The following is an 85,369-nucleotide window of genomic DNA, read 5'->3' on the forward strand; positions in this document are numbered from 1 at the left end:
ACTCTCCCACTGAATTTGCAGTGAAACTGGAGAGAAACGAAGTAAACGCGTTTAGAATCGCCGTATAGTTGAGCCGAACTAAGGTTTGATCCTAAAGTGTCCAATATTCGGGGGCCTGGCCGATTTCTTGGTGTTGTCGCCACTCTGAGCATAAATGTTGCTAAAAGCACAGCATTCTAGCCCGTTATCTCCAGCAACTCGATTTCGTCTCCACTTGCCCGCCCCCACAACCAGCTTGGTAGCCTCTATTCCCCCTCCCACCAAAACCACGAGTTAGTCAGAAATACGCTCCCCCTATCCTCTCCTAGCACTTTACGCACTTACGCATCTTCTCCGCCCATTCGCTCTCTCTAACACCAGCTCACTTCCTCACGATCCACGCACGTATACTTTCTCTACTTCTACCTCAAACACTTAACCAGCTTCTACTCCACATCCATTCCATCAAACGCCCTACGCACCTCTCCACCTCTCCCTCCGGACCCCTTTGGATGCCCCTCCAACTTGTCAAGTAACTTTGACTTCATTCACCTATTTACAATATATTGCAAAAGTGATATCATAACAGTATCAATTCAATATGCAGCTGAAGGAGTGTCATTCATGATGAAAGAAAAAGAGATTTCGTACCTGAACGGTTTTGTCGCCCTGCTGTTCATTTTGGGATTTGCCGCGTTGGGGACTTACCTTATTACGCTGAACGAGGTTTTACCGATTGCGGGCGGAGTGCTCTCCTGCGTTATCGCTCTCGTGCTTTTGACCGGTCTGACGACCGTGCAACCGAATCAATCGGCAGTGGTCACCTTCTTCGGCCGTTATCTTGGCGTCATCCGGAAGAACGGTTTCTATCTGGCGATTCCATTTTCGACCCGCAAGAAAGTGTCGCTGCGCGTTCGCAACTTCAACAGCGCCAAGCTGAAAGTCAACGATGTCAACGGGAACCCGATTGAAATCGCTACTGTCGTTGTGTTCTCGGTCGTCGACTCCGCCAAAGCGCTGTTTGAAGTGGACGAATACGAAACCTTCGTCGAAATCCAAAGTGAAGCCGCGCTGCGACATGTTGCCAGCAAATATCCGTACGACCAGTTGGATGACGTCGGATTCTCCCTCCGTGCCAATACGGAAGAGATTGCACTGGAGCTGACCGGCGAATTGCAAAACCGTCTGGCCATCGCCGGGGTTAAAATCATCGAGTCGCGTCTGACGCACCTGGCCTATTCGACCGAGATCGCCAGTGCAATGCTGCAGCGTCAGCAAGCCGAAGCGATCATCGCAGCCCGCGAGAAAATCGTCGACGGTGCCGTCACCATGGTGCAAATGGCCATCGAACGGCTGCAAGCCGGCCAGGTTGTCGAGCTGGACGACGAACGCAAAGCCGCGATGATCAACAACCTGCTCGTCGCCGTCGTATCCGACCGTTCCGCCCAGCCGGTCATCAACGCCAGCACGTTGTACTGATTAGGGGCATCCATTCACGATGGCCAGCAAAAAGAGCTTCCCACTTCGCCTTGACCCGACTCTCTATCAGGCTTTGGAACGCTGGGCAGCGGACGAATTCCGAAGCGTGAATGGTCATATCGAATACCTGCTGCGAGAAGCTTTGCGCCGCGAGGGAAGACTGCCTTCCACCCGGGCGCCGGGCAAGGAGGAGGAGAAGCATGACACAGACGAAAGAAATCCGTAAGCCGTGGTGGGAATCCAAGTCGACAGCCCTGCTGAAGGAGTATGCCAAAACCTCCGGGAGTGCTTACACCGCTGGGAAGTTCAGTGGCTGGAGATACAAGAGCCAGCATGTGCGCGTGCCACTCCCCCGCAGCTTCGGCAGCTGCGAGGTGGCGATCACCGATCCGAGTAACGACTCATCCGGTAATGAGTACGTTATCTCCGTGAAATACATTTACCGGCCGCGCCGCAAGCTGGAGTTTGTTTTATTTTCAGCCAAACGTCATCTCTTAGCTTGGTTAACCGGAGGACTCCGGGAAACGCCGCTCCCGAACTCCGCCATGAACAAGCGGTTTCAGGCCAAGGCTTCCCATCCCAGTCTGCTCCGGTCGGCATTGAAGCATGAGGGGCTTGAGGAGCTCCTAGACATTCATCCCAACGTGCATTTTCGATTACGGATCAAGAGCGGACGCGCCACGTTAACCTGCACGGAGAAGTTCAAAAAGCCCGACGTGCCTGCCATCGCGGCTTCCGTCGAGCTGATGAAGAAAATGATCTTCGCCTTGGAGGAACAAGGAATCGTCGGCGATTCGCAACCCCACTCTCGCAAATAAGACAAAAAAACAAGCCTTCACGGCGCAAGGCCGGGATCAACCCGGAAACCTGCTCCTGAAGGCTTGTTTTGTTCTGTTACAGCTTCACCCGCTGCAAGCGGAGCGCGTTCAGCACCACCGAGACCGAGCTGAGCGCCATCGCCGCACCGGCCAGCCACGGAGCTAGGAAACCGGCTGCCGCCACCGGGATGCCGATCGTGTTGTACGCGAGCGCCCAGAACAGGTTCTGCTTGATGTTACCCATCGTGCGCTTGCTCATCGCGATTGCGTCCGGTACGCCTTCCAGGTCGCCGCGCATCAGCGTCACGTCGGCAGCCTCCATGGCCACGTCGGTGCCCGTGCCGATAGCGATGCCTACGTCGGCTACGGCCAGCGCCGGGGCGTCATTGATGCCGTCGCCAACCATCGCCGTCTTCAGGCCGCGGGCCTGCAGCTTTTTCACTTCGTCGGCTTTGCCTTCCGGCAGCACCTCGGCCAGCACCTCGTCGATCCCGACCTCGGCGGCGATCGCCTTAGCGGTGCGCTCGTTGTCGCCGGTGATCATGACCACGTGAAGTCCCATCTCCTTCAGCCGCGCCACCGCGGCTTTGGACGTCTCCTTCACCGTGTCGCTCACGGCGACCATGCCGGCGTAGACGCCGTCCACCGCCACGAGCAGCACGGTCTGGCCGGCCGCTTCCAGCGCGGCCATGCCGGTCTCCGCGGCGGCGACGTCGACGCCTTCACGCGCCATCAGGCGGCGCGTGCCGGCGAGCACCCGGCGGTCTTCCACGACCGCCGCAATCCCGTGCCCGGGCACCGCTTCAAAAGCGGTTGCCTCGGGCAGCTCCAGGGCGCGCGCCCGCGCCCCGGCCACCAGAGCATCCGCCAGCGGATGCTCGGAGCCGCGCTCGGCGGCGCCGACGAGCCGGAGCAATGCCGCGTCGTCCCAGCCCCCGGCCGGGACGACTTCCCGCAGCTCCGGCTGCCCTCGCGTGATCGTGCCGGTCTTATCCAGCACGATCGCCTGCAGCCCCTGGGCGGCCTCGAGATGCTCGCCGCCCTTAAACAAGATGCCGTACTCCGCGGCCCGTCCGGACCCGGCCATAATCGACGTTGGCGTCGCCAGCCCCAGCGCGCAAGGGCACGCGATGACCAGCACAGCGATCGCCTTTTCCAGCGCCTCGGCAAAGCTGCCCGGCGCCACGAAGAAGAACCACACCAAAAACGTGACCACAGCAATCCCAACCACAATCGGAACGAAGATCCCGGAGATGACGTCGGCCACCCGCTGGATCGGCGCCTTTGAGCCTTGCGCCTCTTCAACGACGCGGATGATTTGCGCCAGCGCAGTTTCACTGCCAACCTTGGCAGCCTGAACGCGCAGCATGCCATGTTTGTTGACGGTCGCGCCAATGACCGCGTCGCCTTCCTTCTTCTCTACCGGGATGCTCTCCCCGGTCAGCATCGATTCATCCACCGACGAAGCGCCGCCGACCACCAAACCGTCGACCGGGATCTTCTCGCCCGGCTTCACAATCAGTACGTCACCCGGTACAACCGCTTCGATTAGCACCTCGGTTTCGACGCCATCCTTAAGGACGAGCGCTGTTTTCGCCTGAAGCCCCATCAGCGTTTTGATCGCCTGGGAGGAGCGGCCTTTGGCCAACGCCTCAAACCACTTGCCAAGCAGGATCAGCGTAATCAGGATCGAACTCGTTTCATAATACAGCTGGGGGGTATGCCCGTGCGGCATCGATAACGAATCCAAGCTCAAATACAAACTATAGAAATACGCCGCCGACGTTCCCAGCGCGACCAGAACGTCCATGTTCGCACTTCGGTTGCGCAGCGCCTTGTAAGCTCCGACGTAGAATCCGCGCCCGATGACGAACTGCACCGGCGTCGCCAGTACGAGTTGGAACCATGGGTTCATGAACAGCTCCGGCGTCCAGATCCACGAGGTGAAGGAGAAATGCCCGGCCATCGCCCACAGCAGCGGAAAGGCAAGTACCGCCGAGACGATCAGCTTATTTCGCTGTTTGCGGACTTCCCGCGTGCGGATATCCTCGGACTCCTGTTCGGACGGCTTCAATACCGCACCGTAGCCTAACTGGCTCACTTTCTCAATGATCTGATCCAGCGAGACTTGAGTCGGCTCAAACCGCACCTGCGCAGTTTCCAGAGCCAGATTGACGTTAGCCTGCTCTACTCCAGGTAATCGGTTTAGTCCTTTCTCGATCCGGGCGGCGCAAGCCGCGCAGGTCATTCCGGTAATTTGCAGCGTCGTTTGATTCGGATCCCCGCTGCCGATGGGCAATGCATTTTCCATGACCATTCCTCCATATCAATACCGATAATAGGTACCCCTAGGGGGTATATAAGAGGCGAACGAAATTTTCGCCTTCCGGAACCGCCGCATCCCGGGCCTGAGGCGCAAGGGGAATGCCGCACCCCAGTCCCACGATCCGCCGCAGCGGATTAAACGACGTCGTAACCTTGATCCTCAATTGCTTCTTTAATTTGCTCTACCGTCACTTTCGTTTCATCGAAAGTCACATCTACTTTCTTAGAGGCTAGATCGACTTTCCCTGTAGCACCAAGCCCGGCTACCGCCCCTTCTACCGACTTCACGCAATGATTGCAGGACATGCCTTCCACGTTTAACGTAATATTTTGCATCGCAAATTCCTCCTAGAGTAAAAATAATGGCTTAACCTTGCAGCGTACCCCTCTGGGGTTCCGCTGTTATTTCATGAGCTTGTTGACCGTGACCAGCAGTTCGTCGAGCACTTCAGTCTCGCCGGCTTGAATCCGCTCGATCACGCAGCTCTTCATGTGTCCCTCCAGCAGCAGCCGACCCACGCTGTTTAGCGCGGACTGCACGGCGGCGATCTGGTTCAGCACATCGTCACAGTAAGTATCTCTCTCGATCAGCCCTTTGATACCGCGGATTTGCCCTTCAATCCGGTTCAAGCGACTGGTCAGGTTGCTCTTCATCGCTTCGGAATGGTGGCTGTGTCGTACCAGCTTGCCATTCTCCATTACGTGTTGTCCCTCGCAATGCTCCTCACAGGACGCGGACGACGGATGTTCATGCCCCTCAATCTTCGCCATACGTCTCTCCTTTCCAAACCAGCGTGGTTTGCTGTGGTAAGCTCATTATAATATACCCCCATGGGGTATGTAAAGAGGTGATTTTTATTTTTCGCAATACGAATTGCACAGTGCTCTATCCTACGAATAGATTCTCATTTACACTAGATGTTGGGTTTACTTATCCCAGGTAAGCTGCAACTCCCAAGAAAGCTGGTGCCTACCTAAATATGAACCGTCTGTTAAAACCATTGCCGCTTCTACTGATGATGTCCCTGCTCTGTGTTCTTGGAGCCTTCTTGGCTCCGGTAACCGAGAAATTGTTCTCCCTTCTGCTTGATATCCTTCTGGCTTTCTTATTCGCCATCTTCGTTCACGAGTCTGGACACCTGCTCGTTGGACTCTCCTTTGGGCTAAAGCCGGAAGAGATGATCGTTGGTCCTTTTCGGCTCCTCTTTACCGGACGTACCCTCTCTTTCCAACCCAACAAGAACTGGCAGCGCTTTGGCGGGACGATGCGCTTCTCGCCTTGCTCTACAAAGCTGACAGAGATCGCCCGCAAGTGGTCCTGGATGGCCTTGGGAGGTCCTGCATTCAGTTTACTTACCGCTCTGCTTATTCTGGTCATCCACCGCTCATCACATCCATTAACAGAGCTGTTCATATGGTTCAGCTTTGCGCTTGGTGCGGCTACGCTCGTCCCTCTAACCAATGGGGTTAACCCTTCTGACGGCAAGCTCTTTATGCTCCTGCGCCAGCGATCGGCAAGGGCCGAACGATTGATGGCCGGGGTGATTTTGCAAAAAAGCTACTTATCCGAAAAGCGACCATGCGAATGGAATTCCGAAGTCATCGCCTCGGCAGCCCGGCTGCTAAATGATTTATCGGAACGTTCACCCGAGCAACTAGCCGAGGAAGCTGAGCTCCGAATGTATTTGTACCTCCACTTTGCCGACACGGGACAACCGGAGGACGCACTAACCTATATTCGGCCGATTAGTCAGTCAAATCATCCCATTGCGTCCATCCCGGTTACCCGCCTCATGATCGACAGCCTATATGCCTGCCACCTACTATTGAACCCTTCTGGCTTTCATATCCAGGGGAATGCCCAAGCGATAGTTGAAGCGATGCCAGACAAGGAGCCCTACAGCTACCACAAAGCATGGGCGGCGCTGATGTCCGTACAAGGGGAAAACGAAAAGGCGGCGAAGCATTTATCCCAAGCTCGAAGCCTGTTGGAGCGATGGTTCAAACCCTTTGGCACCTATCATTTTGAACAAGCGATCCTATCTCGTATCGAAAGACTGTCTTATCCACCACCTAGCGACCAAACCAACGTCAAAAAACCCGCTGCCACGAATACGTGACAACGGGTTTCTTTTCAGATCACCGACTATGCTCTTACTGATAACCCCAAATCATCGTCAACAAGGTCCCGAATACGGTAACCAGTCCGACGAACAAGGCGTACACAAGGTTGGCATACAATGCGCCTTTGCTGCGGTTCTCACCGATGTGCATGAACAGGAACAGCTGAACCGACATCTGGATGGCCGCGCAGACCAGCAGGATCGACATGCCGACGCCAAACGACATATCCCAGAAAACCACCGACAGCGCTACGGCAGAAAGGATCAGTGAGAACACATATCCCATGACGTGCTGAATCGGGAACAGTTTTTTCATGTCACATCAGTCCTTTCAAGTATACGAAGCTGAAGATGAAGATCCAGACGACGTCCAAGAAGTGCCAGTACAGCGAGAAAATAAACGATTTGTTCGCCGTATCATGGGTAAATCCTTCACGTTTCACCTGAAGCATGAGCCCGCTGCCCCACAGCAGACCCATCGTCACGTGGGCACCGTGGGTACCTAGCAGGACGAACAAGCTCGATAGAAATGCGCTGGTTTGGATCGTTGCACCTTCATGAACATAGGTGACGAACTCGGTAATCTCGATGCCAAGGAACCCAAGGCCAAGCAGCAGCGTGATGGCGAAGAAAGCCATAAACGGTTTTCTTAGCCCCAAGCGCATGCTGTGCACCGCCAACCCGCAGGTGAAGCTGCTCGTCAACAATAGGAACGTTTCGCCCAGAACCGGTCCAATTTCGAATATCTCCGCGCCGCTCGGTCCGTTACCGGTCCGATTCCACAGCGTCAGATAGACCGAGAACAGTGTGGCAAAGAGCACGATTTCCGCACCAAGGAACAGCCAGAACCCGAGTACCCGGTTACTGTTCTCTTCCGTTTGATATTCCAAAGGCAAAGTATGATCTACTTTCATGCGTGTTCACCCCGCAATCCTGCATCCGTATCCATCCGATCGGCTAAAGCCCGCTCGGTTTTGATGATTTCACTGACCGGAATGTGACGCCCATGGTCGCGTTCGAAAGAACGTACCGCCAGCATGACGACAATTCCCAAGCCGGCGATAATCGCCGGTACCCACCAGCTAAAGACCATAAAGAATCCGAAGAACATGAAAATCATGCCGAGGATAAACGGTTGACCACTGTTGTTTGGCATATGAATCTCTTCGATTTTATCCGTGAACAGCGGTTTTCCGCTTTTCTTCGATTCCCAGAACGCATCCAGCGAATCCACTTTCGGTACGATCGCGAAGTTGTATTCCGGAACCGGAGAATGCGTGCTCCATTCCAGCGTACGAGCGTTCCAAGGATCTCCGGTAGTATCCCGTTCCGCATAGCGGAAGCTCCAGTAGATGTTGTAAACCAGAACGATAAACCCGATGGCGAGCCCTACGGCCCCGATCGAAGCGATCAAGTTCAGCGGACCAAAGCCCGTACTTTCCGAATAGGTGTACATCCGCCGAGTCATCCCCTTCAAGCCGAGGAAGAACAACGGTAAGAACGTAACGTTAAAGCTAATGGCGATAATCCAGAAGGCCAGTTTGCCCTGGCGGTCGTTCAGTCGGAAGCCGAACAGTTTCGGGAACCAGTAATAGAATCCGGCGATGACCGCGAATACCGTCCCCGGAATGAGCACATAGTGGAAATGCGCGACCAGGAACATCGTATTATGATATTGATAGTCGGCGCTCGCCATCGCCAGCATGACCCCCGTCACCCCGCCGATCGTAAAGATCGGAATAAAGGCGAGGGAATACAGCATCGGCGTCGTAAACTCGATGCGCCCCTTTTGCAGCGTAAATAGCCAGTTGAAGATCTTGACCCCGGTTGGAACGGCAATCGCCATCGTCGTGATCGAGAAGATCCCGTTGACCATTACGCCGTGTCCCATCGTATAGAAGTGGTGCGCCCATACGACAAACGACAGCAGGGAAATGACGACCATGCTCCATACCATGGATTTATAACCATACAGATTTTTGCGTGAGAAGGTCGAAATGACTTCACTGTAAATCCCGAAGGCCGGCAAAATGACGATATAAACCTCCGGATGGCCCCATACCCAGAACAGGTTGGCCCAGAGCATATCCATCCCGCCGTTGGCCATCGTAAAGAACTGCGTGCCGAACAGCCGGTCGAACATCATCAGCGCCAATGCTACAGTCAGTACCGGGAATGCGAACAAGATGATGACGTTAGTGATTAGCACCGACCAGGTAAACATCGGCATTTTCATCAGCTTCATCCCTGGCGCACGCATCTTCAGAATCGTCACCAGGAAGTTCACTGCGGTCATCAGTGTCCCGATCCCCGCAATCTGGATGGCGATCGAGTAATAGTTGTTACCCACCGTCGGGCTGAACTCGATGCTAGCCAGCGGGAAGTATGCCGTCCATCCGGCATCTGGGGAGCCCCCGATGACGAAGGAGATGTTAAACAACATCGCTCCGGCAAAGAACAACCAGAAGCTGACGGCGTTCAATCGTGGAAACGCAACGTCGCGCGCACCGATTTGCAGCGGAATGACTACGTTCATCAAACCGACAACAAACGGCATCGCCATAAACAGGATCATAATGACCCCGTGTGTCGTAAAAATTTCGTTATAGTGCTGCGCGTCCAGCAATCCGTTCTCCGGAATCGCCAGCTGAGCCCGCATGAGCAGTGCATCCACGCCGCCCCGGAATAACATGATCAAAGCCGCAATAATATACATGATGCCGATCCGCTTGTGGTCGACGGTCGTTAACCATTCACGCCACAGCCAGCCCCATTTTTTAAAATAGGTTAGTCCGATGAGAATCGCCAGCGACACGACCACGATGCTAACCATCGCGCCGTAAATCATCGGCTCACCCGTGACGAAAAATTCGTCCCATTTCATGTTAAGCTTCTCCCTTCTCGTTGACTAGTTATGAGCTCCGTGTTCGCTAGATTCCGTCATGTCCATTTCGGAATGGTCCATCGTTGAATGATCCATTTCGGTCTGTCCGGACTCTTCAACAGCGCCATTCTCGCCACCATGATGATGGCCGGCATTCTCCCCTTCCGGTGCAGGCCGGAAAGCCAAATGGGTGGAGGTATAAGTTTGGCGGCCGACATGTGCGGTCTCCAGCAATTTGTCAAACTGCGGTTCGGTCAGTTCAGAAGCCGTGTCCTTCACTTCTTTGACCCATTCGTCATATTTAGATGGCGTCATGGCCAACGCTTCGAATTCCATATGCGCGAAGCCCTCACCCGAGAAGTTGGAGTTCTTGCCCATGTACGAGCCTTCATGCTCGGCAACGACGTTCAGCGTGTTGACCATGTCGCTCATCGCGTACTTTTGGCCAGCCAGTTGCGGAATCCAGAAGCTCGTAATCGGCCCGAACGAATACAGCCGGAACTCAATCGGACGGTTCGTCGGGAAGTTAACGTAGTTAACCGTTTCGATGCCTTCCTCCGGATAGCTGAAATGCCATTTCCAGTTGGACGAGGCCGCATAAATCACAAGCGGTTTTTGATCCTCATAACCTTCAGGCACCTTTTCCACCGCAGAGGTACTGCGCACGGTCACGACCGAAAGAACGGCCACGATAATGATTGGAATCGTAATCCAAGTGATTTCCAGCCATTTGCTGCCTTCGACATGCGGCGGTTCGTAATCCGGAGCCGCTTTAGAGGCGCGATATTTCGTTAGCATGTAAATGTACAGCGTGTAAACGACCAGCAAAATAAACGCCATCGTTAAAATAGAAAAAATGATGACTTGCGATTGGGTCTTGGCCACCGGACCTTTCGGATTCAATACCGCCAGTTGGTTGCAACCGGTCAGGAGGACAAGAAGGGCCGAGAATAAAGCGAGCAGCAACCCTTTCCTTTTCATAGGATACCGATACCCCTTTCTTCATTATGAACGCCATCCCCTAGCTTAGAGGATCGCTTCGTTCGATCAGTTACTTTCATGTTAGGAAAGGGGCGGTTGAATAACAATTCATAGAGATTGTTATATCTGTAAATTTATTACAGTATAAAGTGTGATTTTTGTCCTATACATCGCAGTGAAAGTTGATTGACGGCGATTTTCGGCCATTATCCGTCAAATTTGCCGATTTTGATAATTGTTCACAATGCGCCCCTCCCTCGTCAGAGTTCGCAGAATTGTCATATAAAATCCGTTATTTGTGATCTTGTTCACAAAATAAACTCTGGAGACTTGCTTCGCGTTGCACACTCTTCCCTCTTACGTTAAGGGAATTTACGACATTTTCGTGACATTTTCCGTTTGTAATAATAGAAAAGAGGCTGTCCCAAGCAGCAAACTCACCTGCCCTCGGGACAACCTCTTAACTCATGCTTCAATTCTCTCTCAAGCGGACGGAACAAGAACCGCCCAGCATAAGGCTGAATATTCGACTACAGCAGCTCTTTGCGAAGCTGTTCCGGCGATTTCGGCGACAGCAAGCCAAACGGAATATCGAAGACGGTCTTTGCTCCCGACTGGCCAGCTTGCGACAGCTTGTACGCCGCACGAGCGTAAGCGACCAATACGCTAGCCGTAAATTCCGGATTGCTATCCAACTTCAGGCTAAACTCAATCAGCTGTGTGCTGTCCTCGCCAGTCCGACCGCTGCGCAGCACCATGCCGCCGTGCGGCATCGCGGAGTGGTTCGCCTTAAGTTCTGCATCACTAATAAAATGTACGGTCGTGTCGTAATCCGAGAAGTAGTTCGGCATCGACTTGATCTCTTGCTCAATCTTCGCCAGATCGGCTCCTTCCTCCGCAACCACGAAGCATTCACGCAGATGCTTCTCGCGCGTGGACAGCTCCGGATTTTCACCTTGGCGCACGCGCTCAACTGCCGCTTCCACCGGAATTGTATACTGAACGCCGTTCTTCACGCCCGCCACGCGGCGAATCGCATCGGAATGCCCTTGGCTGACACCTTTGCCCCAGAACGTATAGTCGTTCCCTTCCGGCAGCACGGACTCGGCCAGCAGCCGGTTCAGAGAGAACAAACCCGGATCCCAACCGGTCGAGATGACGCTAACCGTTCCCGCTTTCTCGGCAACCTCGTTCACCTTCGCGAAGTACTCCGGAATTTTCGCATGCGTATCAAAACTATCGACGGTATTGAACATGGCCGCCAATTGCGGCCCTTGCTCTGGCAAGTCCGTAGCCGACCCGCCGCACAAAATCAACACGTCGATGTCGCCCTTATATTTTTCGATCTCGGAGATGTGAACCACGCCGCTCGCCGACGCCACCGCGTCCGGTTGTCTGCGTGAGAAAATCGCTTTCAGCTGGAAATCCGGATTTTGCTTCAACGCCAGCTCCACGCCCCGTCCCAAATTTCCGTAACCTACGATACCTACCCGAATTGTTGCCACTGTATATCCTCCTTCATTATAGTCAATCTCGTCTTATGCTATGGACTAACCCCCATTGTAATTTACCCTTATCACTTTTTAAATAGTTAACATGCAAAGTTAGTCTTTTTGTTTAAAAAATATGTGCTTTTGTGCAAATGACACTGTATTTTTATGCAAATCTTAATTTCGACACTTCACAAATCAGTCACAATTGAGGTGCGATTTCTTTACGATATAGCCCATTCTAGTCATACCCACCCCTTATTAATCATTGTAAAATGTTAATCGCTGTGATGAAATTCATAGACTATTCCGAATAGGAGCTAGATTCGTTTGAAAATTCGGCTGTACAAATGGAGTTTCATGGCGGCGGTAGCTTGCGCTGTCCTCTTTGTTCTGGCTCCGGTTTCCGCTTTTGCCCATGCCTACGTCGTCTCTTCGGACCCGGCGGCCAATGTGATACTGGACACTTCGCCCGCTGAGTTTATGATCGATTTTAACGAACCTCTCGAGGAAGGGTTTCACGAAATCGCCATCATAGGCCCAAACGGGGATAACGTAGCCGACGGGAAAGCCGAGATCGACCCCAACAAGCCTTCCCGACTGAGCGTCGCTATGCTGCCGGACTTACCAGAGGGATTGTATACGGCCAAATGGAACGTCGTTTCCGGCGACGGCCATGCCATCTCTGGAACGATTCCGTTCCAAATCGGGAAGGAGGCTTCAAACAGCAACCTTCCGATTCACCCCTCTACTGATGGTGGCAACTCCTTCCCGGACTGGAGTCTCGTACTAGTCCGCTGGCTGTTCTATGGAGGTACAGCGGGGTATCTTGGGGCTGTCGTATTTCATGCCTGGCTTCTCCCTCGCCGGAACAACACCTGGTCCGAACGTTTGAGAAGACGTAGCCGAACCGTATGGCTAACTGGCTTTATCGCTTCCACCACCAGTGTCCTGCTTAGTTTGCCACAGCAAACGGCTAGCGATGCCGGGGGAGGATGGCGGGAAGCGTTCAACCCCGTTCTTTGGCGTCAAACACTGGCGTATACGACCTTCGGGGAGATCTGGAAAATTCAGCTTCTGCTGCTTGGAGGATGGCTCTTGTGGACTTTGTTCCTTCTCCGTGCCAGCCGAATGACCCGGCCACGTCTATTTCCGCTGGGCGGTGCGATGGTATTGAGTTTGGGCCTGCTCCTCACCAAGGCCTTCATCGGACATGCCGCCACCGCCGAGGCGCAGGGGATCGCCGTTACGGCGGACTTCCTGCATTTGGCCTCGGCGCTGATCTGGCTGGGCGGCGTTGGCGCCTTAGCGTACTTGCTTCCGGTGACAACTCAACACGCCGCTGCAAGCCGTGATCACCCGTCCGTATCGCCTGAGAATCATTTGTATTGGCGTGCGATCCGGCGCTTCTCGATCCTTGCCTTCTTCATGGTCGCCATCCTGTTGGGGACCGGCGTTTATAGCAGTCTGTTGCATGTGCCGACCTTATACTCGCTTACGCATACGGCGTATGGCCGCATCCTGTTGGGGAAGATTGCTCTGACACTAATCTGCCTGCTGCTTGGAGGTTTATCCTTCCTGCGTGGACGACGGGCAGAAAAGTCGCTAAACGCCGGCGTATGGTACGAATTCGGAACAGGTTTAGTGGTGCTCATTTTGGCCGCTGTCCTGGCAAATTTACCGACGGCCGCAACAACCCCAGGTCCTGCCAAGCTAACGGAGCGGTTGGATGACGGGACAAAGGTGACGATATACGTTACTCCAAATGTCGTAGGAACCAACCTTTTTCAAGTATACGTTCACGGGCCAGACGGAAACCTACGCAACGACGTAGAGCAAGTGACGCTTGAGTTGACTTCAAAAGAAATGGATATGGGCAAAACGGAAATCATTTTCCCCGGCGATTCGCCGCCGGAAGCCCGTGAGCTCATGACAATGGGCGGCCGTTGGAACGTTCATGTCCATATTCTGAAGAAATCGCTGGATCGCTACGATTACGATACGGAGCTGACGGTAGGAAATCCATAGGAATCACCGATTACCGAACTATCCATTTTTCAATAAAAAGGAGATTTAGCCATGTTCAATCCCACTCGTTCTTCCGGTAAGCGTGTTTGGCATTATGCCGCCGCCCCCGCTATCGCTTGGATTCTGATATTCACCATCTTCACCGGGACAGCCAGCGCACACGTTACCGTTAAACCAAGCCAGTCCACCCCAGGCGCCTGGGAAACTTACAGCCTCAAGGTACCTGTTGAGAAAGACATCCCCACCGTCAAAGTGGCGCTCAAAATCCCAGAAGGCGTTGCCTTTAAACAATACCGCCCGGTACCGGAGTGGTCCGTGGATCTAACGAAGGCGGAAGATGGAACGGTCACTGCCGTCACCTGGACGGCCGAAGGCAACGGGATCAGCGCCGGGGAGTTCCAGCAGTTTGAGTTCGTCGCACAGAACCCCAGCGAGAACGCGGAACTAGCCTGGGACGCCTTCCAGTATTACAGCGACGGCAGCGTGGTGGAATGGACTGGGGCAGAGGGTGACGATCGGCCGCATTCGCTGACGGTCGTAAGCGCCGCGGAGAGCAGCGAACAGGGCGAACATTCTGCCGCCGGGCATGATCACGGCAGCACCAAGGAGGATGCCACGACCAGCAACGTGGAGGCAAGCCCCGCTACCGTCGAAGCTCCCGGTGCCGCCTCCTCAAGCGGCAGCAGCTCTTCTGCCGGGACCGTGGCCCTCGTGCTCTCGGCATGCGCTCTGCTTGTTGCACTCGCAGCCTTGTGGGCTGCACTGCGCGCCGGACGCAAACGCAAGACAACCTAGTCATTCAAAAAAGCAGCGGTTCTCTCGGATACATCGTCGCATCAGAAAGTCCGCTGCTTTTTTTATGGCAATATATCGATTTATCTCATGCCGACTGGGGGTTGATCGTAGGGTTCCCTGCCTATCTTCTGCCGTTCCCGGGGAACAACAAGCAGGCAGCACAGTGCCAGCAGCATCCCGGCCGATGCGCTGATGAACAACGCCGGGTAGCCGAAAACGTCAATCAGCCAGCCAAGCAGCGGCGGCGACGTAATCGCAGCCAAGGAGGACACGAAGTAATAGATCCCTGTGCGCGTCCCGATGCTCTCCTCCCGCCCGGTGGCAACAACCCAAGGGTAAGAGTTAATGTTGATGCAAGCCCAGAAGATTCCTCCGACAATGAGCAGTACCCGCAGCCATAGGACAGAATCAACGAAGATCATCGCACCGAAAATGACGAACAATCCGGCAACCCCGATCGAGATGATCATCTTCTTCCCGAAGCGCGCTCCCAGCCAGCCGCTCGGCAGGGCAAACAGCAGGAAGGCTAACGAGAAGAACGTCAACGAAAACGAGGCCTCCGCATCGCTCATGCCGACCTGTTTCGTGCCGTACAACGTGAATAAAGCCTCAACTCCCTGATAAGCCACAAACCAGAAAAAAATTGCCGCCAAAATCAACACGGTCGTCTTGTCCAGCTGGTCCTTAATTCGAATTTGCGGCTTCGGTTCCTGGGCCGCCGCGGCGTGCCCTGCTGACCCCAACCCCAACGCGGCCGGTTCGCGAATGACCGCCTTTAACACAAACAAGCAAATGACCATCACGACCCCAGCAAATAGAAACGGTACATAGGAGCCGATGCCATAGAGCTGGGAGCCGATCCCGAAGGCTAGCACCGAGCCGATGCCGCCCATAAAATTGATCACGCCGTTGGCTTGGGTCCGCTGCGGTTCCGGCGTAATGTCCGGCATCAACGCGACCGTCGGCGCCCGGAACAAGCTCATCGACAAATTCATTAATACCATAAACAATACCAGAGTCACGAATCCGGTATGCCACGGAATCAGCGTGGCAAACACGGCGCCCAGTGGCATGCCGATCAACAAATAAGGCATCCGCCGTCCGTACCGGGTATTTGTCTTATCGCTGCGGTGTCCGATCCATGGCTGCAATACAATGGCGAAGTAATTATCGATCGTCATCATGAACCCGATCATGGCGGCGCTCTTCAAATAGTCGTCCAAAAAAAGCGGAACGAACGCATTGTACAACGCCCAGGTCAAGCTAATGCTAAAAAAACCAAGTCCCAGCAGCCATGTTTTTTTCATCCGCTACACCCCTTGTTTCGCCAGCAGCTCCGCCAGGCGGTCCGGGAAATCGGTGATGATGCCGGCTACGCCAGCGTTAATCAACGCCAACATCACCTTCGGATCGTTTACGGTAAACGGGTGATACACAACCTCGTTGGCTTTAGCCAGGGTCACGAGCTCCGGTGTCAACGCGTACTGGTAAGCATGGAGCGCTTCCGCGCCGATCCGTTTCGCATAATCCCAAGGCTCGTACAAGCCTTCCATGTACAGAATGCCAGTACGAATGTCCGGAGCCAGTCTTTTGCATTCAACCAGGGAGTAATGATTAAAACTTGAAATGATGACCCGTTCGCTCAAACCATAATGCCGTACCGCATCCACCACTTTCTGCTCAATGCCGGGATAGAGCACGACGCCGGTTTTCAGCTCGATGTTCACGATCGTGTCCGTGCCGCGCACGAGGTCCAGCAGCTCCTCCAGCGCCGGGATACGTTCACCCGCGAAGTCTTCATGAAACCAGGAGCCTACCTCCCGTTGCTTGATTTCGGCCAACGTCAAATCTTTGACCCACTCCGACGTTCCTGCCGTCCGTTGCAGCGTTTCGTCATGAATCAGAACCAGCTGTCCGTCGCGAGTCATCTGCACGTCTGTCTCGATGCCGGTTGCCCCCATCTCCAGGGCTTTGGCAAATGCCAGCATCGTGTTCTCCGGGTAATGCCCCGCCGCCCCGCGATGCGCGAAATTGATGATATCGGTCAAAAGGATCATCCTCCTAGGGATTTTATTTAAAATTAATATTATCCATCCCTATAGTATAATCCTGCATTGTTAGGCCCATATAAAAAAAGCTACGCGATTTCCGGCCTTCTCCCAACGAGATTTGACCCTTTGCGCCTCTTTGCACGATTATCCCTTTCATTCAGGAATAGGGGATCGAGACCACAACCTGATTCAACGGGATAATCGTCAAGAGAGACCCCCTAGCCTGTTTGGCCTAACGAAAACGAACTTTTTCTCTACTTCGAAAAAAAACGTGCGACTGCCAATGCAGCCGCACGTCCCGTTCTCGGACAGCCCACTCGTCCAATCACCTGCTTTCGTCCCGTCAGGAACGATTTACCGTCACCGGCTCAGCCTTCCGCAGCTCGGCGTTTAACGCCTCGGCGTCGCGAACCGCGCGGATATCCTTCAGCACCTCACCCGGCTTGCTACCTTTTCCAATCACGTAACCGGCAAAGGTTAAGCCGACGAAATCAAATGTATACTGCATCTGCTGAATGAGCGGCAGCGCTTTGATTCGCGGATTGTCGCCGCCAACCACGATGGCATATGCCGTTTTGGCCTCCATCCGCTCTTTGAAGTTGAAGCGAACGTCACGAAGGCTTTGTGACCAGCGATCGATGAAGTTTTTCATTAGACCCGATGCTCCGTACCAATATACTGGTGTGGCGAAGACCAGAATATCATGCTCCAGCACCTGCAAGATGAGATCGTCGTAATCATCATCCACCGGATCAAACCCGCCTTCTTCGTGACGTTGGTCGTGAATCGGCTTGATTTCTTTCTCCCGCAACACGATATTCGTAAAGGGGATCCCCTCTAATGCCAGTCGCGTCAACTCCTCCGTATTCCCTCCGGTCCTTGCACTTCCTTGAATGACTGCAATGCGCATTCCCCTGCACTCCCCTTCTTCATTCTCAAGCGAAAACTTCCCGAATTACGCCTACTTATGTTATACGATGGGCGGACTCATTTATGCCAATCTAAAAAAGTTTATGGCGGTTTTTCGCGAAACGTGCAGGGGGTTGTCTAGTAATGGGCGGGCATTATGACGCCGGGACCGGATACGGAGTCGTTCCGCTCCATTGACCATACCTCATTTCCGCCGAGACTTACCGGATAAGCTCGGCCGCCGAACTCCAGCAGGCCGTCTACCGTTCGAACGCTCAGGCCAACCAATGACTTGGGCTCGCCGCTGCGGTCCGTGACGAGCCGAGTTCCGTACGGAAAGCGGCAGTAGAGCTCCCCATTCCGGTAAACGGTGCTGCCTTCACGCGTATTAACTAGCTCGAACACTGTTCCGTCCACCGTCCGGGCATAAGCGGTTTCCTCCGCCGGCACTTCGCCGTGATCCATCGGATAAGGCAGCAGTCCGGTGAACCACAGCTCCTCCTCCGGCGTTGGCAAGATGCCGCACAGTCTCTCCACGTAGTCGAGCAGACACAGAATCGCAGGGGAGTAGGTCTCCGTGTATCCTTCTTCTCCCGTCCACGGGCTAAGACATTGCGAGAACCGCTGCATGCGGACCATCGCCGAGAGAATCGGCTGCAGCACCCAGGTCAGCTCCACATACCTTCCGTGGTGCTCAAACGCGTGCGGAGCACGGATCAGGCTAAGGAAGTTCGTCGTTCCCGCCCAAGTGTTATAAGCCGACGACGGATCGAACCGCGGGTCGTCCAACGCGATCGAAGTAAACGGATATTTGGCGAAGAACTTCCGTGAGTTCAATAAATAGCGGCGCAACGACGAAGCAAAAAACTCCCCGTCTCCTACCTCGCAGGCCAATACGCGCAGCAGCACATCGGACTGGATACGAACAAACTGTCCGCTCGCATCCACGTCGTAGAAGAATCCGTCCTCCGCATCGAAGCAAAACTTCATCAGGCTGGACAAGCTCTCCTCCGCTTTCGTCGCCCAATCCATGCCAGAGGCCATCCCGAGCTCTGCGGCGATGTCCGCCAAATAAGTTCGCTGGCAATATACATTGGCCGTCAGGTCCGGCGCCAAGAGCGGCAGCACCGGCGAATCCGGATCGTACCGACGCGGGTCGCCCAAATGCGGCGTATCCGGTACATGCCAGAAGCGCGGGGATAAATCATGACCCGTATCGAACGTGCAAAACGCCTCGACGCATCCCGTCCCCCGCGTATCGCGGAACGCGGCCAACCAGGCGTCATGCCGTTCCATGGCGCGGTACATCTTATCCAGGAATGCCCGGTCCGACCGCCCATTCAGCCGGTAATGGTTCCATACGGAACGGGCCAGCGGCGTGACCATTTGAATTTGCCGATACGCCGGCCCGGCTCCGGTCACTTTGTACGGCATCAGGCCATCGGACCTTTGGTAGTCGGCGAACAAAGCAAAGCTCGCTTGCGCCACCGACGGCACGAAGCGGCTGAGCAGCTCGGCATTGATCGTCCCGGTACTTTCCAGCCAGGTACCGAGATATACGCCGCCTTCATGCAGCACCGGCACGCCGCTCACCGACGGCACGATGCAGTCGAGCAGTTTTCGCACGCCGGCATAATAGACGATCTCCAGCGGACTCCCTTCGTTAGCTGCAAATTTGACGCCCGAGGCGGCAAACTCTTCCAGGATGGCGCGATCCGCGTTTTTGCGCAGCCCTTCTTCGCTTACAGTCGACAGTACATCCAGCTTGCGAAGCCGCTCTAGTACACCCGTCTCGCCCACCTCACATCCCCCCTTCTTTCGGGAACGCGCTCAATCGTCCGCCCCGCTCCTCCACCGGAATGAAGATCGGACGCTCATTCGGGCTATCGTTCGGCGTATGGATGGCCAGGCGCAGCTCCCCTGCGAATGTCCGGAATACCATGCCGTGTCCGCCGTCTCGCTTGTACAGCGGTTCAGCGTCCTGCACCCAAGATCCATCGATATCGTCTTCAGCCTGCCGGGCGCAGCCGATCGTATAGCCGCCGTCGCTGAAGCTGGACCAGAGCAGCAACAGCTCGCCGGTTCCGGCACGGTAAAGGAACGGACCATCCGTGACATAATTGGCCCCGCCGCGAATCCCCTCGGCCCATGGCGCCTCGGAGGCCCGGAACAGCAGCACAGGCTCGGACACTGCCCGATCTAGCTCACGGCTCAAGCGGACGGCGCAAATCTCCCCGTCCTGCACTTGAACCCATTCATGGGAGAACACCATCCAGGGCTCTCCATGCCGATCGACATAAAACGTTCCGTCCAGGCATTCCCAATCGCGCGGCGTTAACGGCCCATCACCGAGCGGCCGAAACGGGCCAAGCGGGCCTTCCGCCACCAGCGTTTGCGTGCCCCGGCATCGCCCGTCCGCCTTGAAGGTGGCGAACATGTAGTACCGGCCTTGCCACTCGTGCACCTCCGGTGCCCAGTAGTTGAAGTCCGACCAGAAGTCCGGGGCCGGCCGGAACGCCGGGTACGGGCCTTCCCAGACCACCAGGTCCGTGCTCATGTAAACGTCGAACCCGCGCGGCTTTCCTTTCCAGCATGTCTCACCAATCGTGCCGTACATATAATATTTGCCTTCCGCTGGCTCCGGCAGAACAAACGGATCCCGGATATGGATGTCCGATAACATTAAGTTCACAACAGTTCCCTCCTATCCTTACTTCAGCCCCGTCGTGGAGATCCCCTCGACGATATAACGTTGGAAGATCAGGAAAATCACGATCACCGGTGCGACCGCCACGGTCGACATCGCCATCAGCGAACCCCAGTTCGAGGTGCTGGTGGAGTCGATTAACGAGCGCAATCCGATCATAACCGTAAAGAGCTTCGGACTGTTCAGGTAAATCATTTGCCCGAAGAAGTCGTCCCATGTCCAATAGAACGTGAAGATCGACGTCGTTATGACCGCCGGTACGCAAAGCGGCATGATGATTCGTAGATAAATTTGCAAAGGTCCGCAGCCATCGATCCGGGCGCTTTCGTCCAGCTCCAACGGTAAACCGCGAATAAACTGCACCATCAGCAGCACGAAGAACGCATCCAGCGCAAAAAACTTCGGCACGACCAGCGGCAGGAACGTATTCACCCATCCGAACGTATGGAACAGAATATATTGCGGAATGAGCGTGACCTGAAACGGCAGCATCAACGTCATCAACATCATGCTGAACCAGAATTTCTGACCGACAAAATTCAAGCGCGCGAAGGCAAAGGCCGCGAGCGAGCAGGAAATGACATTGCCGATCACCGCAAGTGCCGCGATGATAAATGAGTTCATTAGGAAATGCCCGAACGAATACCCTTGAATCCCCCGCCATCCGTTCACGTAATTGGACAACGTGAAGGAGTCCGGCCACAGGCCGAGGTCCGAGAAGATTTCCGCGTTTGGCTTGAACGAGCTGCTTATCATCCAAAGCACCGGGTAAATCATGATCATGCCGATCACGATCACCACCACATGTCTCCACAATTTGCTTAAGCTTAGCCTCAACACCATCTCTCTCTCAGCCCCTTTCGTCCTTGCCGTCACCGTAATAAACCCAATACTTGGAGGAGGCGAATACGACCGCCGTAAAGATGCCGATAATGACCAGCATCACCCAGGCCATAGCCGAAGCGTAACCCATGTTAAAGTACGAGAATCCCTTCAAGTACAAGTACAACGAGTAAAACATTGTCGAATCAATCGGCCCACCGTGCCCATCCCCGATAATGTACCCGGAGGTAAACACCTGGAACGAGCCGATCATGTTCATGACCAGGTTAAATAGGATGACCGGGGACAACAACGGCAGCGTGATCCGCATAAACTGACGTGTCCGGCTGACCCCGTCGACCGCTGCGGCCTCATAGATTTCGCCCGGGATTTGCTTGAGGCCGGCCAGGAAGATAACCATGGACGAGCCGAATTGCCAAACCGACAGCGCGACGATGGAGTAGATAATGTAGCCCGGATTCGCCACCCAATCGGGGGCATGAATATGAAAAATTTCGAGGAACCGGTTGAACAACCCGTCACCCGAGAAGATTTTTTTCCATACGACGGCAATCGCCACGCTCCCCCCGAGCAAGGAAGGGATGTAATAGACGGTTCGGTACAACCCAAGCAGCCGCAACCCTTTATTCAAGATAATCGCGACCGCCAATGCAAACACCAGCCGCAAAGGGACCGAGAGGAACACATACTGGAACGTCAATTTCAACGAATGCGTAAACGTGGCATCGCCGGTAAACATCTCCGTAAAGTTATGAAGCCCGATCCAATCGGGGGATTTCAACATGTTATAGTTCGTAAAGGACAAATACAGCGAAGCCAGAATCGGCCCGATCGCCATGCAAAAAAATCCGATCAACCAAGGGAGCAAAAACAAATATCCCGTCATGTTCCGTTTCAAGGATCGACGTTGCTTCCGTTTCACGCTTGCTTGGGTCGCCACGCCTGTCACTGAATTCATAAGTAGGCACCTCCGAATCAATCTATCCTCAGGTTCAGAAAAAGGGGAACCAAACGGATCCCCCTCTCCTTGTGACAGACCTGTTATTTTGTCGTTGAGCTCAAGTTCAACTGCAAGATCTTAAGCCCCTGCGCGTAAAACTCTTCTGCGGCCTTCGCAATATCCATTCGTCCGAAGGCGACGTTTTGGCTGGCTTTCAGCAACTCCTGCTTGAATTCGTTTGATCCCGGAACGTTGTACAACAAATCCACGTCATCAACGGCTACGATATCCAGGTAATCATAAACGACTTTATCCGTTTCGGAGGCTTCCGCCTTCAGGACCGCCCGCATTTCCGAGGAGACGGGCACGCCGCGGTTGTTACCGAGGATTTTAGCGGCATCCGGATCGTTAACCCAGAAGTCCATCAGCATCGCCACTTCCTTCGGATGCTTGGTATTCGCATAACCGACGATGTTCTGGCTCGATTGAACGGAGATCATGCTTCCGTTAGGCCCCATCGGAACCGGAATCAGGGTCAGCTTATCCTGGGACATTTTCTGGAAATCGGCAAACTGGTTGGTCGGAATAAACTGCATCGCTACTTGGCCTTTCGTGACCAGGGACATACTCGTGTCGTCCGGATCAGCCGAAATCTGCAGCTCCGGCGTTACGATGCTGCCCGCCTTGCGCATGCCTTCCCAGAGGGTAAACCACTCGGCTACGTCCGCGGCCTCGAAGCCCAGTTTCTGTTCGGGCTCATTGTAGATCATCTTGTCGCGTTGAGTCAGGTAGACGCCAAACTGGTCCATCTCGCCGGAATAATCGTATGACCCGTAGATCCCTTTGCCTGTCGCGGCGATTTGTTCATTGATCTTGATAAAATCATCCCAGGTCCAATCCTTCGTCGGCATGGTTAATCCGGCTTTCTCGAATAGTGCCGTGTTGGCCAGGATGGCCGTGGAGTTTGCTCCAATCGAGATCCCTTGCAGCTTGCCGTCAAAGGTATTCATGTTGATAAGCTGCGGTGAAATCTTGCTGGTATCGACCTCATTGCCGACGTACGAATTGATGTCCAATAGCACATTTCGTGTTGCATATTCCAAGATGTTGCTCCCTAACGTAAACAGGTCTGGCGCTGTTCCCGAAGCGAGCTGCGTATTCAGCTTGTCGAAATATCCGTCAAAAGGAGAAAACTCGGGAACCACTTTGATGTTCGGGTGCTTCTCTTCGAATTTCTTCAGCATGGCCGTCGTGATGTCAGCTCGGGTTTGGTCCCCCCACCACATGACGCGAAGCTCAACTTGTTCCTCGCTGGAGGCGTTACCCGCCGCCTCCGACGGCTGGTTTGAATTCCCGGCCCCGGTCGTTGCGCTGCCCGCATTGTTGTTACCGGACCCGCATGCCGAAACCAAGATGGCGGTTACGAGAAGCAAACTAGCCAACAACATCGCCTTGGTCTTCTTCATCTATACCTTCCCCCTTATGCTTAATGGTCTTGCTGGTTAAATGGTAGCGCATACAAAAGAGGAGAAGAATCCAATTTCTTTGGACATTGCACTTATACTTTTTTTAGCTTTTGTCTGATTGCCGGTGCTCCGAGGGACTGATTCCAAACACCTTCTTGAACTTCGTGCTGAAATAACTGGCATTGGAGAAGCCCGTCAGTTCCGCGATATCGCTTAAGGCGAGCGGCGTCTCATCGAGCAGCTGCACCGCTTTGTTCATGCGAACATCCGTCAGATATTGGAGAAAGGATTTCCCGGTTTTCGTTTTAAAGAGATCGGACAAGTAAGAAAGGTTATAGTGATATTGCTCCGCGATTTGCGACAAATTGAGATCATTCATGAAGTTCAGCTCGATCATTTCCTTCATCGCTTCCACGATGGAAGGTTCTTCTCGGGTGCCGCAGCCCTTCTTCAAAGCAAATAGTGGATCGGCCAGGCCGTAAAGAAAACGGCAGGCTTTAGGTACGGTTCCGAGCCCCCATACCCACTCCGGATCGATCCAAATCTCATCCTTGTCACGCAATGCGAACCCCAGGGTATCCGCAGCCAATTCAATCGACAAGCAGCATTGAAAAATCAGCTTCACGAACTGCGGATGCGAGAGGGCGAGGGCTTTGGCGAGTTCTTCTTCAACCAGCTTCTCGAACGCTTCTTTACGGCCGTCGGCCAAATGACGTTGCAGCAGCTTCAGCTTATCCTGCATCGCCAGCTGGGCCGGATCCGCCGGGCCACGCATGGACTCGCCCTCGGCTTGCTGCGCATGCTGCCCCATATACCAGGCCAGCACAGAGGAGAGGTAACCTTCACGCCAGGCCTCAAGACCCTGCGTGGGTTCGCCCGCGGTAACAAGAGCCTCCCGTTTTAAGTAGCGGCGGACGATGTCGGTCACCTGAATCGAGAAGCGCTGCACGACCTCCAGATCGCCCGGCACGATGGCAAACAGCATATCGGGATGCTTCGCTTCCCGAAATACCGGAATTCCGGGCCCGGTGTCGGACGTACCGGCGAGTTCTCGGCATAGCAGTTCAAACGGAAGACGAAGACCGGATTCATCCGGGGTCTCTAGCGGCGACAAACCGATCGCCACAAAACGCACCGGTTGCACGGCGAACTCGCTCAAGCCGAACAACCGAATCCGCTCCTGCCATAAATGACTGCCGCCCGGGTAAGCTTTGATCACGCTGTTGACAAACTGCTCTTTCATTTCCTCCAGGTAACGGGACAGCTTCCACTCGGCCAGCTTGCGTTCCTCTTGTGCCGAACGTTCTTGGTCCAGTTCGGAGGCGACCCGGTTCAACGTTTCAGCCAGCTCGCTTCGCGTCACCGGCTTTAGCAGCAAATCACTGGCCCGATTTTTGATTGCTGCATGCGCGTACTGAAAATCGTCGTATCCCGTCAGCACGATAAGACGAATGGAGGGATATTTCCGGGAGCAGCTTTCGAGCAACTCCACCCCGTCCATAATCGGCATCCGCATATCGGTAATAATGATGTCGCATGGCTGGGTTTGGAGCCACGCCAGCGCCTCCTGGCCATTCCCTGCCTCCCCGGCAATCTGCAAGCCAAGCTGCTGCCAATCGATCTTCAGCCTTAAGCCTTGGCGGATTTCCCGTTCATCATCAACCAATAACACGTTATACATCGGCATTCCCCTCCCCAATCGGCAAACTCAGCGTAATGGTGGTCCCTGCTCCCGGCGCAGATTGGATCGAAAACGCAAAGCCGGCCCCGTAATAAAGTGCGCAGCGTGCCAAAATGTTCCGGAGACCGATCTGTCTTCCCCCGGTGCTTAATACCTGCTCCAACTGCGAATGCTGGTACTCCGCGTTTAACTGCCGTACCAGTTCCGGCTCCATCCCCACCCCATTGTCGGTCACCTGCAAGAGCAAGCGTTGTTCCTCTTCCCAGATCCGGATGCGTACCACGGCGACGTCGCTTTTGACTTGGCTGTATTTGACCGCATTTTCAACGAGCGGTTGCAAAATAAACTTCACGATATAAACCGGACGATCGGGTACGGCGTTCTCCATCGACAAATCCAACTGCTCGGCAAACCGGTGGTTCAGAATAGCCGCGAAAGATTCAGTATACGTCACCTCGTCGCGCAGCGGGATCAAATCGCTCTTGGCATTCAGCGAGAAACGCAGCATTTTGCCCAGCGACTCGATAACGTCGACGGCATCATCCGTTCGCCTCTGGATGACCAGACTGCTAAGCAGCTCCAACGTGTTGAACAGAAAATGCGGGTTGATCTGCATCAGCAACGCCCGATATTCCGCCTGTTGCCGTCGCAGCTTCAATTCGAACTCGCTCTTCAAATGGGCCCGCAGCCTAACGATCATATTGCGGAACGTGGCTGTAACGAACCCGACCTCATGGTTCACCTGCTGACGCTCGGGGATGCGCTGCTCGGCTTGGGCGAATTCCCCGCGTTGGACGAGCCGCATTGCCGCTACCAAGCCGCCCAACGGTTTCGTGATGCTATAGGAAATCCAGACAGCCGCAAGGACGGCGAACACCAGCAACGTCCCAGTCGCGACCAGAATCCCTGATTTCAGATTGATCAGGTTGGCCAACAGTTCCTTTTCCGAGACGGCGCCAACCAGCATCCAATCGTTGAATTGCAGTTTTTTGTACACATAAATCATGTCTTCGCCTTGAGGTCTGGCGTAGAAAACGCCCTCCCGGGGGCCATGCCCTCGAATGTCCATCAGCTTGTTTAAGACCGGCTCGTCGAAATCCGACAACGGCTGACCTAACAACGGTTCGCCTTCGCCGCTGAGCAAGAAGATCGTGCCATGCGTCCCGAGATGGACCTGACTGAGCGGATCCTTGAAGTATTCCGCGCGAACGTTCACCTTCATGACGGCAGTAGCTTGCGAAATGCTAAACGTCCCGATGGGGATCAAGAAGCTAATCACCTCATGCTGCTTCAAGCGAACCGGTTCATAAGGATCCACGCTCGCTGGAGCCCAGTGCTGTTCAGACTTATAAAAATCGGTATACCAGTCCGCCTCCAAAAACGAAGGATCCTGCAGGATTCGATTGTCTAAACCGACGTAAAGCCCGTCCTTGCGATAAATCGAGGCGGTGGCGATGATGGAATAGTTATTCACCGTACGCGTCAGAAACTTGCTAAGTTGAATGTTCTTCAACATTTTCTGCCCGTCGGACAGCTTCGGATCGGAGACGTATTCGCTCCACTCGTTCGTGATTTCGCTGTTATAGATAATCGAGGAAAAATCGTAGATTTGGCCGATGGTGGAGTTGATAAGCGCGGTGTAGGCCGTCATTTTTTCCAGTGCCGCCGTTTCACTGTCGGAACGCAGGATGGCGCTGGATTTGTTATAGCTGATCAGGAACATGACGCAAAAGGATATGACCAATAAGACGACAAATACGGCAATCAGCCGATTGCGCAACGAAAAAAACATCGGCGCCCCTCCCTTATGCACAACACTATAACCAAATCGGACAATTCTCGCAATAAGCGCTTACATAGGCGTTACGTCAAGCTTTTTTTCATCGTACCTGCCAAGAGTTCCTCGGTGTTGAAGCTCCTGCCCCGACTTCCAGACGAGGAGCCAACCCGACCAAGGTCCAGTTCACAAACCGTCCCCAGCCCGTTATGCCTTGCCGTCATTCCCGGTAGAATGAAGACATGAACAACGGATAGGAATTCGTTAGATCGAAACCTTGACCCCAATGATCCTGTGACATGTAAAAATAAATGAAAGCGAGTGGTTGATCATGAGAAAACTGTATCGTTCGGCAACGGATAAGCAAGTAAGCGGCCTGTGCGGCGGCTTGGCCCAGTGGCTGGGGGTTGACTCCACAGTCGTGCGGCTGGTGGCCGTCATTGCGGTATTCTTCAGCGTCGGCTCGGTCGTCGCCTTGTACCTGATCGCCAGCCTGGTCGTTCCGAAGGAACCGATCGGCAGCTACAGCTACGATGATCCGTTTTCCCCGTTTTGATCTGTAACGTATCGCAAACATTATTGAACTTAAAGGAGAGATTCGAATGAGTAGCGTATTTGATCGCATTGCCAATCTGGCGAAAGCTTCGATCCACGAAGTATTAAACAAACTGGAGGACCCGGTTCTGATGACCGGCCAATACTTACGCAACCTGGAGGACGACATTGCCGCCGCCGAGAAAATGATCAAGGAGCAGCAAATGACGGCTACCGTCCAGGACCGGAAAAGCACGGACATCGCGCATCTCGCCAAACAAAGCGAAATCCGCGCATTGACAGCCCTGGAGCAAGGCGATGAAGTTACGGCACGCCACGCTGCCGCGGAGAAAATCCGTTACGAGGAACAAGCGCAGCAGTACGCCAAGGAAGCTCAGGAAGCCCGCGATCGCGTAGCCGAGCTGGAGATTCGTCTTGCAGAAGGCAAAGCGGAATTCGCCCGCTTGAAGGAAAAACGGAACGAGTTAGCCGCCCGGGCCCGCAAAGCCCAAGTCAAAGCCGAAGCAGAACGGCCGAACTTCAGCCGCGGTATCGAAAGCGGCGCAGCGGCTCGAGGTTTCGAGCGGATGGAAGAGAAAATCCTGAACTGGGAAGCCCAGCAGGAAGTCTCGGCTAGCTATGGGAACGCGTCCGGCGTCGCGGATGCGGGCGGAACGCAATCCTCCGCCGTTAACGAAGAACTTGAACGCCTGAAGGAGCAATTGTCGAACCGGCATAACTGAGCCGTTGATATATAGAGAACCGCCCGATCGCATCTCATCGGGCGGTTCTTTAGGTTAAGCCAGCACAGAGCCCAGCTTTTTCACTTTCTCCAGCCATTTGAGGCGTGTGGATTCCTGAGAGAATGAGACCCTGTTGAACTCCGTAATGCGCACCGTCTTGATCCCGCAATAACCCAAAATATTGTTTCTCATCACTCGGTGCCCTGCTCGTTTATAGAACCAGCGATTGTACCAGGAAGGAGTGTCCATCGTCACGATCAAATGCGCGGTTTTCCCCTTGAGGAGTTTGTCCCAGAGCAAAGAGTTCGGTTGGTGCTTGTAGGCGAACCCGGGCAAGAAGACGCGGTCGAAGAACCCCTTCAATACAGCCGGCATCGTCCCCCACCACGTCGGATAAACAAAAACCAGATGATCGGCCCAGCGAATCAACTCCTGCGCCTCCCTCAATTCATCCTCGAGCTCGGTTCTTTGACGATAGCCGTATTTTAAATTCAAATCAAAGGCACTCCCGCTTAGATCGATTTCTCGGACCTTTGCGCTGGCTTGAGATGCGGCGGCGTCCCGATAAGCACCTGCCAGTGCGGTGCAATAACCCTCGGGATTGGGGTGCCCATTAATGACCAAGACATTCATTTGGTTGTCCTCCTTCGATTTGGAACTTTCGGTGTCATCGGCTTGTGAAGAATGGTATCTTTAGCATAAGGCGAACATCCGAGCGGCGAAATGATCGATCGCGTAAAAAAATTGCGGATTCGCGCAAAGGAGGGAAACGATTCATGGATCCCCTTGGTTTTGCGGTATCGATGGTATACCCACTTCGCAAAGCTATCGCCAGAAAGGGACTCAGTTTCGAATATCTCTGCCAACTGGCGGAATTTGATATTCATTTGCTCAGCGATGTGGAAGCGCGGATCCGTGAATCCGAGCTGGAGCGGTTAAACCTTGCGGCGGCCAAGTATGCGGAGGATGAGAACTTCGGCTTACATCAGGGGCAACTTACGGACCTCGCGGATCTAGGCATTCTTGGTTATGTCATGATGCATTCGGAACGTATCCTGGATGCCCTCCAGGCTTATCAAAGGTACCATGTCATTTTGTGCAGCGGTTACAATCTCGAATGGGAGGAACAAGGGAACGACTTGGTTCTTCGGATTTGTAGACCGCATTCGCTTCCGATATCCCGCTATTGCTTGGACGATATGGTGAGCTCGGTTTACCATCTGCTACTCCGGATGAGCCAGCGTCCTGTTCCGCTTCGCGAACTGCAGCTCACTTATTCCGCTCCGGAGGATCTCAGTGCGTATATTTCGTTGTTTGGGATTGAACCCAAGTTTGGCGGTAAAGAGGCCTACTTCCGGATGGATCGGGAAGTGCTGCAATTCCCGATGATGTATTCGGATCCGAGGCTGCTGAAATCCTTTGAAGCGATCGCGGAGGAAATCAAGACCAAGCTGGTGCGCGGAAAGTCGTGGTCCGATCAACTTCGCGAGTGGATGTTGACCTGCTTGCCCGGCTATTTTCCCACCCTGCAACAATCGGCAGAGGCGTTTGCGATGAGTCCAAGATCGCTGCAACTGAAGCTGAGTGAGGAGGGAACCACCTACCAGCAATTATCGGCGAGCATACGCATGGAGATGGCTAAAGCCTATTTGAAGCACCATGAATATTCCTCCAGCGATATCGCCTATTTACTGCATTTTTCCGAGCCCAGCGCCTTCCACAATGCCTTTAAGAAATGGACCGGGTTTACTCCGGGACAGTACCGGGCGAAGGAACTTAGAACCGTTTAGACGTGAAAAAGAGCCCGGCAAGAACAAACTCTTGCCAGGCTCTTTAGGTTACATGCACTTATTTGCCGTCTTTGCCGGCCTTGAAGACTTCGCTGATGGCGCCGAGGCTTCCCAGCGTTTCGATCGCATTCGATGGGATGAACACCTTGTTCGCCGGTCCCTTGGCCACTTCCTTCAACGCCTCGAAGGATTGGTACGCCAAGACCGCTTCGTTCAGGGCAGCATCGCGCAGCATTTCGATCCGCGCTTTTTCGGCAGCGGCAACCGACTCAATCGCTTTCGCCTGACCAAGCGCTTCGAGCTCTTGGGCTTGGCGGAAGCCTTCGGCTTCGCGAATCCGCGCTTCCTTGTCGCCCTCGGCTTTCAGGATTTTACTTTGCTTGTCACCTTCCGCACGCAGGATCATATCCTGCTTCGCAGCTTCCGCTTCCAGCACGATGGCCCGTTTGTTCCGTTCGGCCTTCATTTGTTTGTCCATCGCTTCTTGGATATCTACCGGCGGTCGGATATCGAGAACTTCCACCCGCTCGATCCGTACGCCCCATTTCTCCGTCGCTTCGTCCAAGGCGATCCGGATATCGGTCGAAATCTTCTCCCGACCGGACAACGTTTCGTCCAGCTCCATCTTACCGATGATTTGACGCAGCGTTGCCGTCGTAATGTTCCGCACCCCGTAGACAAAATCGGAGATGCCGTACGTCGCTTGCTCCGGATTCACCACTTGATAGAAGATGATCGTGTCGATCTGAACCTGAACGTTATCCTTGGTGATTACGGTTTGCGGAGGCACATTGGTTTGTTGAATCCGCAAATCATGATACGTCCGTACCTGGTCGATGACCGGGATCAGTACGTTAAGCCCCGGCGTCAGCAAGCGGTTGAATTTACCGAGCCGTTCGACGACTCCCACCCGTTGTTGCGGTACGATTTTGACCGTCAATGAGATAAATACGACGACAACAACGACAATGATCGCAATAATTGCCCATTGCATTAAGAAATTTCCTCCCATCGTTCTACTTCGATAATTGTACTGCCTCGCTCCAGCACCCGGACCTTCTCGTCCCGGCCGATCGGGACAGTCGCCGTAGCGCTCCAAGAATCTCCCCCGACCTTCACGATGCCGTATTGCCCGGGTTCGATCGGTTCCACCACAATGCCTTGCTTCCCTACCAGTTCGGTACCGATATCCTTAAACCCTTTTGCTGCGCGAAATTTTCTGGAGAGCGGTTTCGTAAATACCGTCAGGACCAAAGCGACCAGACAGCCCGCAACAACCTGCCAGAAATAAGCTTCGGGGGCCACCAAAGCCACGGCTGTCGCAACCAGCGAACCGATGCAGAGCCATAGCAGGTAAAAAGTCATCGTCATCATCTCAAGTACCAATAAGATTCCGGCGACGATGAGCCAAATTGCCCACATTTCCATCCCCCTGTTGCACCACCTTTCAGCATTATAATTATGTATACGGTGAACATAGCAGAAAGTATCAGGGAATGATAGGGATTTGCAAAAAAAAGCACCCCAGCGCCACGGCTGGAATGCTTCTTTGAGCTCAAAGGGTTTATGGCATTGCCTAATTAACGATATAAAGCCAATATCTGGAGGACGGCCGCTTTCGTGCCTGTTGCTTCTTCGTCCCCATAGTCGAAGGATTGGACGACGTAAAGCCGTTCAGCATCTTGCAGAGCTGCGGCGAAGCTTTTGACCTCGGCCAGCGTCCCCTTCAAGTTAAGCCGAAATGACATTACAGTGAACCCCGCCGAGTTGATGTCGGCTTCATTCAGCGGTCCGGGAGCGTCCATCGGCGTAGTCTCAGCCGAGGCAGCGGACGATTCGCCGATCCCGGACTCTTCGAAGACGACCTCCCTGATCTGCACACCGGAAGACTTGGCTGCCTGTTCTAGGTCAAGCAAAGTCCCTTCCCGATCGGGTTCATCAGGTACGGCCGCCTCTTGCTTGGCCGTGTCGGCAGAAGCGTTCTCCGCCGCCAAATCCGCTCGTTTGGCATCCGTGATCGCCTGGGTCTTTTGTAGAAAGAGTTGCTTCTCTTCGTGGTCGGACTCCAAGTTCACCGACTTCGCCACCTCCGGTCGGTAACCGAAGAAATAAAACGATCCTGCCGCCAGCATCACGAGGGCAGCAATCAGCATCCAGCGGGCTCCGGCAGATCCAGACTGATGTTCCGTCTTCATTCTCCGTCACCTGCCTGTTCCGTCGTTCCCGTCCCCGACCTCAGTTCAAACGTACCGATATATCCGCGTCCCGGCAACTCCTTCACCGATTGAATCAGCTCCCCGCTTAATTCCGGCTGTTCACGGAGCGAAGATGAATAAGTGCTGGCTTGGCCCAAGCTGGTGAACAGGCAGGTCCAGGCCAGACCGGCATCGCCAAAGCGAACCGTCTCCAGCGTGCTGCCGGTGGGCAACGGAGCTTCCAGTCTGCCGACCAACGTCTTCACATCGGGCCGCTGTTGTCGCAGCTTCTCGATCAACTCGACACCCGCGGCTCCGATTCCTGAAGCCCCCATGCTTTGCAGCTCGTTTTGCAGCTCTGCTTGCTGCTGCTCCGTTTCAGCGATCGAGGTTCGCAAAGCTGCCGTATCTTCCTGCACCCCCCAATACTCGTAACCGAGGTAGGCGCTGATAGCAAGCCCTGCGAGCAGCAACAAAACGGGCAGAACGAGTCCGGTTGATGCCGCACGGGGTTTGGGAGGGAGCAAATTGATGTCGATCATCGGCGTTCCGCTCCCTTCATCGCCAGGCCGAGGGCTATCGCATAACTGCCTTGGTCGGCCATGTCTTGCCCGACAAAATAAGGCGATACATCCACTTCGGACACGCTCACCTGATCAAAGGCCGCCGACAGCTGCCGGGCGATCTCCGGCTTGTCCGGCGCCGCGCCCGCGATCACGATACTTTGTACCCGTTCATGTCCTTCGTGCAGCGTATATTCGTAGAAGTTCATGATTCGGGTTACCGAGGAGACGATTTCTCCGTACCGCCACGTATTCAGCTTGTCCCCGGACATCGGCTCCAGCGGAAACGTGCGTACGAAATCGGGCAGACCGTGGTGGTACGTGTAAATCTCAGCTTCCTTGGCCTTAAAATTAATAGCCATCACATTGCTGGTCTCCCCGAGCAAGCGCTGCTGCCGGAGGATTCGCGATAGCGCGATTGCGGCCAAATCGACCGCTTCCATACGTAATCCGGCGGTTTCCAAAGACGAAACCAGCCCTTGTACGACCGGACGGGGGACGGCCGCAACGAAGGTGAGCAGAGTCTCCTCCTGTACGCGATCCTCCATCCAATGGTAATCGATCACCGGATCCTCAAAAGGCAGGCGAATGCTACCTTCGATCTCCAGCTCGGTTACGCGGCGCTGCTGTCTTTTGCTTACCTTGGGGACGTGGAGCAAACGAATAAACGACTGGGAGGTGGGGGCCGCCAAGCGAACCTTTTTCCCGGTGAGTCCCCGGCGGTTCACCCAGCGCTTCACCATATCAGTTACCCCGGTCACATCGGGAACTCCGTCCTCGTTCAGTTCGGCATCTACCGGCAGTAAGCCGGCCCGTTCCACGGTACCCCGTTTGGGGTTGTATTTGACGTAACGGATGCCATCCTCATCGATGGTAATTCCGATATGGGCCGGCCGTCGGCTCAGTAAAGAGGGATGACGTTTTGCAGATACCAATGGATGATCTCCTTTCCATACATGTAAACCACCAGGGTGCCGATCGCCAAAAAGGGACCAAACGCCAGCGTCTGGCCGCGGTTCCTGCGGCCTCGCGCCAGTTGCAGCAATCCGGCGGCCGCGCCGGCCGCGCTGGCCAGAAATAAGGCAAGGAGCACGCCGGGAAAGCCGATGACCCAGCCGAAGACGGTCAGCAGCTTCACGTCGCCCATCCCCATCCCCTTCCCGGAGGTGAGGAGGGCGATCAGCAGCAGCAGACCGCCGCCGCCAAGCGCGCCCAGCGCTTGGCTCCACAGCGGGACGCCGCCCGCCAGCGGGGCGGCGACGAGCAGCACGGCGCCAAAGCCCATGACGGCGCCGTTGGGGATGATGTGCGCGGTCAGGTCCGTGACCGCGCACATCACGGCCAGGGCGGTCAGCAGCAGGCCGACCGCCCATGCGCCCGATGCACCGAACTGCAGGTGCATCAGCGCGAACAGCGCCGCCGTCGCGAGGGCGGCGGCGAGGTCTCCGGCCCGGCGCAGCCGGCCGGAGGCGGGGGCGGCGGCGCTGGCGTCAGCCGCGCCGCGTGCGGGCTCGCCCGTGGCGGCTGCTTCGCGCGCCGCCGGGCCTGCGGCTTCGCCGCCGACGGCGCGGAGCAGCCCGCGCCGAGCGACCAGCCGGCGCCCGTATCGCGCCAGGGCCGGCCCCAAGGCCAGCCCAGCGGCCAAATTCAGCGCCGTCAGGAGCAGATTAGCGTCCATTATGGCGCCTTCGCTGTACCCGGTTTACCGTTCTTCAAATCTGATGCATTAAAGTTAATGGTATCGCCACCTGTAACGACGATCGTTACAACCGTTGCAGTACCTGTCGCTCCCAAGTTAACCGTTGTCGTATCAGCTAATGGGCTACCCGATTTCGGATCCGTAAGCCCGCTTTGGATGTACTTGTCTGTAACCAACTGCGCCAGCGTATGCGTTCCTGAGATCTCCCCATTATTCTTTGAAATCGATCTCAATCTCGCCGCCTCATACAGCTGATTCGCCGTCGCCGATCTGGCGTTTGCTTTCGTATCGTCCAGCAACCCCGTAATCAACGGCACCGCGATGGCGGCGATGACGCCGATGATCACGATCACGGCTAGCAATTCGACGAGCGTAATCCCCTTCTCTTCCTTGCGTAAACGTTGCAAACGTTGGATAAGTGCTGTCATGATTGATTAACCCCCTTAAATAATTCGTATCCTTTGAACCAAGATTAACTAATATTCCGATATAAGCTAAGCATCGGGATCATCACCGAGGCGATAATAAACCCAACTACACCGGCGAGCAAAAGGATCATCACCGGCTCGATCAACTGCTTCAGCTTGTCCACGGTATTCTCTACGTCGCGTTCGTAGAAATCCGCTACCTTGCCCAGCATCGTATCGATCGAGCCTGTCTCTTCGCCAACCCGGATCATCTGAGTCACCAGCGGCGGAAATACCCACGACTGGCGCAGCGGCTCAGACAGGGGCCGGCCTTGGCGCAGCGAGGTCTGGCATTCCCGGAGCGTAGCTCCGATCACCCGGTTGCCGACCGCCTTCTCCACGATGGCCAGGGCCTGCAGCACCGGCACCGCACTGGCGAACAAGGAGGACAACGTCCGTGTCAGCTGGGCGATCGCGCTTTTTCGGTTGAGCATCCCGAATACGGGGGCTTTGAGCTTGAGGTAATCCCAAGCATAGGCACCTCGCTCCCACCGCAGGAGCAGATAGACGGCGGCGACCGCCGCCAAAGCGGTCAACAGCCATAGGATCCAATGCTGCTCCAGGCTGCGGCTAAGGGAAAGCGTAAACTTCGTGATCGCCGGCAGATCCCCACCCAGTTGGGCGAACATCGCCTGAAACCGCGGAATCATAAATTTCAGCAAAAAGATAATGACAAACACGGCCATCACGCTGACGATCAGCGGATAAGTCATCGCCGACTTCACCTTTTCCCGCGTAATATGCGCCTTTTCAAAATACACGGCCAACCGCTCCAGCGTCTCCTCCATGCTGCCCGCCTCTTCACCCGCACGGATCATGTGCACGAAGATCGTCGGAAAGATCCGCGGGTACGCCGAGATCGCCCCGGAGAATGTATTGCCTTTGCGAAGCTCGGCCGTCACTTCGGCCAGCGTCTTCTTCAGCGGTTTGCTTTCAGATTGCTCCGCCAGGATCGCGGTCGCCTCAACGATGGAAATACCCGCCTTGATCATCGTGGCGAATTGCCGGCAAAACACGACGAATTGCTCGTTTTTGACCGGACTCCCTAGGTAAAACTCCTTATTCCAAACGGTCTCCCGCTTTTCGCGCAGACCGGTTACAACGATTTGCTGCCTCTTGAGCTCGGCAAGCGCGGCGGGTCGATCCGGAGCTTGCAAAGCCCCTTTGCGTTGTTTCCCCACCCCATCCTTGCCTTGATATACGTACTGGGGCATCTGGCATCTGTCCTTCCGCTTCTCACATCTGTCTTTGCGCCACTCATGAATTAGAGCGTGCTTTCCGTCAAGTACGGTCGGGCTGAGGCTTCATCCACCGCGCCGAGCCGCAACAGCTCACGCAGGCTCATCTCCAGCGTGTGCATCCCAAGCTGGAAGTTCGTTTGCATCACGCTTTTGATCTGGTGCACCTTCTCCGAACGGATCAGGTTGCCGACCGCCGGCGGATTGAGCAGCAATTCCGTCGTGCAAATGCGCCCCTTCCCGCTGCGGGATGGCAGCAGCCGCTGAGACAGGATCGCCAGCAGCACCGAAGCGAGTTGAATCCGAATTTGCCCCTGTTGAGCCGGCGGAAAAGCATCGATGATCCGATCGATCGTTTGTGGCGCATCGGCGGTATGTAAGGTGGCAAAAACGAGGTGCCCGGTTTCGGCCGCCGTGATCGCCGTCCGGATCGTTTCCGGATCGCGCATCTCCCCGACCAGAATAATATCCGGGTCCTGGCGAAGCGCTGCCCGGAGGCCGCTGTCAAACGATACCGTATCCAATCCCACCTCACGCTGATTGATGATCGACTTATCATGGCGATGCAGATATTCGATCGGGTCCTCCAACGTCACGATATGCTTGCGCTGCGTATGGTTGATATGGTCTATCAACGAGGCCAGAGTCGTCGATTTCCCGCTTCCGGTTGGGCCGGTAACGAGAAACAAGCCTTGCGGCTTCTGGGCCAGCTTCAGCAACACGGGCGGGAGATGTAAGGTTTCGAAGGCCGGGATGGATGGCGAAATGACCCTTGCCGCGATACTGATCGAGCCCCGTTGCCGGAATACATTGATCCGGAACCGGGAGATCCCAGGCACGCCGTAAGAAAAATCCAACTCCCCTTGCTCCGTGAATTTCTTGTACTGCGCTGGGCTCATCAACTCCTGCACGATCTGCTCCAGCGTGGACGGCGACAGCAGCTCCTCGCCCAGCGCTTGAAGCACCCCGTCGATCCGCAGTACCGGCGGCGAATTCACCGTCACATGCAAATCGGATGCACCGGCATCAAAAGCGTGTTTCAACAGTCCGTTAAACGTATCGTCCGTTACGATAGGTTCCTGGTTCATCGTTCTTCCTCATCTACTTCGCGGATGATTTCCTGCAGGGTGGTTCGTCCCTCCAGCGCTTTCTGAATCCCGTCGGCAAACAGTGTCGTCATTCCTTGCTCCTTCGCCATCTGGCGTAGTTCAGGGATTGAACAGCCGTCCACGATAGCCGAACGAAGATCATCGCTAATGAGCAGGGCTTCATGCACCGCCATCCGGCCGCGGTAGCCGGTTTTGCCGCAAGTGCCGCAGCCGGCGCCGCGGTACAGCTTGTCCGTGCGTATGCCAAGCCGCTCCAGGTAAATCATTTCCTGCTTATCTGGCGTATAGGCGGCTTTGCAATCCGGGCAAATGCAGCGCACCAGCCGCTGAGCTACGATCCCGATTAGCGAGGACGCGATCAGGTACGGTTCGATGCCCATGTCGCGCAACCGGACGACCGTACTCACCGCATCATTCGTATGTAAGGTCGAGAATACAAGATGGCCCGTTAACGAAGCTCGAATTGCAATTTCCGCCGTTTCCAGGTCACGTATTTCTCCCACCATGATAATATTAGGGTCCTGCCGCAGGATCGAACGCAGCCCCCTGGCGAACGTCAGTCCGGCCGCAGGATGAACCTGCATTTGGTTCACGCCGTCCAGCATGTATTCCACTGGATCTTCGACCGTTATAATGTTCGTTTCCTCTCGGTTCAGGTGCTGTAATGCCGAGTACAGGGTCGTCGTTTTCCCACTTCCCGTTGGTCCTGTCAGCAGGACCATACCGTGCTGCTTTTCGATCATTCGCCGGAACAAGCTTAACGAATGCTCCGTCATGCCCAGCTTGTCCAATCCCTTGACGCCGTCGGCGAGATCGAGCAGCCGCATGACGATTTTTTCCCCATGAACGGTAGGCAGCGAAGACAATCGAATATCAATGGGTTTACCGTCCACCAGCATCTTGATCCGGCCGTCCTGGGGCAGCCGCCGTTCGGCTATGTTCAAGTTGCCCAATATCTTCAGTCTGGCGATGATCACGCCTTGCATCGACTTCGGAACGGTCCGCTCGTTGCGAAGCTGTCCGTCGATCCGGTAGCGGATCGCAAGCTGCGTATCCATCGGGTCAACATGGATATCGCTGGCCCCGAGGCGTACCGCCTGCTCAATCATTTGTTGCACCAGCCGGACGACGGGCGAATCCTCGCCCAAAATCACCGAATCTAGGGCATCGATTTGAGCGACGCCAGCTCCGAGATCCTTAATCATTTCGTTCATGGAGTCCTGCAGGCCATAGAGCCGGGCAATTCCTCGCTGCAGCTCTCCCCGTGAAATAATCGCCGGTTCGATCATAAAGCCGGTGCTCATACGAAGGTCGTCGATGACAAACAAATCCAAAGGGTCCGCCATCGCGACCATCAGCTTACGTCCGTCCACGCGGATCGGGAGCACTTGATAACGTCTGGCCATCTGCTCCGGAATGACCTGGCTCAATTTGGCATCGATTTGAAACCTTGACAACGTGACATGCGGGATACCAAGTTGAAACTCCAACACCTCGATGAGCTGGTGTTCCGTCAGGACGCCTTGCGCCAGCAACACGTCGCCGAGTTTTTTCTTTGTACGCTGCTGTTCCTCCAAAGCGGTTTGCAGCTGCGGTTCCGTGATGATTCCGGATTCCAGTAGAAGTTCACCCAACCTTTTTTTGATCGTGTACATGGTTCACCTCATCACTGTTGGAATTTTTAAGAGAATCTGAGAGTGCATGTGCTGAAAAAAGCTGTTACGAGGTTAGTTCCAAAGGCCTAATCCAGTACGTTCAGGTCATTTGATAGATTACACGAGGGAAATTTATGCAACCTTAATTTCATAACGATTATATACCTTTCGCAAAAACGATGCTATCATTTTTATAGTAAAATATACCTAGAATACATAGCTCGACAGGACTCTCCATCGACTAACAAGACTCAACATTTTTTTATACCGTTTGAAAGCGAGTGGATCGTCATGAAATCCGCCTTAAACCCCAAAAAATCTTCCCTTCGGCATACGATTGCTCGGGAAGACGGTCTGACGCTACTCGAAGTGGCCCTTGCGCTAGTTATTCTCTCGATCGTCAGCTTATATTTTCTATCCTATTTCACGAACAGCGCCACGCAGAGCAAGCTTACGAACCAACGCCTGTCTGCGACCCATTTGGCCAACGCCCATCTGCACGAGATTCAGGCCATGGAGTTCTCAGTGCTGCAAACCTGGGCCAACCGCCCCCCGGGTACGCTGCCTAATGCGACGAAGGACATCTACCTCCTGACGACAGAGATCAGTGACCGCAATTCAAAATACGCTTCCAATCCCGACATTCTGTACATCACCGTAACCGCCTATTGGCAGCCCGATCCGTCCCAAGGAGCCGGCAAATATAGGCATAACGTCTCGATTACTGGCGCCGTCAAGAAGAACTATGCGACTGCTGCGGGAGGGAGTTTACCATGAAGCTTCGGATGGAGCTGATTCGCCGTGAAGACGGCATCACACTCGTGGAGCTGCTGGCCGCTTTGGCTTTGTCCGGTCTCCTGGTCATTTTGGTGTCCACCGTATTGACCACCTCGCTGTTCGCTTTTGGACGAGTCAACCATGAAACCGAGCTGCGAAATGAAGCGATTACGCTGAGTTCCGCGCTCCAGGCCAAACTGAGAAACGCCGCGGCGATCTCAAGTTCTGGAAGCAGCTTTACCCAATTTCAGGCTGAGGTGGTCACCGACGCGCTTTCGGAGGCAACCCAGACGATCCGCTTCCAACTGAACGGTGGACAGCTTCTCCTTGACGGTGTCCGGTTCAGCGACGAAACGCTGGATTTAACCGGCACCACGTTCACCAAGGGACCCAACGATTTACTTCTGAACCTGAAAGTTGCGCTCAAGAATGAGCCCAAGGTGGAACCCATCTATTTATTCGTTTCGATAAAACTTATATCGTGAGGTGCGTAGGGATGAAAGGACGAGGACAAGCCGCTTTTCGCCAAGAGCAAGGTTATGCCTTGATCTCCGTATTGCTTCTGGTTGCCCTCCTTCTCGTGGTGGGCACTTTGGTCATGCAGTCGGTGACAAACTCCCAAGGCATGGTGAACGTCTCTGAAGATATCGTCTCCGCTCAAGCCGACGGCGAAACGAAGCTGTTGATCAAGCTTTCCGAACTCAGGGCTGCCGTGATGGCGCTGATGAAGAAGGACAAGGTCACGCTGGAGGATGTCAAAGCTGCCGCCGCTCCTTATGTAGAGTCAGATACGGTAACTTTGGACAAGGAAAACCAGCGATATGTCGCCATTGTCAAAGCCGACGGGGTGTCCGACAAAATTACGCAAACCTTTCGGCGGAAGGTGGCAATTACGCTATCCTTCACCCCGGGCGATCCTTCCCCGGGATCCGGAACGGGCGGGTATGCCGTTGTTAGCTTTGGAGCCCTGGCGTTGAACGGAACGACGATCAATGGCAACGTCTATTCAGCAGGTGCCGTCGCCAACAATCAGTCCAAAATCAACGGAGTGCTTGTATCCCCTACCATTCCGGGCGGATCTGGTTTAACTCCACCGGATAAGCTGGATATTTCCTCCATTGTCCATCAGGTTGATAAGGAAATGAAGACGACGAAATCCGCCCTCTTTTCCACTCCGGCCACACCCCTGGATTTCGAGGTCAAAGCCAACGCCAAGTACACAAAATCAACCGTATTGAATTCGATCAAATTGATGCCCAATGTCACTTTAAAGGTGGATGGCGATCTTTGGGTGAACGGCGGGGTAACGATGGAGGCTAATTCCTCGATTGTTGCCAGCGGGATCATCTACATTAGCGGGGACTTGCTCATGAACAGCGGGAACAACATGAAATTACAAGGCAGCCGGATAAAAGTAAACGGCACAACCAATTTTAACAGCGATCCTACGGTGAACATAACTGGGGATTTCTACGGAAGCACGTTAAACACGAGCGGTACGTTACTGGCGAAAAACATCTATTTAACGGGAACCTCAAACGGCAACCTCAATGGCAGCAATCAATTCGCCTTGTTCGCTGCGGGTTCGGTCAACCTGAATAACGGGAACTCCCCTTCGACCCTAGCGGGCAGCGTCTATACGAACGGAGCGTTAAATATCAACGGTAACGACAAAGTCATCATCAACGGCTCCACCGCTCCCCCTACGCCCCCCGACAAACCGTCGGAGATCAAGTTTGAAGAGAAGAACGTTGTGATCAACTGAATGGCCTCAGCGCGGAAACACTTTATGCCGTGAAATAGCGCACGGGAGCGCTCGAGCTATTCTAACGGACTCCAACGCCGTTATTTCGGGATAACAGCCAGCTATAAAAATGTAACGGACCCCAAAGACCTTATTTGGCGTTTTTGAGCTACATGCACGGGATTTTCGGTCAAATAATGGCTCTACGGTCCGTTAGAATTTGGAAAGGCCCAATTTGGGGCAAATAAGGTCTCTCAGGTCCGTTAGAGTGACCACTAGTGACCAATAGCATGCGATGAGCCGATGAGCCTAACGCAGCGCACAAACAAACCGGCCGCCATCGCGAGCCGGTTTGTTCTTTGCAATTTACTTCAAAGACTCCGCGATCCGGATCAATTCGCTTTCGTCTAACCCTTTGGCGATCAGATCAAACATCACGCCATCCGCCTCCCAAGCAATCGAATTCCCATTCACGATGATAGCATCCGCACCACCGATCTTGGTCTTCTTTACCGCTCCCTCCGTAGAGCTGGCATAAGCGGTTTCTTCCTCGGCTAGCCGCTGCTGAATGTAAATTTCATTTCCGTTACTCGCTTCGGCAAAATACAAACTGATGTATTTCGGGCTCGCTGTCCCCTGTTCGTCGAGATATTGTTCGGCCCGTTTAAAGGCGTAACCTTCTGGCAAGAACGCTGGCATTTTGACCTGGAATGCGGTGTGTTGACTCAAGGCTTCCGGGTCGGACAACGTAAGAATCCCTTCCTTCACCTCAGCTTCCGCTTGGGCCTTGGTCACGATTTCCTCGTTGTCAAATCCGGCGATTTCCTCGCCATCCGCGGTATACAACGTCCCTGTATGCGAGTTCATCTCGTAGACGGGTTTACCGTCCTTCGTGAACACTTTGCCCTGCAATGCTTCCGGCAACGGGATTAACGCTTCCTCCGAAGGAGATTCGACCTGATAGACGGTGATATGTCCTAACGTAACCGTGGAAATAATCCGATCGAGCAAGCCGCTGGCAAACGACGAAGGCGTAAATCCGATCCCGATGACCAGAATCAGCGCCGCGGCAACAGCCACCGCTCCGGCAAGCTTGCGACCCGTAAAACCTCGGACGGCGCCGCGAGCAGAAGTAGGGTTCGTGATCCGCTTTTTTACCGCCTCTTTATGAATTCCCGCACCCAGTTCGGCAGCGGCAAGCGCTCCTCCGAAAGCTACCAACTCGGCGTACTCTCCGGTCTGACTCACGGGATCCTCGCGTCCTTCCAGCAGTGCGTCCACTTCAGCTTCAAAACGGCGGTATTGTTCTTGGTTGTCCATCCTTATCCTCCCTTTCAAGTTCCAACTTTAACTTCTTCGTAGCGCGAAACAGCATCACACCGATATGGCTTTCGCTTAAGCCTATAAATTCGGCAATTTGAACATTCTTCAGACCAGCACCGAATTTGAGGGCTATCAAATGTCGTTCCTGGGGCTTTAACGTCTGCAAAGCTCGACTCATTTCCGTCTCCGCTTCTCGGACGAGGGTCCGGTCCTCCGGCCCTTGCTCTCGAGATGGAGACTCTTTAAACAGATCCAGGGAAAACCACTTCCGTCTCTGCTGCTTACGGTAATAATCGTTTACCGTATTGCGGGCTATGGCGATCAGCCATGCCTCAAACGGGGAGCGATCTGCCCGAAAGGTACCATAGCGGGTCAATACCTTCTCGAAGACCTGGCTGGTTAAATCCTCTGCCGTATAATCGCAGTCCACCCGGAAGCGAATATATTTAAAGATTCGGGTATAGTAGGTTTCAAAAATCACTTCAAACTCCGTATCGGCCGATACGGCTGTCCGCTCTTCTTGGTCTCGCTTGTCCTGCTCCTTCACGGATGGAAACAGCGCGCGCTGCTGCAGCATGTTCCTTTCCCTCCTTTCTTCAAGGGACGGATTTCTTGGGGCCACTTCCTCCGCGCGGCAGGATGCCGCCTCCAAGCCATCCGCATGTTAATACGTTTAAAACCCGGTAATCATTACACTTGCCTACAAAAAAACCGCCGGGCTTACGCCCAGCGGTTCGAATTCGGATTTATTCTCATTGCTTTAGATTACGCAGTCACGACGTCCAGATCCACGTCGCGTTTGAATGCCTCGGTGTCGTTCTCGCCGAGGATCTTGCCGGTGATCACACCCGCGGTGATCGAGTCATTGACGTTCAAGGCAGTCCGGCCCATATCGATCAACGGCTCAACGGAGATCAAGAGGCCTGCCAAAGCGACCGGTAAGTTCATCGTCGACAGCACGATCAGCGAAGCAAACGTCGCTCCGCCGCCGACGCCGGCGACTCCAAACGAACTTATGACAACAACCAGGATCAACGTCAGAATGAAGTCCCAGCTCATTGGATTAATTCCTACGGTTGGGGCAATCATGACGGCCAGCATTGCGGGATATATCCCGGCGCAGCCGTTTTGCCCGATCGTTGCGCCAAATGAAGCCGACAAGTTGGCGATCCCTTCCGGTACGCCCAGACGTTTAGTCTGTGTTTCCACATTCAGCGGAATCGTTGCGGCACTCGAACGCGAGGTGAACGCAAACACCAGCGTCGGGAGCACTTTACGTACATATTGGATCGGATTGTAACCAAATACGGCCAACAGGATCAGGTGAATAATAAACATCACGATCAATGCCACGTAGGAAGCACCGACGAACTTGATCAGCTTCAAAATCTCTTCCGCATTGGTTGTGGCCGCGACGTTCGTAATCAATGCCAAGATGCCGTAAGGCGTTAAACGCAGCACCAGCGTAACGATCCGCATCACGACGGCATAAACCGCTTCAACCACTTTGCGGAACGTATCTGCCTGCTCCGGCTTCTTCTTATCCAACCCAAGCACCGCTACCCCGATAAATGCTGAGAAAATCACGACCGCCAAGGTCGAGGTGCTCCGCGCGCCCGTCATATCCGCAAACGGATTGGTCGGAATGAAATCCAGCACTTGCTGCGGAATCGTCTTGTCTTCCACCGTACCGAGCCGTTCCTCAAGCGCCGTCCCGCGCGCCTGCTCCCGTTCGCCCGCCTGGATTTCGATCGCCTTGAGATCGAAGCTCAAGCTGGTCACGATACTGACGCTCGCCGCGATCGCCGTCGTAATCAACAGCACCGCGATAATTAGTCCGCTCATTTTGCCCAAATTCTGCTTGCCTTTCAGGTTCATGATCGCTGAGATGATCGATACCATGATCAGCGGAATCACGACCATCTGCAGCAGCCCTACGTAACCTCGGCCAGCCAAGTTAAACCAGTCGGTTGACTTCGCAATAACCTCCGAGCCAGCCCCATAGGACAACTGCAAGATAATGCCGAACACCAGCCCAAGGCCCAGCCCGGTAAATACCCGTTTTGTAAAAGAAACGTGCTTCTTCTGCATCCAAATCAGAACGCCGATCAGCACCAGCATGACAGCTACATTAATGATGATACGCAAGGTATCCATAATCAGATCTCCCCCTGAAAAAATAATACATAAATTCGTCTTCGCACCCGCTGGGCAAACGCCCAGATGCGAATTACAAATCGTATGATATCACATATACGAGTATTTTGATAGGATTAATTTTTACAGAGCTTGTCATGGAATTGAAGACGTTCCATCCTCTCGTATAAGACCGTAAACCAGCGGCCATACCATACAGTGAATCCGTTCATCATAGTCGAGTTCCAACGTTTGCGCATTATTATTAGGTGATGATTTAACGATTATGGCTTATTTTAAGGTAAATGAATAGGATTGTTCTATATTCTATCCCTTAAATCAGCACTATTTGAATGAAGTAGGGAGTATTACTGAGAAATTAGAAGGTAATGATGAGTATTATTAAAAAAACACCGAATTTTCATCGATTTCATTTGTGCAAACGTTTTAATAATGTCATGAAGTCAGGTATGATGGTGAAATAAAGGGACTATTCGGAAAGGAAGATGATCCATGCAAACCACAGGCCTTCTCCGACGTACGAAGTTACGGCGGATTGGAAGCGCTGTCCTCATCCTGCTGCTGCTGGCGGGTTGCACCGGAACGCCGGACGGCAACGCCTCAACCCCGAAACCAAAGGACAACAACACGGGAACAACGGCAGATTCAAGCCATAACTCGGACGGGGGTGCGAAAGCTGTTACAGCCGATGCCGTAGATCCCCAACCGTCTACGGTATTCTATGAAGTCTTCGTCCGTTCCTTCGCCGATTCGAACGGCGACGGCATCGGAGATTTCAAAGGCTTGACCCGCAAGCTCGACTACTTGAACGACGGAAACCCAGATACCAACTCCGATCTGGGTATCGGCGGGATTTGGCTGATGCCGATTAACCCTTCGCCAAGTTACCACGGCTATGATGTGACCGACTATCAGCAGATTAACCCGGACTATGGTACATTGGACGATTTCCGTGAGTTTCTGAACGAGGCGCATAAACGCGGGATCAAGGTCATCATGGATTTGGTCGTCAACCATACCAGTAAGGAGCACCCTTGGTTCAAGGAGGCGGCTGCCGATAAATCCAGTAGTTATCGGGATTGGTACGTATGGGCCGAGGATAGCGGAACGGCCACGTCCGGCTCCAGCGCCGCTGGAAGCGGTAACCCTTGGCATAGTGTGCGAGGCGACCACTATTTAGGTATATTCTGGGAAGGGATGCCCGATCTCAATTTTGATAACCCGAAAGTACGGAAAGAAATCACCGCGACAGGTCAGTTTTGGCTGAAGCAGGGTGTGGATGGGTTCCGACTAGACGCCGCAAAGCATATCTATGAAGATCTGCAGACCGATAAGAGCCAAGCGACCACGGACAAGAACGTTGCCTGGTGGCAGGAGTTCCGTAGCGGGTTAAAGGAAGTTAAGCCTGACGCCTATCTCGTGGGGGAGGTATGGGATCCTTCGGCGGCGCTAATCGCTTCCTATTTGGATCAGGCGCTGGATTCCGGGTTCAACTTTAGCTTAGCCGAAACCATTCTCAGCAGCGTCAAGACGGAAAAAGATGCGAATATCCCCTTCACTCTGGAGCGTTCGTATAAGCTGTATGGCGAGAAATCCGGCGGCCAATTCGTCGACGCCACGTTCCTGACCAACCATGACCAGAACCGGGTCATGACCCAGCTGGAGGGGGATTTACCGCATGCGAAGATGGCGGCAAGCTTGCTGCTGACACTTCCCGGCAACCCGTTTATTTATTATGGCGAGGAAATCGGCATGTATGGCGCAAAGCCTGATGAGCTGATCCGCGAGCCGATGCGCTGGACGCAGGACGACAGCGAAGGGCAAACGACCTGGGAGACCGCGGAGTACAATGCCGGCAAGAAAGGCCTTAGCATAAGCGAACAAGCCGGTGACCCGGCTTCGTTGCTGTCGCATTACCGCAAGATGATTCAGATCCGGAACGAGTTTCCCGCGCTCAAAGACGGTGCCATTCAGGAATATGAAACGGACCAGCCGGGAATAACGGCCTTTGTGCGCATCACGGAGGACCAGGCCGTACTGGTTGTTCACAATCTGACCGGTGACAAACTTACGTTCACATTGGACCCGAATCAAGCGGACGGTAAGAGCTTCGCCAAGCTGCTGGCTGAAACGAGCATTGGGGCGGAGCTGAGCGGGAACACGCTAGGAATACCGGCATATTCGACGGCCATTTTGGAATAAAGCTCGCTGCTTTATCGCAACCGAGTTGCCGCTGCCCCAACTTGGTGTCGCTCCGTTCCGACTTCACATACCGCAGTTACATGGGCCTCGTAACGGCCCGTAACGGACTGTAATGACGTTATTCTATCCTATAATGCGAAATTCTTGACGTAACGGACTCCAGTGACGTTATTCGGGCCAAATCGAGCATTCAAAGCGAATCGAAACCCAAATAACGTCTCCTGAGTCCGTTAGCTGCCTGCCAAAAATATAAACGCTCCGGCGGAAGGAAGCCTAGCTTTCCTTCAACGCCGGAGCGTTTTTAATTATGCAAACTAGTTAGTGGCTCCCCGCTCGTTCTCCCTGAAACGCGCTAAGCGAACGTTGCAATTGAGCTGCCAGCTCTTCCAGCCGAGCTGACAGATCGACCAGTTCGGCGCTAACCCGATGCTGCTCCTGAGACATCGAGGCAACCTCCTCAGTGGAGGCGTTGGTTTGCTCCACAACGGAACTGACCGTATCGACGAAATCATGCAGGATCGATTGCGAATGCAGCAGCTCCTGAACGGAGGTGGATGAACTCCGGATCTCCGTCACAAATTGCTCCATCTCCCTTTTGACGTTCTGGAAGATGCCGGCCGCCTCTTTCACGGCTTCCGTTTGCGCGGCAAACAACGGGGAAATGCCTGTCAGCACCTCAACGGTTTGTCCGATCGCCTCTTGGATCTCCTCGGTGATCGCCGACACCGTCTGGATCGATTCGCCCGAAGCTGCAGCCAGCTCGCGAATTTCTCCGGCGATGACCATGAATCCTCTGCCGGCCGCCCCGGCTCGGGACGCTTCGATCGAAGCGTTGAGGGACAATATATTCGTCTGCTTCGTCATTTCAACCATCGGGGCGAGGATCGATCGAATCGAGCGGGTGCTGCGGCTCAGCTTGTCCGAATTCTCCTCCAGCAAGGCCGTCATACGCGCTACCGATTCGGTCTTCTCCACCAGCTGTTCCATATACGATTCCCCTCGTTGGCTCACGTCGATGACCCGGCCAGCCGATTCGTCCATCGCCGCGTTGACCTGAGCCACCCGGCCCATCTGGTTGCCGATTCTCTCCGCCGTCTCGGTTCCTTTCTCCGCTTCCACGGCCAGGCTTTCCGCCCCGGCTGCAATTTCCCCGGTTGCTTGCGCAATTTCAGCAGCGGTTTGCGACGTGTCGCGCGAGGCTCTCGTCAGATTCTCTGCCGTAGTCAACAATTCTGCCGCAGACACGTTCGTTTGTTCCACCAGCCGAGATATTTGCTCTAACATCCGGTTAAAGCTGTGGCCCAAACGTCCGATTTCGTCTCGTCCCTTGAAATGAGTGCGAACCTGCAAATTCCCGCTTTCGCCTTCCTCCATCAAACGGCAGAGCTTCTCCAAAGGCCGGCCGACCATGCGCACCAGTAAATAGCCGATCAGCACGGCAACCACTACGGCACCCAATAGCACAAATAACATCACGACCAGCAGCCGGTCCGCCGCACTCAGAAAATCACTCTCCGGGGCATACCCCACAATTCTCCAGTCGACCGTCTTTAGTTGTCTATAGACGACCAGTTGCTGTACCCCTTGCTCATCCGCGGCTTGGAATGAGCTCTCTCCCGATTGTGCATGCTTCGCGTCAATCTGGATCACAGAATCCGTTTCCAAGAGGGTCTTATCCGCCGCATGGACAATACGGTTATCTGCGGTAAGCACCCGAACCTGACCGCTCTTTCCAATTTGCAGGTTACCCAAAATGTCGCCCACTGCCTGCGCTTTGATCTCAAACAGCAGGATGTACTCCGCCTCCGGGTGATTCATGTTCCTCAGCAACCTGGCCATCGTAATCGTCGGCTCGGTGTAGGCGCCAAAAAAGCCCTTCTGCAACGCCGGAAACCATACGGGTTCTCCTTCGGCCTCCAGCACCGATTTCACCCGCGCTTCCACCGCCTCGTCCGTACGCACCGAGCTGACCCCCGAGGACTTATACGATTTCACATCCTCCAGACCTTTGGTGACCAGACGCACCCCTTGAAGTCGATCGTCAGCCCCTTTCAACGTATCGAGTTTCTTACGAATTCGATCTTCGGCTTTCGTTCTGGCGACGGTTCCGATCCCCGGTTGGTTAACCGTTTCCAAATCGCTCCGCAACGTTTGATCGACGGCTAACTGCCGCGAGGACGCCTCATATTGGTCAAACAGAAAGTCCAGCTTGTCCGCGGCCTGCTCCACCGCCTGAGTGGATGCCGATGCCACCTGCTCACGGATAATTTCCCGCGACGCCCGGTAAGAACTGAATCCTAGTACTGCCGACAACAATACAACTGCAGCAAATACAATCACAAACATCTTCAAACCCACGGAATTCCAATGCCACTGACCGCGAAGCTTCTTCATACCCCGCATCCCCTTTTACAATATATGTATACAAAAAAAGGGTATAGCCCAGCTCGACTGAGGCTATACCCGGGTGTCTATTCTCTCTTGCTGCGTTATCCTTTGCTAGCGCCTGATGTTAAGCCGTCAACAAGCAACCGCTGCAGGAACATGAACAGGATGGTAATCGGCAGTGCGATCAGAACCGCCCCTGCGGCAAACAAGGTAAAGTTACTGTTTTGGTTACTGCTGACCATATCCCACATGCCAACCGCCAGCGTCCAGTTTTCCTTCGTCCGCAGCACGAGCCGAGCAAAGATAAAGTCAACCCATGGACCGACAAACTGGGTTAACGCCATATAAGTCAGCATCGGCTTGGACAGCGGGAGGATGATGCGCCGGAAGATCAGGAAGTTGCTGGCGCCGTCAATCCGCGCTGCTTCATCAAGCGATCGCGGAATCGTATCGAGAAAGCCCTTCGCGATAAACGTACCACCGAGCGGGGCCCCTGCCGCATACACGATAATCAGCGCTATATGCGTATCGAGAAGCTGCAGCTCCCTGAGCAGCAAGTAAATGGCGATCATGCTCATGAAGCCCGGGAACATCCCCAGAACAAGCATCCCGGATAGCGCCGTTTTGCGTCCACGGAACCGAAACCGGGATAACGCATAGCTGGTGAGCAGTGTCAGCAGCACGCCCAGGAGCATGGAGAAAACAGCGATTTTCAGCGTATTTAAGTACCAGGTGCCAAACAAATACGTTTTCGATGTAAATAGTTCGGTATAGTGATCAAACGTAAACTTCTCCGGAATCAGCGTTTTGCTATATAGCGATTTACCTGGCCGCAAAGAACCGAAGACGACCCATAGCACCGGGTAAACGGCGGCAATGCACAGTATAACCAGCATCACGTAACTGGCACCCAGCCGAATCGCGTTTCGTATTTTCCGTCCGCTCATTGGATCATATCCTCCTCTTTAAACGACTTGGTTCTGCGGTAGTTGTAAATCGAGAACGAAGCGATAATGATGAAAATAATGATCCCGATAGCAGAGGCCATGTTGTATTTGTTTTGGTTCAAGGTCAGTTTGTAGAGCCACGTAACCAGGAGGTCGGTAGCCCCGGCGTATTGATAATCGCCTTTGACCGGATCACCGCCCGTTAGCAGGAAGATGGCGTTAAAGTTGTTGATATTACCGGCAAATTGAGTAATGAGCGTCGGTGCGGTCGTGAACAGGATCATCGGAAGCGTAACGATTCTGAACTTCTGATATCCGGTAGCTCCGTCCACTTCGGCCGCTTCGTACAGATCCTTCGGAATCGTGGTCAACACGCCCAGGATCAGCAGCATGGAAACCGGAATCCCGACCCACATATTGACGACGATGACCGTAACCTTCGCCCAGAACGGGTCAGTCAACCACGGTAATCCGCCTAGCCCGAAATATCCGAGGTATTGGTTAATCGGACCAAACTGGCCATTAAACATATTTCTCATGACAAGCAGCGAAATCAGCTGCGGAATGGCGTAAGGAAGAATTAAAATCGTTCTCCATAGCCCCTTAAAGCGAATGCCCTTCTGATTGATAAGCAAGGCCACAAGCAACCCGCCGAAATAAGTCGTTACCGTCGACAAAATCGCCCAGATAATCGTCCAGGTTAAGACGCCGTAAAAGGTATGGCTCCAGGTTTTTAGCGCCACCAGATTCTTAAACGTTCCGAATCCGACCCAATCAACCAGCATGGCTGGCGGAATGTGCTTCGGCGCCGAGTAGTTGGTAAACGCGAGCAAGATCATAAAGATGATCGGCATCACGGTAAAAAATAAAATCCCGACAGCGGGGATACTCAAAAAAGCAACAGCGAATTTATAATCTAGCACATAGCGAACCGATTGCTTAAAGTTATTTGACTTCTTGCCTTTATCTCTCTCTTCCCCGATTTTGCGGGCGTCTCTGACGTTCATGACGTATACAAGAATGAACACCGCCAAGAACAGTAAGGTAATCAGGCTCTGAATCATGATGAAAATAGAGTGATCTCCATCCACCCATTTTCCTTTGACAAGCATTCTAGGCACTTCGCCAAGCGTAATCATACCCCAAACCGCATTGCCCAAATTACGAATAAAATAAGTGATCCCGAACGCTTCAATCAGCATCATCAACAAACCTTTGATGATCTGCCGATTATACAGCTGACCGAGCCCCATGCACAGTATCGACAGGATCGTCGCGTTTCTCTTGTGTCGGTCCATTTCCCTTCCTTCTCCTCTCCTACGGGAAATTAAGGAATGACCCGCCGCTAACAGCGGCGGGCAGATCGCTTCCCTCGTACGTCGTTTACTTATTCAGCCGCTCCGTTATTCAAATCCTTAATTTGCGTTGCGGCCTTTTCCATAGCTTCTTTCGGATCGGCATTATTATTCCAAATCTCCGGCAGTGCCGCATTTACAGGAGCCCATACGTTAGCCATTTCCGGAATAGAAGGCATTGGCTGCGAGTTCTTCGCTTGCTCAGCAAACGCCGATACGTAAGGATTGTTTTTGATTTGATCAGTTTCCAGCGCTTCAAGGTTCGTAGGTACTGCGCCAACTTTTTCGTTCAGCAACAATTGAGCGTCTTTCGTGGAAGCAAAGTTCGCGAACAATTTCGCTGCGTTCGGGTATTTCGTAAAGGAGTTCACGACCCAAATTTTAATCCCGGAGAAAGTGATCGCCGTTTTGCCGTTAATGGACGGATAAGGAGCCAGACCCAGGTTGTCGCCGAGAGCTGCCTTGTAGCCGGCCAATTCCCAAGGACCGTTGATGTCCATTGCTACGTCGCCTTCGTTAAACAAGCTGCGTTTAATGTCCGGGTTGATGTCGCCGCTATTGATCGGGAGAATTTCTTTCAAGCTTTGGAACACTTTCATACTTTCGATGGCTCCATCGGTGGTTAAGCCGATATCGTCAGGGTTTGTGCCATTATCGCCGAACAGGTAGCCTCCCGTGCTGGCAATAAACGGATAGTTAAAGTACATGTTCCCAACTTCCCACATGATGCCGTATTTATTCTTCGACTTGTCGGTGAACGTTTTGCTAAACTCGATAACGTCACTGAAGTCTTTTGGCGCTTCGGGAAGGATCGATTTATTGTAATACAGAGCCATCGTTTCGGCTGCCCGCGGATAACCATAGAGCGTACCGTCGAAAGTTGCGCCTTGGATCGAAGCTTCTGTATTGTTCTTCGTCGTTTCTTCGGCAAACACGTCGTTCGCCAAAATCAGACCGGAGGTTGCTGCGTTGCCCAAGTGATCGTGAGGAACGATCAGAACGTCGGCAGCGAGACCGGATGGTCCGTCTTGCGTCAATTTACCGATTTGATCGGTTGGAGCTACTTCTTCGATTTTTACGTTTACGCCGTATTTCTCCGTAAATTGTTTGGCGATTTCTTCTGTAAATACTTTCTCCTCTTTACTTTCCCAAACGACCAGTTCCGCGCCGTCTTCCGGAACGATCGACTCTGCGGAAGCATTGTCAGTTCCCGCATTTCCAGTGTTTTCGGTTTGGTTCGCCGGAGCATTCGCACTTCCGTTGTTGCCACCGTTATTATTCGATCCGCAAGCTGTGATGGAAATAACCAAGGACAGCGCCGCAACCAAGGTCAATGCTTTTTTGAACTTCATTACAATAACCCCTCCTAAATGTTTATATAGACGTTTTTCAAGAATTTTGCGCAAACGTTTTCAGAAAGTGCTTGAAACTATTTCGCCGTTGCGACTTCTATCTCCAATAGTTTAGCATTTCCCGCCCGAAAGCGCTTTATCCACGTAACACATCATACATCATGGCATGCTACTTGTAAAAACGTTTGCACAGTCCTAAACTGGGGGTAAATCATTTCTTTTCTCCTTCTCTCTTTTATTTTCTCCGATATTCGCATTTTTTATGTATTCACGACTTTGCCATACGCTAGCATTCGAGGCATGTTTTCGCGTTTTCCCCCTATGTATCAAGCGGTATTTGTCCTTTTTGTCTACGATTACTTCCATACTTTCATTCAATACCACTCTCTTTGTGCCTCTGTCTTGTGCAATGGTTTGAACAGTGTTATAATCCGGATCAATGAGAGCAATACTAGCTTTGCCGCTCGGTTCAATAAGTTGAAGGCGCTGTTATCGAAAGGTACATCCTCGGCCCGTTACTTGGCTTGGATGTGCTTTTTTTGCTTATGCACAAAACAGCCGGGGACGGAGCCTGGCGGACGAAGCGATCTAAAAACCGATTTAGGAGGAATTTATTATGTTACTCGAGGCCGTATATCATCGTCCCAAACTCAATTGGACTTATGCTTACGACAACAGAACACTCCATTTGCGCCTGCGAGCCAAGAAGAACGATCTCACCGAGGTTTATGCTTTTGTTGGAGACAAATACATGTGGGATCAAAGCAAAGAGCTGATTCCGATGACCCTCATGATCAGCGACGAGATGTTCGACTACTGGGAATGCGCTTATCAACCGCCGCTGCGCCGGACGAGATACGGCTTCCTGCTGAAATCCGGCGAAGAGCAAATCTGGATGACGGAAAGCGAATTTACGAAGGAACGTCCGGCCGGTCCTGAACGGCTGTTCGAGTTCCCGTTCATTAATCCGATCGACGTGTTCACGCCGCCTGCATGGGTGAAGGATGCCATCTTCTATCAGATCTTCCCGGAACGCTTTGCAAACGGCGACCCGAGCAACGATCCGAAAGGGGCATTGCCTTGGGGCGGCAAGCCGGAACGGGATAACTTCTTTGGCGGAGATCTGCAAGGCGTCATCGATCACCTTGATCACTTAAGTGAACTGGGCATTACAGGAATCTATTTCACCCCGGTCTTTGAAGCGACAACCAACCACAAGTACGACACAGCCGATTATATGAAGATCGATCCGCATTTCGGGGACATTTCCACGATCAAGAAGCTGGTGCAGGCTTGTCATGAACGCGGCATCAAGGTGTTGTTCGACGCGGTGTTCAACCACTCCGGTAAGACGTTTGCTCCCTTCGTGGACGTGATGGAAAAGGGCGAAAAATCCCGCTACAAAGACTGGTTTTACGTGCGCGAATACCCTCTGCAAGTGAAGGACGGCGTACCAACCTATGATACGTTTGCGTTCGAACCGCTGATGCCAAAATTGAATACCGAAAACCCGGAAGTCAAAGAATACTTGTTGAAAGTCGCCGAGTTTTGGATTAAGGAAGTCGGAATCGACGGCTGGCGGCTGGACGTAGCTAACGAAGTGGATCATGCTTTCTGGCGCGATTTCCGCAAAACGGTAAAAGCTGCTAACCCAGACGCCTACATCTTGGGCGAAATTTGGCACGAATCCTCCGGCTGGCTGCAAGGGGACCAATTCGACGCCGTGATGAACTATCCGTTCACCGAAGCCGTGCTTGATTTCGTCGTGCGCGGCACGCTCGATGCGGAAGGTTTCGCCAATGCGATCGGCAAGCAGTTGTCCCGATACCCTCTTCAGGCAAGTGAAGTGGCATTTAATCTGCTTGATAGCCACGATACCCCTCGCCTGTTGACGTTATGCAAAGACAACAAAGCCCAAATGAAGCTGGCGGCCCTGTTCCAGTTTACTTACAGCGGAACGCCTTGCATTTATTACGGGGACGAAGTTGGCCTTGACGGCGGGCAGGATCCGGATTGCCGCAAGTGCATGGAGTGGGATCCGAAACGTCAGGATCGCGACTTGTTCGCGTTCTACCAGAAGCTGATCGCCGTTCGCAAGCAGCTCGCTCCGCTACGCACCGGCAGCCTGAAATTCCTGCTCGCAGAGAAGGAAGGCTCGAAGCTCGCTTATGAACGCGTATTGAACGGAGAGAAAGTGCTTGTCCTGCTGAACAACTACGATGCCGGACAGATCCTCGAGGTTCCTGCGGCCGGGCAAGCTTGGCGCGACGCCTTCAGCGGTCAAACCTACGGCACGAACGACGGCAAGCTCGCCGTTAAGCTTCCGGCTTACGGTTATGCCGTGTTGACTCTGGCGTAAACGATCCTTCCTACGCTAAATCAAGCTTCACCTTTTTTGTGACCGGCCTAATTCCTTCTGGAAATGGCCGGTCATTTTTTTGGGTAAATCGTTTGCGCAATTCGAACAGTTATTTACTCCCAATGATGTTTAATTTCGATGAAAAAACCCTGATCACAAGGCGGATGTATGCGATTTATCCCCAGATTCTCTATTTACTTTCCGTTTTCTTTAGATTAAGATTACAGTGTAAAGCAAACGGTTCCACAGAGGAGGTTTTTTATGGCTGTCACCATTAAGGATGTTGCCAAAAAGGCCGGAGTATCGCCCTCTACCGTGTCCCGGGTGCTGTCCAATCACCCCAGAATCAGCGCGGAAACCTCGCGCAAAGTGAAGCTCATTATGGACCAGCTTGGCTACCATCCAAACATCATGGCCAAGAGTTTGGTCTCCAAAACGACAAACAGTATTTGCATCATGCTGCCAAAGTCCGCAGAGGAATTGTTCTCGAACTTCTTCTTCATGGAACTGATCCGCGGCATCGTAACCCAGGCCAGCCGCCTAGGCTATGATGTACTCATCAGCTCCGGAGCCAATGAGAAGGAAGAACTCGAAAGCGTCTCCAGACTTTTGAACGGACGCCGGGTGGACGGGGTCATTTTGCTGTATTCACGGCAGAACGATCCGGTGATCGATTTCCTCCATGAGGGGGGTCACCCGTTCGTGTTGATCGGACGCAGCGAGGAATATCCTGATATTTTAACGGTGGATAATGATAATATCCAGGCGTCATACGACGCCACAAAACATTTGATCGCCTTGGGACATGAACGGATCGGGTTCGTCAGCGGACCGCCGGAGCTCGTCGTCTCCAAAGACCGGTTGAAGGGCTATCAGGATGCGCTCAAAGATTCAGGCTTGGAGTGCCGGCCCGAATGGATTGTCGAAGGTGAGTTTTTACAGGACAGCGGCTATCGGGCCATGTCGTTCTTCATGAATCTTCCAGACCGTCCGACGGCTCTGGTCATGATTGACGATGTTGTAGCCTTTGGCGTGCTTCGCGGCTTGCATGAACTGAAATTCAAAGTGCCTGAAGATTTGTGCCTGGTCAGCTTCAACAATATCCCGCTGTCGGAGCTTTCTACGCCACCGCTCAGCAGCATGGATATCGGCATTTACAACTTAGGTTACACCGCTTCTCAGGTATTGATTCAATCGATTCAAAACAACAGCGACAAGGTGTATCCGAAGCGGCAGATCATTCCGCACCGCCTGATCGTCCGCGATTCGTCCATGTATTCGGTCCCCAAGAAATCCTAAGGGACGCATGGACCTGTTGGTGAAAATAAACGGGAGCTGAAGCTTCCTTTATTTTTCACCTTTTGTTCAAACGTTTGCGCTAATCGATGACCTTACAGGAGGTTGGTTATGAATCCCATTCAAGCTTGTTTGTTTGACCTCGACGGCGTGCTCGTCGATACCGCGAAGTATCATTTTCTGGCCTGGAAACGGCTAGCTGCGGAACTAGGCTTTGAATTCACAGAACAGGATAATGAGAAGCTCAAGGGCGTAAGCCGCATGGCTTCGTTGGACATTTTGCTTGGTGTTGGCGGCCTTCAGCTGGAAGACAACGTGAAGCAGGAGCTGGCCGAACGCAAAAACAACTGGTACGTCGAATACATTTCCCGGATGGATGCGTCGGAAATTTTGCCGGGGGCGCTCGAGTTCCTGCAGCAATGCCGTGAAAACGGGCTGAAGACCGCACTGGGGTCGGCCAGCAAGAACGCGCCGATCATTTTGCAAAACACCGGGCTGACGCCGTACTTCGATGCGATTATCGACGGTACTCGCACTTCCAGCGCCAAACCCGACCCTGAGGTATTCCTGCTCGGCGCCTCGGAACTTGGCGTTCCCCCGGAAGCTTGCGTCGTATTTGAAGATGCGGAAGCCGGAATCGAAGCTGCTCGTCGTGCCGGCATGCGCTGCATCGGCATCGGATCGCCGGCAACGCTTGGCGACGCCAACCGGGTAGTCTCTTCGCTAGGTGACGTTTCGGTTGCCCTGCTTCAGCAGCTGGCTGCCGAATAAGCATAAGAGGCCCATAGTACAGCTTCGAGCAACGTGACTCGCCATTCGCCAATAAAAAGCGAGTCTCTTACGGCGAATAGCTCTCGTTCTTTTTTTGCATAAATAATCTATTAGAAAGACTAAAGGAGCGGTTAGAGTGAAACAGTATTTAAAAGTGGATCCTTGGTCCATCCTGGAGGAATCCTTTGATCCGGCGAATCATGAAATTTCTGAAAGCATTTTCAGCATTGGCAACGGATATATGGGCCAGCGTGCAAACTTCGAGGAGCAATACAGCGGTCCTTCCCTGCAAGGCAGCTATATGGCCGGCGTGTATTATCCGGACAAAACGCGAGTGGGCTGGTGGAAAAATGGCTATCCCGAATACTTCGCCAAAGTGCTCAACAGCACCAACTGGATCGGCATCGGCGTGTTCGTGGACGGCGTGGCGCTGGATTTGGCCGAGTGTCAGGTCAAGGATTTCGTCCGCGCGCTCAACATGAAGGAAGGTACTCTCTCCCGCCGTTTTACCGCCGTCATGAAGGACGGCAAAGAACTGGCAGTGGAATCCGTGCGTTTCGTCAGCATCGTACGCCATGAAATCGGGGCGATCCGTTATGCCGTGACGCCGTTGAATTTCAGTGGTGAGCTTCGTTTTGCGCCTTATCTCGATGGGGATGTGAAGAATAAGGACTCCAACTATGAGGAGAAATTCTGGCTGGAGGTGGAGAAATCCGCCGGTGCCGACCTCTCCTACTTGACCGTGAAGACGAAAAAACTCGACTTCCACGTGACATCGATCATGGCGTTTGATGTGGAGCAAGGCGGGAAACGCCTGGAGCTGACTCCCGCGTTCCACGAACAGGAGAAATTCGTCTCCGCCGAAGTTGCCGTTACCGCTTCTGCGAACGAAACGGTTACGTTGTTCAAATATGTAGCGAATGTGACCTCTCGCGATCACGGATTGGGCGATCTGGTGAAGGCCGGAACGGAAGCGCTCCGCTCTGCGAAGCAAGCCGGGTTCGATACGCTGAAACGCGAGCAAGCCGAAGCCTGGGCAAAGAAATGGGAAATGAGCGACATCATCATCGACGGCGACGAATCGGCGCAACAGGCGATCCGCTTTAATATTTTCCAATTGAACCAAACCTACAGCGGCGAGGACGACCGTCTGAACATCGGACCGAAGGGCTTCACCGGGGAAAAATACGGTGGCAGCACCTACTGGGATACGGAAGCATATTGCCTGCCGTTCTACCTCAGCACGGCCGAGTCCGACATCGCCCGCAATTTGCTGATCTACCGCTATAAACACTTGGAGAAAGCCAAGGAAAACGCTCGCAAGCTGGGCTTTACCAAAGGTGCGCTTTACCCGATGGTCACGATGAACGGCGAGGAATGCCACAACGAGTGGGAAATCACGTTCGAAGAAATCCATCGGAACGGGGCGATCGCTTACGCGATTTTTAACTACGTAAATTATACAGGCGATAAATCCTACCTGGGCGAATATGGCCTCGAGGTGCTCGTGGAAATCTCCCGCTTCTGGGAGCAACGCGTGAACTTCTCGCAGGCGAAGGGCAAATACGTGATGCTCGGCGTAACCGGACCTAACGAATACGAGAACAACGTCAACAACAACTGGTATACGAACCGGATCGCGGTCTGGACGATGGAATACACGCTGGAAGCACTGGGCGAGGTCAAAGCACAGGATTCCGCACACTATCATGCACTGGTCGAAAAGCTGGGCCTGGAAGAAACGGAAACGAAGCAATGGCAGCACATCATCGACAACATGTATTACCCATACGATGAAGAGCGCGGCGTATTCCTGCAACAGGACGGCTTCCTCGACAAAGAACTGATCGCTGTGAAGGATCTGGATCCGAAGCATCTGCCGATCAACCAGAACTGGTCTTGGGACCGGATCCTGCGTTCGTGCTTCATTAAGCAGGCTGACGTGCTGCAGGGCTTGTTCTTCCTCGGCGACCGTTATGACCTGGACACGAAGAAACGTAACTTCGACTTCTACGAGCCGATGACCGTCCACGAGTCCTCCCTCTCCCCTTGCGTGCATGCGATCCTCGCCTGCGAGCTTGGATATCAGGAGAAGGCGTACGAGATGTACCTGCGCACCGCGCGCCTGGACCTCGACAATTACAATAACGACACGGAAGACGGCTGCCATACGACCAGTATGGCCGGCACGTGGATGGCGATCGTGCAAGGCTTCGGCGGCCTGCGCGTGAACGACGGCGAGCTGGTGCTGCGTCCGTTCATCCCGTCCCACTGGACCTCGTTCTCGTTCAAGGTGATGTTCCGCGGATCCCTGTTGCAAGTAAATGCAACCGAAGACAACATCATCGTTACGAACGAGTCGGATGCACCGGCGGCGATCCGCATCTACGACCAAAGCTACACGGTCGCGGCGAAGAGCCAAGTGCAAGCGCAGCGTCTGGAGCCTTCGGCGCTAAGCTAAACGATTCTAACAGCCCCCATCGGCTTGGCCGTGGGGGTTGTTTTTTGTGTGAGGCGGGGCGTGTACGGCCCCGAGTGATATAGCGGTAAAAAATGGCCTTATTTCTGGTGATTGGAGTTGCGATGAACAATTAACGGTAAAAAATGGCCTTATTTCTGTCCGACAGGGGCAAAACCGCCCATTTGGGGGCTCCTCTGGAGAAATAAGGCCATAAAATACCGCTATTTTGTTCAAGAGGGGCCCTTCCGCAGAAATAAGGGTATTTTTTACCCTTATTTGTTGGGGCCGCTGCAGCGTGGCGATGCCTGTAGCGGCCGAGCCACCTGGGCTGGACGCAGGCCAGCCCCCAGCGCCGGGCTGCGCCGCGGCGCTAACCCAAGGGCCGCGGGACGGCGAGTACCACGACGCCGACCCCGCGAACCTCCAGCCGTGCCCCGGCTGGAGGCAGCTCCGCTGCAGCGCCCGCAGCCGCTGCAGGGCTACCGCTCGCGCCCGCTTGCAGCGCGAGCACATGCTCGCCGCCGAACCGGACCTCCCACGGTCCGAGGGCGGGCAGCTCCAGCGACAACGCGCCGGGGTTCGCGTTGTAGAGCACGTACAGGTGGCGGTCCGGGTCGCCACCGGCGTGGTCGCGCAGCGTATACGCCACCGCATGGGGCGGCGCTGCTTCAAAGCGCAAGTGCGAGCGGATCTCGTCCGCCGTCCGCAGGCGGAACGCGGGATGCGCCTGGCGCAAAGCGATTAGGCTGCGCATATAGGACACGTCGTCCTGATGCGCAGCGCAGCGTTCCCAATCGAGCCAGTTGATCTCGATCGGCGATTTGTAGCTGTTCTCCACGCCGCCTTTCGAGCGCAGGAATTCCTGACCGGCGTGGAGGAACGGGACGCCCTGGCTCGTCAACACGATCGCCGAGGCAAGCCGGTGCATCGCCCGGCGTTCGTCGTCCGAGGCGCCCGGCGTGGACAGCTCGATTTTGTCCCATAACGTGTGGTTATCATGGCATTCCACGTAGTTGACCGACTGAATCGGCTCAACGGCAAATTGTCGAAGCTCCGCCCCGTCATAGTCAATGCCCCCGGCTACGCCGCGCTTCACCCCGTCCTCGAAGCCTTCGCCGGCGCTGATGAATCCTTTGCGGTCAAAGATGAAAATATCCCCCTTCACCGCATCCCGTAGCCCATCATTAAACATGCCGATGCCCGGTACCTTCCCGGCGTTATCCTGGTTGGCCCGGCGCTCTTTGGGAAGCACCGTCTCCATCATCCAACCTTCGCCGATCGTCAGGATCGAAGGATCGATCTCGTCCAGTTGACGGCGAATTTCATTCATCGTCTCGATATCGATAAGTCCCATTAGATCGAAGCGGAACCCGTCAACATGGTATTCGCGTACCCAATGCAGGATCGAATCAACGATATATTTCGTCATCATCGGCCGTTCCGAGGCGCACTCATTCCCGCAAAACGCCCCGTCCGAGAACGTCCGGTCCGCCTTGTACCGCAAATAATACCCCGGCACCAGCTTAGTAAAATGAATCAGGTACCCATCATATACGTGGTTGTAAACCACGTCCATGATTACCCGGAGCCCGCGAGTATGCAGCGTCTGGATGAGGTGTTTCAACTCGGCGATGCGGACATCCGGAAGATAAGGGTCTGTGGCGTAGGAGCCTTCCGGCACATTATAGTTCTGCGGATCGTACCCCCAGTTGTAATGGGGGTCTTCCAGACGGCTTTCATCCACGCTCTCTCGGGAGTAATCGAAAATCGGCAGCAGTTGCACATGCGTTACGCCCAGCCCGGCGATGTGGTCGAGACCCGTCGGAATCCCGTCCGGCCCCCGAGTTCCTTCCTCAGCCAGGCCCAGGAACTTGCTCTTCTCGCGGATGCCGCTGCTAGGGTGAACCGACAGATCGCGAAGATGCAGCTCATAAATCACGGCATCCACCGGCGATTCGAACGGCGGCTTCACATCTTGCTCCCATCCTTGCGGGTCGGTGCTCCGCAAATGGAGGATCGCCGCTTTCTCCCCGTTCACGCCCACTGCTCTTGCGTAAGGGTCCGCCGCCTCATTCCATTGCTTCCCAACCTTGACCCGATACGTATATAATAATCCCCGGCAATCTTCCGCTACCGTAAGAGTCCATGTCCCTTGTACATCCCGCTGCATCGGCAGCTCATTCACCGGCGTGCCGTCCCACCTGTCGTATAAAACAACCTTCGCCTCTGACGCCGTTGGCGCCCATAAGCGAAACCGGGTTTGCTCCGGCGAATAAACCGCCCCCAGATCATCCCCATCATAGTCAAACTTCTCATCAAACTCGGCGTCAAACACCGAGATTCCCTCGGTGACCGCCAAATCTCCGTAATCGATGGTGCCTTGGTATTCTTTTTGTACCGACATCGTTCATCACTCCCATCCCGTCAAATTCGGCAGCACGTCTTCCGTATAAGCGCGAAGGATTTCGCCTACGCTCCAAGCCTGCGTAAAGCAACCGCGCCCGGTGCAGGCAAACTCCCCGTCAAAAATCTCGGCAATGCCGCCAAGTCCGCCGTCATGCATATGATCCTCAAACACGCTGCACATATCCTTCGCCGTCCGTACGGCTTCCCGGCTGTAGCCATTCACTTTGCAATAGGCCGTGATGAACCCGCCAAGCGGAAATGCCCACGTCGTTCCCATATGATAGGCGCCGTCTCGATCGATCAGCTTGCCGATATAGCGAGGCTGGAACCGTGGGTCCCGGTTGGACAATGACCGAAGTCCATACGGCGTGTACAAATGCTGATACACCGTTCCCACAACCGCCTTCTCCTGTTCCGGAGGCAGCATCGTAAACGGCAGCGATACCGCCCATATCTGGTTGGGCCGAATCGAGGGGTCATCTTCCAAGCCGCCGCCGTCTTGCGGCACGTCCACTACATCGTAAAGGCATTGATCCGCCTCATTCCAGAACCGGCGGCAGAACGATTCCTGCACTTTCTGTGCTAATTCATCATATGGCAGCTTATCCTCAAAACGTTCCGCTAAATGTGCCATGATCCGCAATGCGTTGTACCACAGCGCATTAATCTCCACCGGTTTGCCGTGCCGCGGCGTAACCACCCATTCGCCAACTCGCACGTCCATCCAGGTGACCTGATCGAGGCCCCCGCCGGCATGAATCAGCCCATCCTCATCCATTCCGATGGAAAAGTCCGTGCCGTCCCGGTAAGCAGCGATGATTTCTTTCAGCTTCGGATAGATTTTGTCGCGAATGAACCTGTAATCATCTTCCCCACCGGTATGTTTCAAATATTCATAGACGGAGTGAACATACCATAAGGAGGCGTCAACCGTGTTGTAGAGCGGCTCCTGACCGTCGTCGGGGAACATGTTGGGGATGAGCCCGCGCCGCACGTAATGGGCAAAAGACTCCAAAATCTCGCGGGCTTCCGCGAATCGTTTGGTCGCCAGCGCTACCCCTTGAAATGCAATCATCGTATCCCGACCCCAATCGGTGAACCAGGGGTACCCTGCCAGAACCGTCTTCAACCCGGTAGACTCCCGATCCACGATAAAATGATCCGCTGCCTCCACTAGGCGGTTGGCCAGCCGATCGCCGTAACCGGCCGTCTGTACGAGCTGCTCCATCCGTTCGCGGTATTCCCGCACGATCGTAAAGCCATCCTTTCCGTCCAGGGCCAATGGTTCAGTGGAGCATTTGAGATACACTCTCTTACGCTCATATGGCTCAACGGTCACCTGAATTTCATACGGTGTATAGTGATTGTCGATGCCCAAAAAACCGTTCCGGTTCTCGAAGGGGTAATAATGCCCTTCTTCGATGACATAATTCGGTGTCGCCATCGTTACGGGCAGCGTGGAACGATCCAGAAACTCCCCTTCCGAAGCCAGGAAAGAGATCGTCACCGCCGGATCCCGTTCGGGAATAAGCTGCAACAACCGACCTTTCAGCTGCTTCTCGAAGCGTAAACTTCCTTTCTCGGACACATCCCCGGGCGAACGGTAATTAAACAGCGGAACCAGCTTGATTCGCGCCGGCTCCTTGCCCCCGGTGATGTCATAACAAACTGCGACCGTATTGTGGCCGTACTCCAGTGCGATCGTTTTGACGATACGCACGTCTTCGACCTGGTAATCGTATTCCGGCACAGTATCCAGTTTGAAGCGGCGCAGATGGCGTTGTCCGTTTTTTTGCCAGTTGATGTATTGTTGGGAAGTCAGGTCATAGCTGCGGTTACCGATGTCCACCTGCTCCTGCGAACGCGTAAACACCAGCATCCGGTTCACCGGCGCTTTCGCCGAAGCCACCAAATAACCATGCGACATCCGGTAACCGCCGCCCGGTACAGAATGATTGGCATATCCGCCGATGCCATTACCGATCAGCCACTCCCGCTCGTTCCCTTCCTCGATTGTCCTCCAGGCGTTGCGTCCCAGGACGTAGGCCCGATCGTTTGCCAACTCCTTGACGAAGGCACCGCCTTCCTCGATTGCTCCTTGCATGAACTCGTTCTCCATATGCCAAGCTCTCTCCTTCCGCTTTCCAGCGAAGCGAACAACTGCTCCAAACCAACGTTGCCCACACTTAGGCTAGTAAACGTTTACTTTCCTCTATTGGCAGGATTATATCACCGCTTTTAAGGTTAGGTCAATCGTTTGCACAATCAGGTGAATCGAGCTTGGCTGACATAGTCTACCCCTTCACCGCCCCGGCCGTAATCCCGGCGATAAAGTATCGCTGGAGCAGCAGAAACAGCAAAATAATCGGGAGCACGGCGATCAGTGAACCTGCGAACACGATGCCCCATTGCGTCGTATATTGCCCTTGAAAATTTGCCAACGCGATCGGCAATGTCCGTTTTAGCGGATCATTGATGATGGTCAGCGCCCAAGGGAATTCCTCCCACACCGTCAGTGCGTTAAAGATGGTGGCCGGAACAAATGCCGGCTTGGAGAGAGGCAAGATGATCGAAGCGAACAACGTCCAGGCGCCTCCTCCTTCCATCTCGACCGATTCATCGATGTCGCGGGAAATCGAGTCGAAGAAGCCCTTAAGCAGGAAGGTGGTAAACGGTATCGCGCCGGCAGCGTATACGACGATGAGTCCCCACCGCGAATCGAACAAGCCGAGCTGACGAATCAGGACGAATTGGGGGATCAGCAGCGTCAAACTCGGGATTACCAAGCCGCCCATGATGATCGCAAAGCTCAGACCTTTTCCCTTAAAGTCAAAACGCGAGTAGGCAAAGGCCAACATGGAAGACAGCAGAAAAATGAGCGCGAAGCTAGCCAACGTCACCCCAACGCTGTTCAACAAATACAGAGCGAAATTTTGGCTTCCCCAAGCCTCCCTGAAGTTGGACCAGGTCATTTCCGAAGGCAAAAACCGGGGTGGAAATTCGAATAGCAGAGTCATGGGTTTGAGCGCGGTCAAAAGCATATACACTAACGGGTAAATGGAGATTACTCCGCCCGCAACGAGCAAGACGTAGACGCAAAATGTTTTCAGCGAGCGCATATGGTTCGCCCCCTATTCCTGTTTCTTCAGACGGAACTGTACATACGTTAATCCGGCAATGATGACCGCAAACACGTAGGATAACGCCGATGCGTAGCCCAAATCGTATTCGGAGAACGCCTTTTGGTACATTCTCGTCAACATCACTTCGGTCTGGTGCAGCGGCCCGCCATTGGTAATGAGATAAACGGATGTAAACACATTAAACGCGCCGATGATCAACATCATTTGAATAAAAAACGTCGTATTTCGAATCGACGGCAGCGTAATATAACGGATTTGGTTCCAAGCGTTGCAGCCGTCTAAGGAGGCCGCCTCATATTGATCTTTGGGTACTCCCTGCAGTGCGGCCATGTAGATGACCATCGCCCAGCCGACCCCTTTCCAGATGCCCAGTGCCCCGATCACGATCATGGCTTTTCCCGGTTCGCTTAGCCAACTGATCGTACGGTCCGTAAGGTGAAGCATATCCGTAATCGCATAATTCAAAAAGCCCTGATCAGCAAATACATACTTAAAAATTAAAGAGGCGACAACCCAAGACGTAATGACCGGCAAAAAGTAAAGCACCCGAAATGTTTTAGTCCCGGGACGGTTCTGGTAAAGCGCGTAAGCCACCAGAAACCCCAATATCATTTGGCCGGGTACGGAAATGATTCCGTAGATGAAAATATTCCGGATTGAAATCCAGAAAACTTCATCCCCGAACACATGCTTGTAATTGTCCAATCCAACAAAATCAAGTTGATGAATGTTCGTGAGCCGAAAATCATAAAAACTGTAGATCAAATTCCGGATCAACGGGTAGAGAATAAATAGGGCAAAAAATAGAAATCCGGGCAAGAAGAACAAGTATCCAGCTGCTCCGTTTTTTTTGCGCATGTCGTGTTGACTCCTTCGTAGAAGGGAGCGCCTCCCTTGCGGAAGACGCCCTCCCGAGAATTGACTAATCCTTTAACAAAGCATTGATGGCACTTGCAGCCGCATCCAGCTCCGTCTTCACATCCGCATCCGTCATGAAAATTTTGCTCATTGCATCGTTGATGACACCGTCGATTTGCGGCCAAGCGCTCACCGGAGGGCGCGCCTTTGCCGTCTTCAGCTGTTCAAGAAACGGCGGATAATAATCGATCGCCTTTACATCAGCATTCTCCATCGAAGCGAGATTGACTGGAATTTGGCCGATTTTGCCCATTTCGACCTGTGCCGCTTCCGATACCATGAACTTCACGAATTTCCAGGACTCCTCTTGCTTGTCTTTACTAAAGATCCCGATATCTTCTCCGCCCAGTACCTGAATAGATCCCGTTGACCCTTTTGGAAAGGAAGCCATTTCCACATCAAAATCAGGGAACTGCGACTGGAATTGGGCAACTGCCCACGGGCCTTCCGCCATCATGGCGTAGCTTCCGCTCGCATGTCCTTCCGTAACCGCAACATCTCCCGGCTTGAACCCGGAAATTTGTCCGGCTGCGAAAGCAGTTTTGAGTTTCGTGATAATGTCTACCGTAGCTGGGCTGTTCAAGTAGCCGTCAGCCGTCGTGAAGTCCGGCGAGAGCACGTCGCCCCCGTTGCTCCAAATCCACGGCAGGATGTTCCAGCCTTGAAGGGCTGGTTCGCCGAACCCCCAGCTTTTTTCATACTTGCTTTTAATTTTGCCCAAGGCCTCAAAGAACTGTTCCGTGGTTTCCGGCGCTTGTTCTACTCCGCTTTGCGTCAGCATCTCCTTGTTCCAGAACAAGACCTTGGTATTCGTATTTAAGGGAAGTCCGTAATAATGGTCGCCTACTTTAGCTGTCGAAAGAGGTCCTTCCAGCAGGCCGCCGGAAACCTCGGCAAAATCTTCGAACGCATCAAGCTGCTGCAGCAATCCGCTCTTCTGGAACTCCGGAACCCAGATGATATCCAACCGGGCTACGTCCGGCAATTCGCCGGCACTGCCGCTGATTTGCAATTTCTTATGCAGGTCCTCCCACGTGAAGGCAACAGGCTTGACCTTAATCCCGGGATTTTCCTCCTCAAATTTCGGGATGAGCACCTCTTTCAGCGTCTTCTCTTCCGGAGATGCGGTACTATAATGATGCCAGAACGTTAAAGTGACTTCCTTGTCGGGCTTTGTATCTCCCGAACCTGCGCTGTTAGCAGCCCCTTGCTTGTCCTTGGATCCGCAGCCTGCTAAGACCAGGATCACGGCAAGCAAAATTGGCAATAGTTTACTCCATTTATTTATCATAGGTCGATCTCCTTAATCCCGTTTTTGGAATACCATCGTTTCTCCGGGGCCAATCGTCGCCGGCAAGCGCCCGGTATCATCCGAATTATGAATGAAATACTCGACGTTCAAATCAAACCGCTTCAACACGGCGTCCAACTCCAACGGTTCCGGCGAAAAATTGATCAACAGCACCGCTTCCCCAGTTTCAGCGTAACGCCGAATGACGTAACACTCCGAACCTTCCCGGTATCTGAGTTCCGTGAGCCCGTGCTGTAACACCGGATCCGTCGTTTTACGACGAATCCAGCTGCGGAACTCCCTAAACAACGGTGTTTCCGCCGGGACGAGATGCCATGGCATACTGCCGCGGCATCCCGGATCATTCTCCCCGGTATTTCCCAGTTCGTCCCCGTAATAAACGGTAGGATTGCCCGGCAAGAAGAATTGAAATGCCAGTAGCTGCCGCAATTTGCTCTCGTCGTTCCCGCAGCGAGTCAAAATCCGCTCCGTGTCGTGGCTTCCCAGTAAGTTAAACATCTGATCTAGTTCTGCTAAGGAATAACGATGCAGTAAGTTCACAAGTCTGGAGTGGAACTCGGCAAGCGTCAGGGAGCGATCCAGGCAATAGTCGAACAAGGCCGTTCTCAGCTCATAGTTCATCACGCTGTCGACGCCACCGGACGCCATCAGGCGCTTGGCATCGTCCCAAATTTCTGCAATAATGATAGCGTTAGGATTTAATTTCTTGACATAGGATTTCAGCTCCCGCAAGAAGCTGATCTCCACCTCATCTGCGACATCGATTCTCCAGCCGTCGATCCCCGTCTCCTTCTGCCAAAAGGAAACGATATCGTATACGTATCGCTGAACATCGGGATTCGATGTCCGCAGCTTAGGCATCCATTGATAATAACCGACTGAGTCATAACCGTCCTCGCTCCGTTGGATCGGGTATTGGTTAATATAGAACCAGTCTTTGTAAACCGAATCCTCCCCTTTTTGCACGACATCCTGAAAATAGGGATGATAGAATCCGCAATGATTGATAACAAGATCGAGGATCACCTTGATATCGCGCTCATGGCATTTTCGGACAAGCTCTTGCAGGTCATGCACCGTCCCGTATTGCGGATCGATTTGCAAGTAATCCACCGTGTCGTATTTATGATTCGACGTGGCCGCAAATATAGGATTCAGATACAGCGCGTTAATGCCCAAACCACTCAAATAATCCAATTGTTGAATGATGCCTCGCAGATCACCTCCCATGTAATTGTCCCGGGTCGGCACGCTCCCCCAGGGTTCCGTAGAGTCCGGGTCATTTCCGGGATCCCCGTTACAGAACCGTTCAGGGAAGATCTGATACCAAACCCGTTCCTTGATCCATACCGGAGAACTCACCACATCGCGATCTCCCGCATAAGCGAAGGAATAGCTACCTTTGGTTCCCTCGGACTTTTGCAATCCCTCGGCACCCAGCCAATAGGATTCCCCCTTTTCTACAAACTCGAATTTATATTGAAGGTACCGAATGCGAGATTCCATACCCGTCAATATCGTACGATAATACTTGAATTCTCCCGATTCCGCCCATAGCGTCATCGTTTGCTTTCGGATGCCGTACTCCGGTTTATATTTATTCCAGTAGTTTAACGTCACCTGAGCAGCCTCGGCAGGAAGCTTCAGGCGAACTTCCAGCTCGTTAAGAGAAATTAGGGTAGCATCCACTACCGGTTCGTGATACAGATATTGGGTCATCAACTTATTACCTCTTATGTTTAGTTTGTTCAATCATTTTCCGATTTGCGTCCGAATCGATATGGATGGCGGAACTCCCGGTTCTTTATTCATCAACGAAAATAACATTTGGGCCGCCTGCTTTCCCATCATTTCCAGATCGATTTCCACGAAATGCACCGGGTATTTCAGGTATTTGGACATCGGGAAGCTATCGAATGTAGCCAAAGCAAGCTCCGCTAGTAGAGGATTGCCGTTCTCCCAGTCCAATATCTCAAAAAGCTGTTCGTGCGTGCAGCAGATCAAAGCATCGGGCCGTTGCCCTTCAGATGCATATTCCTGAGGATCATGAAACGATTTTAAAAGATCGGCATGCTCAATCACCTGAGCTTCCAAATGATGTTGCCGCATCGCTTCCCGATAACCGGTCAGGCGATCGGACAGGAATTTGTCCCGCAGAGCGGCTGACCCGCCGGCATAAATCATGATGCTGCGGCAGCCTAAATTCAACAGATGCTCGGTCAAGACCCGGCCGGCCTGAACGTTGTCGATATCCACCCAAGGTACGTCCACTTGAGGCAGCGTGTTTTCTCCGGACACCACAAAAGGCATATTATGTTTGGCAAGCAGTTCATAATTCCGCTCATTGAGCAATGTATTGGGAATAATGACGCCGTCAACCCGGTGCTCAACCACCACGCGCTCAAACGTGGATCTGTCGCTTTTCCCGTCATGATCGCTCATCATTAGGAACATGTGATCACGATCGTATACAACCTCTTCAATTCCCTGAAGGACTTTGTAAAAAAACGGGTTGGCATAGGCCTGTTTATTGGTGTAGTCAAAACAAAAGCCGACCGTAAACGTCTTGTTCGTCGCCAATCCGCGCGCGATGGAATTGGGGACATAGTTATACTGCTTCATGATGTCTTCGACCTTCTTCCGGGTTTTCTCGGAAATGTTCCGATTCCCGTTAATCACCCGCGATACGGTCGCCTTATTTACACCCGCCAAAATTGCAATTTCCTGAATAGTTATCTTAGACACGATTGATCTCTCCTTAACCTGCAACCGGTTGCATAACTTATTATACAAAACGCTTTCATTCTTGGCAAGCCTGGTTTTTTCGTACCGTTCCCTTCCGGAGTGGACCTATGGCAGGGCAAAAAAAGTCGCCCAGGAGTGTGCTCCTGAGCGACTTTTTCATAAACCATGGCAGCGAAGATTACGCCGCCTTCCCCCCGATAACCTCCAAATCCTTCAGCAGCAGCTTGGCGAAGCTTTCCTTAATGGTCAGGCCGCTTTGGACGTTAATGGTCAACTTCAGCGCTTTCAGTTTAATGTCGCGCTCCAGCGATGTTTTCGCTTTTTGCAGAGAGGTGATTTGAGCTAGCAGGCTAGTGGCCGTGCCTTTGGTTTTGAAATAGCCGTGCTCCTTGCCCAAATCCACCAGTTCGTCCAGATGGGCAATGTCGATCGTAACCTTGAACGCAAACTCCACCGTAGCGGTATGTCCCGCCGCATCCGTTGCTTGAACCGCCAGCTTGTGCGTGCCGACCGCCAGGGAGAACGGAACGATTTCCGCGATCCCCGAGATGCTGCGACCGTCAAGCCGGTAGGCCGTAGATTTCGAGCCGCTGACCGCGTCATGGACGGCAATGGTGAACGGAACGCTCGAAGCAACCTGCAGGACTTGACTGTCTCCCCCGAACGTCACTTCGGGCGCCAGGCGATCTACATTGATATACAGCGACTTGGAGGCTTCCTGGTTCCCCGCCTTATCCATGGAGCGGTATTCGATGGTATACTTGCCGTCGGCCGTCAGTACCAGCGGATCGGCATAGGAAGTCCACTCCCCGCCATTCACCCGGAACTCAGTCCGGTCCAATCCGCTGCCTCCATCATCCTCCGCATAAAAAGCCACGGTGACTTCCGTTTGGTTATATACATCCGCGCCTTCTATCCCCGTAATATTGCTTTCCGTCACCGGAGCGGTTAGATCCGCTTCCACCGCGCTAGGCACAACGTGGGCCAAGGCGAGCGGCTTCAGTTGGTACATTCCCCGGAACACCGAAGCGATTCCGCTGATATCCACGCGCGTGCCTGCAGGGTACAACGCCGTAAAAGCATCCATCGCCGCACCGGTTCTCCCGTCGAAGCGTACCCGCGTCGAACTCCCGTCTTCCCGGACGGCGTTGAATTCAAAGGAACCGGTTGGCGCGGCAGCAACAACGTCACGCACCTCCACGTTCGTTAAGGTGATGAATTGCCCTTGATTGGCTTCCGTCACCGCCTCCTGGACTAGCGGCTGTGGCAGCGGGGCCGTGCCTAACTTTTCGATCAGCACCGGATTCTCCAGCTCCACTTCACCGTTGTACAACGTTCGGGTTGCGCTGATTCGGACCAGATCTCCGGCATGGTAACCCGCCGCCGTTTGAAAGACATAAACCCCAGCCGTCTCGTCCTGTAAATAAAAACCCTGACCGCCAAACACACCCGGCTCGGAGGTAATCACCCCCTGCGCCGTAACAACCGTTCCTTCCGCCGCCCCGCGAATTGTAGCAATCGTGCTCAGCTCCGGCACCGGCGGATGATCGCCTGGCAACGGCTCGGCATCCACGTTAGCAATTTCGATTTGCTTCGTGATCTCGTTCGCACTGCCTTGCTTCAAACGCAAATTGGCGCTTGCGGCCGTCACCCCCGGTTTCAGCTGTACGGTCAAGTCTTTGGATGCATGCCCTTGGGCGTTACCCGTCAAGGAAAACGCCGGACTGTAGTTGTAATCCGACCAGCTGCCGTCGGCATTCTTGAACCGGGCAATTTGTTCTCCTCCCGCTAAGTAAATGCCCACGCGCAAATCGGACTCCGTCTGCCCCGGTGTCAAGCCGTCCGCCGTTACACGGAGTTGGAACTCCTGCTGGCTTGGCAGCTGCGTTTGATGTACGAAAGCAAACACCGGCTCCGTTTCTGGCGCTTGCGACGAGCCGTAAGATCCCGGTTTAAAGGTCGCCGGATCATACCATTTGTATCCGGCGGCCGGCTGCGACCAAGGTTCCGGCTGCGGTTCCGTTGTGGCGGCGGGTTCCTCGTCAGCACCCACCACCGTCGGCACGTCCAGCGTTAATCCCGGTACCTCGCCAAAGGAGGTGTAGTTCTCGTCGTACGCCAGCCATTTTACGGTTTGCACCAGGAACAAGCCGTCGTCGACTTCCTTGAATCCGTCATACGTCGTTTTCTTTTGGCCATTCTCTTCCCGCACGTATTTCGGCGTTGCATCTTCTACCGGCGACGAATCGCCGATAAAGGCCGCTTTGCCGAGGCCTAGCTTGGCGATGGCAGCATAAGGACCTTCCGCCCGGCCGCCTCCGTCATAGACTCCTTCGTCAACCGCATTCCCCCAAGCCGGAACGCCGGTCGGGACGTAGACAAGCCCCTTGGCTTTCTGTGGATCAAGAATCGCCACGGTTGACCCCGCATGCATGGCGACGGCTTCTACGCCGGCCGTGATGCCAAACGATTGCGACGGGGTGACGATATCTGCTGCATTGACGTCGCCAAGAGCGTTATAACGGAAACGAACACCAAAGTTATCGGCCAACCAGTCGGAGCTATTCAATCCCTGCATCGCAGGCGAGTTTGCTTCTTCGGCCGTCATCCCCTTGGCTGGATTTTCATAAGCTCCACGGCGATAGCCGTTAAACACCTCTGAAGCGTCCCAGCGGTTCTTGTTTCGGTCGGCATTATAATGGTCCGAGATGAAGAAAACGGCTCCGCCATTTTCCACGTATTGTACCAACGCCGCTTGTTCAGCTGCTTTGAAGGGTACGTTCGCTTCGGGAATAATGAAGACATCGTAAGGTTGCAAAGCCTCATAGGTGATCGTTGTTTCCCCGAAATTGTACGGTATCGGCCGATCCAGCGACTCTACCGTAAAGCCAGTCGCCCGCAGTCCCTCGGCAAAATCCGAGAACCCGCCGTCGATAACCCAGTCCGCAGCGCCGGAGGTTTGGCCGTGAGCATTGTCAAACAGTACCTTCTTGCCGGTACCGTCCGGTAACTGCGGAGTTTCACCTGGATCTGTTCCTTGGCCGGGATCCTCGCCAGGGTCTTCACCGGGATCTTCCGGTTGAGCCTGTGATAATGAAATTGTTGTTACGCTTTTTAATCCTGGAAAATTGTTGTATGCCGCAAGAGATCCCGATACGACCACCGATTTCCCGATCAAATCCGGATGGCTTTGCAGGCCGAACTCCGCTCTTAAGCCGGAAGGGACCTGAACATCGATGAGCTTGGCTTTGTCTCGCTCCCCGGCCGTATCGGCAATGAGAAGGTTGAAGTCGTTGCCGAAGGGAGCGTCGAAATCCGCGGTGAGTGAACCTGTCGCATGACCGACGATCATACCGGCCACTTCCACAGCTTCGCCGCTATTCCCTTTCGCGATCGCTGCAGCAACGCTGAGCGAATCGGCTGCAACCTGCAGGGATGCCTCAACGCTGTCTGGTGCTGTGCCAGCTTCCGAAACCGCCTCGGTCTGCGGAACACCTCCATCCGATAGATCGGACGGCAACTCGCTGCCCGGCACTTGTACTTCCGAAGCAAGCGGCAGCCCCGCACCGTCGTCAACGGTTCTTTCAGTTACTTCCGCCGCTATTGACGGATCGGCAGACTGGGCTGCCGCCTGCGGTGCCCATCCCGGCAGACCGGTTACAATCATCGCACCGGCCAATAAGAGACTCAGCCATCTGTTGCGCCTAGCTTTCGCGTTGCCCTTACCCATAAGTCATCGATTCCTCCCTATTTCCCTATTTATTGGACTACCCTCTCATCATATTTATTATAAAATTGCAGATTATTTCCTTGTTGTAAAAATAATGTAAAATTATTGTTTTTGAATCGACCTCTTCCTACCTTGCAAGGAAAAACAGCACAGCACCACCTCAGTTCTCCCTATACAGTGGTCTTAGCCCGGCTATCCGGAGAACCGCTTAAAGGGGAGTGAACCCTGCCGTATGTTTCGTTCGCTAAAAATAGCTGCTATTCTCACCGCCGGCTTATGTTTACTTGGACTTAGCGGTTGTATGGCTTCTTGGTCCTCGCATGACCAGCCCGAGGAGCTGACGGCGGGACAACCGCTAACCCTGTACGTCGCCACCGATATCCATTACCTAAGCCCCCGCCTGCATGATGATGGGGAGGCCTTTCATACCTATATCCAGGCCGGAGACGGCAAGCAACTGAGCTACATCGACCCGATGAGCGAAGCCTTCGCCGAGGAAGTTAAAGAGAAGAACCCGGCCGCCCTGATCTTGAGCGGCGATCTAACCAACAACGGGGAGAAAGCTAGCCACGAGGACCTGGCCGCCAAACTGAAGCAGATTGAAGCCGCAGGAACTCAAGTCTACGTGATTCCCGGTAACCATGATCTTTCGAATCCTTGGGCACGCCGGTTCAAGGGCGACTCCCAATACAAAACCGAATCGATTACCCCGGAGCAGTTCGTCGAGATTTACGGTGCTTTTGGTTATCATGAGGCCATTACCAGAGACACTTCAACTCTAAGCTATTTAGCTAAGGTTTCTCCCGATCTTTGGTTGCTGATGCTCGATACAAGCCAGTACGATCTAAACGAGTTCGCCGGCTTTCCCCAAACCGATGGGGAGATCCCGCCCGCAACGCAGGAATGGATCCAAGAATGCACCCGCCTTGCCAGTGAGAACGGCGCCCGCATCGTGACCGTGATGCACCATAACCTGGTCGACCACAGCACTGTACCCATCAAAGGGTTTACACTCAACAACAGTAAAGAAATAAACCACTTATTTGAGAAGCTGCGTCTTAATCTTGTATTGTCGGGCCACATCCATATTCAAGATATCCGCCAGACGAATCACGGCCTCTACGATATTGCGACCAGTGCCTTCAGCGTCTATCCGCATCAATACGGTGTGCTGCAATACGATCCAACCGGAAGGACGATCGAGTATGAATCCACTCAGGTCGATGTAGAGGCATGGGCCCGTAAACGGCAGGTTTCAGACGGGAACCTGACGGGTTTCGCGGAATATAGCCGCAAGTTTTTCGCTGAGCATTCTTATCACAAGGCCTATGCCTCCTTGGGGGAGCTCCCTTTATCCGAAGCGGATAAGACGTTGATGGCACGGACCATGTCGGACATCAACCTGCTGTATTTCGCGGGCAGGGCCGCATCAGGGCCCGAACGTGAGCGCCTGCTAGCCTCGCAAGGCTATCGATTATGGGAGAAGGCCGATTCGACCTTTCTGCATGGGTATGTCCAAAGCATGCTAGAACCGAAATCTCCACACAACACCAAGCTGCAAATGACGTTGCAAGGCGGATTGGAGTAGCCCTAACCTCTTCGTACCATTGAGCGGTGACATCGTGTCACCCTCATCCATCCTGAAACTATAAAAATGGGCACGGCTCCTTGATCCAAGGTCCGTGCCCATTTCCGTATCCGTATATGTTCCTATACCGCTCCCACTTTCTCGATCATACCCCTAGCGATCCACACGCCGGCCGCTCCCGCCTGGGCCAGCCCGCGGGTAATCCCCGCGCCGTCACCGCCGCAGAACAAACCGCCGATCTCGGTTTCCAGCGATTCGCTCAGCTTCGGCCGGGCCGAGTAGAATTTCGCTTCCACGCCGTAGAACAACGTATGCTCGGAGGCGATGCCCGGCGTCACCTTGTCGAGCGCCTCGACCATTTCGATCAGACTCTTCATCGTATTGTACGGCAGCACAAGCCCGAGGTCGCCCGGCACCGCTTCCTTGAGCGTGGGTTCAAGGAAGCCTTCCGAAATCCGGGCGGCCGTGGAACGGCGGCCGCGCAGAATATCACCGTATTTTTGCACGATCACCCCACCGCTGGACAAATCGTTGGCACGCTGGCAGATTTCCCGCGCGTACTCGTTTGGCTTATCGAACGGTTCGGTAAACCGGTGCGAAACGAGGAGCGCAAAGTTGGTATTCCTTGAACCCAGCGCCGGGTCTTTGTAAGAGTGGCCGTTAGCCGCCATGACGCCGCTGTGGTTCTCAACCACGACATGTCCGGACGGATTGCTGCAGAACGTACGAACTCGCGTGCCGACCGACGTGTTATAGATAAACTTTCCTTCATACAGGTGCTCATTGATCTCCCGCATGACCACGTCAGAGGTTTCCACGCGGACCCCAACGTCTACCTGATTGTTCGTCATCTTCAGCCGACGCTTCTTAAGGATGTCGGTCAGCCAGGCCGAGCCGTCACGGCCCGGAGCTACCATCACCAGGTCGGCCTCATAGGTTTCGCCGTTCTTTAGCGTAATGCCCCGAACTTGGTGGCTTCCGTCGATTTTTTCCGTGATCAGATCCTCGACCTCCGCCTTAAACAACATATCGACGCGGGTATTCAGATATTCGTAGATCGATTTCAAAATCTCCAGGTTCTGCTCGGTCCCCAGATGCCGTACCTGTGCCCGAAGCAGCTTCAGTCCCGCTGCGTAACCCCGTTGTTCGATCTCCCGCACGGCCTCCGTCATCGGATCGGTAACCGCGGTTGTCGCCCCGTGCTCCAAATTGATCGAGTCGACGTATTGGATCAAGTCCAGCACCTTGGACGGCGCGATATAATCGCTCAGCCAACCGCCAAATTCCGTCGTGATATTAAATTTCCCGTCGCTGTAGGCTCCGGCCCCGCCAAACCCCGCGGTAATGGAGCAGGCCGGCAGGCAGCCGGCAAATTCCTTGCGCCCGGCCGCAGGCGGGCAAAGCGTGATTTTCTCCTCCAAGATCGGACAGCGGCGGCGATAAATATCATGCCCCTTGTCCACCAGGAGCACCTTCCAATGCGGCGCTTTACGGGTCAGTTCATAACAGGCGAAAATCCCGGCAGGTCCCGCCCCCACCACAATGACATCGTATTTACTCATCTGTATCCTCCTGAGGCGATATGAATTCATGCCATAAACATAAAAATTCCCGACCACTCATAGGTATGCGAATGCACCCTATTCGTAGTCAGGAATTTATGGTTCCTTGTAGAGACCCTCAATCCATATTACTGAGGATATACGAATTCGATAGTTTCGTTTCGTCTTGTCTGTGCTTCAGAACAATCTGAGTATAAGTGAAATAAACGGATGAGTCAAGGTGGTTTTTTATTTAATATTCGTGTTTTGTTGATTATTACGTGCAACTAATTGCATTTTATAATAACAATAATATAAAACACGAACATTATATCCGAATAACCCCGACTTTTTACCTAGGGCAAAATTCGCGTTTCTATGGGGTTGTATTATATAATAGTGATAGTTTTATGCCTTTATATTTAAAAATTGAGGAGTAGATGCATCGAATGGACAGTGACAGGCAATTGGTATTAAATTTATTTTTAGTCGCGATTCTCATCGCGCTCACGGCATTTTTCGTGGCGGTCGAATTTGCGATCGTCCGCGTCCGGGGCAGCCGGGTTGATCAATTGATAGCGGAGGGACGTAAAGGAGCCCTCGCCGTCAAACAGGTCACCTCTAATCTGGACGGATTTCTATCGGCTTGCCAGCTCGGAATCACGATTACCGCGCTGGGACTTGGATGGCTTGGAGAACCAACGGTGGAGAGCATGCTGCATCCGTTGTTCCATCGCCTGGAGGTACCCGAGACCGTTGGCAGCGCGCTCTCTTTTATTATTGCGTTTGTCGTCATCACGTATTTCCACGTTGTTGTGGGCGAGCTGGCTCCCAAGACGGTGGCGATTCGCAAAGCGGAAGAAATTGCTATTCTTACGGCCAAGCCTTTGATTCTATTTACGAAGGTTATGCGCCCTTTCATCTGGGCCTTGAACGGATCGGCCAACCAACTGGTGCGCCTGTTTGGCGTCAAGCCAGCTTCCGAACATGAAGAAGCGCACTCGGAGGAAGAACTGCAAATCATCATCAATGAAAGCTTCGAAAGCGGCAAAATCAATCAGAGCGAATTTGGCTACGTAAACCGGATTTTTGCATTTGATAATTTGCTCGCCAAGGAAATAATGGTACCTCGCACCGACATGGTGTGTTTATATACGGACAAGACGCGCCAGGAGAACCTGGATATCATTCGGGAGCAGCAATATACCCGTTTTCCCGTCGTCGAAGGCAGCAAGGATAACATTATCGGCATCGTGAATACGAAGCAGTTTTTCCTGGCTTACGAGGGCAATCCGAACGTCGGTTTCGCCGCTCTGCTGCAGCCGGCGATGACGGTTTCGGAAGTCACCCCGGTGAACGAACTGCTGAAGAAAATGCAGCAGGAAGGCACCCATATGGCGATTCTGATCGACGAATATGGAGGAACAGCCGGCTTGGTGGCGCTTGAGGACATTCTTGAGGAGCTCGTCGGGGAAATCCGCGACGAATTCGATAAAGAAGAGGAAGATCCGATCGTTCAGTTGGATGAGTCACATGTGGTCGCCCTTGGCACGGTGACGGTGAATCAGATCAATGACGTACTTTTGACCGACTTGAGTACCGAGGAAGTCGATACGATCGGCGGCTGGCTCTATGGCATGAACCCGTCTATGGACGTTGGGGAAACGCTGGAGCATGAAGATTTGACGTTTAAGCTGCTAGAAAAGGAACCGCATCGTTTCAAGAAACTCGAAATCGTTAGGCACGACGCCTAAGGCAGGCGTAAGAAAGCGCGAGCGCAGAGGGAATCTCTGCAGGCTCGCGCTTTTTGGGTTTATGTGACCTAAGATTACTGCGGCCAGCGCCGTCTCAACTCCGCCAGTTCTTCGTCAGGAGGTGTTTCCCCGCCGTACCGTACTTGGTAGTATAGCCGAAGCAACGGGCTTAATGCGGCATCCGAGTCCACTCGGACCCGACTGTTCTCCCTCTCCGAATTCCCCGCGCCAAAGCTGAAACGCCGTCTCCCGGGTTTGGTCGCTTTCGTGGCTTCGGACTTCCGCCCTGTTTCCAACCTTAACTCCTTCACCATTTCCTGCGGCGTCAGATAGGGCTTCATCGGATATCCGCGCTCCTGCTCCTCCCGCAAAAATAAACGATACAAGTAACGAACCCTTTCTCGGTTATCCTTCATTCCCTCCCAACGCTCAGGCGGCTTCCCGGAACGCAGCAGGCGGGATCCCATCTTGCGCCATCCTTGCAGAGTAGACTCCCAAGTGAACAGGCTCGTCTCCTCGTCGAGGTAAGCTGCTTGCTCCGTCGTAGCGCCTTCCCGACGCAACAGGGAGAGCAAACGGTCGATCGCCTTACGCCAGATCCCGCCGGCGTTCTTGTAGAGCCAATACAGTAAAAAGCCCAGCAGTGCGGCTATGATCAAGCCACCGAAAGCATAAAAAGCAAAATTTAGGATGCGCGAGAGCAGATCCGGATCGTGAGTTTCCACCGGGATCATGGGCTCCAGCGGCTGAACCCCCACCTCCGGCTGCTCCAACGGTTCGGGTTCTTTCGGTTGCCTAAGCAGCCAGCGTACGACCGCTCTTAGCCATCCTAATAGCAGGCTGCCGATCCAGCGACCGGCTCCGGCCGCTAGCAGCAAGGCGAGTACAAGGATGACGCCGACGAACAAGCGGTTATGGCGGCGGAGACTCGCGGGCAGACGTTCTCCCGAATCACCGGAATGCGAGCTGTAGCGTAAATACTGGTGGTTGGTTACGAACAGGGCGGTGGCCAAGCTGAATACGCCGGCCCAGGTAATCAACGGGACGGTTCCTTGAAGCGCCTCGATTCGCGGAAAAAAAATCCCCGCAAGGAAATAAAGGCCAAGCCCGTCCCAATACAGCCGATAGCTGCCCTGGCGATTGCGGACCGTCATCCCCTGCAGCGAGCAGAGCACGCCGGCGGCAAGCAGCGCGGCGGTTTGCAAGAGAAAGACAGCGACGGAGGGCGCGTTGCCGTAGCCAAGTGCCCCCACTCCGCCGGCCCAGGCGAAGGCGGCCGCGGCAAAGGCCAAGCCGAACCCGAGGGCCACCGCCCCGCGTTGCCACAGCTTATGGAGGCGCGGGCCAGCCAGGACGCCGGCTAGTGACAACAATGGCAACAACCCCAGCCCCGCTACCGGGAACTCCGGCGGCCGGAGAAAGGCCGCGAACAAAATCCAAGCCGGCAGCAGCAGCACGTATTCCATCAGGCAACCTAACCCTATCCGCAGCGTCTGCACAAGGTAAGCGGATTCATTTTCCCCATCACGTTGGTGATTGTCGGCGCGTTCTCCCTTCCCGGCCAGTTCGCGGTCCCGTTCGTCATATTCGCCCCTGTTGCTCATCCGATATCCCTCCCGATCTCCCTGCGAGCGCATCTTCCTTCTTCCCCTCCGACCGGAAGATACTCTTCTTCATTAGCTTCATCATACCACAGAGCAAGGCGCTGCGGGCGTCGCTGAAACCGACGCAAAAAAAGAACCCCGCTCCTCTCGCAAGAGGCGGGGTAGATTCCACTGCTGGCGTGAGTGAGCCGCAAGTCATTTAGATGACTGACGTTTCACTGTAACCGACTCGCTCGACGAGCAAAGGGTTTTTTCGCGCTTCCGTTTCAAATTCCATCATTTCCAACAGTCCGTCATACAGCGAATATCGGGGCTCCCACCATAGGACATCCCGAACTTTGCCGTTGTCCAGTAAGCTCTGTTCGATATCCCCTGCCTGAGCAGGCCGAAATTGCGGCTGGACATTTCGTCCGGAGATCTCCTTCAACATTCCGAGTGCCTCCAGGAGCGAGATGCTTCGTCCACTGCTGACATTCAAAATTTGATTGCCTGAGCTTCGCAGCGCCAGCACATTCGCTTCTGCGACATCTTTGACGTACACGAAATCTCGTGTCTGCAGCCCATCCCCGTATACCTCCAGCGGAAGTCCCGCCATCAACCGCTCCACAAACGCCGTCAGCACCCCATCCTCCCCGGTACGCCGTTCCCGGATCCCGTAAACATTGGCGTACCGCAGAATGGAATAATCCAAGCCGTAGCGTTCGCTGAACGATTGGATATACATCTCCGAAACCCGTTTGGAAACGCCGTAAAAAGACAATGGCTCCGTGCCGTGCGACTCCTTGATCGGCAGATGATCCGGATTTCCGTAGACCGCGGCCGATGAGGCAAACACGATCCGCCGCACTCCAAAGCGTACGCATTGCTGCAACAGCTGAATGGTCCCCAGAATGTTCGTCTCGGCATCGGCCGACGGGTTCTGCAGCGAGCGACGAACGCTCGTTTGAGCCGCAAGGTGAATAACGGCATCCGGGCGTTCCTCTGCAAAAATAGACTCCAGCTCCTCCGAAACGATATCCACCGAGTAATAGGAGACCGACTCGTCCATTTTTCTCGGATTTCCGGTTTGGCCCGTATCGACCACAACCACCTGTTCCCCCTCTTCCAGAAGCCGTTTGACCGTGTGACGGCCAATAAATCCCGCTCCCCCCGTGACTAGCACTTTCATCGTCTCGACTCCCCTATTCCCTAAAAATACCGGCATTTGCCCCGTTTCAACCACCTTATGTAGGCCTAGCCCGAATTAGACTAGGAAAGTGCTGGATCTTCGTCTGTTTGCACGTATTCGCGTATAGAATCCCGATTCCACTAATATACTGCTATGAATTCTTTTAACGAGATCTTGCCTATTTTCGCTAGAGACGGAGTGGAACCCAATGAAAATGAAAATCCGTAAAAAAGTGGCGATACCGGTCGTTCTTCTACTCCTCGTGGCTGGCGGACTGCTGACCGCCTATTTAAAATACGAGCCGTCCCGGCATTTTCGGGAGACCGATATCCCCGTGTTGGCGACGCCGGAGCCAGTTGGCGGGAAAGGGCAGGAGGATCTGTCCGACGGATCTGTCGAGAAGTCGGAACGGTCCGGGGTAGCAAATACGGGGACGACCGGTGAAGCTGCAGCGGCAAATCCCGCACAGACGGAAGAAATCCGCGGTGATCGCGGCAGCTTTAACCTGCTCCTGCTCGCCACCGATGCCCGGGCAAAGGAAGCCTCCCGCACCGACGTGCTGATGCTGGCTCACGTCAATCCGGGACAAAATAAGGTAAGCCTAGTATCGATTCCCCGGGACACCCGGGTCCACCTTCCCGGGATTGGCTTGACCAAGATCAACCATGCGCACGCCATGGCAGAAGCGGGCGGAAAAGGCGGTCACGCCGGTACCCTTGCCGCGATCCAGGCCGTCAGTAATTTATGCCGTTGCTCTCTCAACTACTACGTCAAAACGGACTTCGACGGATTCGAGCATTTCATTGATACGATCGGCGGCGTAGATGTGAAGCTAAACGCTCCCGTCAAGCTAACCTACAATTATCGGACCTTGCCTGCCGGGGAGCAGCATTGGAACGGAGAAACCACTCTCGATTTCGTCCGCGAGCGCAAATCGCTGGATGACGGCGATAACGCCCGGCAGCGAAACCAGGCGCTGGTCGTTCAGGCGATCGCCCGCAGGCTGCTCGTGCCAGACAACCTGGCCCAGCTGCCTGAGCTGATCCGACAAGTAAAAGAGGACATTTTGGATACCAATCTGACCGATGCCGATATGCTTAGCCTGGCTTGGATGGTTCGCGGCATCGATCCGGAGGAGATGTATTTCGTGCAGTTTCCGGGGAGCAGCGGCAAAGCCCATGATCCGCTGGTGAATGCCGAGCTTTATTATTGGATCCCGGATATGAAGGCCTGGTCCGAGCTTTCCCGTGAGATCTTAGGGGATGCGCCCGATGAGTAAATCGACCTCGCCTCTTCCCAACGGCCAGCTGTATCCGGGTGGAGGAGGACCTCGGGGGCTTCAGCTTCGAGTGCTGCTCCTCGTCATGTTGATTCTGGCCTTGAGCTGGGGCCTGTTGCTGCGATGGGGACCTGCCCTCCCCTTCCCTGCGCCTACCTTCAACGTGAAGGAAGCCGGCGCTAAGGGCGACGGGATTACGGACGATACCCGCGTATTTTTGCGCGTGTTGCGGCAAGCGGCGGCCACCGGCCGGGACACGACCGTCATCGTGCCCCCCGGTACGTACCTGCTCGCCTTGGACGAGCCGCTGCCGCTCCGCAGCGGCGTAACCCTCCGCGGCCTGGGCCGACCCGTCTTGAAGTTCCGTGCGGTCTCCGGCGCCCGCTACGGATTCGAGGCCGTCTCGATCCAAGGGCGGAGGATCCGCATCGACGGCGTTGTGATCGACGGCGGCGCACGGCTGACCCGCGGCATCGGCGTTCACAGCGGTTCGTCAGACGTGGCCATCGTGGGCAGCACGATCCAGGACTTGAACCAGCCGGAGGATCCGCGGCACCCGTTGTCCACCACCGTCGTCGCCGGTATCATGATCTATGGGGACACCGTCGACATCAAGATCCTCGGCTGTACGCTCACCGAGATCGCTGCGCGAGAGGCTGCTCCTGTCGCTCGGGGAATTATGACTTGGGGCGAACCCGGGCGAACGATCGCTCGCCGCGTTAACATATCGGGCAACCTCATCTCTTATATTTCCCCGCGGGAGGATGCGGACGGTATTTATTTCGATCAGCCGCCGGGCTCCTCGCCTTTGTCGGATTCCGTGATATCCAATAATATCATCCACCATGCCGCCAAACGCGGGATTAAAATCTCCGCTCCCGGCGTCGTCGTGAAGAACAACCGAATCGTCAACCCTTACTCCGGGAACAACCGCTATCTCACAACGCCTAGGGACGCGCTGCCTCAGGACATGTACGCAGCGATTTCCGTTTATGCCGGCGATGTGACCGTGTCCGGCAATATCATCGGGGGATCCGGCAGCTACTATGCCGCCATTGAGGCTGACGTCGGTGCGGCGGACGGCATCGTCATTGAGAATAACGTCATCGAAAGCGGTGTGAGCCCTCCTTTTCCCGATTCGAGCGGGATCCGCCTCGACCAGATCGGTGGCTTCCGGATCACCGGCAACGCGATAAACGGTGCAGAAACGCCCATCCGCTTATCCGACAATGCCCGCCGGGCGCTCGCCTCGGGAGCGGGGACGCTGACGGACAATATAGCAAAGTAAGTAGGGGGAGTGAAGTCGGGTTGGGTATCGTTTTGGATGGCATCTAGTATGCGTGTTGTGTGTCTGGCGGCTTGGTGGTGTTCGGTGAGTGCCTGGTTAGTGCCTATTGAGTTCCTGGTGAGTGTTCCTGTTAAGTGCCTGTTGAGTTGCAAGTGAAGCTTGATTAGTGACCGTTGAGTGTCTGTTGAGCTAGTTTTGTCCCTTTTGGGCTGTATCGTGCACCTGCTTGGGCTCCTTTTCCCTTGAAAATGTTGCATTATATGCAACATTTCAGACGCTAAACTGCTTAAAAACCCCAGAATGTTGACATTAGTACAACATTCTGGGGTCATTTTACCTGTGGCGCTCTAATTTGTTGTACTTTATGCAACATTTCTATAAAGCCCCCTAATCACTTTGGACACTTTCAGGCTAAACAATATACAATAAATATAGCTGGAGGTAGTCCGTATGAGAGTTCAGCACAGCAAGTTCGACGAATTAAGAATACAG

General features: G+C 53.9%; 68 protein-coding genes and 1 riboswitch. Of the genes, 21 read left to right on the forward strand and 47 right to left on the reverse strand.

The features are described from left to right. Positions 1–606 precede the first annotated feature (606 nt). The 3 genes from KJS42_RS21345 to KJS42_RS21355 are packed head-to-tail and all read left to right on the forward strand — an operon-like array spanning position 607 to position 2,276. On the forward strand, positions 607–1,458 hold the full coding sequence (locus tag KJS42_RS21345; protein ID WP_155607505.1) for an SPFH domain-containing protein: 852 nt from the start codon (positions 607–609) through the stop codon (positions 1,456–1,458). 19 nt (positions 1,459–1,477) lie between these two features. Further along, the gene (locus tag KJS42_RS21350) at positions 1,478–1,684 is read left to right on the forward strand and encodes a type II toxin-antitoxin system antitoxin (RefSeq protein WP_155607439.1); all 207 of its coding nucleotides are present in this window, start codon (positions 1,478–1,480) and stop codon (positions 1,682–1,684) included. Beyond that, positions 1,659–2,276: a hypothetical protein gene (locus KJS42_RS21355; RefSeq protein WP_213624076.1), complete on the forward strand. Its 618-nt coding sequence runs from the start codon at positions 1,659–1,661 to the stop codon at positions 2,274–2,276. The genes KJS42_RS21350 and KJS42_RS21355 overlap by 26 nt, the downstream gene beginning before the upstream one ends. Before the next feature lie 76 nt (positions 2,277–2,352). On the opposite strand, the gene KJS42_RS21360 is transcribed toward KJS42_RS21355, so the two are convergent. The 3 genes from KJS42_RS21360 to KJS42_RS21370 all read right to left on the reverse strand — a co-directional run bounded on the left by KJS42_RS21360 (position 2,353) and on the right by KJS42_RS21370 (position 5,300). Then, positions 2,353–4,587, reverse strand: coding sequence for a heavy metal translocating P-type ATPase (locus tag KJS42_RS21360; protein WP_155607441.1), 2,235 nt, complete (start codon positions 4,585–4,587; stop codon positions 2,353–2,355). A 149-nt stretch (positions 4,588–4,736) separates the two neighbouring features. Beyond that, complete coding sequence (gene copZ, locus KJS42_RS21365) at positions 4,737–4,937, reverse strand: copper chaperone CopZ (protein ID WP_155607442.1); 201 nt, start codon at positions 4,935–4,937, stop codon at positions 4,737–4,739. 66 nt (positions 4,938–5,003) lie between these two features. Continuing rightward, complete coding sequence (locus KJS42_RS21370) at positions 5,004–5,300, reverse strand: metal-sensitive transcriptional regulator (protein ID WP_155607506.1); 297 nt, start codon at positions 5,298–5,300, stop codon at positions 5,004–5,006. Between the two features lie 281 nt (positions 5,301–5,581). Here KJS42_RS21370 and KJS42_RS21375 point away from each other — a divergent pair, with 281 nt between their 5' ends. Further along, on the forward strand, positions 5,582–6,721 hold the full coding sequence (locus tag KJS42_RS21375) for a site-2 protease family protein (RefSeq protein ID WP_213624077.1): 1,140 nt from the start codon (positions 5,582–5,584) through the stop codon (positions 6,719–6,721). Between the two features lie 34 nt (positions 6,722–6,755). Here KJS42_RS21375 and qoxD read toward each other — a convergent pair whose 3' ends face one another. From qoxD to KJS42_RS21400, 5 genes are all read right to left on the reverse strand, one after another. Continuing rightward, positions 6,756–7,040, reverse strand: coding sequence for a cytochrome aa3 quinol oxidase subunit IV (qoxD, locus tag KJS42_RS21380; protein WP_155607443.1), 285 nt, complete (start codon positions 7,038–7,040; stop codon positions 6,756–6,758). A gap of 1 nt (position 7,041) precedes the next feature. Beyond that, on the reverse strand, positions 7,042–7,638 hold the full coding sequence (qoxC, locus tag KJS42_RS21385) for a cytochrome aa3 quinol oxidase subunit III (RefSeq protein ID WP_155607444.1): 597 nt from the start codon (positions 7,636–7,638) through the stop codon (positions 7,042–7,044). After that, a complete protein-coding gene (qoxB, locus tag KJS42_RS21390; RefSeq protein ID WP_155607445.1) occupies positions 7,635–9,608 on the reverse strand; it encodes a cytochrome aa3 quinol oxidase subunit I in 1,974 nt (657 codons plus the stop codon). Before qoxB ends, qoxC begins: the two co-directional genes overlap by 4 nt. A gap of 24 nt (positions 9,609–9,632) precedes the next feature. Beyond that, on the reverse strand, positions 9,633–10,589 hold the full coding sequence (gene qoxA / locus KJS42_RS21395) for a cytochrome aa3 quinol oxidase subunit II (protein WP_213624078.1): 957 nt from the start codon (positions 10,587–10,589) through the stop codon (positions 9,633–9,635). A gap of 530 nt (positions 10,590–11,119) precedes the next feature. Further along, positions 11,120–12,094, reverse strand: a complete 975-nt coding sequence (locus KJS42_RS21400; RefSeq protein WP_213624079.1) for a diaminopimelate dehydrogenase — start codon at positions 12,092–12,094, stop codon at positions 11,120–11,122. Positions 12,095–12,409: 315 nt separating this feature from the next. Here KJS42_RS21400 and KJS42_RS21405 point away from each other — a divergent pair, with 315 nt between their 5' ends. Further along, complete coding sequence (locus tag KJS42_RS21405) at positions 12,410–14,107, forward strand: copper resistance CopC/CopD family protein (protein WP_213624080.1); 1,698 nt, start codon at positions 12,410–12,412, stop codon at positions 14,105–14,107. 51 nt (positions 14,108–14,158) lie between these two features. After that, a complete protein-coding gene (locus KJS42_RS21410; protein ID WP_213624081.1) occupies positions 14,159–14,902 on the forward strand; it encodes a YcnI family copper-binding membrane protein in 744 nt (247 codons plus the stop codon). An 80-nt stretch (positions 14,903–14,982) separates the two neighbouring features. Here KJS42_RS21410 and KJS42_RS21415 read toward each other — a convergent pair whose 3' ends face one another. The 10 genes from KJS42_RS21415 to KJS42_RS21460 form a co-directional block, all read right to left on the reverse strand. Continuing rightward, positions 14,983–16,209, reverse strand: a complete 1,227-nt coding sequence (locus KJS42_RS21415) for an SLC45 family MFS transporter (protein WP_213624082.1) — start codon at positions 16,207–16,209, stop codon at positions 14,983–14,985. Positions 16,210–16,212: 3 nt separating this feature from the next. Continuing rightward, the gene (locus KJS42_RS21420; RefSeq protein WP_155607450.1) at positions 16,213–16,950 is read right to left on the reverse strand and encodes a glycerophosphodiester phosphodiesterase; all 738 of its coding nucleotides are present in this window, start codon (positions 16,948–16,950) and stop codon (positions 16,213–16,215) included. Positions 16,951–17,296: 346 nt separating this feature from the next. After that, positions 17,297–17,863, reverse strand: a complete 567-nt coding sequence (locus KJS42_RS21425) for a flavodoxin family protein (protein WP_155607451.1) — start codon at positions 17,861–17,863, stop codon at positions 17,297–17,299. Between the two features lie 137 nt (positions 17,864–18,000). Further along, positions 18,001–19,662 (reverse strand): MGH1-like glycoside hydrolase domain-containing protein, encoded by a 1,662-nt coding sequence (locus tag KJS42_RS21430; protein ID WP_213624083.1) that lies wholly within the window; start codon positions 19,660–19,662, stop codon positions 18,001–18,003. Between the two features lies 1 nt (position 19,663). Continuing rightward, on the reverse strand, positions 19,664–20,545 hold the full coding sequence (locus KJS42_RS21435; RefSeq protein ID WP_213624111.1) for a glycoside hydrolase family 43 protein: 882 nt from the start codon (positions 20,543–20,545) through the stop codon (positions 19,664–19,666). 27 nt (positions 20,546–20,572) lie between these two features. Continuing rightward, positions 20,573–21,412 (reverse strand): carbohydrate ABC transporter permease, encoded by an 840-nt coding sequence (locus KJS42_RS21440; protein WP_155607452.1) that lies wholly within the window; start codon positions 21,410–21,412, stop codon positions 20,573–20,575. Positions 21,413–21,419: 7 nt separating this feature from the next. Beyond that, the gene (locus KJS42_RS21445) at positions 21,420–22,370 is read right to left on the reverse strand and encodes a carbohydrate ABC transporter permease (RefSeq protein ID WP_155607453.1); all 951 of its coding nucleotides are present in this window, start codon (positions 22,368–22,370) and stop codon (positions 21,420–21,422) included. A gap of 83 nt (positions 22,371–22,453) precedes the next feature. Then, positions 22,454–23,818 (reverse strand): ABC transporter substrate-binding protein, encoded by a 1,365-nt coding sequence (locus KJS42_RS21450; RefSeq protein WP_239483543.1) that lies wholly within the window; start codon positions 23,816–23,818, stop codon positions 22,454–22,456. 103 nt (positions 23,819–23,921) lie between these two features. Beyond that, complete coding sequence (locus tag KJS42_RS21455) at positions 23,922–25,499, reverse strand: response regulator transcription factor (RefSeq protein ID WP_213624084.1); 1,578 nt, start codon at positions 25,497–25,499, stop codon at positions 23,922–23,924. Further along, positions 25,492–27,291 carry a cache domain-containing sensor histidine kinase gene (locus tag KJS42_RS21460; RefSeq protein WP_213624085.1) on the reverse strand — a complete coding sequence of 600 codons (1,800 nt, stop codon included), beginning with the start codon at positions 27,289–27,291 and terminating at the stop codon, positions 25,492–25,494. Before KJS42_RS21460 ends, KJS42_RS21455 begins: the two co-directional genes overlap by 8 nt. Positions 27,292–27,607: 316 nt before the next feature. Between KJS42_RS21460 and KJS42_RS21465 the strand changes: the two genes are divergently transcribed. Continuing rightward, positions 27,608–27,832 (forward strand): PspC domain-containing protein, encoded by a 225-nt coding sequence (locus KJS42_RS21465; protein ID WP_155607456.1) that lies wholly within the window; start codon positions 27,608–27,610, stop codon positions 27,830–27,832. Between the two features lie 46 nt (positions 27,833–27,878). Further along, complete coding sequence (locus KJS42_RS21470) at positions 27,879–28,553, forward strand: PspA/IM30 family protein (protein WP_155607457.1); 675 nt, start codon at positions 27,879–27,881, stop codon at positions 28,551–28,553. A gap of 54 nt (positions 28,554–28,607) precedes the next feature. Here the strand turns inward: KJS42_RS21470 and KJS42_RS21475 are convergent, their stop codons facing one another. Beyond that, positions 28,608–29,186, reverse strand: a complete 579-nt coding sequence (locus KJS42_RS21475; protein WP_213624086.1) for an NAD(P)H-dependent oxidoreductase — start codon at positions 29,184–29,186, stop codon at positions 28,608–28,610. A gap of 143 nt (positions 29,187–29,329) precedes the next feature. Between KJS42_RS21475 and KJS42_RS21480 the strand changes: the two genes are divergently transcribed. Beyond that, on the forward strand, positions 29,330–30,343 hold the full coding sequence (locus KJS42_RS21480) for an AraC family transcriptional regulator (RefSeq protein WP_244868571.1): 1,014 nt from the start codon (positions 29,330–29,332) through the stop codon (positions 30,341–30,343). A 58-nt stretch (positions 30,344–30,401) separates the two neighbouring features. Here the strand turns inward: KJS42_RS21480 and KJS42_RS21485 are convergent, their stop codons facing one another. The 10 genes from KJS42_RS21485 to KJS42_RS21530 all read right to left on the reverse strand — a co-directional run bounded on the left by KJS42_RS21485 (position 30,402) and on the right by KJS42_RS21530 (position 39,269). Beyond that, on the reverse strand, positions 30,402–31,337 hold the full coding sequence (locus tag KJS42_RS21485) for an SPFH domain-containing protein (RefSeq protein WP_155607459.1): 936 nt from the start codon (positions 31,335–31,337) through the stop codon (positions 30,402–30,404). Next, complete coding sequence (locus KJS42_RS21490; protein WP_155607460.1) at positions 31,337–31,771, reverse strand: NfeD family protein; 435 nt, start codon at positions 31,769–31,771, stop codon at positions 31,337–31,339. The genes KJS42_RS21485 and KJS42_RS21490 overlap by 1 nt, the downstream gene beginning before the upstream one ends. A gap of 152 nt (positions 31,772–31,923) precedes the next feature. Beyond that, the gene (locus KJS42_RS21495) at positions 31,924–32,538 is read right to left on the reverse strand and encodes a hypothetical protein (RefSeq protein ID WP_213624087.1); all 615 of its coding nucleotides are present in this window, start codon (positions 32,536–32,538) and stop codon (positions 31,924–31,926) included. Next, complete coding sequence (locus KJS42_RS21500) at positions 32,535–33,080, reverse strand: hypothetical protein (protein WP_213624088.1); 546 nt, start codon at positions 33,078–33,080, stop codon at positions 32,535–32,537. Before KJS42_RS21500 ends, KJS42_RS21495 begins: the two co-directional genes overlap by 4 nt. Next, positions 33,077–34,036, reverse strand: a complete 960-nt coding sequence (gene pilM, locus KJS42_RS21505) for a type IV pilus biogenesis protein PilM (RefSeq protein WP_167521256.1) — start codon at positions 34,034–34,036, stop codon at positions 33,077–33,079. Before pilM ends, KJS42_RS21500 begins: the two co-directional genes overlap by 4 nt. Then, positions 34,003–34,779, reverse strand: a complete 777-nt coding sequence (locus KJS42_RS21510; RefSeq protein WP_213624089.1) for a prepilin peptidase — start codon at positions 34,777–34,779, stop codon at positions 34,003–34,005. The genes pilM and KJS42_RS21510 overlap by 34 nt, the downstream gene beginning before the upstream one ends. Then, positions 34,779–35,228: a prepilin-type N-terminal cleavage/methylation domain-containing protein gene (locus KJS42_RS21515; RefSeq protein ID WP_213624090.1), complete on the reverse strand. Its 450-nt coding sequence runs from the start codon at positions 35,226–35,228 to the stop codon at positions 34,779–34,781. The genes KJS42_RS21510 and KJS42_RS21515 overlap by 1 nt, the downstream gene beginning before the upstream one ends. A 44-nt stretch (positions 35,229–35,272) precedes the next feature. Continuing rightward, complete coding sequence (locus KJS42_RS21520; RefSeq protein WP_213624091.1) at positions 35,273–36,481, reverse strand: type II secretion system F family protein; 1,209 nt, start codon at positions 36,479–36,481, stop codon at positions 35,273–35,275. Between the two features lie 50 nt (positions 36,482–36,531). After that, on the reverse strand, positions 36,532–37,593 hold the full coding sequence (locus KJS42_RS21525; protein WP_213624092.1) for a type IV pilus twitching motility protein PilT: 1,062 nt from the start codon (positions 37,591–37,593) through the stop codon (positions 36,532–36,534). After that, positions 37,590–39,269 carry a GspE/PulE family protein gene (locus tag KJS42_RS21530; RefSeq protein ID WP_213624093.1) on the reverse strand — a complete coding sequence of 560 codons (1,680 nt, stop codon included), beginning with the start codon at positions 39,267–39,269 and terminating at the stop codon, positions 37,590–37,592. Before KJS42_RS21530 ends, KJS42_RS21525 begins: the two co-directional genes overlap by 4 nt. A gap of 291 nt (positions 39,270–39,560) precedes the next feature. Here KJS42_RS21530 and KJS42_RS21535 point away from each other — a divergent pair, with 291 nt between their 5' ends. From KJS42_RS21535 to KJS42_RS21545, 3 genes are read left to right on the forward strand one after another with little or no spacing between them, the layout of a single operon-like run. Next, positions 39,561–40,046, forward strand: a complete 486-nt coding sequence (locus KJS42_RS21535; protein ID WP_213624094.1) for a type IV pilus modification PilV family protein — start codon at positions 39,561–39,563, stop codon at positions 40,044–40,046. Next, positions 40,043–40,531 (forward strand): prepilin-type N-terminal cleavage/methylation domain-containing protein, encoded by a 489-nt coding sequence (locus KJS42_RS21540; RefSeq protein ID WP_155607470.1) that lies wholly within the window; start codon positions 40,043–40,045, stop codon positions 40,529–40,531. The genes KJS42_RS21535 and KJS42_RS21540 overlap by 4 nt, the downstream gene beginning before the upstream one ends. Before the next feature lie 11 nt (positions 40,532–40,542). Further along, positions 40,543–41,811 (forward strand): hypothetical protein, encoded by a 1,269-nt coding sequence (locus tag KJS42_RS21545; RefSeq protein ID WP_213624095.1) that lies wholly within the window; start codon positions 40,543–40,545, stop codon positions 41,809–41,811. Between the two features lie 345 nt (positions 41,812–42,156). Here KJS42_RS21545 and KJS42_RS21550 read toward each other — a convergent pair whose 3' ends face one another. From KJS42_RS21550 to KJS42_RS21560, 3 genes are all read right to left on the reverse strand, one after another. Continuing rightward, on the reverse strand, positions 42,157–43,110 hold the full coding sequence (locus KJS42_RS21550; protein ID WP_213624096.1) for a DUF4367 domain-containing protein: 954 nt from the start codon (positions 43,108–43,110) through the stop codon (positions 42,157–42,159). After that, positions 43,079–43,690, reverse strand: a complete 612-nt coding sequence (locus KJS42_RS21555) for a sigma-70 family RNA polymerase sigma factor (RefSeq protein ID WP_155607473.1) — start codon at positions 43,688–43,690, stop codon at positions 43,079–43,081. The genes KJS42_RS21550 and KJS42_RS21555 overlap by 32 nt, the downstream gene beginning before the upstream one ends. A gap of 188 nt (positions 43,691–43,878) precedes the next feature. Further along, on the reverse strand, positions 43,879–45,270 hold the full coding sequence (locus KJS42_RS21560; protein ID WP_193416733.1) for an L-cystine transporter: 1,392 nt from the start codon (positions 45,268–45,270) through the stop codon (positions 43,879–43,881). A gap of 492 nt (positions 45,271–45,762) precedes the next feature. Here KJS42_RS21560 and KJS42_RS21565 point away from each other — a divergent pair, with 492 nt between their 5' ends. Further along, positions 45,763–47,472, forward strand: coding sequence for an alpha-amylase family glycosyl hydrolase (locus tag KJS42_RS21565; protein WP_213624097.1), 1,710 nt, complete (start codon positions 45,763–45,765; stop codon positions 47,470–47,472). Positions 47,473–47,790: 318 nt separating this feature from the next. Here the strand turns inward: KJS42_RS21565 and KJS42_RS21570 are convergent, their stop codons facing one another. From KJS42_RS21570 to KJS42_RS21585, 4 genes are all read right to left on the reverse strand, one after another. Beyond that, positions 47,791–49,866, reverse strand: a complete 2,076-nt coding sequence (locus tag KJS42_RS21570; RefSeq protein WP_213624098.1) for a methyl-accepting chemotaxis protein — start codon at positions 49,864–49,866, stop codon at positions 47,791–47,793. A 95-nt stretch (positions 49,867–49,961) separates the two neighbouring features. Next, entirely contained in the window at positions 49,962–50,807 is an 846-nt protein-coding gene (locus KJS42_RS21575) for a sugar ABC transporter permease (RefSeq protein WP_155607477.1), read from the reverse strand. Further along, on the reverse strand, positions 50,804–52,105 hold the full coding sequence (locus tag KJS42_RS21580) for a carbohydrate ABC transporter permease (RefSeq protein ID WP_155607478.1): 1,302 nt from the start codon (positions 52,103–52,105) through the stop codon (positions 50,804–50,806). The genes KJS42_RS21575 and KJS42_RS21580 overlap by 4 nt, the downstream gene beginning before the upstream one ends. A gap of 89 nt (positions 52,106–52,194) precedes the next feature. After that, positions 52,195–53,514 (reverse strand): sugar ABC transporter substrate-binding protein, encoded by a 1,320-nt coding sequence (locus KJS42_RS21585; protein ID WP_213624099.1) that lies wholly within the window; start codon positions 53,512–53,514, stop codon positions 52,195–52,197. A 616-nt stretch (positions 53,515–54,130) separates the two neighbouring features. Between KJS42_RS21585 and KJS42_RS21590 the strand changes: the two genes are divergently transcribed. The 4 genes from KJS42_RS21590 to KJS42_RS21605 all read left to right on the forward strand — a co-directional run bounded on the left by KJS42_RS21590 (position 54,131) and on the right by KJS42_RS21605 (position 60,401). Continuing rightward, entirely contained in the window at positions 54,131–55,873 is a 1,743-nt protein-coding gene (locus KJS42_RS21590; protein ID WP_213624100.1) for an alpha-glycosidase, read from the forward strand. A gap of 261 nt (positions 55,874–56,134) precedes the next feature. Next, the gene (locus tag KJS42_RS21595; protein WP_155607488.1) at positions 56,135–57,172 is read left to right on the forward strand and encodes a LacI family DNA-binding transcriptional regulator; all 1,038 of its coding nucleotides are present in this window, start codon (positions 56,135–56,137) and stop codon (positions 57,170–57,172) included. A gap of 108 nt (positions 57,173–57,280) precedes the next feature. Next, positions 57,281–57,940 carry a beta-phosphoglucomutase gene (pgmB, locus tag KJS42_RS21600; protein WP_155607489.1) on the forward strand — a complete coding sequence of 220 codons (660 nt, stop codon included), beginning with the start codon at positions 57,281–57,283 and terminating at the stop codon, positions 57,938–57,940. A gap of 136 nt (positions 57,941–58,076) precedes the next feature. Continuing rightward, complete coding sequence (locus tag KJS42_RS21605; protein WP_213624101.1) at positions 58,077–60,401, forward strand: glycoside hydrolase family 65 protein; 2,325 nt, start codon at positions 58,077–58,079, stop codon at positions 60,399–60,401. Positions 60,402–60,771: 370 nt separating this feature from the next. Here KJS42_RS21605 and pulA read toward each other — a convergent pair whose 3' ends face one another. From pulA to KJS42_RS21645, 8 genes are all read right to left on the reverse strand, one after another. After that, positions 60,772–62,805, reverse strand: a complete 2,034-nt coding sequence (gene pulA, locus KJS42_RS21610) for a type I pullulanase (RefSeq protein WP_213624102.1) — start codon at positions 62,803–62,805, stop codon at positions 60,772–60,774. Between the two features lie 6 nt (positions 62,806–62,811). Further along, complete coding sequence (locus KJS42_RS21615; RefSeq protein ID WP_213624103.1) at positions 62,812–64,926, reverse strand: amylo-alpha-1,6-glucosidase; 2,115 nt, start codon at positions 64,924–64,926, stop codon at positions 62,812–62,814. A 175-nt stretch (positions 64,927–65,101) separates the two neighbouring features. Beyond that, the gene (locus KJS42_RS21620) at positions 65,102–65,926 is read right to left on the reverse strand and encodes a carbohydrate ABC transporter permease (protein ID WP_155607491.1); all 825 of its coding nucleotides are present in this window, start codon (positions 65,924–65,926) and stop codon (positions 65,102–65,104) included. 12 nt (positions 65,927–65,938) lie between these two features. Then, positions 65,939–66,808 (reverse strand): carbohydrate ABC transporter permease, encoded by an 870-nt coding sequence (locus KJS42_RS21625; protein ID WP_213624104.1) that lies wholly within the window; start codon positions 66,806–66,808, stop codon positions 65,939–65,941. A 64-nt stretch (positions 66,809–66,872) separates the two neighbouring features. Continuing rightward, positions 66,873–68,159 (reverse strand): extracellular solute-binding protein, encoded by a 1,287-nt coding sequence (locus KJS42_RS21630; RefSeq protein WP_155607493.1) that lies wholly within the window; start codon positions 68,157–68,159, stop codon positions 66,873–66,875. 12 nt (positions 68,160–68,171) lie between these two features. After that, on the reverse strand, positions 68,172–69,899 hold the full coding sequence (locus KJS42_RS21635; RefSeq protein ID WP_213624105.1) for a glycoside hydrolase family 13 protein: 1,728 nt from the start codon (positions 69,897–69,899) through the stop codon (positions 68,172–68,174). Positions 69,900–69,932: 33 nt separating this feature from the next. After that, entirely contained in the window at positions 69,933–70,925 is a 993-nt protein-coding gene (locus tag KJS42_RS21640; protein WP_167521258.1) for a LacI family DNA-binding transcriptional regulator, read from the reverse strand. Between the two features lie 178 nt (positions 70,926–71,103). Continuing rightward, the gene (locus tag KJS42_RS21645) at positions 71,104–74,655 is read right to left on the reverse strand and encodes a DUF6359 domain-containing protein (RefSeq protein WP_213624106.1); all 3,552 of its coding nucleotides are present in this window, start codon (positions 74,653–74,655) and stop codon (positions 71,104–71,106) included. Between the two features lie 232 nt (positions 74,656–74,887). Here KJS42_RS21645 and KJS42_RS21650 point away from each other — a divergent pair, with 232 nt between their 5' ends. After that, positions 74,888–76,243, forward strand: coding sequence for a metallophosphoesterase (locus tag KJS42_RS21650; protein ID WP_213624107.1), 1,356 nt, complete (start codon positions 74,888–74,890; stop codon positions 76,241–76,243). A 122-nt stretch (positions 76,244–76,365) separates the two neighbouring features. On the opposite strand, the gene KJS42_RS21655 is transcribed toward KJS42_RS21650, so the two are convergent. Then, positions 76,366–77,805 (reverse strand): NAD(P)/FAD-dependent oxidoreductase, encoded by a 1,440-nt coding sequence (locus tag KJS42_RS21655; protein WP_213624108.1) that lies wholly within the window; start codon positions 77,803–77,805, stop codon positions 76,366–76,368. A gap of 65 nt (positions 77,806–77,870) precedes the next feature. Then, a riboswitch (purine riboswitch) is annotated at positions 77,871–77,970 on the reverse strand. 263 nt (positions 77,971–78,233) lie between these two features. Between KJS42_RS21655 and KJS42_RS21660 the strand changes: the two genes are divergently transcribed. Beyond that, the gene (locus tag KJS42_RS21660; protein WP_155607499.1) at positions 78,234–79,538 is read left to right on the forward strand and encodes a hemolysin family protein; all 1,305 of its coding nucleotides are present in this window, start codon (positions 78,234–78,236) and stop codon (positions 79,536–79,538) included. A 74-nt stretch (positions 79,539–79,612) separates the two neighbouring features. Here the strand turns inward: KJS42_RS21660 and KJS42_RS21665 are convergent, their stop codons facing one another. Both KJS42_RS21665 and KJS42_RS21670 read right to left on the reverse strand, forming a co-directional pair. Then, complete coding sequence (locus KJS42_RS21665) at positions 79,613–81,142, reverse strand: DUF4129 domain-containing protein (protein WP_213624109.1); 1,530 nt, start codon at positions 81,140–81,142, stop codon at positions 79,613–79,615. Between the two features lie 199 nt (positions 81,143–81,341). Then, a complete protein-coding gene (locus KJS42_RS21670) occupies positions 81,342–82,310 on the reverse strand; it encodes an NAD-dependent epimerase/dehydratase family protein (RefSeq protein WP_155607501.1) in 969 nt (322 codons plus the stop codon). Between the two features lie 208 nt (positions 82,311–82,518). Here KJS42_RS21670 and KJS42_RS21675 point away from each other — a divergent pair, with 208 nt between their 5' ends. After that, complete coding sequence (locus KJS42_RS21675; RefSeq protein ID WP_244868572.1) at positions 82,519–83,589, forward strand: LCP family protein; 1,071 nt, start codon at positions 82,519–82,521, stop codon at positions 83,587–83,589. Further along, on the forward strand, positions 83,582–84,877 hold the full coding sequence (locus KJS42_RS21680) for a glycosyl hydrolase family 28-related protein (protein WP_213624110.1): 1,296 nt from the start codon (positions 83,582–83,584) through the stop codon (positions 84,875–84,877). The genes KJS42_RS21675 and KJS42_RS21680 overlap by 8 nt, the downstream gene beginning before the upstream one ends. Positions 84,878–85,369 lie beyond the last annotated feature (492 nt).

It is taken from the genome of Paenibacillus sp. J53TS2, assembly GCF_018403305.1.
Taxonomy (GTDB): Bacteria; Bacillota; Bacilli; order Paenibacillales; family Paenibacillaceae; genus Fontibacillus; species Fontibacillus rhizolycopersici.

Coding starts and splice junctions, on each gene's coding strand:
- KJS42_RS21345 (WP_155607505.1), top strand. CDS start 607: ATGAAAGAAAAAGAGATTTCGTACCTGAACGGTTTTGTCGCCCTGCTG.
- KJS42_RS21350 (WP_155607439.1), top strand. CDS start 1,478: ATGGCCAGCAAAAAGAGCTTCCCACTTCGCCTTGACCCGACTCTCTAT.
- KJS42_RS21355 (WP_213624076.1), top strand. CDS start 1,659: ATGACACAGACGAAAGAAATCCGTAAGCCGTGGTGGGAATCCAAGTCG.
- KJS42_RS21360 (WP_155607441.1), bottom strand. CDS start 4,587: ATGGAAAATGCATTGCCCATCGGCAGCGGGGATCCGAATCAAACGACG.
- copZ (WP_155607442.1), bottom strand. CDS start 4,937: ATGCAAAATATTACGTTAAACGTGGAAGGCATGTCCTGCAATCATTGC.
- KJS42_RS21370 (WP_155607506.1), bottom strand. CDS start 5,300: ATGGAGAATGGCAAGCTGGTACGACACAGCCACCATTCCGAAGCGATG.
- KJS42_RS21375 (WP_213624077.1), top strand. CDS start 5,582: ATGAACCGTCTGTTAAAACCATTGCCGCTTCTACTGATGATGTCCCTG.
- qoxD (WP_155607443.1), bottom strand. CDS start 7,040: ATGAAAAAACTGTTCCCGATTCAGCACGTCATGGGATATGTGTTCTCA.
- qoxC (WP_155607444.1), bottom strand. CDS start 7,638: ATGAAAGTAGATCATACTTTGCCTTTGGAATATCAAACGGAAGAGAAC.
- qoxB (WP_155607445.1), bottom strand. CDS start 9,608: ATGAAATGGGACGAATTTTTCGTCACGGGTGAGCCGATGATTTACGGC.
- qoxA (WP_213624078.1), bottom strand. CDS start 10,589: ATGAAAAGGAAAGGGTTGCTGCTCGCTTTATTCTCGGCCCTTCTTGTC.
- KJS42_RS21410 (WP_213624081.1), top strand. CDS start 14,159: ATGTTCAATCCCACTCGTTCTTCCGGTAAGCGTGTTTGGCATTATGCC.
- KJS42_RS21415 (WP_213624082.1), bottom strand. CDS start 16,209: ATGAAAAAAACATGGCTGCTGGGACTTGGTTTTTTTAGCATTAGCTTG.
- KJS42_RS21425 (WP_155607451.1), bottom strand. CDS start 17,863: ATGCGCATTGCAGTCATTCAAGGAAGTGCAAGGACCGGAGGGAATACG.
- KJS42_RS21435 (WP_213624111.1), bottom strand. CDS start 20,545: ATGTTATCGGACATCCATATCCGGGATCCGTTTGTTCTGCCGGAGCCA.
- KJS42_RS21440 (WP_155607452.1), bottom strand. CDS start 21,412: ATGGTGTTGAGGCTAAGCTTAAGCAAATTGTGGAGACATGTGGTGGTG.
- KJS42_RS21445 (WP_155607453.1), bottom strand. CDS start 22,370: ATGAATTCAGTGACAGGCGTGGCGACCCAAGCAAGCGTGAAACGGAAG.
- KJS42_RS21450 (WP_239483543.1), bottom strand. CDS start 23,818: ATGAAGAAGACCAAGGCGATGTTGTTGGCTAGTTTGCTTCTCGTAACC.
- KJS42_RS21455 (WP_213624084.1), bottom strand. CDS start 25,499: ATGTATAACGTGTTATTGGTTGATGATGAACGGGAAATCCGCCAAGGC.
- KJS42_RS21460 (WP_213624085.1), bottom strand. CDS start 27,291: ATGTTTTTTTCGTTGCGCAATCGGCTGATTGCCGTATTTGTCGTCTTA.
- KJS42_RS21465 (WP_155607456.1), top strand. CDS start 27,608: ATGAGAAAACTGTATCGTTCGGCAACGGATAAGCAAGTAAGCGGCCTG.
- KJS42_RS21470 (WP_155607457.1), top strand. CDS start 27,879: ATGAGTAGCGTATTTGATCGCATTGCCAATCTGGCGAAAGCTTCGATC.
- KJS42_RS21475 (WP_213624086.1), bottom strand. CDS start 29,186: ATGAATGTCTTGGTCATTAATGGGCACCCCAATCCCGAGGGTTATTGC.
- KJS42_RS21480 (WP_244868571.1), top strand. CDS start 29,330: ATGGATCCCCTTGGTTTTGCGGTATCGATGGTATACCCACTTCGCAAA.
- KJS42_RS21485 (WP_155607459.1), bottom strand. CDS start 31,337: ATGCAATGGGCAATTATTGCGATCATTGTCGTTGTTGTCGTCGTATTT.
- KJS42_RS21490 (WP_155607460.1), bottom strand. CDS start 31,771: ATGGAAATGTGGGCAATTTGGCTCATCGTCGCCGGAATCTTATTGGTA.
- KJS42_RS21495 (WP_213624087.1), bottom strand. CDS start 32,538: ATGAAGACGGAACATCAGTCTGGATCTGCCGGAGCCCGCTGGATGCTG.
- KJS42_RS21500 (WP_213624088.1), bottom strand. CDS start 33,080: ATGATCGACATCAATTTGCTCCCTCCCAAACCCCGTGCGGCATCAACC.
- KJS42_RS21510 (WP_213624089.1), bottom strand. CDS start 34,779: ATGGACGCTAATCTGCTCCTGACGGCGCTGAATTTGGCCGCTGGGCTG.
- KJS42_RS21515 (WP_213624090.1), bottom strand. CDS start 35,228: ATGACAGCACTTATCCAACGTTTGCAACGTTTACGCAAGGAAGAGAAG.
- KJS42_RS21520 (WP_213624091.1), bottom strand. CDS start 36,481: ATGCCCCAGTACGTATATCAAGGCAAGGATGGGGTGGGGAAACAACGC.
- KJS42_RS21525 (WP_213624092.1), bottom strand. CDS start 37,593: ATGAACCAGGAACCTATCGTAACGGACGATACGTTTAACGGACTGTTG.
- KJS42_RS21530 (WP_213624093.1), bottom strand. CDS start 39,269: ATGTACACGATCAAAAAAAGGTTGGGTGAACTTCTACTGGAATCCGGA.
- KJS42_RS21535 (WP_213624094.1), top strand. CDS start 39,561: ATGAAATCCGCCTTAAACCCCAAAAAATCTTCCCTTCGGCATACGATT.
- KJS42_RS21540 (WP_155607470.1), top strand. CDS start 40,043: ATGAAGCTTCGGATGGAGCTGATTCGCCGTGAAGACGGCATCACACTC.
- KJS42_RS21545 (WP_213624095.1), top strand. CDS start 40,543: ATGAAAGGACGAGGACAAGCCGCTTTTCGCCAAGAGCAAGGTTATGCC.
- KJS42_RS21550 (WP_213624096.1), bottom strand. CDS start 43,110: ATGGACAACCAAGAACAATACCGCCGTTTTGAAGCTGAAGTGGACGCA.
- KJS42_RS21555 (WP_155607473.1), bottom strand. CDS start 43,690: ATGCTGCAGCAGCGCGCGCTGTTTCCATCCGTGAAGGAGCAGGACAAG.
- KJS42_RS21560 (WP_193416733.1), bottom strand. CDS start 45,270: ATGGATACCTTGCGTATCATCATTAATGTAGCTGTCATGCTGGTGCTG.
- KJS42_RS21565 (WP_213624097.1), top strand. CDS start 45,763: ATGCAAACCACAGGCCTTCTCCGACGTACGAAGTTACGGCGGATTGGA.
- KJS42_RS21570 (WP_213624098.1), bottom strand. CDS start 49,866: ATGAAGAAGCTTCGCGGTCAGTGGCATTGGAATTCCGTGGGTTTGAAG.
- KJS42_RS21575 (WP_155607477.1), bottom strand. CDS start 50,807: ATGAGCGGACGGAAAATACGAAACGCGATTCGGCTGGGTGCCAGTTAC.
- KJS42_RS21580 (WP_155607478.1), bottom strand. CDS start 52,105: ATGGACCGACACAAGAGAAACGCGACGATCCTGTCGATACTGTGCATG.
- KJS42_RS21585 (WP_213624099.1), bottom strand. CDS start 53,514: ATGAAGTTCAAAAAAGCATTGACCTTGGTTGCGGCGCTGTCCTTGGTT.
- KJS42_RS21590 (WP_213624100.1), top strand. CDS start 54,131: ATGTTACTCGAGGCCGTATATCATCGTCCCAAACTCAATTGGACTTAT.
- KJS42_RS21595 (WP_155607488.1), top strand. CDS start 56,135: ATGGCTGTCACCATTAAGGATGTTGCCAAAAAGGCCGGAGTATCGCCC.
- pgmB (WP_155607489.1), top strand. CDS start 57,281: ATGAATCCCATTCAAGCTTGTTTGTTTGACCTCGACGGCGTGCTCGTC.
- pulA (WP_213624102.1), bottom strand. CDS start 62,805: ATGTCGGTACAAAAAGAATACCAAGGCACCATCGATTACGGAGATTTG.
- KJS42_RS21615 (WP_213624103.1), bottom strand. CDS start 64,926: ATGGAGAACGAGTTCATGCAAGGAGCAATCGAGGAAGGCGGTGCCTTC.
- KJS42_RS21620 (WP_155607491.1), bottom strand. CDS start 65,926: ATGCGCTCGCTGAAAACATTTTGCGTCTACGTCTTGCTCGTTGCGGGC.
- KJS42_RS21625 (WP_213624104.1), bottom strand. CDS start 66,808: ATGCGCAAAAAAAACGGAGCAGCTGGATACTTGTTCTTCTTGCCCGGA.
- KJS42_RS21630 (WP_155607493.1), bottom strand. CDS start 68,159: ATGATAAATAAATGGAGTAAACTATTGCCAATTTTGCTTGCCGTGATC.
- KJS42_RS21635 (WP_213624105.1), bottom strand. CDS start 69,899: ATGACCCAATATCTGTATCACGAACCGGTAGTGGATGCTACCCTAATT.
- KJS42_RS21645 (WP_213624106.1), bottom strand. CDS start 74,655: ATGGGTAAGGGCAACGCGAAAGCTAGGCGCAACAGATGGCTGAGTCTC.
- KJS42_RS21650 (WP_213624107.1), top strand. CDS start 74,888: ATGTTTCGTTCGCTAAAAATAGCTGCTATTCTCACCGCCGGCTTATGT.
- KJS42_RS21655 (WP_213624108.1), bottom strand. CDS start 77,805: ATGAGTAAATACGATGTCATTGTGGTGGGGGCGGGACCTGCCGGGATT.
- KJS42_RS21660 (WP_155607499.1), top strand. CDS start 78,234: ATGGACAGTGACAGGCAATTGGTATTAAATTTATTTTTAGTCGCGATT.
- KJS42_RS21665 (WP_213624109.1), bottom strand. CDS start 81,142: ATGAGCAACAGGGGCGAATATGACGAACGGGACCGCGAACTGGCCGGG.
- KJS42_RS21670 (WP_155607501.1), bottom strand. CDS start 82,310: ATGAAAGTGCTAGTCACGGGGGGAGCGGGATTTATTGGCCGTCACACG.
- KJS42_RS21675 (WP_244868572.1), top strand. CDS start 82,519: ATGAAAATGAAAATCCGTAAAAAAGTGGCGATACCGGTCGTTCTTCTA.
- KJS42_RS21680 (WP_213624110.1), top strand. CDS start 83,582: ATGAGTAAATCGACCTCGCCTCTTCCCAACGGCCAGCTGTATCCGGGT.